Origin of the sequence: Paractinoplanes rhizophilus, from assembly GCF_042664765.1 — a bacterium.
In the GTDB taxonomy this organism is placed as follows: Bacteria; Actinomycetota; Actinomycetes; order Mycobacteriales; family Micromonosporaceae; genus Actinoplanes; species Actinoplanes rhizophilus.
Genome location: NZ_JBHTBJ010000006.1, coordinates 1 through 109,739, shown reverse-complemented (window position 1 = coordinate 109,739; position 109,739 = coordinate 1). Strand labels below are relative to the sequence as shown.

General features: G+C 71.5%; 115 protein-coding genes (1 of these 115 running past the window's edge). 63 read left to right on the top strand and 52 right to left on the bottom strand.

What is annotated here, in order from left to right; all coding sequences use genetic code 11:
- Positions 1 to 1,544, bottom strand: partial view of an EAL domain-containing protein gene (locus ACFQS1_RS11210; protein WP_378966640.1) — the 5' portion only. It extends 1,435 nt beyond the left edge of the window; the window shows 1,544 of its 2,979 coding nt (coding positions 1-1,544); its start codon is at positions 1,542 to 1,544; the stop codon falls past the left edge of the window.
- A 76-nt stretch (positions 1,545 to 1,620) separates the two neighbouring features.
- Here ACFQS1_RS11210 and ACFQS1_RS11205 point away from each other — a divergent pair, with 76 nt between their 5' ends.
- Both ACFQS1_RS11205 and ACFQS1_RS11200 read left to right on the top strand, forming a co-directional pair.
- Positions 1,621 to 3,192, top strand: a complete 1,572-nt coding sequence (locus ACFQS1_RS11205) for a chitinase (protein WP_378966639.1) — start codon at positions 1,621 to 1,623, stop codon at positions 3,190 to 3,192.
- A 7-nt stretch (positions 3,193 to 3,199) separates the two neighbouring features.
- The gene (locus ACFQS1_RS11200; RefSeq protein WP_378966636.1) at positions 3,200 to 3,631 is read left to right on the top strand and encodes a GNAT family N-acetyltransferase; all 432 of its coding nucleotides are present in this window, start codon (positions 3,200 to 3,202) and stop codon (positions 3,629 to 3,631) included.
- Positions 3,632 to 4,678: 1,047 nt separating this feature from the next.
- Here ACFQS1_RS11200 and ACFQS1_RS11195 read toward each other — a convergent pair.
- From ACFQS1_RS11195 to ACFQS1_RS11175, 5 genes are all read right to left on the bottom strand, one after another.
- On the bottom strand, positions 4,679 to 4,813 hold the full coding sequence (locus ACFQS1_RS11195) for a hypothetical protein (RefSeq protein WP_378966634.1): 135 nt from the start codon (positions 4,811 to 4,813) through the stop codon (positions 4,679 to 4,681).
- Between the two features lie 153 nt (positions 4,814 to 4,966).
- Positions 4,967 to 5,596: a transglutaminase-like domain-containing protein gene (locus tag ACFQS1_RS11190; protein WP_378967038.1), complete on the bottom strand. Its 630-nt coding sequence runs from the start codon at positions 5,594 to 5,596 to the stop codon at positions 4,967 to 4,969.
- A gap of 15 nt (positions 5,597 to 5,611) precedes the next feature.
- Entirely contained in the window at positions 5,612 to 5,773 is a 162-nt protein-coding gene (locus ACFQS1_RS11185) for a hypothetical protein (protein ID WP_378966632.1), read from the bottom strand.
- Between the two features lie 44 nt (positions 5,774 to 5,817).
- Positions 5,818 to 6,927 carry an endonuclease/exonuclease/phosphatase family protein gene (locus ACFQS1_RS11180; protein WP_378966630.1) on the bottom strand — a complete coding sequence of 370 codons (1,110 nt, stop codon included), beginning with the start codon at positions 6,925 to 6,927 and terminating at the stop codon, positions 5,818 to 5,820.
- 9 nt (positions 6,928 to 6,936) lie between these two features.
- The gene (locus ACFQS1_RS11175; RefSeq protein WP_378966628.1) at positions 6,937 to 7,380 is read right to left on the bottom strand and encodes a MarR family winged helix-turn-helix transcriptional regulator; all 444 of its coding nucleotides are present in this window, start codon (positions 7,378 to 7,380) and stop codon (positions 6,937 to 6,939) included.
- 84 nt (positions 7,381 to 7,464) lie between these two features.
- On the opposite strand from ACFQS1_RS11175, the gene ACFQS1_RS11170 reads away from it, so the two are divergent.
- From ACFQS1_RS11170 to ACFQS1_RS11135, 8 genes are all read left to right on the top strand, one after another.
- Positions 7,465 to 7,659 (top strand): hypothetical protein, encoded by a 195-nt coding sequence (locus tag ACFQS1_RS11170; RefSeq protein WP_378966626.1) that lies wholly within the window; start codon positions 7,465 to 7,467, stop codon positions 7,657 to 7,659.
- Positions 7,660 to 7,762: 103 nt separating this feature from the next.
- Positions 7,763 to 9,001 (top strand): acyltransferase family protein, encoded by a 1,239-nt coding sequence (locus ACFQS1_RS11165; protein WP_378966624.1) that lies wholly within the window; start codon positions 7,763 to 7,765, stop codon positions 8,999 to 9,001.
- 220 nt (positions 9,002 to 9,221) lie between these two features.
- The gene (locus ACFQS1_RS11160) at positions 9,222 to 10,109 is read left to right on the top strand and encodes a hypothetical protein (protein ID WP_378966622.1); all 888 of its coding nucleotides are present in this window, start codon (positions 9,222 to 9,224) and stop codon (positions 10,107 to 10,109) included.
- Between the two features lie 2 nt (positions 10,110 to 10,111).
- Positions 10,112 to 11,305 carry a serine hydrolase domain-containing protein gene (locus ACFQS1_RS11155; protein WP_378966620.1) on the top strand — a complete coding sequence of 398 codons (1,194 nt, stop codon included), beginning with the start codon at positions 10,112 to 10,114 and terminating at the stop codon, positions 11,303 to 11,305.
- Between the two features lie 320 nt (positions 11,306 to 11,625).
- Positions 11,626 to 12,402 (top strand): hypothetical protein, encoded by a 777-nt coding sequence (locus ACFQS1_RS11150; protein WP_378966618.1) that lies wholly within the window; start codon positions 11,626 to 11,628, stop codon positions 12,400 to 12,402.
- A 127-nt stretch (positions 12,403 to 12,529) separates the two neighbouring features.
- Positions 12,530 to 13,219 (top strand): maleylpyruvate isomerase family mycothiol-dependent enzyme, encoded by a 690-nt coding sequence (locus ACFQS1_RS11145; RefSeq protein WP_378966615.1) that lies wholly within the window; start codon positions 12,530 to 12,532, stop codon positions 13,217 to 13,219.
- Between the two features lie 50 nt (positions 13,220 to 13,269).
- The gene (locus ACFQS1_RS11140) at positions 13,270 to 13,710 is read left to right on the top strand and encodes a hypothetical protein (protein WP_378966613.1); all 441 of its coding nucleotides are present in this window, start codon (positions 13,270 to 13,272) and stop codon (positions 13,708 to 13,710) included.
- A gap of 133 nt (positions 13,711 to 13,843) precedes the next feature.
- Positions 13,844 to 14,974, top strand: a complete 1,131-nt coding sequence (locus ACFQS1_RS11135; RefSeq protein ID WP_378966610.1) for a glycosyltransferase — start codon at positions 13,844 to 13,846, stop codon at positions 14,972 to 14,974.
- Between the two features lie 173 nt (positions 14,975 to 15,147).
- Here the strand turns inward: ACFQS1_RS11135 and ACFQS1_RS11130 are convergent, their stop codons facing one another.
- Positions 15,148 to 15,285: a hypothetical protein gene (locus ACFQS1_RS11130; RefSeq protein WP_378966608.1), complete on the bottom strand. Its 138-nt coding sequence runs from the start codon at positions 15,283 to 15,285 to the stop codon at positions 15,148 to 15,150.
- 112 nt (positions 15,286 to 15,397) lie between these two features.
- Between ACFQS1_RS11130 and ACFQS1_RS11125 the strand changes: the two genes are divergently transcribed.
- Entirely contained in the window at positions 15,398 to 16,273 is an 876-nt protein-coding gene (locus tag ACFQS1_RS11125; protein ID WP_378966606.1) for a hypothetical protein, read from the top strand.
- Between the two features lie 5 nt (positions 16,274 to 16,278).
- Here ACFQS1_RS11125 and ACFQS1_RS11120 read toward each other — a convergent pair whose 3' ends face one another.
- Positions 16,279 to 17,136 (bottom strand): PIG-L deacetylase family protein, encoded by an 858-nt coding sequence (locus ACFQS1_RS11120; protein WP_378966603.1) that lies wholly within the window; start codon positions 17,134 to 17,136, stop codon positions 16,279 to 16,281.
- Between the two features lie 175 nt (positions 17,137 to 17,311).
- Here ACFQS1_RS11120 and ACFQS1_RS11115 point away from each other — a divergent pair, with 175 nt between their 5' ends.
- From ACFQS1_RS11115 to ACFQS1_RS11095, 5 genes are all read left to right on the top strand, one after another.
- Positions 17,312 to 18,532, top strand: a complete 1,221-nt coding sequence (locus ACFQS1_RS11115) for a glycosyltransferase family protein (protein WP_378966601.1) — start codon at positions 17,312 to 17,314, stop codon at positions 18,530 to 18,532.
- Positions 18,533 to 18,576: 44 nt separating this feature from the next.
- Positions 18,577 to 20,022, top strand: a complete 1,446-nt coding sequence (locus ACFQS1_RS11110; protein WP_378966599.1) for an O-antigen ligase family protein — start codon at positions 18,577 to 18,579, stop codon at positions 20,020 to 20,022.
- Positions 19,949 to 20,989, top strand: a complete 1,041-nt coding sequence (locus ACFQS1_RS11105) for a glycosyltransferase (protein WP_378966597.1) — start codon at positions 19,949 to 19,951, stop codon at positions 20,987 to 20,989. The genes ACFQS1_RS11110 and ACFQS1_RS11105 overlap by 74 nt, the downstream gene beginning before the upstream one ends.
- A 47-nt stretch (positions 20,990 to 21,036) precedes the next feature.
- Entirely contained in the window at positions 21,037 to 22,701 is a 1,665-nt protein-coding gene (gene murJ, locus ACFQS1_RS11100) for a murein biosynthesis integral membrane protein MurJ (protein WP_378966595.1), read from the top strand.
- Positions 22,702 to 22,769: 68 nt separating this feature from the next.
- Complete coding sequence (locus tag ACFQS1_RS11095; RefSeq protein ID WP_378966593.1) at positions 22,770 to 23,582, top strand: class I SAM-dependent methyltransferase; 813 nt, start codon at positions 22,770 to 22,772, stop codon at positions 23,580 to 23,582.
- A 49-nt stretch (positions 23,583 to 23,631) separates the two neighbouring features.
- Here the strand turns inward: ACFQS1_RS11095 and ACFQS1_RS11090 are convergent, their stop codons facing one another.
- Entirely contained in the window at positions 23,632 to 24,729 is a 1,098-nt protein-coding gene (locus tag ACFQS1_RS11090; RefSeq protein WP_465263204.1) for an LCP family protein, read from the bottom strand.
- A 346-nt stretch (positions 24,730 to 25,075) separates the two neighbouring features.
- On the opposite strand from ACFQS1_RS11090, the gene ACFQS1_RS11085 reads away from it, so the two are divergent.
- Together ACFQS1_RS11085 and ACFQS1_RS11080 are read left to right on the top strand one after the other, a co-directional pair.
- Positions 25,076 to 26,542, top strand: coding sequence for a sugar transferase (locus ACFQS1_RS11085; protein ID WP_378966591.1), 1,467 nt, complete (start codon positions 25,076 to 25,078; stop codon positions 26,540 to 26,542).
- 149 nt (positions 26,543 to 26,691) lie between these two features.
- Positions 26,692 to 28,353: a glycoside hydrolase family 43 protein gene (locus ACFQS1_RS11080; RefSeq protein WP_378966589.1), complete on the top strand. Its 1,662-nt coding sequence runs from the start codon at positions 26,692 to 26,694 to the stop codon at positions 28,351 to 28,353.
- Positions 28,354 to 28,399: 46 nt separating this feature from the next.
- Here ACFQS1_RS11080 and ACFQS1_RS11075 read toward each other — a convergent pair whose 3' ends face one another.
- Positions 28,400 to 29,068, bottom strand: coding sequence for a DUF4232 domain-containing protein (locus tag ACFQS1_RS11075; RefSeq protein WP_378966587.1), 669 nt, complete (start codon positions 29,066 to 29,068; stop codon positions 28,400 to 28,402).
- Between the two features lie 192 nt (positions 29,069 to 29,260).
- Between ACFQS1_RS11075 and ACFQS1_RS11070 the strand changes: the two genes are divergently transcribed.
- The gene (locus ACFQS1_RS11070; RefSeq protein ID WP_378966585.1) at positions 29,261 to 29,842 is read left to right on the top strand and encodes a dihydrofolate reductase family protein; all 582 of its coding nucleotides are present in this window, start codon (positions 29,261 to 29,263) and stop codon (positions 29,840 to 29,842) included.
- Here the strand turns inward: ACFQS1_RS11070 and ACFQS1_RS11065 are convergent.
- The 6 genes from ACFQS1_RS11065 to ACFQS1_RS11040 form a co-directional block, all read right to left on the bottom strand.
- A complete protein-coding gene (locus ACFQS1_RS11065) occupies positions 29,827 to 30,861 on the bottom strand; it encodes a maleylacetate reductase (RefSeq protein WP_378966583.1) in 1,035 nt (344 codons plus the stop codon). The two genes, ACFQS1_RS11070 and ACFQS1_RS11065, sit on opposite strands and share 16 nt — an antisense overlap.
- A complete protein-coding gene (locus ACFQS1_RS11060) occupies positions 30,858 to 31,712 on the bottom strand; it encodes an intradiol ring-cleavage dioxygenase (RefSeq protein WP_378967033.1) in 855 nt (284 codons plus the stop codon). Before ACFQS1_RS11060 ends, ACFQS1_RS11065 begins: the two co-directional genes overlap by 4 nt.
- Positions 31,713 to 31,745: 33 nt before the next feature.
- Positions 31,746 to 31,898 (bottom strand): hypothetical protein, encoded by a 153-nt coding sequence (locus ACFQS1_RS11055; RefSeq protein WP_378966580.1) that lies wholly within the window; start codon positions 31,896 to 31,898, stop codon positions 31,746 to 31,748.
- A 120-nt stretch (positions 31,899 to 32,018) separates the two neighbouring features.
- Positions 32,019 to 32,840 carry an IclR family transcriptional regulator gene (locus tag ACFQS1_RS11050; RefSeq protein ID WP_378966578.1) on the bottom strand — a complete coding sequence of 274 codons (822 nt, stop codon included), beginning with the start codon at positions 32,838 to 32,840 and terminating at the stop codon, positions 32,019 to 32,021.
- Positions 32,837 to 33,634, bottom strand: coding sequence for an SAM-dependent methyltransferase (locus tag ACFQS1_RS11045; protein ID WP_378966576.1), 798 nt, complete (start codon positions 33,632 to 33,634; stop codon positions 32,837 to 32,839). Before ACFQS1_RS11045 ends, ACFQS1_RS11050 begins: the two co-directional genes overlap by 4 nt.
- Before the next feature lie 160 nt (positions 33,635 to 33,794).
- Positions 33,795 to 34,313 (bottom strand): GNAT family N-acetyltransferase, encoded by a 519-nt coding sequence (locus tag ACFQS1_RS11040; RefSeq protein ID WP_378966574.1) that lies wholly within the window; start codon positions 34,311 to 34,313, stop codon positions 33,795 to 33,797.
- 91 nt (positions 34,314 to 34,404) lie between these two features.
- Between ACFQS1_RS11040 and ACFQS1_RS11035 the strand changes: the two genes are divergently transcribed.
- The 3 genes from ACFQS1_RS11035 to ACFQS1_RS11025 are packed head-to-tail and all read left to right on the top strand — an operon-like array spanning position 34,405 to position 38,322.
- On the top strand, positions 34,405 to 35,211 hold the full coding sequence (locus ACFQS1_RS11035; protein ID WP_378966572.1) for an ABC transporter ATP-binding protein: 807 nt from the start codon (positions 34,405 to 34,407) through the stop codon (positions 35,209 to 35,211).
- Positions 35,208 to 36,191 (top strand): ABC transporter substrate-binding protein, encoded by a 984-nt coding sequence (locus tag ACFQS1_RS11030; RefSeq protein WP_378966570.1) that lies wholly within the window; start codon positions 35,208 to 35,210, stop codon positions 36,189 to 36,191. Before ACFQS1_RS11035 ends, ACFQS1_RS11030 begins: the two co-directional genes overlap by 4 nt.
- Position 36,192: 1 nt before the next feature.
- A complete protein-coding gene (locus ACFQS1_RS11025; protein WP_378966568.1) occupies positions 36,193 to 38,322 on the top strand; it encodes an iron ABC transporter permease in 2,130 nt (709 codons plus the stop codon).
- A gap of 27 nt (positions 38,323 to 38,349) precedes the next feature.
- On the opposite strand, the gene ACFQS1_RS11020 is transcribed toward ACFQS1_RS11025, so the two are convergent.
- The gene (locus tag ACFQS1_RS11020) at positions 38,350 to 39,228 is read right to left on the bottom strand and encodes an aminoglycoside phosphotransferase family protein (protein ID WP_378966566.1); all 879 of its coding nucleotides are present in this window, start codon (positions 39,226 to 39,228) and stop codon (positions 38,350 to 38,352) included.
- Between the two features lie 226 nt (positions 39,229 to 39,454).
- Positions 39,455 to 40,291, bottom strand: a complete 837-nt coding sequence (locus ACFQS1_RS11015; protein ID WP_378966564.1) for an NAD(P)H-binding protein — start codon at positions 40,289 to 40,291, stop codon at positions 39,455 to 39,457.
- Positions 40,292 to 40,398: 107 nt separating this feature from the next.
- Between ACFQS1_RS11015 and ACFQS1_RS11010 the strand changes: the two genes are divergently transcribed.
- The 4 genes from ACFQS1_RS11010 (at position 40,399) to ACFQS1_RS10995 (ending at position 43,085) form a co-directional block, all read left to right on the top strand.
- Positions 40,399 to 40,758, top strand: coding sequence for a winged helix-turn-helix transcriptional regulator (locus ACFQS1_RS11010; RefSeq protein WP_378966561.1), 360 nt, complete (start codon positions 40,399 to 40,401; stop codon positions 40,756 to 40,758).
- A 567-nt stretch (positions 40,759 to 41,325) separates the two neighbouring features.
- Positions 41,326 to 41,706 carry a hypothetical protein gene (locus tag ACFQS1_RS11005; protein ID WP_378966559.1) on the top strand — a complete coding sequence of 127 codons (381 nt, stop codon included), beginning with the start codon at positions 41,326 to 41,328 and terminating at the stop codon, positions 41,704 to 41,706.
- A gap of 450 nt (positions 41,707 to 42,156) precedes the next feature.
- Positions 42,157 to 42,615 (top strand): hypothetical protein, encoded by a 459-nt coding sequence (locus ACFQS1_RS11000; protein ID WP_378966557.1) that lies wholly within the window; start codon positions 42,157 to 42,159, stop codon positions 42,613 to 42,615.
- Positions 42,616 to 42,695: 80 nt separating this feature from the next.
- Positions 42,696 to 43,085, top strand: coding sequence for a hypothetical protein (locus ACFQS1_RS10995; RefSeq protein WP_378966555.1), 390 nt, complete (start codon positions 42,696 to 42,698; stop codon positions 43,083 to 43,085).
- Here the strand turns inward: ACFQS1_RS10995 and ACFQS1_RS10990 are convergent.
- Both ACFQS1_RS10990 and ACFQS1_RS10985 read right to left on the bottom strand, forming a co-directional pair.
- Entirely contained in the window at positions 43,082 to 43,645 is a 564-nt protein-coding gene (locus ACFQS1_RS10990) for a TIGR03086 family metal-binding protein (protein ID WP_378966553.1), read from the bottom strand. The two genes, ACFQS1_RS10995 and ACFQS1_RS10990, sit on opposite strands and share 4 nt — an antisense overlap.
- On the bottom strand, positions 43,642 to 44,592 hold the full coding sequence (locus ACFQS1_RS10985; RefSeq protein WP_378966550.1) for a sigma-70 family RNA polymerase sigma factor: 951 nt from the start codon (positions 44,590 to 44,592) through the stop codon (positions 43,642 to 43,644). Before ACFQS1_RS10985 ends, ACFQS1_RS10990 begins: the two co-directional genes overlap by 4 nt.
- A gap of 126 nt (positions 44,593 to 44,718) precedes the next feature.
- On the opposite strand from ACFQS1_RS10985, the gene ACFQS1_RS10980 reads away from it, so the two are divergent.
- The 6 genes from ACFQS1_RS10980 (at position 44,719) to ACFQS1_RS10955 (ending at position 51,156) form a co-directional block, all read left to right on the top strand.
- Positions 44,719 to 46,071 carry an MFS transporter gene (locus ACFQS1_RS10980; RefSeq protein ID WP_378966548.1) on the top strand — a complete coding sequence of 451 codons (1,353 nt, stop codon included), beginning with the start codon at positions 44,719 to 44,721 and terminating at the stop codon, positions 46,069 to 46,071.
- A 12-nt stretch (positions 46,072 to 46,083) separates the two neighbouring features.
- Positions 46,084 to 47,145, top strand: coding sequence for a serine hydrolase domain-containing protein (locus ACFQS1_RS10975; protein ID WP_378966545.1), 1,062 nt, complete (start codon positions 46,084 to 46,086; stop codon positions 47,143 to 47,145).
- Positions 47,146 to 47,282: 137 nt separating this feature from the next.
- A complete protein-coding gene (locus ACFQS1_RS10970; RefSeq protein ID WP_378966543.1) occupies positions 47,283 to 47,519 on the top strand; it encodes a hypothetical protein in 237 nt (78 codons plus the stop codon).
- A gap of 118 nt (positions 47,520 to 47,637) precedes the next feature.
- Positions 47,638 to 48,015: a glyoxalase superfamily protein gene (locus ACFQS1_RS10965; protein WP_378966541.1), complete on the top strand. Its 378-nt coding sequence runs from the start codon at positions 47,638 to 47,640 to the stop codon at positions 48,013 to 48,015.
- Positions 48,016 to 48,637: 622 nt separating this feature from the next.
- Complete coding sequence (locus tag ACFQS1_RS10960) at positions 48,638 to 50,311, top strand: aminotransferase class V-fold PLP-dependent enzyme (RefSeq protein WP_378966539.1); 1,674 nt, start codon at positions 48,638 to 48,640, stop codon at positions 50,309 to 50,311.
- A complete protein-coding gene (locus ACFQS1_RS10955) occupies positions 50,308 to 51,156 on the top strand; it encodes a GNAT family N-acetyltransferase (protein ID WP_378966537.1) in 849 nt (282 codons plus the stop codon). Before ACFQS1_RS10960 ends, ACFQS1_RS10955 begins: the two co-directional genes overlap by 4 nt.
- A gap of 13 nt (positions 51,157 to 51,169) precedes the next feature.
- On the opposite strand, the gene ACFQS1_RS10950 is transcribed toward ACFQS1_RS10955, so the two are convergent.
- Positions 51,170 to 51,727, bottom strand: a complete 558-nt coding sequence (locus ACFQS1_RS10950; RefSeq protein ID WP_378966535.1) for a helix-turn-helix domain-containing protein — start codon at positions 51,725 to 51,727, stop codon at positions 51,170 to 51,172.
- A gap of 48 nt (positions 51,728 to 51,775) precedes the next feature.
- Here ACFQS1_RS10950 and ACFQS1_RS10945 point away from each other — a divergent pair, with 48 nt between their 5' ends.
- From ACFQS1_RS10945 to ACFQS1_RS10935, 3 genes are all read left to right on the top strand, one after another.
- On the top strand, positions 51,776 to 52,534 hold the full coding sequence (locus tag ACFQS1_RS10945; protein ID WP_378966533.1) for a class I SAM-dependent methyltransferase: 759 nt from the start codon (positions 51,776 to 51,778) through the stop codon (positions 52,532 to 52,534).
- 24 nt (positions 52,535 to 52,558) lie between these two features.
- Positions 52,559 to 53,170: a hypothetical protein gene (locus ACFQS1_RS10940; RefSeq protein ID WP_378966530.1), complete on the top strand. Its 612-nt coding sequence runs from the start codon at positions 52,559 to 52,561 to the stop codon at positions 53,168 to 53,170.
- A 79-nt stretch (positions 53,171 to 53,249) separates the two neighbouring features.
- On the top strand, positions 53,250 to 53,804 hold the full coding sequence (locus ACFQS1_RS10935; RefSeq protein ID WP_378966528.1) for a TetR/AcrR family transcriptional regulator: 555 nt from the start codon (positions 53,250 to 53,252) through the stop codon (positions 53,802 to 53,804).
- Here the strand turns inward: ACFQS1_RS10935 and ACFQS1_RS10930 are convergent.
- The 3 genes from ACFQS1_RS10930 to ACFQS1_RS10920 form a co-directional block, all read right to left on the bottom strand.
- On the bottom strand, positions 53,779 to 55,686 hold the full coding sequence (locus ACFQS1_RS10930) for a potassium transporter Kup (protein ID WP_378966526.1): 1,908 nt from the start codon (positions 55,684 to 55,686) through the stop codon (positions 53,779 to 53,781). The genes ACFQS1_RS10935 and ACFQS1_RS10930 overlap by 26 nt on opposite strands.
- A gap of 113 nt (positions 55,687 to 55,799) precedes the next feature.
- Complete coding sequence (locus ACFQS1_RS10925; protein ID WP_378966524.1) at positions 55,800 to 57,350, bottom strand: M1 family metallopeptidase; 1,551 nt, start codon at positions 57,348 to 57,350, stop codon at positions 55,800 to 55,802.
- Positions 57,351 to 57,612: 262 nt separating this feature from the next.
- Complete coding sequence (locus ACFQS1_RS10920) at positions 57,613 to 58,305, bottom strand: NAD(P)-dependent oxidoreductase (RefSeq protein WP_378966522.1); 693 nt, start codon at positions 58,303 to 58,305, stop codon at positions 57,613 to 57,615.
- 158 nt (positions 58,306 to 58,463) lie between these two features.
- Here ACFQS1_RS10920 and ACFQS1_RS10915 point away from each other — a divergent pair, with 158 nt between their 5' ends.
- Positions 58,464 to 59,180 carry a cellulose binding domain-containing protein gene (locus ACFQS1_RS10915; RefSeq protein ID WP_378966520.1) on the top strand — a complete coding sequence of 239 codons (717 nt, stop codon included), beginning with the start codon at positions 58,464 to 58,466 and terminating at the stop codon, positions 59,178 to 59,180.
- Between the two features lie 3 nt (positions 59,181 to 59,183).
- Here the strand turns inward: ACFQS1_RS10915 and ACFQS1_RS10910 are convergent, their stop codons facing one another.
- Positions 59,184 to 59,948 (bottom strand): TioE family transcriptional regulator, encoded by a 765-nt coding sequence (locus ACFQS1_RS10910; protein WP_378966518.1) that lies wholly within the window; start codon positions 59,946 to 59,948, stop codon positions 59,184 to 59,186.
- Between the two features lie 59 nt (positions 59,949 to 60,007).
- On the opposite strand from ACFQS1_RS10910, the gene ACFQS1_RS10905 reads away from it, so the two are divergent.
- The gene (locus ACFQS1_RS10905; protein WP_378966516.1) at positions 60,008 to 61,138 is read left to right on the top strand and encodes an erythromycin esterase family protein; all 1,131 of its coding nucleotides are present in this window, start codon (positions 60,008 to 60,010) and stop codon (positions 61,136 to 61,138) included.
- Here the strand turns inward: ACFQS1_RS10905 and ACFQS1_RS10900 are convergent.
- From ACFQS1_RS10900 to ACFQS1_RS10875, 6 genes are all read right to left on the bottom strand, one after another.
- Positions 61,116 to 62,330 carry an adenylosuccinate synthetase gene (locus ACFQS1_RS10900; RefSeq protein WP_378966513.1) on the bottom strand — a complete coding sequence of 405 codons (1,215 nt, stop codon included), beginning with the start codon at positions 62,328 to 62,330 and terminating at the stop codon, positions 61,116 to 61,118. The two genes, ACFQS1_RS10905 and ACFQS1_RS10900, sit on opposite strands and share 23 nt — an antisense overlap.
- Entirely contained in the window at positions 62,327 to 63,313 is a 987-nt protein-coding gene (locus ACFQS1_RS10895) for a hypothetical protein (protein WP_378966511.1), read from the bottom strand. The genes ACFQS1_RS10900 and ACFQS1_RS10895 overlap by 4 nt, the downstream gene beginning before the upstream one ends.
- A 24-nt stretch (positions 63,314 to 63,337) precedes the next feature.
- A complete protein-coding gene (locus tag ACFQS1_RS10890) occupies positions 63,338 to 63,553 on the bottom strand; it encodes a hypothetical protein (protein WP_378966508.1) in 216 nt (71 codons plus the stop codon).
- Positions 63,544 to 64,221, bottom strand: a complete 678-nt coding sequence (locus tag ACFQS1_RS10885; RefSeq protein ID WP_378966506.1) for a hypothetical protein — start codon at positions 64,219 to 64,221, stop codon at positions 63,544 to 63,546. The genes ACFQS1_RS10890 and ACFQS1_RS10885 overlap by 10 nt, the downstream gene beginning before the upstream one ends.
- Positions 64,222 to 64,342: 121 nt before the next feature.
- Complete coding sequence (locus ACFQS1_RS10880) at positions 64,343 to 65,098, bottom strand: NUDIX hydrolase (RefSeq protein ID WP_378966504.1); 756 nt, start codon at positions 65,096 to 65,098, stop codon at positions 64,343 to 64,345.
- Between the two features lie 93 nt (positions 65,099 to 65,191).
- Positions 65,192 to 66,322, bottom strand: a complete 1,131-nt coding sequence (locus ACFQS1_RS10875) for an aminotransferase class V-fold PLP-dependent enzyme (RefSeq protein ID WP_378966502.1) — start codon at positions 66,320 to 66,322, stop codon at positions 65,192 to 65,194.
- Between the two features lie 345 nt (positions 66,323 to 66,667).
- Here ACFQS1_RS10875 and ACFQS1_RS10870 point away from each other — a divergent pair, with 345 nt between their 5' ends.
- On the top strand, positions 66,668 to 67,363 hold the full coding sequence (locus tag ACFQS1_RS10870) for a DUF6082 family protein (protein ID WP_378966499.1): 696 nt from the start codon (positions 66,668 to 66,670) through the stop codon (positions 67,361 to 67,363).
- A gap of 450 nt (positions 67,364 to 67,813) precedes the next feature.
- Positions 67,814 to 68,422 (top strand): hypothetical protein, encoded by a 609-nt coding sequence (locus ACFQS1_RS10865; RefSeq protein WP_378966497.1) that lies wholly within the window; start codon positions 67,814 to 67,816, stop codon positions 68,420 to 68,422.
- On the opposite strand, the gene ACFQS1_RS10860 is transcribed toward ACFQS1_RS10865, so the two are convergent.
- Positions 68,419 to 68,997 (bottom strand): DinB family protein, encoded by a 579-nt coding sequence (locus tag ACFQS1_RS10860; RefSeq protein ID WP_378966495.1) that lies wholly within the window; start codon positions 68,995 to 68,997, stop codon positions 68,419 to 68,421. The two genes, ACFQS1_RS10865 and ACFQS1_RS10860, sit on opposite strands and share 4 nt — an antisense overlap.
- A 112-nt stretch (positions 68,998 to 69,109) precedes the next feature.
- Between ACFQS1_RS10860 and ACFQS1_RS10855 the strand changes: the two genes are divergently transcribed.
- Entirely contained in the window at positions 69,110 to 69,676 is a 567-nt protein-coding gene (locus ACFQS1_RS10855) for a Uma2 family endonuclease (protein ID WP_378966492.1), read from the top strand.
- 28 nt (positions 69,677 to 69,704) lie between these two features.
- Here the strand turns inward: ACFQS1_RS10855 and ACFQS1_RS10850 are convergent, their stop codons facing one another.
- The gene (locus ACFQS1_RS10850) at positions 69,705 to 70,805 is read right to left on the bottom strand and encodes an MFS transporter (protein ID WP_378966490.1); all 1,101 of its coding nucleotides are present in this window, start codon (positions 70,803 to 70,805) and stop codon (positions 69,705 to 69,707) included.
- 47 nt (positions 70,806 to 70,852) lie between these two features.
- On the opposite strand from ACFQS1_RS10850, the gene pdxR reads away from it, so the two are divergent.
- Positions 70,853 to 72,250 (top strand): MocR-like pyridoxine biosynthesis transcription factor PdxR, encoded by a 1,398-nt coding sequence (gene pdxR / locus ACFQS1_RS10845; RefSeq protein ID WP_378966487.1) that lies wholly within the window; start codon positions 70,853 to 70,855, stop codon positions 72,248 to 72,250.
- Between the two features lie 2 nt (positions 72,251 to 72,252).
- Entirely contained in the window at positions 72,253 to 72,537 is a 285-nt protein-coding gene (locus ACFQS1_RS10840) for a hypothetical protein (RefSeq protein WP_378966485.1), read from the top strand.
- A 21-nt stretch (positions 72,538 to 72,558) separates the two neighbouring features.
- Here the strand turns inward: ACFQS1_RS10840 and ACFQS1_RS10835 are convergent, their stop codons facing one another.
- Entirely contained in the window at positions 72,559 to 73,092 is a 534-nt protein-coding gene (locus ACFQS1_RS10835) for a CGNR zinc finger domain-containing protein (RefSeq protein WP_378966483.1), read from the bottom strand.
- A 38-nt stretch (positions 73,093 to 73,130) separates the two neighbouring features.
- Between ACFQS1_RS10835 and ACFQS1_RS10830 the strand changes: the two genes are divergently transcribed.
- Entirely contained in the window at positions 73,131 to 74,093 is a 963-nt protein-coding gene (locus ACFQS1_RS10830; protein ID WP_378966481.1) for an EamA family transporter, read from the top strand.
- A gap of 15 nt (positions 74,094 to 74,108) precedes the next feature.
- On the opposite strand, the gene ACFQS1_RS10825 is transcribed toward ACFQS1_RS10830, so the two are convergent.
- Both ACFQS1_RS10825 and ACFQS1_RS10820 read right to left on the bottom strand, forming a co-directional pair.
- On the bottom strand, positions 74,109 to 75,032 hold the full coding sequence (locus tag ACFQS1_RS10825) for a PrsW family intramembrane metalloprotease (RefSeq protein WP_378966478.1): 924 nt from the start codon (positions 75,030 to 75,032) through the stop codon (positions 74,109 to 74,111).
- A 115-nt stretch (positions 75,033 to 75,147) separates the two neighbouring features.
- On the bottom strand, positions 75,148 to 76,167 hold the full coding sequence (locus tag ACFQS1_RS10820; RefSeq protein WP_378966476.1) for a synaptic vesicle VAT-1 family membrane protein: 1,020 nt from the start codon (positions 76,165 to 76,167) through the stop codon (positions 75,148 to 75,150).
- 69 nt (positions 76,168 to 76,236) lie between these two features.
- Between ACFQS1_RS10820 and ACFQS1_RS10815 the strand changes: the two genes are divergently transcribed.
- Positions 76,237 to 76,578 (top strand): VOC family protein, encoded by a 342-nt coding sequence (locus ACFQS1_RS10815; protein WP_378966474.1) that lies wholly within the window; start codon positions 76,237 to 76,239, stop codon positions 76,576 to 76,578.
- Between the two features lie 13 nt (positions 76,579 to 76,591).
- Here ACFQS1_RS10815 and ACFQS1_RS10810 read toward each other — a convergent pair whose 3' ends face one another.
- Positions 76,592 to 78,007 (bottom strand): RICIN domain-containing protein, encoded by a 1,416-nt coding sequence (locus ACFQS1_RS10810; RefSeq protein WP_378966472.1) that lies wholly within the window; start codon positions 78,005 to 78,007, stop codon positions 76,592 to 76,594.
- Positions 78,008 to 78,179: 172 nt separating this feature from the next.
- Between ACFQS1_RS10810 and ACFQS1_RS10805 the strand changes: the two genes are divergently transcribed.
- Positions 78,180 to 79,202: a LacI family DNA-binding transcriptional regulator gene (locus ACFQS1_RS10805; protein WP_378966470.1), complete on the top strand. Its 1,023-nt coding sequence runs from the start codon at positions 78,180 to 78,182 to the stop codon at positions 79,200 to 79,202.
- Positions 79,203 to 79,266: 64 nt separating this feature from the next.
- Entirely contained in the window at positions 79,267 to 80,688 is a 1,422-nt protein-coding gene (locus ACFQS1_RS10800) for an RICIN domain-containing protein (RefSeq protein WP_378966467.1), read from the top strand.
- Positions 80,689 to 80,716: 28 nt separating this feature from the next.
- Here the strand turns inward: ACFQS1_RS10800 and ACFQS1_RS10795 are convergent, their stop codons facing one another.
- The 4 genes from ACFQS1_RS10795 to ACFQS1_RS10780 all read right to left on the bottom strand — a co-directional run bounded on the left by ACFQS1_RS10795 (position 80,717) and on the right by ACFQS1_RS10780 (position 85,966).
- Positions 80,717 to 81,490: a hypothetical protein gene (locus tag ACFQS1_RS10795; protein ID WP_378966465.1), complete on the bottom strand. Its 774-nt coding sequence runs from the start codon at positions 81,488 to 81,490 to the stop codon at positions 80,717 to 80,719.
- A 93-nt stretch (positions 81,491 to 81,583) separates the two neighbouring features.
- Complete coding sequence (locus ACFQS1_RS10790; protein ID WP_378966462.1) at positions 81,584 to 83,527, bottom strand: serine/threonine-protein kinase; 1,944 nt, start codon at positions 83,525 to 83,527, stop codon at positions 81,584 to 81,586.
- A gap of 52 nt (positions 83,528 to 83,579) precedes the next feature.
- Entirely contained in the window at positions 83,580 to 84,257 is a 678-nt protein-coding gene (locus tag ACFQS1_RS10785; protein ID WP_378966460.1) for an SDR family NAD(P)-dependent oxidoreductase, read from the bottom strand.
- The gene (locus ACFQS1_RS10780) at positions 84,257 to 85,966 is read right to left on the bottom strand and encodes a dihydroxy-acid dehydratase (protein WP_378966458.1); all 1,710 of its coding nucleotides are present in this window, start codon (positions 85,964 to 85,966) and stop codon (positions 84,257 to 84,259) included. Before ACFQS1_RS10780 ends, ACFQS1_RS10785 begins: the two co-directional genes overlap by 1 nt.
- A 133-nt stretch (positions 85,967 to 86,099) precedes the next feature.
- On the opposite strand from ACFQS1_RS10780, the gene ACFQS1_RS10775 reads away from it, so the two are divergent.
- The 6 genes from ACFQS1_RS10775 to ACFQS1_RS10750 all read left to right on the top strand — a co-directional run bounded on the left by ACFQS1_RS10775 (position 86,100) and on the right by ACFQS1_RS10750 (position 91,023).
- Complete coding sequence (locus ACFQS1_RS10775) at positions 86,100 to 86,876, top strand: IclR family transcriptional regulator (RefSeq protein ID WP_378966456.1); 777 nt, start codon at positions 86,100 to 86,102, stop codon at positions 86,874 to 86,876.
- Positions 86,873 to 87,721, top strand: coding sequence for an SMP-30/gluconolactonase/LRE family protein (locus tag ACFQS1_RS10770; protein WP_378966453.1), 849 nt, complete (start codon positions 86,873 to 86,875; stop codon positions 87,719 to 87,721). The genes ACFQS1_RS10775 and ACFQS1_RS10770 overlap by 4 nt, the downstream gene beginning before the upstream one ends.
- A gap of 50 nt (positions 87,722 to 87,771) precedes the next feature.
- On the top strand, positions 87,772 to 88,623 hold the full coding sequence (locus ACFQS1_RS10765) for a fumarylacetoacetate hydrolase family protein (protein WP_378967031.1): 852 nt from the start codon (positions 87,772 to 87,774) through the stop codon (positions 88,621 to 88,623).
- Positions 88,623 to 89,633, top strand: coding sequence for a zinc-dependent alcohol dehydrogenase (locus tag ACFQS1_RS10760; protein ID WP_378966451.1), 1,011 nt, complete (start codon positions 88,623 to 88,625; stop codon positions 89,631 to 89,633). The genes ACFQS1_RS10765 and ACFQS1_RS10760 overlap by 1 nt, the downstream gene beginning before the upstream one ends.
- A gap of 27 nt (positions 89,634 to 89,660) precedes the next feature.
- Complete coding sequence (locus ACFQS1_RS10755) at positions 89,661 to 90,410, top strand: SDR family NAD(P)-dependent oxidoreductase (protein WP_378966449.1); 750 nt, start codon at positions 89,661 to 89,663, stop codon at positions 90,408 to 90,410.
- A gap of 121 nt (positions 90,411 to 90,531) precedes the next feature.
- Positions 90,532 to 91,023: a nucleoside deaminase gene (locus ACFQS1_RS10750; protein ID WP_378966447.1), complete on the top strand. Its 492-nt coding sequence runs from the start codon at positions 90,532 to 90,534 to the stop codon at positions 91,021 to 91,023.
- On the opposite strand, the gene ACFQS1_RS10745 is transcribed toward ACFQS1_RS10750, so the two are convergent.
- Positions 91,020 to 91,202, bottom strand: coding sequence for a hypothetical protein (locus ACFQS1_RS10745; protein ID WP_378966445.1), 183 nt, complete (start codon positions 91,200 to 91,202; stop codon positions 91,020 to 91,022). The two genes, ACFQS1_RS10750 and ACFQS1_RS10745, sit on opposite strands and share 4 nt — an antisense overlap.
- A gap of 82 nt (positions 91,203 to 91,284) precedes the next feature.
- Positions 91,285 to 91,653, bottom strand: coding sequence for a DUF2203 domain-containing protein (locus ACFQS1_RS10740; protein WP_378966443.1), 369 nt, complete (start codon positions 91,651 to 91,653; stop codon positions 91,285 to 91,287).
- A 283-nt stretch (positions 91,654 to 91,936) separates the two neighbouring features.
- Here ACFQS1_RS10740 and ACFQS1_RS10735 point away from each other — a divergent pair, with 283 nt between their 5' ends.
- Positions 91,937 to 92,203 (top strand): hypothetical protein, encoded by a 267-nt coding sequence (locus ACFQS1_RS10735; RefSeq protein ID WP_378966441.1) that lies wholly within the window; start codon positions 91,937 to 91,939, stop codon positions 92,201 to 92,203.
- A gap of 52 nt (positions 92,204 to 92,255) precedes the next feature.
- Here the strand turns inward: ACFQS1_RS10735 and ACFQS1_RS10730 are convergent, their stop codons facing one another.
- Genes ACFQS1_RS10730 through ACFQS1_RS10715 form a run of 4 tightly spaced genes read right to left on the bottom strand, consistent with a single transcriptional unit; the run spans position 92,256 to position 97,380 of the window.
- Positions 92,256 to 92,879, bottom strand: coding sequence for a hydantoinase B/oxoprolinase family protein (locus tag ACFQS1_RS10730; RefSeq protein WP_378966439.1), 624 nt, complete (start codon positions 92,877 to 92,879; stop codon positions 92,256 to 92,258).
- Positions 92,855 to 94,135 (bottom strand): hydantoinase B/oxoprolinase family protein, encoded by a 1,281-nt coding sequence (locus tag ACFQS1_RS10725; protein WP_378966437.1) that lies wholly within the window; start codon positions 94,133 to 94,135, stop codon positions 92,855 to 92,857. Before ACFQS1_RS10725 ends, ACFQS1_RS10730 begins: the two co-directional genes overlap by 25 nt.
- 3 nt (positions 94,136 to 94,138) lie before the next feature.
- A complete protein-coding gene (locus ACFQS1_RS10720) occupies positions 94,139 to 96,178 on the bottom strand; it encodes a hydantoinase/oxoprolinase family protein (protein ID WP_378966434.1) in 2,040 nt (679 codons plus the stop codon).
- An 8-nt stretch (positions 96,179 to 96,186) separates the two neighbouring features.
- Positions 96,187 to 97,380 carry a CaiB/BaiF CoA transferase family protein gene (locus ACFQS1_RS10715; protein WP_378966432.1) on the bottom strand — a complete coding sequence of 398 codons (1,194 nt, stop codon included), beginning with the start codon at positions 97,378 to 97,380 and terminating at the stop codon, positions 96,187 to 96,189.
- 326 nt (positions 97,381 to 97,706) lie between these two features.
- On the opposite strand from ACFQS1_RS10715, the gene ACFQS1_RS10710 reads away from it, so the two are divergent.
- The 5 genes from ACFQS1_RS10710 to ACFQS1_RS10690 all read left to right on the top strand — a co-directional run bounded on the left by ACFQS1_RS10710 (position 97,707) and on the right by ACFQS1_RS10690 (position 100,826).
- Entirely contained in the window at positions 97,707 to 98,270 is a 564-nt protein-coding gene (locus ACFQS1_RS10710; RefSeq protein ID WP_378966429.1) for a dihydrofolate reductase family protein, read from the top strand.
- 63 nt (positions 98,271 to 98,333) lie between these two features.
- Positions 98,334 to 99,248: an FAD-dependent oxidoreductase gene (locus ACFQS1_RS10705; protein WP_378966426.1), complete on the top strand. Its 915-nt coding sequence runs from the start codon at positions 98,334 to 98,336 to the stop codon at positions 99,246 to 99,248.
- Between the two features lie 84 nt (positions 99,249 to 99,332).
- The gene (locus ACFQS1_RS10700) at positions 99,333 to 99,812 is read left to right on the top strand and encodes a MarR family winged helix-turn-helix transcriptional regulator (RefSeq protein ID WP_378966424.1); all 480 of its coding nucleotides are present in this window, start codon (positions 99,333 to 99,335) and stop codon (positions 99,810 to 99,812) included.
- Positions 99,809 to 100,447, top strand: a complete 639-nt coding sequence (locus ACFQS1_RS10695; protein ID WP_378966422.1) for an NADPH-dependent F420 reductase — start codon at positions 99,809 to 99,811, stop codon at positions 100,445 to 100,447. Before ACFQS1_RS10700 ends, ACFQS1_RS10695 begins: the two co-directional genes overlap by 4 nt.
- A 184-nt stretch (positions 100,448 to 100,631) precedes the next feature.
- Complete coding sequence (locus ACFQS1_RS10690; RefSeq protein WP_378966420.1) at positions 100,632 to 100,826, top strand: hypothetical protein; 195 nt, start codon at positions 100,632 to 100,634, stop codon at positions 100,824 to 100,826.
- A 45-nt stretch (positions 100,827 to 100,871) separates the two neighbouring features.
- On the opposite strand, the gene ACFQS1_RS10685 is transcribed toward ACFQS1_RS10690, so the two are convergent.
- Both ACFQS1_RS10685 and ACFQS1_RS10680 read right to left on the bottom strand, forming a co-directional pair.
- Entirely contained in the window at positions 100,872 to 101,102 is a 231-nt protein-coding gene (locus tag ACFQS1_RS10685) for a DUF6186 family protein (RefSeq protein WP_378966417.1), read from the bottom strand.
- Complete coding sequence (locus ACFQS1_RS10680; RefSeq protein WP_378966415.1) at positions 101,099 to 101,488, bottom strand: hypothetical protein; 390 nt, start codon at positions 101,486 to 101,488, stop codon at positions 101,099 to 101,101. The genes ACFQS1_RS10685 and ACFQS1_RS10680 overlap by 4 nt, the downstream gene beginning before the upstream one ends.
- Before the next feature lie 207 nt (positions 101,489 to 101,695).
- Here ACFQS1_RS10680 and ACFQS1_RS10675 point away from each other — a divergent pair, with 207 nt between their 5' ends.
- A complete protein-coding gene (locus ACFQS1_RS10675; RefSeq protein ID WP_378966413.1) occupies positions 101,696 to 102,943 on the top strand; it encodes an MFS transporter in 1,248 nt (415 codons plus the stop codon).
- An 89-nt stretch (positions 102,944 to 103,032) separates the two neighbouring features.
- Here the strand turns inward: ACFQS1_RS10675 and ACFQS1_RS10670 are convergent, their stop codons facing one another.
- Positions 103,033 to 103,875 carry an NAD(P)-dependent oxidoreductase gene (locus ACFQS1_RS10670; protein WP_378966411.1) on the bottom strand — a complete coding sequence of 281 codons (843 nt, stop codon included), beginning with the start codon at positions 103,873 to 103,875 and terminating at the stop codon, positions 103,033 to 103,035.
- 35 nt (positions 103,876 to 103,910) lie between these two features.
- Here ACFQS1_RS10670 and ACFQS1_RS10665 point away from each other — a divergent pair, with 35 nt between their 5' ends.
- Genes ACFQS1_RS10665 through ACFQS1_RS10655 form a run of 3 tightly spaced genes read left to right on the top strand, consistent with a single transcriptional unit; the run spans position 103,911 to position 105,789 of the window.
- Positions 103,911 to 104,648: an NUDIX hydrolase gene (locus tag ACFQS1_RS10665; RefSeq protein ID WP_378966408.1), complete on the top strand. Its 738-nt coding sequence runs from the start codon at positions 103,911 to 103,913 to the stop codon at positions 104,646 to 104,648.
- Positions 104,649 to 104,703: 55 nt separating this feature from the next.
- Positions 104,704 to 105,249 (top strand): peptide deformylase, encoded by a 546-nt coding sequence (def, locus tag ACFQS1_RS10660; protein ID WP_378966406.1) that lies wholly within the window; start codon positions 104,704 to 104,706, stop codon positions 105,247 to 105,249.
- 45 nt (positions 105,250 to 105,294) lie between these two features.
- Positions 105,295 to 105,789 carry a GNAT family N-acetyltransferase gene (locus ACFQS1_RS10655; protein WP_378966404.1) on the top strand — a complete coding sequence of 165 codons (495 nt, stop codon included), beginning with the start codon at positions 105,295 to 105,297 and terminating at the stop codon, positions 105,787 to 105,789.
- A gap of 32 nt (positions 105,790 to 105,821) precedes the next feature.
- On the opposite strand, the gene ACFQS1_RS10650 is transcribed toward ACFQS1_RS10655, so the two are convergent.
- Both ACFQS1_RS10650 and ACFQS1_RS10645 read right to left on the bottom strand, forming a co-directional pair.
- A complete protein-coding gene (locus ACFQS1_RS10650; RefSeq protein ID WP_378966402.1) occupies positions 105,822 to 106,178 on the bottom strand; it encodes a response regulator in 357 nt (118 codons plus the stop codon).
- 46 nt (positions 106,179 to 106,224) lie between these two features.
- Positions 106,225 to 108,351, bottom strand: a complete 2,127-nt coding sequence (locus ACFQS1_RS10645; protein WP_378966400.1) for a sensor histidine kinase — start codon at positions 108,349 to 108,351, stop codon at positions 106,225 to 106,227.
- A 585-nt stretch (positions 108,352 to 108,936) separates the two neighbouring features.
- On the opposite strand from ACFQS1_RS10645, the gene ACFQS1_RS10640 reads away from it, so the two are divergent.
- Positions 108,937 to 109,739 (top strand): DUF222 domain-containing protein (locus ACFQS1_RS10640; RefSeq protein ID WP_378966397.1); only part of this gene is annotated, 803 nt, incomplete at its 3' end.

The following is a 109,739-nucleotide window of genomic DNA, read 5'->3' as shown; positions in this document are numbered from 1 at the left end:
AGGCCGCCGTTGGCCCAGCGCTGACGCTGGATGCACAGGCTGCCGAAGTCGGGCGGGGTGGCGCTGTAGGCGAGCCGCTCGGGGTAGTTGAACAGCGTCCAGCCGTGCACGCCGAGGTCGATGGTCGACTCGGTGTCCTCGATGACGGTGCGGTCCTGAATGTAGCGGCGAATTTCCCAGTCGCCCTCGTAGGAAACTTCGCAGATGTCGTCGAGGGCTTTCTTGCGCAGCACCGCGTTCGCGCCGACCCAGAAGGTCGCGTCGTAGTGGGTCATGCCCTGGTGCACGATGTGCTGGATGTCGGTGGTCGCGCCGGAGATGCGCTCGATCCGGGTGGCCGAGCCGGGGAAGGCGCTGTACGGCGTCTGCGCGACCGCGTCCTGGGCGTGCGCGCCCTGCTCGAGCAGGTGCACGAGGCGCAGCGCGTACTCGGGGAGCAGCACACTGTCGGCGTCCAGGGTGAGCACGTAGTCGGGGTCGGGGATGCTGAGGTCGCCGCGGCCGGGGCCGGCCGGCACGAGGGCGACGCCGAGCGGGGTGCCGACCTCGTGGTAGGTGCCGCCCATCAGGCCGATGTAGCTGTTGAGGTTCATCGCCTTGTTCGGCTCGCCGGACAGCGACACGTACCGCTTGCGCTCGAAACTTGTCACCGAGACGCCGAAAATTGCCAGGAGGCGGCGGTAGAGCTGGACCAGCCGCTGCTGGGGCAGCGCGGCCGACTCGCCGGCGCCGCCCTCCAGGGCCTCGGCGATCGTGGCGAGGTCCTCGGCGAGCCGGTTGAGGATGTGCTCGACGAAGAAGACGTCGGTGTGGTCGACCATCTCCTGCCGGCGGCCGAGCCCGTACAGCCAGCCGGCCGCGAACCGGTACTCGGCGGCGAGCTCACGCATGTCGTCCGTCGACGCGGGACGGCCATCAATTTCGGCGGCAAATTTCTCGTACGATGTCTGGATGCGCGAGAAAGGCGCCTGCAGTTCCGCCTCGATCTTTCCGGGGAGCGCTCGCGCGGCGAGCAGCTGATCGCGGGCCGCGCGGGTCTTGGGCTGCTGCGGGTCGTCGATGAGCAGCACGACGCGAAGGTCCGGATACTCCTGCAGCGCCGCCGAGAGCAGCGTGGTCCGGATGACCCGCTCGTCCTCCTGGTACGACGGCACGAGCACGGTCATCGAGGGCGTGTCGGTTGCCAGAAAGTTGTCCAGTGCGATCCGCGGCGCCCGGTGGTGCCCGCGGCTGCGGTAGAAGAAGCCGATCCGGGTGATCAGGTACGCCGTGGCCGACGCCGCGAGCGCAGTCACCACGACCAGGTACACGATCGCCTCGACCGCCAGCCGCGCCGAGTTCGCGTGACCGGCGACGAACTGCTCGATCACGGTGTAGACGACGTAGCAGGCCCAGACCGCGATGGTCAGCACGATCGCCAGCCGGCCGCGGGCGATGCGCCCCTCGGAGACCGGCGGCGCGACGAGCGGGTGCGGCGCGGATCGCCGGTCGGCGCCCCATTGGCGCTGGGCGTCCGGTTTGCGCGGTTCTGGTGTGCGCTGCATACCGATCCATCGGCGGCCCGGCGACGCCGCATGAAGGTTTCTTCAGCTCGGGGCGCGCACTGCCGATCCGGAGGCCATGCCGATGGACAGCGCCACGCTTCAGGCCGACCCGCTCGCCGACCCGGACTGGCCGGAGCCGGAGGCGCCGGCCGAGCGTTTGTCGTGGCTGCGGCTGGGCTTGCTGATCCTGGTGCTGGCCGGGCTCGGCGCCGGCGGCACCGCGGCGGTGCTGCACGTGCGGAACACCGCCGGCCCGACCGCGAAGTCGTGGGCGGTCCCGTACGTCGATGTCACCCTGACCCCGGCGTTCGACTTCCAGGACCCGGCCGCCAACCCGGCCAACGACGTGGCGCTCGGCTTCGTCGTGGCCGACCCCGGCGACGGTTGCGCGCCCAGCTGGGGCGGCTACTACACCCCCGACGAGGCGGCCGGCTCGCTCGAGCTGGACCGGCGGATCAGCCAGCTGCGCTCGGCCGGCGGCGACGTGATGCTCAGCGTCGGCGGGCTCAGCAACACCGAGCTCGCGGTCGCCTGCGCCGACCAGGCCAGGCTGACCGCCGCCTACGCCGGCCTGATCAAGCGGTACGACGTCGGCACGATCGACCTGGACATCGAGGGCACCGCCGTCGCCGACGCCGCGTCGCTGGAGCGCCGGGCGACCGCGCTCAAGACGATCCAGGCTTCGCGCCCGCTGGACGTGTGGCTGACCCTGCCTGTGTCCGCGGACGGGCTGACCGCGGACGGGCTCAACGCGGTGCAGGCCACGCTGCGCGGCGGCGTCGCGCTGCGCGGCGTGAACGTGATGACCATGGACTTCAACACCGGCGATCCGTCGCCCGATCTGCTCGACCTGTCGATCCGCGCGCTGAACGCCACCCACAAGCAGCTGTCCGACCTCTACCTGCGGCTGGGCGTGAAGCTGACCTCGCCGCAGGTGTGGTCGCGGATCGGCGCGACTCCGATGATCGGCCAGAACGACGTGGACGCCGAGCGGTTCACCGTCGCCGACGCGCAGGGCCTCGCCCGGTTCGCGGTCGACCACGGCCTCGGCCGGGTCTCGATGTGGTCGCTGAACCGGGACGCGCCCTGCAAGGGCACCTTCACCAACGTGGTCGTGCACTCGAACACGTGCAGCGGCGTCGCGCAGGACTCGCTGACCTTCTCGAAGGTCTTCGCCGACCTGCCCGGCAGCGTGGTGGGGGCGTCCGGCCGCGACTCGGTGGCGATCCCAGACGCCTCGCCGAGCGTCGACGACCCGGCGCGGAGCCCGTACCCGATCTGGCGGCTGACCGCCCAGTACGTGGCCGGCTACAAGGTGGTCTGGCATGGCGTGGTCTACGAGGCCAAGTGGACCAACTCGGGCGTCGACCCGACCGCCACCGGCAACGCCACGGCGCCGACCCCGTGGGCGGTGATCGGCCCGGTCACCCCGACCGACGCCCCGCCCAGGCCGACGCCCACGGTCACCGGCGTGACTGCCACCTGGAACGCCACGACGATGTACGTGAAGGGCGACAAGGTGCTGTCCGGCGGCCTCCCCTACCAAGCGCGCTGGTCGACGAAGGGCGACGCCCCTTCGACCGAGTACCCGATCGACCCGGACGACCCGTGGCAGCCCCTGTTCACCGTTCCCGGAGAGCCGGTGTGATGACGTCATGACATCTGTGGCACTTGGCGGCGGCTACTGGATGGCCGAGGGCCCGCCCGCGGCCGACGACTACCTGACCCTGCGCGAGCAATCCGGCCTGACCCCTCGCCGCCGCGACCAGGCCGAGGCCGCCGTGCACGGCTCGTGGTGCGGCGTCCACGTGATCCACGAGGAGACCGACACGGTCGTGGCGATGGGCCGCGTCATCGGCGACGGCGGCTGCTACTTCCACATCGTCGACGTGGCGGTGCTGCCGGAACACCAGAGGCGGGGCCTGGGCAACGCGGTGCTGACCGCCCTCATGGAGAGCATCCGGGCCGGCGCCCCGCCCGGCGCGTACGTCAACCTGCTCGCCGACGAGCCGGGGCGCCCGCTCTACCGCCGGCACGGCTTCGAGGAGACCGCCCCGTTCTCGGTCGGCATGGCCCGGATGCTTTGAGCGAGGGACGCGGCCCGATGCGGTGGCGTCCACGGGTGTGGGGCCGGGGTGTGATCTCGTGCCTGCGCTTGTCACCCGGTTCGAATCTCCCTGAACGGCGATATCGGCCGCCTGGGGGCAGCCTCGAGCGCAGGGTCGGCCGCGGGCGAAGCGGCTCGTTCAGTTCGCCGGACAATCGCCGGCCGGCGGGGCGGGAATCGCGGGCGTTCCAAACGGCCGAGCGGCTGCCGCCAGGACTCAAAGCGTCTTCTTCGCCATATGCCAATAAATGGCCGACCCCTTCCCGGAACCAGTTGCGGCACATTCTCGTCCGGGCATGCCGAATAGGCGCCGCGCCGACAATCGTCTTTTCCAGTGCCGGCTCGGACTCGGCGGCCTGGCCACCGGACCCGCGACCGTGCTCGGGTCGGTCTCGTGCCGCGCCCACCGTCGCGATCTGTTCAGCGACGGCGGTCTGCGGCTCGACCTGGTCCGGCACGCTCGGGTCCGGCACGCTCGGGTCCGGCACGCTCGGGTCCGGCACGCTCGGGTCCGGCACGCTGTGATTCGGCTCGATCTGGTTCGGCGCGGTGTGCTCCGGCATGCTCGGCGTCGGCTCCGGTAGGACTGCCGGCCGGCTGGGTGCCTGCCCGGACGTTCCGGACGCGGACGCCGGCGTGCCGCGGTCGTGCCACGCGGCGGTCAATTCCTCGTCGCTCGGCATGTGGCCGTAAATCGAGCGCAGTTTCCGCGCGTGGCGTTGTGTCATACCCCAGACGCGATGCCGCTGATGCTCCCGGCGGAATTCCTCGGCCTCGGCGGAATAGTTGCGGCGCCTCGTCGTGTCGCGCATCGTCGCCAATTGCGCCGTGGTGAACAACTGCAGCTGCCGCATAAACCATTTTCCGCAGACCGACCCGGCCCGGCCACTGTTCGATCATCCCGGCGGACAATTAATTTCGCGGGATCCGAAGGCATCGGGACATCCAGCTCCTTGGTGAACGAACGGGCAGAACACTCTGTCATGCAGCGAGGCGACCTACCGAACGTGATGCCTACGCCGGAATGTCAGAAGATGTAGCGCCACAGGCGGAGGCGCTTGCGCATACGTCGTAAACATTCTTCGCGTTCGACCTCCTCGTCGAACCGGTACCCCGGGCTGCCCTCGATCTCCACATCCTTGCTGGCGGCGGCCCGCAGCACCGTTGATGAGATACCCCGCAAGCGCAAGACTCGCGCGACCCGCAGTCCGTCACCCGGCCTGTCCCCTCCCCCGCCGCGCGGGCGTCCGGCATGCGTCGACCGTCACGAACGGAACGGGCGGACGCTTGCGGGCATGGCCGATGAGCGGGTGTGCTATCGCGCGACGGCGTCGGCCGGCGGCTTCAGGTCCGGGAAACGGTCGAAGCAGGCCCGGAGCTCGTCGACCGACTCGGCGGCGGCCGCGAGCCCGGCGAGGACGTCGAGGGACTTGTCGAGATCGCTGTGCGGCTGGTCGAGGGGCTCCACCTGGAGGCGGTCGCACCAGTACCAGCCGGCGACCTCGACCTTGTTGAGGGCGGCGACGTCATTGATCAGGCTGCCGCGCAGCTCGTCCCAGCCCCACAGCTCGCCATTGCCGTACGCGGCCGGCCGCGAGGCACCACCGCGACACAGCGTCCAGGCCGTGACGCCGTCCTGGAAGTCGTCATGCGTCAGATCGCCGCGCCCGGTCTGGGGATCGGTGCGAATCCAGCCGGAACCGTCCCAGTGCTCGACCACCCAATGGTCGATCCAGCGTCGCGCCGCGAAGTAGCCGGCGAAGCCGCATCGGATCCGGGCCGGGGTGCCCGTCGCGCGGAGCAAGGCGCAGTGCAACAACGCGAAGTGGTAGCAGAAACCGAACATTCTCCGCTCGGCCGGCCGCGCACGATCCAGGGGCGCCGCATCGATGCCGACCACGTTGTCCAGGATCGCTCCGGCGCCGACGGTCTCCTTCTGCGCCATGCGCACGGCCGAGAATCACAGGCCCCGAACTTTCGCGGTGTGGTTGTGCATCAGCAGACCCCGCACGACCGCGGCCAGTGCCTCCGGGTCGGCCGGAAGGCCGTACACCTGCTCGCGGTGCCGCCCGAGGTCGGAGGTCGCGCTTGGCCGCCGGTAGAACTCTACGATCTCATCCATACGGACAGACGGTACAAAATTCGCCGGCCAGGCCGCGTGCATGCTCAGAGGTCGATGTCGGCGTAGATGGCGGCGTGGTCGGATCCGGCGTGGACCGCGGCGGTCATCGTCGGATAGATGGGCCACAGCCGGCCCCGCCGGCCGCCCCAGACGCCGCGGCGGAAGATGCCGCCGCCGGTGGCGGCGGCGAACAGCGACGGTGACAGCAACACGTAGTCGAGCTTGTTGCGGGCCGTGCAATAGCCGTACGTGCCGGGGCGCCCGCCGTCGTCGAAGGCCGGGTGGGCCGAGATGTCGCGCAGGTCGGTGCCGGTCAGCAGCGGGGCCAGGGGCTCGCTCTCCGGAGTGTCGTTGAGGTCGCCCACGACGGCCACGTGGGAGATGCCGTCCGCCACCAGGCCGCGGTAGATCTCGGCCACGCGGGCCGCCTGCCGGCGCCGGATCGCGTCGGAGGCAAGCTTTCCGCCGTACCCCTTGCTCTTGAAATGATTGACCAGGACCGCCACCCGTGCGCCGCCCGGAGTCCGGAGGTGGTATTCGGCGCAGTCGCGGCTGAAGACTCTGCCCACGTGGTCGGCGTCGTCGACGTGACTCCGCTGGCCGACCAGCGGAAATCCGGGCCCGGCCAGCACACCCACGTCGATGCCGCGCTCGTCGTTGCCGTCGACCACCATGACGTGCGGGTAGCGCGGGCGGCCGTCCGCGACGACGCCGGCGTCGGCGAAGCGCCTCAGCGCGAACCGGCTCTCGGCCTCGATCACGCCGACGATGTCCGCGCCGACGTCGCGCAGCACCCGCGCGGTGTGCTCGAGGGCCAGCTCGTCGCAGCGGTCGGTGGTCAGCTCCACCCAGCCGATCCACGAGGCGCGGCCGTCCGCGACCACCGTGACCGTGCCGTCCCGCGAGCGGCGCAGCAGCCGGCCACGGTTCTGCCTGAGCCGGGCGAACTTGGCGGTGTCGCTGTAGCGCAGGCCGAGCCGTCCCAGCTCGCGCAGGATCTCGCGCTTCAGCACGTCGTCATAGACCGGCTCCTCGAGAAGAACACAGATTTTCTCGTACGCCTCGAGCACCGGCCGCCCGGCCGACCAGGTCCGCTGGCCGAGCGCCCGGGCGCGGTTGAACAGGTTCTCGACGTTGAAGGCGGCGATCCGCATCGGATCACCCTAGTGGGCGGCGGCGATCACCCGGGTCAGGGCGGCGTGCAGGGCGCGCAGCTCCTCGATCGGCATGCCCAGCCGCCGGACCACGGCGGGCGGGATCTTGAGGGCCTCCTCGCGCAGGGCGCGGCCCGGCTCGGTGAGCGTGATGGCCAGGCTGCGCTCGTCGCCCGGCTTGCGCTCGCGGCGCACGTACCCGATCGCCTCCAGGCGCTTCAGCAGCGGCGAGAGCGTGCCGGGGTCGAGCTGGAGCAGCTCGGACAGGTGGCGCACCGAGACCGGGGAGTGCTGCCAGAGGGCGAGCATCACGAGGTACTGCGGGTGGGTGAGGCCCATCGGCTCGAGCAGCGGGCGGTAGACGCCGACCACGCCGCGGGCGGCCACCGACAGCGCGAAGCACACCTGCTCTTCCAGTGCGAGCGGATCCGTGGTGTCGAGCGCGTCACTCATCGGCCATCCCCCTTCGGCTCGGTGCCATCCTACCGATATTTTGTACACCAACGGTTGGTGCACAAACTGTCTCGGGAGGCCGCGGTGGGCAGGTTCAGGAAGTGGTGGCACGAGACGTTCGACGACTGGGCGTTCCGGTCGCTGATCGGGCCCGCGCAGACCAAGGGCGCGGTGCAGGGCTGCGACCAGAGCGCGCGCGAGCAGTGGAAACGTGATATCGCCAATCGCAAGCGCCACACCCGGGAGCAGCGCGAGCGCCGCCGGGCCGAGCGGGCCTGAGGCAGGCTTCACAAATACCGTTCACCTTTGCCCTGGGCGGGCCGAGATCTTGCCGGTAGGGTTCCCTGGCTGCGGACCGCACGAGGAAAGGCGCCCCCTCTCCATGGCCGGCACCACGCAACTGGGCCCTCACGCCCGCAAACCCGAGCTCAGGGCCCTGACCGGGCTGCGCGCCGTCGCCGCGATCGCGGTGGTCGTGTCGCACGTCGGCGTCCCCAGGAGCGTCCCGGAGCACATCGCCAAGATCGCGCACTGGGGCTACATCGGGGTGCCGCTGTTCTTCATGCTCTCCGGCGTGGTGCTCGCGTACAACTACCCCGAGCTGCGCCCGCGCCACGGGCGGCGGACGATCAAGTTCTACGTCGCCCGCGTCGCCCGGGTCATGCCGCTGTACTGGGTGATGATCGCGTACTGCGTCTGCCTCTACTGGTCGGTCAACCACGAGCAGTATCCGTGGGCCCTGGTGCAGAACGTGCTGGCGATCCAGACCTGGAGCCCGGACACGCTGGTCGCGCAGTCGTACTACAACGGGCCCGGCTGGTCGATCGGCGCCGAGCTGTTCTTCTACGCGCTGTTCCCGTTCCTGGTGCCGGTCATGGCCCGGATCGCGAAGCGGTGGGGGCCGCGTGGCCTGGTCGTGGTGATCGCCGCGGTCGCCGTGCTCTCCGCCGCGCTGGTCGCCTGGTTCACCGTCAAGGGCTGGTCCACGCTCCCGGCCACGAACCCGGCCTCCGGCCACCGCTGGCTGTACCGCAATCCGCTGTGCCAGCTGCCGATCTTCATTTGCGGCATGGCGGTCGCCTTTTTGCTGCCGCACGCTCGCGGGTGGAGCCGGGGCACGCACCATGTCATCCAGACGGTGGTCCCGCTCTACGTGCTGATCCTGGCGGCTTTCCGGGACCAGGGCTCGTTCTGGGGCGCAGCCTCCTACGGCGCGTTCTTCGTGATCCCGTTCGCGGTGGTCCTGCTGTCGCTCGGGTCGGGGCAGGGCTGGCTGGCGCGGCTGCTCGCCACCAGGCCGATGGTCGCCCTCGGCGTGGCGAGCTTCGCGCTCTACCTCACGCACCGGTGGCTGGTCTGGCAGCTGAACACTTTCGATCCGGTCGCCAAGGGGCACGGCCTCGCCCCGTACGTGGGCTTCGTGGCGACCATCGCGGTCCTGCTGCTGATCGGCGAGGGCGCGCACCGCTACGTCGAGGAGCCGGCCCGCCGCTGGGTCATCAAGATCTCCCAGCGGCTGGCCCGGCGCTTCCCGTCGCGCCGGCAGCCCCCGGCGCCGCACACGCCGGCCGATCTCGAGCTTCCGGCGCCGCGGAAGCCGGCGGCGGCCGTCGGCCGTTGAGTCGACTTTCCGCGTCCCGAGCCGTCCCCGGCGCCAAAACGAGGCCCGGAGCGCCGTTTCCGCGCAACGCATAATGCCTGGTAGATGGACCCGCTATGGCTCACTGTAATGTTGTGACTCCAATTAGTGACTAAAGCGCAACGACATCGACGAGTCATAGCCTCCGAGTACTACGCACGTGCGCACTTGAAGAAGCCGGGATTCAGACCAGAATCAGGTCATGACGTACGGCAAGAAAGACCTGCCTTACCCCTACAGCCAGGACTTTTCCGGCATCGTCACCCGCGTGAAGGGTGTCCGGGAAACCACCCGGGCCGCCCTGGTGAACTCGTTGAAGGTCGCCTCGTACCTGAAGGCCGGGGCCAATCTCGTCGAGCGCCACCTCGGCGCGCCCAAGGTCGTCACCCCGAGCGGCGACGGCTGCAAGGAGTACTGGTCGGGTCTGAACTTCTTGTCGGAGCGGGCGCTCTCCCGCGAGGTGGCCAACCTCGAGGAACCGTTCCTGCGCCAGCGCGGCACCGGGCCGTACCGCTCGACCTGGGCCAGCCACGACGACTACCTGAACGATCTGCTGGCGTTCCTGTTCCACGAGATGAACTACGACCCCCAGTACGGTGCCGAACTGGAGACCCGTGGCGACTGGCTGGCCACCGACGACAGCTTCGTCGACGCTGTCGACCGCTCGATCCTGCACGAGGTCATGGCGATCTGCCGGATGCCGCTGTTCCGGCTCCAGCTGATCGTCTGCGCCACCGCCGATCGCAACGACGGCATCCACGACACGATCGCCAGCAACTACGCCGGGGCGCTCGCGCCCTGGGCCAAGGTGTATGAGCAGACGATCGCCACCCGCGGCTACCGCCTGCGCGAGGGCATCACGCTCGAGCAGTTCACCAACATCCTGGCCGCCATCGTGGAGGGCTTCGCCATCCGCCAGCTGGGCGATCCCGGTTCCGACCTGCTCGGCGAGGAGTCCGGTCACAACCTCGCGGGCATGGCGATCCTCGGCATGATGAACAGCTACCTCGTACTCGCCGATGAACCAAGAGGGCCAACTCTTCGTGAAGAGTTCGAAGGCGTACAGCAACCGATCGAGTACGGGGAGTGACCATGACGAGTACCACGGAGAGGCCCGCGACCCCCAGCGCGGCCAAACCGCCCTCCTGGTGGGACCGCCAGGGCGACCTCATCATGCGGCGGCCGTTCAACGAGTGGACCTTCACCCACATGAACTGGCTCCTGCCGACCGAGCGGGTGGCCCGCGGCGAGGTGCACCGGCCTCTTCCCTACGATCCCCACCACCTCGACCTGACGTACCGGTTCGAAGGGCACGACCGCTCCCTCGCCGAGCTGCACCGCCGCACCAACACGACCACCTTCGTGGTGGTGCACGGCGGCCGCGTCGTCCACGAGTACTACCCGGGCGTGTTCGCCGGCCCCCGCACCCGGATGCAGCTCTTCTCCGTGTCCAAGTCGATCACCTCGCTGCTCGTCGGGATAGCGCTGCACGAGGGCGCCATCGACGGCCTGCACGACCGCGTCGCCGACTACCGCCCCGACTTCCAGGGCACGGCGTACGAGGACGTCACGATCCACAACCTGCTCAACATGTCGAGCGGCGTCGGCGACCTCGAGGTGTGGGACGTGCCGGACGCCGGCATCAAGCGCTTCGAGCAGGCCATCATGGGCGGCGGCGACGTGGCCGCCGTGGTCCGGGCCGCCCCGCGCACCCGGCCCGCCGGCGAGGCGTTCAACTACTCCACCTTCGACACGCAGGTGCTCGGCTGGGTGCTCGAGGCGGCCGCGGGCATGCCGCTGGCGCGGTACTGCTCCGAGAAGCTGTGGCGGCACCTGGGCGCCGACCGGGATGCGTACTACTGGCTCACCCGGGCCAAGCCGCGCTCGGCGATCGGCGGCGGGTCGCTCAACGCGACCGCCCGCGACCTGGCGCGGGTCGGCATGCTGATGGTCAACGACGGCGTGGTGGCCGGCCGGCAGGTCGTGCCGCGCGATTGGGTACGCCGCAGCCGCAGCAGCGACCTCCCCCAGCTCGCCGTGGGCAACCTCGGCCCGAGCGGGTACACGCACTACGGCTACAGCAACCAGTGGTGGACGCTGGGCAGCGTGTGCCACGACGCCTTCACCGGCCTCGGCGTGCACGGGCAGTACCTGTTCGTCGACCACTCGGCCGACGTGGTCATCGTCAAGACCAGCGCCTGGCCGACGCAGGACGACGAGGCCCGCGACCGCGAGACCATCACGGCGCTGCGCCGGATCGCCGATCACTTCGCGACCGCCCGCTGAACACCCCACAGATGCCCGCCGAGGGCTCCACCGTGCCTGACACATCCGCCCGAGGAAGGGAGAACAACGGCGGCGCACGTCCTCGGCGGGGCAGCCCACCCCACTCTCACCTGGCCGACGGCATCCCACACGCCGACCCCCCGTGTGGGGTGCCGTCGCCAACTTCTCCGTGACGAGAGGGGAGGCAGCAAGAGGCCCGGACCGGGCGACAGGTCCGGGCCTCTTTCTTGCCGGTTTTTCTGGTCCGGCGCCGGTCACCCGGGCGTGCGTCGCCGGGGCGGCCTCCCTCGGCCCGGCCGGAAGCCGGGTTAGCGTAAGCAATGCCTACATTTCAGTACAAGACGGTTAAAGTCGCTGCCGCCCTGATCTCGGGTCTGGCGCTCGTGGCGCCCGCGGCCCCGGCCGGCGCCGCCCTCCCCCACCGGCTCACCGCCGACGCGTCCGCCGGGCGGTTCCTGGAGGCCACGCCCGGCACCGGCGCCACCGGCCTGCGGCCCGGCGCCACCGGCCTGCGGCCCGGCGCCACCGGCCTGCGGCCCGGGCTGCCACGGTTGCGGGAGGCGCTGCTCACGCCGGGCGACCTGCCGCGCGGGTACGCGCCCACGATGAGCGGCTACACCGGCACGATCGCCGGGCTGAGCACCGACACGAACATCTGCGACCACAAGATCAGCTCCCATGGCGCCGGAGCCACCGCGCAGGCGGCCTTCATCCGGGGCATCCCCGGCCCGATGCTCTTCGAGACCCTCACCCTGACCGGCCCCCGGACGGCCCGGGCCATCGTCGCCGGCATCGCCGCCGCGCCCCGGCTGTGCAAGTCGTTCCAGCACGCCGCCGGCTCGTCGCCGGTTTCCGGTCTGCAACTGGCGCCGGTCCGGGTGCCCCGCCTCGGCGACGCCTCGTCGGCCATCCGCTTCCGCGTGCGCCCGGCCGGCCCGATGGGCCCGATGGCCATGGACATCCGGGGCATCCTGATCTCGGTCGCCCGCCGCGGCGTGTCGGTGACCCTGGTGCAGGTCAACGGTTCGCGCGCCGACGAGCGCGAGCTCTATCGCGTCGCCGTCACCGCGATCCGCAAGCTCGACCGCGCGATGTAGCCGCCGGCCGGCGCCGGGGCAGACCGCGCGACGAGCCGATCGGGTCTCGAAGCGCGGTCGACCCCCTTTTCGCGTCCGCGCCGATGTGCTGGGCTGGAGCCCGGGACGAGCTACCCGTGGAGGAATCGTGGGCAGGAGCCGGGCCGAGAGCCTGCGGTGGATGGCGGAGGGCACGACCCTGCTGCTCGGGGCGCTGGACGCGCTGCCCGACAGCAGGCTGGCCGAGGACTGCGCGCTGCCGGGGTGGAGCGGCAAGCATCTGGCCGCGCACGTGGCGCTCAACGCCGAGGCTTTGATGAACCTGGCCACCTGGGCCCGCACGGGTGTCGAGACGCCGATGTACTCCTCCCCCGAGCAGCGCGACGCCGACATCGAGAGCCAGTCGGCGCTGCCGGTGCCCGAGCTGCGGGACCGGGTGGTCGAGACCGCGGTGGCGCTCGACGCGTCGCTCGCCGGCCTCACCGAGCAGCAGTGGCAGCAGCCGATCCGCACCCGGCAGGGACGCGCGGTCACCGGCGAGGAGATCCCCTGGATGCGGGCCCGCGAGGTGATGGTGCACGCGGTCGACCTGAACGCGGCGGTCACCTTCGACGACCTGCCGGGCGACTTCCTCGAGTCGCTCATCGAGGAGATCGTGGCCAAGCGGGCGGGCGAGGGGCTCGAGCTCGTCGCCACCGACCGGGACCTGCGGTGGACGGTCGCCGGGGGCACGAAATCCGAGGTGAGCGGGACGGTGGCGGGGATCGCCGGGTACCTCGCGGGCCGCGGGGCCGGCGGCCTGAGCACGCCGGCGCCACCGCTGGCGCCGTGGCTGTAAGCAAGATTTCCGACATCGACCCCGGCGAAGCCCCCGCGTTAGCGTGTGCCATGCACAACGTCGCGCGGACGGCGCGCCGGGAGGAAGCCGTGACGAACTGGGACGACGAGTGGGCCGAGCTGCTCGAGGCGCTGTGCGCCGACGACGCGAGCCGGATCGGCACGGTGGGCACATTGGAGGGCGAGCTGGCCCCGGTGCGGCCGACCAGGTTTCGGTGGCTGGACAGCCTCGATTGGTGGCCGGCCGGGCACGGCACCGGCATAGCGGTGCTGGAGCTCACCGATCCGGGGACGGTCCCGGCCGAGGCGTGGGAGCCGTTGTGCGGCCCGCTGCGCGAGGCCCGGGTCACCCGGCAGGGTCACCTGCTGGTGGGGCGGCACACGCCGGTGGGCTCCGCCCGCCGGGCGACGCTCACCCTCGTCACCGACGAATCGGACGACGGCGTACGGGCGCGGGTGCTCACCGTGCGGATCCGGGTCGAGCCGGTCTGAGGCGGTTGACACCCCCGCGACGGGGCCGACTAAGTTGGTCGCGCTGATCGAGGACGGTCAACCCGCCTCGCATGTCACCGCACGGGGGAAAAGTGACAATCCACGGGGGATGCCCGCACACGGGTGATTTGCCGTGACGCTGTTCGAGTCCACGGCCCGCGTACCCGGTCTGCCGCTGCTGTCCGGCCGCACGGTGGCGATGGTCCACGAGTGGTTCGGCGCGACCGGCGGCTCCGAGACAGTGTTCCTGGCCATCGCCGACCTGCTGCCGCACGCCGAGCGCCTCGTGCTCTGGGCCGACGAGGGGGTCGACACCGGCCGCCTGCGGCTGAGCCAGTCGTGGCTGTCCCGCACCCCGCTCACCCGGAGCAAGGCGCTCGCGCTGCCCGCGATGCCGCTGGTCTGGCGCACGCTGACCAGCGAGACGTACGACGTGGTGATCTCGTCGAGCCACGCGTTCGCGCACACCGTCAAGCTGGGCGACCCGGCCGAGACCCGGCACCTGAGCTACATCCACTCCCCCGCCCGCTACGTGTGGAGCCCCGACTTCGACGGCCGCGGGTCGCACCCGGCGCTGCGGGTGCCCCGGCGGATGCTGCAGAAGGCGGACATCCGGCTGAGCCGGCACGTGCACGCGTACGCGGCGAACTCCCGCGAGGTCCAGGGTCGCATCAAGCGGTTCTGGAACCGCGACGCCGAGGTCGTCAACCCGCCGGTCGACGTGGACTACTTCGCGGCCGCGCCGGACCCGCACCGGCACCAGTCGCGCGACTACCTGCTCGGCGTGGGGCGCTGGATCCCGTACAAGAAATTTGATCTGATCATCGAGATCGCCGACGCCGCCGGCCTGCCGCTGGTCATAGCCGGCTCCGGGCCGGAGGAGGAGCGCCTGCGGCAGCTCGCTGCCGCGGCGCAAGTGCCGGTCCATTTCGAGGTACGCCCGCCGCGCGAGCGCCTGCGCCAGCTGTATTGGGGGGCTCGCGCGCTGCTGTTCCCGGCCCACGAGGACTTCGGCATCATCCCGGTCGAGGCCCAGGCGTGCGGCACCCCGGTGCTCGGCCTGCGCCGGGGCGGCCTGCTCGAGACGGTGATCGACGGCGAGACCGGCTTGCTGGTCGACTCGCGGGAGCCCGCGCCGTACGCGGCCGCGCTGCGCCGGCTCGGCGAGCTGTCGCCGCAGCGCATCCAGCAGCACGCCCGCAACTTCTCGTCCGACCACTTCGCCGACCGGATGACCCGCTGGATCGAATGGGCGATCGCCTGAGCCAAGTCGGCGCCGCCCCTGCCGTGGTCGGTATTTTCATACCACGTCGATCTGCGGGACAACTGCGGTGTCGGGGGTGAGCTAACCTGCGTGCTCGTGAGCAACGAATCGAACAGTCCCGCGCAGGAACCACATTCCGATCCGTGGGGGCACGGGGGTGCCGAGATTCCGCGTCAAGGCGGCGCGCAGGACCAGCCGCCGCACCAGCCGGCCCCGAACGCGACGGTGGCCTGGGCGGCCGAGCCGGGATCGCCCGCGCCCACCACGTGGCCGGCGCAGGCACCGGTGAGCAGCCAGCCGGCCCAGCCCATGAGCGGACAGCCCGTGAGCGGACAGCCCGTGAGCGGACAGCCGGCCCAGCCCATGAGCGGACAGCCGGCTTACTACGGTCCGCCACAGGCGGAGCAATACAGTCAGCCACAGGTGGCGCACTATGCGACGCCGCAGCAGGATTGGACGTCGTACCAGCCGGTGAGCGCCCAGCCCGGTCCGAGCCCGCAGTCCGGAGCCGGACCGGCGTCGTGGACCGCCCCGGCCTCCCCCGCGGCCGAGCCCGCCGGCCAGTGGCCGCGGCAGCAGGCCACCGGCGACGACATGGGCATGGCGCCGTCCTGGCGCCCGCGGATCGAGCCGACGGCGCCCAGCCCCAGCCGGTTCCTGCCCGGCCTGCTCGTCGGTCTGCTCGCGGGCCTGATGATCCTGGCGCCCGCCGGATACTTCGTCGGCGACCTCATGTTCGGCGACGACGGGAAGCCCAGCGCCGACGCGACCGGGTCGCCGAGCCCGGTCAGCACCGCCCTGCCGCCGTACGAGGCGGCGCAGGCCGAGTTGAACCGGGTGAAGTTCAACGGTGACCTGGCGGCGCTGGCCGAGCCGTGGCTGCCGTACATGTCGAGGTGTGTCAACAGCAGCGACCCCTACGCGCCCAGGCCGCCGAGGAATGAGGTGACCCGGGTCACCTGCGAGCTCGGCGATATGACGATCTTCTTCGTCGAGTTCCAGACGCCGGGAGACCGCGACCAGGAGTTCGTGACCCGCAAGGAGCAGAACACCAACGCGCTGCAACTGGCGCCCGGCGCGGCGACGCCGACCCGCCAGGCCGGGTTGCCCGGCATCAACGGCAACTACGTCGAGTACGCGTTCAAACCCGCCAAGGCGAACTCGAAGACGTTCGCCGGCATCTGGTGGGACCGGGACGGCGCCCCGCTGGTGGCCGCCCGGATCGAGGCAGCCTGGGGCGCCGAGGGACTCCACGAGAGCTGGGAGCCGCTGCGCAACATCTGGCAGCGGCACGGGTGAGCGGCCTACCTGTGCAGCTTTGCCCGCGGATTGGTGTCGACCAGGGAGAACATGTCGTCGACCGAGTGGTAGCCGATCGCGTACGAGGCCGGCGGATGCCATGCGGCGTAGGCGCGGCACGCGTTGCGGACGCGGTTCTTGACCTGGCCGTTCATCGGCGCGACCGGGTAGTGGTCGACCTGCTCGAGACGGGGGTCGGACCAGTATCGCGGCAGGATGTACCAGCCGACCTCGCCGAACAACGCCGGCTGCTCGGCGGCCAGCTCACGCACCGCCTGCCCGGCCGCGCGGTGGTCCGGATTGTCGTCGACCACGTAGCTCGGCGCGAACACACCCACGCCCGGCCCGATCGACGCGACAAGGGCGGTGAGAGCGTCCTTCACCTGGCCGATCTCGACCCCTCCATCGGCCAGCCCGGCCTCGTGCACCCGGCCACCGTCGAGCGCGCGGACGGCGGTGGTCAGCTCGTCGCGGCGGGCCTGGCCGAACGCCTCCGGGGTGAGCGGCGTATAGCCCTCGACGGCCGGGTTGTGCGCCACACCCCACCAGCGCGACGAGCGGGTGCCGTTGAGCTCCAGCCGAGCGACGCTGCCCATGCCCCGGGTCAGCAGCAGGATGTGCACCTCCCGGCCGACGCCGACCCGGTTGGCGATCAGCACGCCCGCCCCGAGGGTCTCGTCGTCGGGGTGCGGCACTATCACGACCCATGGGCGGTCGGGCCCGGTGTGCGTGGCGGGCGTGCTGGGAGTGCTGGACGCGAGCCAGGTCGGCCCCGCCGGGCTGCTTTGCTGCGTCGTACATCCACTTATCGCGGACTCGACGACAACAGCAGCGGCGGCGAGCACCGTCCGACGACTCGGCATCGATTCCTCCATGGATCCGTGATTCGGCGCCAATCATGGCGCACGCACATTGCACGAGCCTCACAAAGGCGGTCAACCCCACACGGCCCCAGGGGTGTTGGTTCGTGAAGGGCGTTCGCGTAGCATGATGCCGCTCGTCGGCTCGGGGGCCGGCAATTCACTGGGGATGGAGCTAATGCTGGACGAGGCAGGCAACGAGCCTGACTCCGCGACCGATGTGCTGATTCTCGGCACGGCGGAGTGGGATTCGGCGATTGCCACCAACCAGCACTACGTGACCCGCGAGCTTGCCGCGGTGGCCGAGGTGACGTTCGTCGAATCCCTCGGCCTCCGGCGACCGACCCTGCGACGCGCCGACGTGGCCCGGATGGCGGCGCGGGGCCGCCGGGCATTCGCGTCCGGGGCGCCCGCCGACGGATCGGGCGCTCCCGGACGGGCCCGGCCCGACCACACGCGCATCGTCTCCCCGATCGTCGTGCCCGTGCACCGCGCGCCCACCCGCCTGCTGAACCGCACGCTCCTGCGCCGCTCCACCGCGTCCTGGCTGGAGAGCGGCCGTCCGCGGGTCCTCTGGACGTTCACGCCGGTGACCTATGGCCTGGAAGACGCCGCCGACGTCGTGATCTACCACTGCGTCGACCTGCTGGCGAAGTTCCCGGGCATCGACGGCGTCGCCGTCGGCCAGGGCGAGCGGAACCTCGCGGCCCGCCCCGGCGTCGTCGCCATCGCCACCAGCCAGGCCGTGCGCGAGCACCTCGCCGGAACCGGCTTCCCCCGGGTCGAGCTGCTGCAGAACGTGGCCGACGTGTCTGTGTTCGCCGAGGCAAGCCGCCCGGCCGCGGAGCGCCGCCCGTCGGTGATCTTCTCGGGCAATCTCACGATGGCGAAACTCGACATGCCGCTGCTCGTGTCCGTGGCCAAGGCCCTGCGCGGACGCGGCGAACTACTCCTCGCCGGCCCGCTGGCCGCCGGGGGCGGAAGCTTCACCGCCGAGCTCCAGCAACTCGAGGCGCTGGGCGCCCGCTATCTGGGCCTGCTCACCCCCCAAGAGCTCGCCGCGGCCGCCGGCACCTGCGCGATCGGCCTCATCCCGTACGCGATCAACGAGTACACGACGGGCGTCAGCCCGCTCAAATGCTTCGAGTACCTCTCGTCCGGGCTCGCGGTGCTGAGCACTCCGCTGCCCTCGGTCCGGGCTCTCGCGCAGACCAACCCGCACGTGGTCGCGGCCGAGGGCGCCGACCTGCTCCACCACCTCTCCCGGATGCTGGCGCCCGTCACCGGCGACGTGATCGCCGATCGGATCGACAGCGCCGGCCGGCACGGCTGGGGTGAGCGCGGTCAGGTGCTGCGCGAGCTTCTGGCGACCGAGCTCGCGCAGCTGCCGGTTCGATGACGACCGGGTCGGCCGGGCGGCCGGCGGCGGAAAGCCGCTCGATCATGAACCGTCTCCTCGCCGTCGTCGGCGGACTTCCGCTTCGGGTCGGCGTGCTGGTGGTCTTCGCGCTCGCGGTGCCCCAGATCTATCCGCTGCCCAGCGGCACCATCGACATCCCGCTGTCGACCATCGCCGCCGTTCTGCTGGCACCCACGGTGGCGATCCGGACGTGGGGTAACCCGGGCGTCCGGCGGCTGCTGCGCACCGCGCTGATGTACAGCGTGTTCGGGCTCCTCGCGATCCGCTTCCTCGCGATCTTCTGGTCGCCCGACGTGGGGTCCGGCCGGCTGCCGATGGTCCTGCTCGCCCAGTTCATCATCACGCTGGTGCTGGTGTACGGCGCCGCGGGCGAGGAGCCGGGCCTGCTGTGGCAGGTCCAGTTCGCCTATTGGCCGCTGGTCATGCTCGAGGCGCTGCTGGTGGTGCTGTTCCGCGTCTTCCCGGGGGTGGAGGACGGGTATCTCCACTCGATCGCCGGGGTCTTCGCGGGCCAGAACACCGTCGAGGGACTCTTCGACGTCAACCGTAACAACGTGCTGGACCCAACCAAATCGGGCGGCGTGTTCGTCAACGCGAACGTCGCCGGGCTGTTCCTGGGCGTCAGCGCGATGGCCGCCTTCGCCGTCTGGTCGATAACGCGGCGGCGGTTCCTGCTGGTGGCGGGCTTTGTCGCACTGACCGGCATCTGGTTCACCGGCTCCAAGTCGGGACGGATGTTCTCGATCGTGCTGCCGCTCGCCGCGCTGGCCGCGTACTTCTGGCCGAAGCTGAGACCGGCCTTGCGCCGGTACCTGCTGATCGGTGCCGGCGCCGCCTCGGTCGCGGCGGTCGTGCTGCTCGCGGTCTCCGGTGGCGCCTTCGCCGCCGCCGTCCGGGTGGCCGTCGGAGAGCGGACCGAGATCTGGGGCTTCGCCGCCGAGGCGTTCGCCGACCATCCGGTGCTCGGCCTCGGCTGGGGCGGGTGGCAGGAGGGGTTCGCCTCGTACGCCGCCGAGAACGGCATCTACAACCCGAACTTCCCGCCGCACAACATCCTGCTCGCCGCGTGGGCCTCGACCGGCCTGATCGGGCTGGCGCTGACCGTGCTGATCTTCTGGCTACTGCTGAGGCTCGTCGTCAAGTCGTTCGGGCGGGATCCGCTCTTCGTGGCGTGGGCGGGCGCGGCGTTTGTCTGGGTGATGGTCCAGGCGATGGGCGAGAACACCGATGTGTTCGGGGAGATCCACCTCATCCCCGCCCTCGCGCTGCTCCTCTGTTTTCTGTTCCACCCGCTGCGACAGGAGCCGGGACGTGTCGAAGACGCCGATATCTGGAGTCGTGAGACATCAATTGTTCCAGCCGTCCGAGACGTTCATCCCGAACCAGGCGCTGGCGATGAGCACGTTCCGCCCGCTGTTCATCGCACGGGACGCGGTCACCAAGGCCCCGGCCAACCTCGACACCCTTAGCCTGTCCGAGTTCGGCAAGCGCGCCACCACCACGTACCTACTGACCCGCCGGTCGGATCACCTGGTGCGGGCGCTGGCCGAGCGGGAGGTGACCGTTCTGCAGGCCCACTTCGGCGTCGAGGGCGTCTACATCGCGCCGACCGCGAAGGCGCTAGGCGTGCCGTTGGTGACCACGCTGCACGGCTTCGACGTGACCATCACCAAGAAGCAGCTGATCGCGTCGAAGAAACCGTCCTGGATCAACTACGTCACCTGGCGGGCCTCGCTCTTCGAGACCGGCGCGGCGTTCGTGTGCGTCTCCGAGTACATCCGGCGTCGCGCGGTCGAGTGGGGTTATCCGGCCGAGCGCACCGTGGTGCTGCCGATCGGCGTCGACACCGACGTCATCAAACGGCTGCCGTTCGCCGAGCGCCCCCGGATCGTGCACGTCGCCCGCCTGGTCGAGGTCAAGGGCACCGCCGATCTGTTACGGGCGTTCGCCACCGTACGCCGGGCGCTGCCCGCGGCTGAGCTGATCATTGTGGGCGACGGTCCGCTGCGGGCACAGCTCGGCGCGCTCGCGACCGAGCTGGGTATCGCCAGTGCCGTGCGGTTCCTCGGCGCGCTGCCGCACGCCGAGGTACTGGCCGAGATCGGCGCCGCGCAAGTGCTGTGCCTGCCGAGCGCGACGGCGTCCAGCGGCGCCCAGGAGGGCCTGGGCCTGGTCCTGCTGGAGGCGGCGGCCTCGGGCCGGCCGGTGATCGGCACCGATCACGGCGGCATCCCCGAGGCGGTCGTGGACGGCGTCAATGGATATCTGGTGCCGGAGCGTGATCCCGCCGCGCTGGCTGAGCGGCTGCTCGCGGTGCTCGGCGACCCCGCTCTGGGCGAGCGCCTCGGCGTCGCCGGACGGGCGATGGTGGAGCACCGGTACGACCTGCGGACCCAGACGGCGAAGCTCGAGTCGCTGTATCAGGACCTGATCTGACGTGAAAAGGTTGACCTCGGGGACGGTCCTCCGCGCGGCGGAGCGTCATGGCTAGCACCTTCTTCCGGCTGTTGCTCGGCGGCATCGCCGGCAAGGTCCTCGGCGTCGTCCGCGAGGTCCTGCTGGCCGCCCTGTTCGGTGCGGGACGCGCGGTGGGCGCCAACCGGGTGGCGCTCACCGGCACCATGGTGCCGCTCAACTTCTTCACCGCCGACGCGCTCTCGGCCGGCTTCCTTCCGCTGTACGTCCAGTACCGGCAGGACAACCCGGCGATGGCATTGGCGCTCTACCGGTCGGTCCGCACGTTGTTCGTCGGGTTGTCCGTGGCCCTCCTGATCGCTCTGCAGCTGGCCCGGGGCTTCTGGATCGACCTGCTCGCTCCGGGCCTCGACCACTCCACCGCGGCGCTGGCCTCGTCGATGCTGGCGGTCGCGGCCCTGGGCATGCCGTTCCTGCTGTTGTACAGCCTCGACAATCTGGTCGCGCTGGAACGGGACGACGTACGCCTGATCAACCTGCGGGCGTCGTTCCAGAGCGTCGGGCTGATCTCGGCGACGGTCGTCGCCTACCTGACCGGCGACGCGGTGCTGCTCGCCTGGGGCTTCACCACGCCGTACTTCCTGCTGTGGTGCTTCGGCGTGTACTGGCTCCGCAAGAAGCAGTACCTCGACGGACCGGAGCCGGCGCGACGGCTCTCCCGGATCGAGCGCTCGCACTACAAGATTGTGCTGGGGATGTTCTGGCGCCGGCTGCGTCCGCTGCTACTCATCCCGGTGCTGCTGCAGGGGTCCATCAGCGTCGAGCGGGCCGTCGGCTCGCTGCTCGGCGTCGAGGTGGTCGCCGCGACCGAGTACTCCCGGTTCGTCGTCGACTCGTTGATGGCGCTGATCGCGGCGCCTCTGGGCCTCGCCGGCCTTGCCGCGTTCGCCCGGATGCGGACGCACGAGGTCCACGACGGCCTGCGGCGCATGCTCGGGCCGATCCTGCTGGTCACCGTGCCGCTGTCGATCGCGCTCGGCGTCAACAGCCGGGGCATCATCACGGTCTTGTACGCCCGCGGCGAGTTCGACCAGCGCGCCGTCGACGTGACGTCGATCATGCTGCTCGGCTTCTCGCTGGGCATCTGGGCGAACGTGCTCGGCCACACCCTGGTGAAGGTGCTCAACGCGCGCGGCCACAACCGGAGGGCCGCGGTCGCCAACGGTCTGTCGTTCGGTATCGCCGCCACCGTCAACCTGGTGATGTGGCGATACACGGGACCGTTCACGCTTGGCCTCGCCTCGGCCGTCGGGGGCGTCGTGATGTTCGTCGGCGCGGCCGTGTCGCTGAAGATCGTGCGGCACAGCCTGGGCCTGCTGGTGCTGCTGGCGCCCGGAATCGCCGGTGCGACCGCGGCCGGATGGCTGCTGGCCGGCGACGGGCTGGTGCGGCTGGCCGGGTCGTGTGCCCTCATCGGCCTCGTCTGGCTGGGCTACGTGATGCTCGTGCCGAGCCTTCGTGCCGCCTTCGTGACCGGTCTCTGGTCCCGGATCGCCAAGCGCGACCAGAAGGCGTCGCCGGCCGGGGAGACCGGGACGGTGGCGATGCCGGCCGGCGAGACGCCACCCGCGGAGCCGCTCGACGAGGCACCGACGTTCGTGGACGTGCTGCCGGACGACGAAGGACTGCCCGCCCGGCCCGGGTCCGGCCGGCATCGCCGCGGCGCAAGCTGAACGAGCCGTCGAGCATCAGCGAGACGGATGCGCGGCCATTCGCGCGAGGATGAGGACGGGGAGCGGCGATGAACTGCCTTGTTTGCGGGAAGACGACCTTCGACCGGGCCGTCGGCCAAGCCACCTTCGCCCAATGCACGTGCGGCTTCGCCCGCCTGCGGGCCTCGGGCAAACTCGATGGCTACTGGGAGGGGCGTGACGACGACGCCGTCAACCACGTCTGGGCCGACACGCAGGACGCCCTCTTCAACGCCGTGCTCAAGGAGATCGCCAGCCGGGTGCCGGACGGCACGACCATCTACGACGTCGGCGGCGGCATCGGCTACTTCAGCGAACTGGCCATCCGGGCGGGATTCGACTCGCACAACGTCGAGCTCTCCGAGGTGGCCTGCGCCAAGGCACGCGACCGGATCGGGGCGGACCGGGTGCATACCTCGCTGGCGGGAATGGCGCCGGCCGACGTGGTCACCATGTGGTGCGTGATCGGCCACACCCCCGACCCGCGTGCCTTTCTCGACGAGGTGCGAGCGGCGTTACGGCCGGGCGGCTGGCTCTTCCTCACCACGCCCAACTGGCGCTTCCAGTCGATGCTGGCGCGGACGCTCTCCCTGCGAGGGCGCACCATCAACTTCGAGCGCCAGGACCACATCTCCATGTTCACCCGCGACTCGCTGACTGCTCTGCTGGCCAGTCGCGGTTTCCGCTCACCCACCTTCGGGGCGTGGGGCGTCAAGGAGCGCTGCGTGGCGTTGGGCGACTCCCGGTCGACGGCAGCGGTGCGAGCCAAGGCCCGGTGGAACCGCGGGTGGAGCCGGGCCGGCGGCCCGCTGCCCATCGACCTGACGAGCGAGTTCCAGGTGCTCGTCCAGTACCAGCCGTAGCCGGCCCGCCCGAGGGCCCGCGGGACGGAGGCGACTCAACCGCGGGAGATCACTTCGACTTCGACTCGGTGCCGAGCTTCTCGATGGTGGCGGTGTCGTCCCGGCGGACCGCGTCGAACAGGGCCTTGGTCTTGGTCTTGTCCGGCAGGACCACGCTCTGGTTGCCGATCATGCCGGTGCCCTTGCTGGGGCTGGTATAGAAGTTCAGGTTGCCGCTGCGCAGGTGGCGCAGCTGGGTGGCCATCGACAGCAGGTTGAGGCTCTTGTCGACGCTGACCGTGTCGGTCGTGGCCTGGAGGAACCCGTTGATCTTGGCCGGGCTGGACAGCGTGCCGCCGGAGGAGGCCTTGTCGAGGATGGCCTTGATCACCTGCTGCTGGTGGCGGATGCGGGCGAAGTCGCCGTCCTTGAACGAGTACCGCTCGCGGGCGTAGTCGAGGGCGGCGGCGCCGTCCATCGTCTGCGGACCGGCGTCGAAATGGCGCTTGCCGCCCGCGCCGCTCAGCGAGTGCGTCGACGTGAACGAGGTCTCGACGTCGATGTCGACGCCGCCGAGCGCATCGACGATCTCCTTGAAGCCGGCGAAGTCGACCAGCGCCACGTGGTCGATGCGCACTCCGGTGTAGGTCTCGACCGTCTGCACCACCAGTGGGATGCCGCCCCAGGCGTACGATGCATTGATCTTGGAGTTGGTGTCGCCGTGCTGCCCGTTGGCCGACTTGGGGATGTAGGTCCAGGTGTCGCGCGGGATCGAGATGAGCTGCGCAGCGGACTGGTCCTTGTTCAGGTGCATGATGATGATCGTGTCGCTGCGGGAGCCACCCAGGTTGTCGGGATCGCGGGTGTCGCTGCCCAGCAACAGGAAGTTGATCGCCTTGCCGGCCGCCGCGTCCTTCTGCGGGCGGTTGGCCTCGGGGATCTGGGTGAACGCGTCCACCCGGTCCACCTTGCCCTCGACGTGGCGCAGGTAGAGACCGCCGGCGATGACACCGGCACCGACCAGGATCAGCGGCACGAGCACGCAGATCAGGATGATCTTCTTCTTGTTGCGCTTGCGCTTCGGCTTCTCACCGGGGAGGTTGTCCTGGTTGTCGAAGCCGATCACTGCGGTGGCGTCGCGGTCGTAGGTCGGCTGAGGGGTCGGCATGCGAGAGATCGTACTGATGGTTGCAAACCCGCACCGCCCCACCTTCGGCCTGAGCTGGCTGTACCTGAGGTTGTGATGATCGCGTGTGACCGATGCGCTGCAAACTTCTCAATGCCCGCGCAGCAGACATTGTTGTGAAATGCAGCGAAGGGTACCGGAAGCCCCGGGCCGGGTGGTGCGGACCGAGAGCAACCTTTAACATTCCGCCTCGATTGTGGCTACATGAGCCGTTATCGCAACACGGGGGAAGCTGATGGTGCAGGCCGGTTCAAAGGTACCGGGTCCGCCAACTCGCGGTGAGACACCGGACGGCGAGACGTTCGATTGGTGGGCACCCAGCGGCGAGTTGCCGCTGGACCCGGTGATGGTGCCCGCGCAACGACGCAGCCCGGAGAAGTCACCGACCGAGCGGCTGATCTTCGAAGACAATTCGCGTTCCACCGTCGTCCTTCCCTATGTGCCGTCGGCACGGGCCAGCCGCACGCGCCCGCTGCGCGCCTGGATGCTGGCGCTCCCGGCCGATCTGGCCGCGCTGCTCGCCCCGATCACCTGGAGCCAGCAGTACTGGAAGGGCACGATCACGGTCGCTCTGCTGACCGTCTTCGCGTTCTCGATCGGCGGCCTGTATCGCGCGCGCCGCCACCTGAGCGTGCTGGACGAGCTTCCCCAGCTCTACTTCCGCTTCCTGGCCGCCACGGCCGCGGTCGCGATCGTGGCGGCCGCCCGGCACGGCTCGATCAATTACGTCGACGGCTTCTTGCGGCTGGCCGCGATCTCGGCGGCGCTGATCCTGCCGGCCCGCGCGCTGAGCCGGTTCGCCGTGCTGCTGGCCCGGCGCAAGCGCTGGGTGGAGCACAGCGCCATCATCGTGGGCGGCGGCCCGATCGCCGTCGAGCTCGCCCGGCTGCTGCGCCGCTACCCGCAGTACGGCCTGCGCTTCGCCGGCTTCGTCGACGTGCCGCAGACCGCGCACGACACGCGCGAGACGAAGCCGCTGATCGGCGAGCCCGAGCAGCTCGAGGAGCTGGTCCGCTGCACCGAGTGCGACGTGGTCATCATCGCCGACATCGACTGCCCGGAGAGCCGGCTGCTGCGCGCCGTGCGGGCGCCCGGCCTGGCCCGCACCGACCTGTGGATGGTGCCGCGGCTGCGCGAGTTCCCCGGCTCGACCGGCTCGCCCGACCACATCGGCGCGATCCCGGTGGTGCCGCTGCGCCGGCCCACGCTCTCCGGCCCCAAGTGGGCGGTCAAGCGCACCACCGACATCGTCTTCGCGTCGATCGCGCTGATCCTGCTCAGCCCGATCATGCTGATCGCGGCGATCGGCGCCCGCATCGAGTGCGGGCCGGGCGTCATCTTCCGCCAGCAGCGGATCGGCCGCTACGGCAAGCCGTTCGACGTGCTGAAGTTCCGGTCGATGCGCCCGGCCGACGAGGCCGAGTCGCAGACCACCTGGACCATCGGGCACGACCCGCGGGTCGGCCCGTTCGGCCGGCTCATCCGGCGCACGTCGGTGGACGAGCTGCCCCAGCTGTGGAACATCCTGCGCGGGGACATGACGGTGGTGGGGCCGCGGCCCGAGCGGCCGTACTTCGTCGACCGCTTCTCGGTGGACTTCCCGGAGTACGCGATGCGGCACCGGGTGCCGGTGGGCCTCACCGGCCTGGCCCAGGTGAGCGGACTGCGCGGCGACACCCCGATCTCCGATCGGGCGCGGTTCGACAACTACTACATCGAGAACTGGTCGCTCTGGCTGGACGTCAAGGTCATTTTGCGTACGGCCGGGGAAGTGTTCCGGGGCCGCGGCCGATAAGGCCGGGGCGTCCCTCGCTGAGCGGAATCTCACCATTTGGCCGTCGGAGACGGCGGAAGTACGCCACCTTCGAAAATCCCTACTCCGAACGTCCGCAACTTGCGGTAGAGTCACGGAACTTACGGTCCGTGACTTGATGGGGTATGCCGATGACGAGCACCGAGGCCACGACCGCGACCCTGACCGGCCGCGCGATCCAGAACCCGGTGTTGACCGGCTTCCATCCTGACCCCTCGATCGTGCGAGTGGGCTCGGATTACTACATCGCCACCTCGACCTTCGAGTGGTATCCGGGCGTGCGCCTGCACCACTCCACCAACCTGGTCGACTGGGAGCCGCTCGGCGGCGCGCTCGGCGAGAAGCGCCTGCTCGACCTGACCGGCGCCGGTGACTCGGGCGGCGTCTGGGCGCCCAGCCTCACCTACGCCCACGGCGAGTTCCACCTGCTCTACACCGACGTCGCCACGTTCGCGGGCGGGTACTGGGATCCGCAGAACTACCTGGTGACCGCCCCCCGCATCGACGGGCCGTGGTCCGACCCCGTGGTGCTGCACGGCCGCGGCTTCGACGCCTCGCTCTTCCACGACGAGGACGGCTCGACCTGGATGCTGTCGATGGTCGCCGACGCCCGTCCGGGCCACAACCGGTTCGCCGGCATCTCCATCCAGCGGTACGACCGCGCGGCCCGGAAGCTGACCGGCGACGAGCACATGATCTTCAAGGGCACCGCGGCCGAGCTGACCGAGGCGCCCAACCTCTACCGCAAGGACGGCTGGTACTACCTGGTCACCGCCGAGGGCGGCACCAGCTGGGAACATCAGGTCACGGTGGCCCGCTCGCGCGACATCCTGGGGCCGTACGAGGCGGATCCGGCGGGCCCGCTGCTCACCTCGGCCGGCCGGCCCGATCTCACCCTGCAGAAGGCCGGGCACGGCAGCCTCGTGGAGACGCCGGCCGGGCAGTGGTATCTCGCGCACCTCGTCGGCCGGCCGTACTCGCCGCTGGGCCGCTGCGTGCTCGGCCGCGAGTCGGCGATCCAGGAGGTGACCTGGACCGAACAGGGCTGGCCGCGCATCGCCGGCGGCATCCCGGCCGACACCGTGGCGGCCCCGCTCGGCGTCACCGTGCCGCCCGAGCGCCCGATCTCCTCCGAGCAGCAGGAATGCGACGACTTCGACGCCCCGGCGCTAGGGGTCAACTGGTCGACCCTGCGCCGCCCGGCCACCCCCGACTGGGTCGACCTGACCAGCCGGCCCTCGTTCCTGCGCATCACCGGCGGCCAGTCGCCGATGACCCGGCACCGGCCCAGCCTGGTGGCACGCCGGGTCGTGGCCCGCGCGTGCGAGTTCGACGCGGTGCTCGAATTCGCGCCGCGCAACTATCGGCAACTTGCCGGAATCACCGCGTACTACAACACCAAGAACTGGTACTTCCTGAACGTGACCGCCGAGGACGACGGCACCCCGGCGCTCGGGCTGCTGGCCTGCGACAGCGGCAAGGTGCGGGTGGTGCCCGACGCGCGGGTGGACGTCAGCGGCATCCGGCGGCTGGGCCTGCGGACGAGGCTCGCCGGCGAGGCGCTGACCTTCGCGTACGCGACCGACCCGGACGCCGCCCAGCCGCAGTGGCAGGATCTCGGTCCGACATTCGACGCGACCACGCTCTCCGACGAGTACGCGGCCGAGGTCGTCGCGGGCGAGCCGGAAGTCTGGGGCTTCACCGGCGCGTTCGTGGGACTCTGGGTGCAGGATCTGGGCGCCGAGGGCGGTTACGCCGACTTCGACCGCGCCACCTACAAGACCTCTGGGTGAAGAGGGGTGTCCGGGCTGGGCGGGGCGCGCCCGGCCCGGGCATTAACTACCTCGAACCCGTCGCGATCGCCAGGATCCGGCCGGTGTTGACGCCGGTCGACGAGCAGGCCGTCGTCGCGCCCTTCACGAAGATCGACGACGTCTCGTGCGGCGGGGTCACGGTGTAGCCCTTCACCGCCACCGACTTGCAGGTGGCCGGGTCGACCTCGCCCGGGTGGTGGTAGGCGAGCGTCGCGTGCGCCGACTTCTTGGGCGCGATGGTCACTGTGGGCGGCGGCGCCTCGGAGGGGCTCGGCGCGAACGACTGGTCGATCGCCTCGCCGGTCTTGGCGGCCACCCACGCGACCGCGGGGTATCCGGCGAGCGAGCACGGCTTGGCCGACTTGTTCGTGAAGACCAGGTTCACGTACAGCAGGCCGGCGTTGGACTCGACGGCGCCGGTCGACGCCTTGAGGTCGGCCGTACGGCAGCGGCTCGCGGTCTTCGTCGCCCTCGGCTTCGTGCCCGTCGCGCCGGGATCCGTCACCCCGGCGCCGCCCGGCTGGCCGGCCGGTGGTGCGCTGGTGCGGCCGGACGGGGCCGCCGGCTCGCTCGCGGCGCCGGACGGAGCCACCCACTTGCCCTGGCTGCCGGCGGACGCCGACGGGTCGTCGTGGGAACAGGCGGCGGCCAGCAGCACAGTGGCGGCGGCCAGCAGATGCACGAGACGTTTCATGAGAACCTTGCTGTCGACCGGAGTAACCCATCAAACCCCATGCGCACCAACCCCGGACACCGGCCTCAGGGACAGGGCCGGGTCGGCCGCACGGGCGAGGAAATACGATCGCTCCCGTGCGGAAGCGGCCGATCAGCCGCCGTGACTTCCCGGCCAAGCCGCCGCTGCAGCAGAGGAGGAGGAGGAGAGCCTGTGGGCAAGGTGGTCATGTACAGCTCGGTGTCCGTGGACGGCTTCGTGGCGGACGAGAACGACCAGCCCGGACCGCTGTTCGACTGGTTGTCCGGCGGTGACGTGCCGTTGGACGAGAGCGGCGCGGTACGGGTGTCGCAGACGTCCTACGACTACATCCGGCCGTACTGGGACCAGATCGGGGCGACGATCGTCGGCCGCCACGTCTTCGACATGACCGACGGCTGGGACGGCAAGCCTCCCGGCGGGATCGACCATGTGGTCGTCGTGACGCACCGGCCGGCGCCCGACGGCTGGGACCCCAAGGCGCCGTTCCACTTCGTCGACGGTGTCGAGGCGGCCGTGGCCAAGGCGCAGGAGCTCGCGGGTGACCGCCTGGTCGAGGTCGCGGCCGGCGACGTCGGGGGCCAGGTGCTCGCCGCCGGCCTGGTCGACGAGGTGCGCATGGACGTCGTGCCCGTCGTGTTCGGCTCCGGCAAGCGCTTCTTCGGCTCGGTCCGCGCGCAGCACCTGCTCGAGGATCCGGACGTGGTGATTCGGGGCAACCGGGTGCTGCACCTGCGCTATCAGGTGCGCCGCTGACCGTGCGGAGACGGTTCTCGCCCGCTCCAGGCGGCGTGCAGCAGCTCACGTAGGCCCTCCGCGGTGACCGGGCGCGGATTGGGGAACGTGGCCGACGCCACCTGATCGGCAATCCGGTCGATGTCGCCCTCCGCCATGCCCAGCTCGCGCAGCGACCGGGGCGTCCCGAGGCGCCCCTCCAGCTCCCAGAGCTCCGCCGGGGACGGCTCGGCGGCGCCGTTGTAGGCGAGCGCGTGCGGCAGCACGACCGTGTGGGTCTCGGCGTGCGGCAGGTTGAGCGTTCCGCCGAGCGCGTGGCACAGCTTGTGGTGCAGCCCCATGGTGGTGGCCCCGAGGACCGCGCCGCACAGCCACGCCCCGTAGAGGGCGTCGGCCCGGGCGCCGGCGTCGTCCGGCCGCCCGGCGATCGCGGGCAGCGCCGCCAGCAGCGCGCGGACGCCCTCGCGGGCCATCAGCGAGACGATCGGCGACGCGTCCGGGGCGTACCGGCCCTCGGCGGCGTGCGCGACGGCGTTGATGCCGCTGGTCACGGCCAGGCCCACCGGCATGCTCCGGGTCAGCGACGGGTCGTAGACCACGCTGACCGGCAGCACCCGGGGATCGCGGCCGGTGCGCTTGACCCCGTTCTCGGTCAGGCCCCAGACCGGCGTCATCTCCGAGCCCGCGTACGTCGTCGGCACCGCCACCACCGGCAGGCCGTGCGTCAGCGCGACCGCCTTGCCCAGCCCGATGGCCGACCCGCCGCCCACCGCGACGCAGCCGTCCGCGCCGAGCTCCGCCGCCACCTCGCGGGCCCGGTTCGCGACCTCGACCGGGACGTGCATCGCGGCCTCGGGCAGCAGTCCGGCGCAGCGGTCGCCGAGCGCCTCGGCGACCTGCTTGCCGACCGCTTCCTGGCGGGGCCCGCTGAGCACGAGGACGTTCTCGAGCCTCAGGAAAGAGATCTCGCCGGGCACCCGGGAGAGGGCGCCATCGCCGAACACGACCCGCATCGGCAGGGCTTCGTAGACGAAGTTCATCGCCGCAGCCGGATGTCGAAGGTGAGCGCGCGGAACGGATTGTCGAGGCCGGCGGCCGCGGCTCGCTGCGGATCGTCGACCTCGGGGACCTCGCGGATCAGGCTCTCCTTGACGCCGAAGACCGCGTCGGAGTCGAGGTAGGGGCTGTCGGCGACGAAGACGTGCGTGGTCACCGACCGGTGGCCGGGCGCGGTCACGATGAAGTGCAGGTGCGCCGGCCGGTACGGGTGGCGGCCGGTCGCCCGCAGCAGCTGCCCGACCGGCCCGTCGTCCGGGATCGGGTAGTACCGCGGCACCACCGACCGGAACCAGTACCGCCCGTCGGCATCGGTGCGGAACAGCCCGCGCAGGTTGCCCGGCGGCTGGATCCCGGGCTGCTGCACGTCGTAGAAGCCGTCCTCGTTGGCCTGCCAGACGTCGACGACCGCGCCCGCGAGCGGCTCGCCGTCCGCGCCGGTGACCTGGCCCGACACCAGGCAGGGCGTGCCCTTCTCGTCGAGCGCGATCGGGTCGCCGAGCTCGCGGGGCGGCGACTCGACCATGTGGAACGGCCCGAGGACCGTCGACTCGGTCGACCCACCCCCGGCGCGGTGGTTGATGGTCTCGACCAGCATGGAGACGCCCAGCACGTCGGAGAGCAGGATGAACTCCTGCCGGTTGGCGTCGCTCTTCTGCCCGGTGCGGGTCAGGAAGTCGATCGCGGTGGCCCACTCGGCCTCGGTCAGCTCGACGTCCTTGACGAAGCTGTGCAGGTGCTCGACCAGCGAGGTCAGGACCGTGCGCAGCCGGTCATCGGGGGTGCCGGCGAAACTGGCGGCGACGACCTCGGCCGACCGCTGCTCGGAGAACATGCTCACGGTCTCAGCTTAGGTTCCCCGGCGGGCTCAGTCGCTGAAGGTCAGGTACAGCAGGGCGACCAGCGCCACGATCATCAGCACGATCAGGCCGCCCACGATGAGGGTGGCCGTGGTGCCGCCGCCGTCCTTCTCGTACTCGATGCCGTCCTGCCCGATCTCCGGTTTGTTGCGCTGCCGCACGGCGAATCCTCCCGCTCACGTTGGAACTCGCGGAGGTTAGCCAGCGGGATCGGGGCGGAACGAGGCTCGATTCCGCAGGGCGAAACGGGTGACCAGCCGCGATGGCGCGGCTCCGCTGTGTCAGACCGGCCGGTGCGGGGCAAGCTGGTGCTGGGCGAGCTGGTGCTGGGCGAGCCGGTGCTGGGCCAGCACGCTGCGCACGAGGCGGCCGGTGCGGTGCAGCGCCGGGCTCGGATAACGCTGCGCCGTGCCGAGCACGGCGAGGGCGCCGACGACCCGGCCGGAGACGTGTACGGGCACCGCGGCGCCCGCCATGCCCACGAGGAACTCGCCGGACTGGATCGCGTACCCCCGGTCACGGCTGGCCGCCACGTCGGCCGCGAGCCGCGCCGGGTCCACGATGGTCGCCGCCGTGCGGGGCGTCAGCCGCAGCTTGGGCACGACGGTGGCGGCGCCCTCGGGCGTCAGCCCGGACAGCACCGCCTTGCCGATGCAGCCGCTGGTCAGCGGGTACCGGCGGCCGACCGGCGAGGTCTCGGCGGGCGGCGGCTGCACCGGCCGGCGCTTGCCGATGATCAGCAGCGACAGCGAGTCCCAGTCGACCTCGGCGATCAGCACCGTCTCGCCGGTCACCCGGGACAGCTCGTCGGCCGCGGCGCCGGCCCGGTGGGTGATCGCCGAGCTCTCCGAGACCTGGCTGCCCAGCTCCAGCAGGCGGACCCCCAACAGGTACGCCCCGTCGGGGTCCTGCCGCAGGAAGCCGCGCTCGATCAGCGTCACCGCGAGCCGGCGCACGCTCGGGCGCGGCAGGCCCACGGCCTCGGCGAGCTCGGACAGCGTCAGCCGCGGATGGGCCGAGCTGAACGCGCTCAGGATGTCGAGCGCCCGGGCCACCGACCGGACTTCGCCCCGGCGGTCCGGGCCGTCGCCCGATGCGATCATGGTTTGCGGCCGACCGCCCCGTACGCGTCGATGTACTCCTTCTTGCCGGGCTCGGCGCGCCACTGGGTGATCTGCACGAGGCCCGGATCGACCAGCTCGGTGCCCTCGAACACGGTGGCCAGCTCGTCGGGGCTGCGCAGGATGTACGGCACGCCGCCCATCTCGGCCAGCCGCTCGGCCCCCGCGACGACCTCGGGACTGGTGTTGGTGCCGTCCCAGAAGACCAGGTGGCTGCCCGGCACGGTGGCGTCCATGACCGTGTTCACGATGGAGCGGATCACGGCGAGGTCGGGCTCGTAGCCCATGACGCCCATGAACATGACCCCGATCGGCTGGTCGAAGTCGAGCGTCTCGCGCGCCCGGGTCAGGATCGTCTCGGGGTCGTGGTAGTCGGACAGCACGTACTGCGTCGCGCCCTCGCCGGTGGTGCCTCGCAGCAGCGCCCGGGCGTGCACCAGCACCATCGGGTCGTTGTCCACATAGGCGATCTTGGCGTCCGGGTGGACGCCCTGGGCGACCTCGTGCGTGTTCTGCATCGTGGGCAGGCCGGTGCCGATGTCGAGGAACTGTTTGAGGCCGGCCTCGGCGGCGAGGTATCGCACCACGCGGATGAGGAACTGCCGGGAGTGCCGCGCCATCAGCGCGATCTCGGGATAGATCTGGGCCACCGCGTCCCCGGTGGCCCGGTCGGCGGCGAAGTTGTCCTTGCCGCCCATCCAGTAGTTCCACATGCGCGCGGCATGCGGGATGTCGGGCTGAAGCTGCGAGGACAGATCCTCATCCGGGGTCGTCATGGCGCCCTTTCTATGTCACCGGCGGCTCGACTTCAAGAGTTTGTCCACCAAGGACCCGTCACATGTCGGCGACTGGCGACGACCTACGCATTGTAGGGCGTTCGCGCTGCTCAGAACACCAACCGGAGGTGAGCGTCCGGACCCGTACGGTGACGCGGGCTCAGAGTGGCTTGTGGAAGATCAGGAAGTCGCACGGGGTGGCCAGGCGCGACACCAGGGCGGGGTAGTCGTCGGCCAGATCGCCCGTGCCGATCACCCGGTAGCCGAGCCGGGTGTACCAGTCGTACAGGAACTTCTTCACCGGGTGCGTCCACGTGCTGGGGTAGAGCAGCTCCAGCTGCATCGTGGTGAGTCCCTGCTCGCGGGCCCAGCTTTCGCCGTACGCGACAAGGTCCCGGCCCAAGCCGGCGCCGCGCCGCCCGGGGTGAGTCACCAGCATGCCCAGTTCGCCCTCGCCGGTGGGCAGGCGCTGCAGGTGCATGGCGCCCACCAGCGTGCCGCCGGGGTCGCGCGCCACCACGAGCCGGCCGGCGTCGATCATGGCGGCGATCTCGCCGGCGCTGGTGCGGTCGGTGCCGTCGAGCCACATGCCCTTCTCGGCTTCCGCGTAGACCTCGTTGACCAGCGCCGCCACCTCGGCGGCCAGCCCGATATCGGTGGGCAAGGCGTGATTGATCATGTTTCGGCTCGCAGAGTGAGATGGAGCGATCATCGTATCGGGGCGAGGCCCCCGGGTAGGAGAAGAGATCAGGTTAGGTTAGCCTCACCTCATGACGACCGAGGCCACCCTCACCGGCGCCGGGCTGACGCTCGGCTACGACAGCCGGACCGTCGTGCACGACGCCGGCATCGAGCTGCGCGCCGGCGCCGTCGTGGCGCTGATCGGCCCGAACGGCTCCGGCAAGTCGACGCTGCTGCGCTCGCTGGCCCGTCTGCACCACGCCCGGGCCGGCACGGTCACGCTCGACGGCGACGACGCGCTCGCGCTGCGGCCCAAGGACTTCGCCCGCCGGGTCACCCTGCTGACCCAGTCGCGGCCGACGCCGGGCGGCGTCCGGGTGCGGGACGTCGTCGCGTACGGAAGGCACCCCTACCGCGGCCGCTTCGGCGCCGGCGACCCGGACGGCCCGGCGGTCGTCGGCCGGGCGATGCGCCGGACCGGCGTCGACGGCATGGCCGACCGGGCCGTCGACGAGCTGTCCGGCGGCGAGCTGCAGCGGGTCTGGCTCGCCACCTGCCTCGCCCAGGACACCGGCGTCGTCCTGCTCGACGAGCCCACCACCTTCCTCGACCTGCGCTACCAGATCGAGACCCTCGACCTCGTCCGCGACCTCGCCGACCAGCACGGCGTCGCGGTCGGCGTGGTGCTGCACGACCTCGACCAGGCCGCCGCGGTCGCCGACGAGCTCGTGCTGCTGCACCAGGGCGTCGTCCGGGCGACCGGCACGCCGGCCGAGGTGCTCACCGCCGCCCTGCTCACCGAGATCTACGGCCTGCGCATCGACGTCGACGTCGATGACGACGGGCATGTCCGCACCAAGCCGCTCGGCCGGCACAACAGAAAGGTCACCCTGTGAAGATCCGCGCCCTCGCCACGACGGCGGCCGCGCTCACCGCCTTGCTCGTCGCCGCCTGCGGCACCACCGAGGACCCGGCCGACGCCGCGGCCCCCGCGTCGCCGGCGCCCGCGGGCCCGGTCGACCTCACCGACGAGCGCGGCGCCGTGCACCTGGACGCCCCCGCCCGGAACGTGGTCTCGCTCGAGTGGGGCCTCACCGAGAACCTGGTGGCGCTCGGCGTGAAGCCGGCCGGCCAGGCCGACGTCAAGGGCTACAACGTCTGGGACACCTCCGCGCCGATCGACGCGAGCACCCCCGACGTCGGCCTGCGTGGCGAGCCCAGCCTCGACTCGATCGTCGCGCTCGACCCCGACCTGGTGGTCACCACCACCGACGTGCCGGAGACGGTGCTCGCCCAGCTCGCCAAGAAGGTGCCCGTGCTCGCGCTGCGCGGCTCCGACGGCAGCGACCCGATCGGCTACATGCGCCGGACCGTCACCACCCTGGCGAAGGCCACCGGCACCGAGGCACAGGGCGCCAAACTGCTCGCCGACTTCGACGCCAAGCTCGCCTCGGCCAAGGACACCCTGGCCAAGGCGGGTAAGACCGGCACTCCTTTCGTGATGGCCGACGGCTGGGTCGACTCCGGCACCGTCTCGCTGCGCATGTACACGCCGGGCTCGTTCTTCGGCGCGATCGGGGCCGAGCTGGGCCTGCGGAGCCAGTGGACGACGGGCGGCGACAAGGACTACGGCCTCGCGCAGACCGACGTCGAGGGCCTCACCAAGATCAAGGACCCGAACACCACCTTCGTGTACGTCGCCAACAAGGCCGACGGCGGCGACTTCACCGACTCCCTGACGAACAACGCGGTCTGGAAGCAGCTGCCGTTCGTCCAGGGCCAGAAGGTCAAGCGCCTCCCCGACGGCATCTGGATGTTCGGCGGCCCGCTCTCGGCGTCCAAGTACCTCGACGCCCTCGTCACCGCGGTCTCCTGAGATGACGAGCACGACCGTCGCCTCGCCTCCGGCATCGGCGCAGCCTGACGTGATGGTCGCGCCGCCGGCACGAGGGCGTCCGCACACGTACGGGATCATCGCGCTCTTCGCGGGCGCGGTCGTGCTCCTCCTCGTGCTGTCCGTGGTGCACCTCACCCAGGGCACGGCGCACCTGCAGCCGGGCGAGTTGCTGCGCGCCCTCTGGCCCTGGGCCCACGACGACGGCGAACGCGCCCAGGCGGTCGCCGTCCTGGTCGCCAGCCGGCTGCCCCGGCTGGCGGCCGCCCTGCTCGTCGGACTCGCCGTCGGGGTCTCCGGCGGCGTGCTGCAATCCGTGGCGCGCAACTCGCTGGCCTCCCCCGACACGCTCGCGGTCAACGCCGGGGCGTACGTGTCGGTGGTGGCCGTCGCCGCCTTCGGCGTCTCGCTGCCGTTCTTCCTCGACGGCCTGACCGCCTTCCTCGGCGGCCTCCTGGCCGCCGGCCTAGTGCTGCTCGTCGCCCGCGGCGGCGCCGCCGGCCCCACCCGCCTGATCCTGGCCGGCTCGGCCGTGGCGCTGGCCCTCAACGCGCTCACCACCGTCCTGCTCATGCTGTACGCGCAGAACACGGTGGGCCTGTTCGCGTGGGGCTCCGGCACCACCGTCCAATCCGGATCCGAGCAGGTCGTCCGGGCCGCTCCCCTGGCCGGCCTCGGCGTGGCCGCCGTGCTTTTGCTCGCGCACCGCCTGGACGTGCTAGCCCTCGGCGACGACCCGGCCCGCGTCCTCGGCGTCGACGTGCGGCGCACCCGCGTGCTCGCGATCGTCGTGGCGGTCCTGCTCGCCGCCACCGCGGTGACCGTCGCCGGCCCGATCGGCTTCGTCGGCCTCTGCGCCCCGGTCATCGCCCGGCTCATCGCCCGCCGCGTACCCGGCCTCGGCGCGCACCTGCTGCTCCTGCCCTTCGCCGGCCTGGCCGGCGCCCTCGTCGTCGTCCTGGCCGACGTGCTCCTGCGGGCGGTCCTGCCGGCCGACGTGGCCATCTCGGTGCCGACCGGCGTCGTGACGTCCTTGGCCGGCGCCACCGTCCTGGTCTGGCTGGCCCGCCGCCTCCGCGACGGCGGCCCCGCCGTGCCGGCCCGCGGCGCCCACGGCTCGGTCCGCTCCCGCGCCTGGGTGGTCGCGGTCGGCGTCGTCCTCGCCGTCGCGCTGGTGGCCGCGTTCGTCGCCGCGCTGCTGCTGGGCGACCGGCTGGTCCTGCTGGGCGACGTGGCCAACTGGCTGCGCGGCGCCGCCGGCCGCAACGTCGGCTTCGTCCTCGACCAACGCTGGCCCCGCGTGGCCGCCGCCCTGCTCGGCGGCGCCGCCCTGGCCCTGGCGGGGGCGATCGTCCAGGCGGTCTGCCGCAATCCCCTGGCCGAGCCGAGCCTGCTGGGCGTCACCCCCGGCGCGTCCGCCGGCGCCGTCGCGGTCGTGCTGCTCCTGCCCGGCCTCGGCGTCTGGCCCGTCATGGCCGCCGCCACCGGGGCCGCGCTCGGCACCTTCGCCCTGGTCTACTGGCTGGCCGCCGGCCGCGGTCCCGCCTCCGACCGGATCGTGCTGGTCGGCGTGGGGGTCAGCGCCGCCGCCTCGGCCATCACCGCGCTGATCGTCGTGGTCGTCTCCCCCTGGAACACCGGCACCGCGCTGACCTGGCTGGCCGGATCCACCTACGGCCGCACGATCGGTCAGGTCGTGCCGGTCGCCCTGGCCCTGCTGGTCGTGCTGCCGCTGGTCCTGGCCGGCAGCCGCACCCTGGACCTGATCTCACTGGACGAGGACGTGCCGCGGGTGCTGGGGGTGCCGCTTGGCCGGGCCCGCCTGGGCTTCCTGGCCGTCGCGGCGGTACTCACCGCCGCGGCCGCCTGCGCCGTCGGGGCGCTGGCCTTCGTCGGGCTGGTCGCCCCGCACGCCGCCCGGGCCCTGGTCGGCGCCAGGCACGCCCGATCGGTGCCGGTGGCGGTGGCGCTGGGCGCGGTGCTGGTGAGCGTGGCGGACACGGTCGGGCGCACGGTGCTGGCCCCGACCCAGCTGGCGGCCGGGCTGGTCACGGCGCTGATCGGGGCGCCGTATTTCGTGTGGTTGCTGTGGCGCAGCCGCAGCGCCGGCTGAGCTTCTTCCCGCGGGCCGCGCTCGTCGTCAGCGAAGCTGGATCCCTACCTCGGCTGCGACCGCCTCCACCATGGAGATGAGTCGATCGGTCCGGGAGGGCATGAGGTGTCGATAGCTGGCGATGGTGAGCAGGCCAGGGCCGACAAAGGCCCAGGCGCGGGCTCGGGTCCAGGTTTCATCGTCGGCTCCCGACGCGGCCCGCAGCAGGTCGCGAGCGGGGGCGTCGAAGATGCTCCACGCGTAGAGCAGGTCCACGGATCGGTCGCCGATTCCGATGCCGCCGAAGTCGATGACTCCGGCCAGCCGCCCGTCGTGGTGGGTGAGGAGGTTCTCCTCCGACAGGTCGGTGTGCACCCAGCAAGCGGCTTCGGTGGCCGCAGGGACGTCGCGCAGGCGTCGCCACGCCTCACGAACGCCGGCTGGGTCGAACAGGTCCGCCAGCGCGGCAGCCGCGCGATCGGCCCATTGGTCGATGGTGTCGGTGACCGGCTCACCGCAACGGTAGCCCCAGTGCTCGGGCCCGGCCGGAACTTCAGCGGTGCCGACCCCGTGGAGGCTCTGCAGGAAGTGGCCTAAGGACTCGGCAAGATTGGCCTGCTGCGAGCCGTTCAGCGCCGGCGGAGAGCTGCCCGGAACCCAGGACACGACCGCCCACGGCCGGGGAAAGGTCTCGCTGGGCCGGCCGGCGACGACGATGTCCGGGACGGCGACCGGCAGATGGGGTGCGAGCAGGGGCAGCCAGCGCACTTCATTCAGTAGGTCCGCCACGTAGTCGTCCGACCGGGGCAAGCGGATGGCCAGTGTGCTCCCGACGCGGAACACCCAGTTGCTACTCCCCGAGGCGGGGCTCACCCGGACGGGCATGTCGGCCAGATGCGGTGCTTGAGCGCGAAGCAGGCGGGTCACGACCTGGGGGTCCGGGACCACGTCGGCCGTCGAGGAGGGACGGGAACTCACCCAGACATGATCGTCGAATCACCCCGCGACACAACTCGATTTGGACGCCCCCACCCGATCTGCCGCCGACCGTGCGCGGCGGCCGCGTTCGCGCTGGTCTGGTGCGTGGATCTGACCGATGACCGGACGGGCGATCAGGCCGGCCGGTCATCGGTGCGTGGGGTGGTTCGGCGGGTCAGCGGAAGGCGTCGATGTTGCGGGCGGCCCACTCGGTGAACGGTCGTGGGGGTCGGCCCAGTACCTGCGTCACGTCGGGGCTGATTCGCTGTTCGTGTGCGGTCGGCGCGCCGAGGATCGCCAGTGTGCCTTCGACGACCGGTGGTGGCATGAACGTCAGCATCTGCCGGCGGGCCTCGTCGGGTGGTTGCTCGACGAAGCGGATCGGCTCGCCCAGTGCCGCGGCGAGATCCGCGACTCGTTGGCGGGGCGTGCTCAGGACCGGGCCGGTCAGCTCATAGGTGTGACCGTCGTGGCCACCCCGAAGGGCCATGGCGGCCACCTCGGCGATGTCGTCGGGATCCACCACCGGCAGGCCGACGTCGCCGAAGGGTGCGGCCACCGTCCGGCCGGAACGAATCGCGTCGGCCCAGGCGAAGGCGTTGGAGGCGAAGCCGCCGGGACGCAGGATCGTCCAGCCGAGGCCCGACCGGCGTACGTGATCCTCGATGGCGTGCAACGGGGCGTGCGACGCCGCGCCCGGCCGGGTACCGACGGCTTGTGAGGATTGCAGCACGATCCGCTTCACGCCGGCCTCGGTGGCCACCTTGATGATCTCGGGCCCGTCGAGGTTCGCCCCTGCTCCTTCCACCAGCAGGAACATGGCGTCGGCGCCGGCGAGTGCGCCACGCAGGCTCTGCGGGTCCTCGAGGTCTGCCCGGTGGTGGCGAATTGCCTCTGGTACCGCGACCGGGCGTCGTCCACGCGACACCGCGGTGACCGCGGCACCCGTGTTTGCCAGGACCGACACCAGCGTCCGGCCGACATTGCCGGTGGCTCCGGTTACGACCAACATGTCTCGTCTCCCGTCCAACCGCGTCGTCCGCGCGGTTGAAAGGGACGCTAGTAGCTTCCGTATAGTAGGTACCTACAGGATAGTAATGGCTTTGTGGCGGAGGGCACATGCAACGATCAGCGAACCCCGAGACCGCGTGCCCGGTCGCGCCGGTCGTCGAGATCGTGTTCAGCCGGTGGACGACGCCGATCCTGTGGGCTCTGCACCAACACGGCCGGCAGCGCTTCGTGGAACTGCAGCACCGGCTGAGCAGCATCACCCCGAAAGTCCTCACGCAGCGGCTACGCCAGCTGGAACGCGACGGGCTCGTCGCGCGCACCTACCACGCCGAAGTGCCACCCCGGGTCGAGTACGAGATCACCGAGCTGGGCGCCAGCCTCGGTCCGCTCTTCGCTCATCTGAACACATGGGCCGACGCCCACCTCCCGGCAGTGGAGCGGGCACGCAGCGCCTACGACGCCGGCTGACGAGCCCCGGCCACACGACCACGCGGATGCGGCGCCATCCTTCACCACCACCGTACGCAGCGCCTCGATCGAACATCCGGATCCCCCGCGCCCCTGTCTGCCAGGGTGAGTTGAGGCGGTGGCTCAGATCCTGGCCTTGACGGACCGTGCGGTATGACTATCTCTTCGCATTCTGATCCGGCCATTGCCACGGACGACGAGCGGGTGCTGCGGGCAGCTGCGGCGGCGTACCTGGGCCGGTACCGGGGCGAGTCCCGGGTCCATACCGGCTCCGGTCTCGAAGTGTTCCTGACCGGGTGTTCGGGCCAGAATCTTGACGCACTGGAGCTGGGCCGGCCCGAGGTCGAACGGTATGTGCCCGCAGGGCCCAGCCCCGACATCAGCAGAGCATCGCACGGACACGGACCCTCCCGCTGTGCGCGGATCTGCCGATGAGCGGATGTACCCACCCGCGCTGTTCCGGCAGGATTCAGCCTCGTGACAGACCAACTCGAGCCGGACGCTAGCGGCGGGACCCGTCCCGGGCGCGGGCGGTTGCGGGACTGGATCGTCGCTCATCCGGCCGACGTGATCGACGTGTTCGTCTACGTTGTCGTCCTGAACCTCGCCGTTCAGTACCTCCCGGCCGTCATAAGCGAGACCTTCACCCTCTCGCTGCTGACGGCCGCCCTGCTCAAAGTCACGCTCGAGGTGGTGCTGCTGCTCAAGGGCGCCGTCCTGGCCCGGCTGCGCGGGGCAACCACCCGACGGGTGAAGGCGACATCCGCCCTTCTGCTCTGGGTGGTGGCGGCCGGGAGCAAGCTCGTCGTGCTCTGGCTGATCGACATCGTGTTCGGCGGTGCAGTCAGTCTGGGCGGCTTCTTACCCGTGACGCTGCTCATCATCGTCCTGCTGGTGTCGCGGGCTGCCGTCAGACGTCTTCTCTACGGCACGACTGTCCCGAACTGAAGAGCGTTCTGGCCCACCCGGCCTCGTGCGAGGCTGGATCCGGCCGACGCCCGGATCTGCCGCCGATCGTGCGCGGCAACGGCTCGGCCGCCGCACTCGGTGCAGCACAATGTCCGTATCGATGGCGGCTGTGCTCCGAGATCAGCCACGAAGGCCACGTACGCGGATTGCCCTGCCGCGATGCGCCCGGTCGGGCCGGCTCCGCGGCGCCTTGTCGGCTTCCCGGCCCGGTGTCGTATCTGGTTTCACCGGCACAGGGACGTGCAAGCGTTCGTGGTTGGCCGTCGTGACCGACGTGATGGCGGTTCGGCGCGTCTGTTACGAGGCCGCGTGACGAACCGTGGCACCAGTCAAGCCGACCTTGACCTGAGCACAGAGAATAGGGGTCGGCGCCCTTGGTGATCCGGCGGTCGACCGCGGCCACGGTGGCACCGGGGAGGAAGTGGACGCATGATCGCGAGGCGGATTGCCACCCTGGTGACAACCCTGCTGACCTTCGCCGGCCTGGGTGCCTGCGGCAGCGCCACCACCCTCGAGCCGCGGCGCAACGAACCGGCCGCGATCGCGCTGAGTCCGGTCGGCGGCGCGCGGACCACCGTTCGGGAGAGCCACGCCGGGCAAGCCGCCACGGGCGTCAACCATCTGCCGTCCGCCTTCCGGCTTCCGCCGGGCAGCCAGGTGACCACGCTCCGCGATCACGAGTCCGGCGCCTCGTTCACTCTGACCGCGCCTGACCCGGAGGCGGTGCTCGCGTTCTATCGGCGCGAGCTGCCACGGCGCGCCTTCACGATCGTCTCCGACCGGGCCGGACCGGACACCACCAGCCTGGCATTCCGGAACGCGGACGGCTGGGCCGGCGAGATCTATGCCACGCCGCGCTGGGTGACGGTCGCGGTGCGGCACGCCTGATGAGCCCGAACCCCCAGCCGGGCTTGAGCCTGGCGAGCATTGGATGGCGTACGTCGACCCATGACCGGTAGCTTGACCGTGTGACTGCGGACGGCGTGGAGGGATACCCGAGCAGAGAGGACCGGATCGTCGCCGAGTTCGGTGACGGGTTTGACGTAGAGGGAATCGCCTTCCGCTACGGCCTCAGCGTCGCGCAGGTCTACGCAGTGGTCGAGCGCGAGGTCGAGCCCGCGGCGCAGCCACCGACCGGTGTTCTCACGCCGGCGGGCTACCCACACGCCGCGCCGAGCTTGCAGCCGGCACCGGGATTGCCGGCGGAGGACGCCATCGTTGCCGCGTACGGCCAGGGGCACGACGTCGCCTGGATCGCCCGCCTGCACGGCCTCACCGTCGAGCAGGTCTACGAGGTGGTGCGGCGAGCCGTCGCGGACGACTCTCCGCCGCCTGCCGGCCTATTGCCGCCGACTTAGGCGGGTGCGCGGCCCAGGAAAGCGAGCAGCCGGTCGCTCGGGGAGGCGTCGTCCGGGAACGGAAGTGGGCGGCCGAAACGGCCGGGGCGGTCGGGGGCGCGGATCAGGACGACCGCCAGGTCAAGAAGCTCGTCGGCCAGGTCGGGTGGGATGGGGCGCGGGTCGCCGCAGGACTGGGCGACGTCCCAGCCGTGGACGGCGAGCTCGATCGCGCCGGCGCCGGCCACCACGGGTGCGCTCAGGTGCGCTTGCTCCACCCGTACGGTGAAAGCGCCGCAGGCCCTGGACCATGCACCCAGCAGGAGGGTCGCGCGTTGCCGGACCAGCGGAATCACGTCGCCGGCGTCCTGCGGTGGCGTCAGGGGGACCTCGGCCGCCGTGGCGGCCTCCTCGAGGGCGGCCATCGAGTCAATCACGTGCTCCAGCAGGTCGCGAAGGTCCCAGCGGGGGCACGGGGTGTGGCGGATCAGCAGCGGCTCCGAGACCAGGGTGGCGCATCCCAGGAAATAGGCGACCGACCGTTCGAGGACGGCCACCCCGGCTCGCAGCGCTGTGTTCATGGGACCGGGATCGACTCGGGCAGGCCGAAGGTCCGGAACAGGCGCCGGTCGAAGAAGGCGGACACGTGGCTGACGCCGTCGCGGGTCAGGGTGAGGACCGGCAGGTTGAACGGGCGGTAGGTGTCGCCGTCGCGCATGTAGAGACCGAACGCGTGCTGGCCGTTCGCCATCGTCGGCACGAGCTTCATGTCGCCGGGGCCGTCGGCCGGGCAGCGGGTGTCGATCAGCCGGGCGATGGTCTCGGGGCCCTCGTACCAGCCGGTGAACGGCGGCATCTCCCAGACGGCGTCCTTGGTGAAGATGTCGACCATCGCGCGGATGTCCTTGGCCTCGAACGCGGCCACGAACCGGTCGAGCAGCTCGCGCTGGTCGGCCTCGCTGGGCTCGGTGACCTCGTCGGCGTCGACGGTGACCTGCTGAAGCTGGGCGCGGGCGCGCTGCAGGGCGCTGTTGACCGACGCGGTGGTCAGGTCGAGCATCTCGCCGACCTCGGCGGCCGGCCACTGCAGGACGTCGCGCAGGATCAGGACCGCGCGCTGCTTCGCCGGCAGGTACTGCATCGCGGCGATCACCGCGAGGCGGATGCTCTCTCGCTGGGCGACGACGCCGGCCGGATCCATCATGGCGTCGGGCAGGGGCTCCAGCCAGGGCACCTCTTTCTGCTCCACCAGCGCCTCCGACGGGTCGGAGCTGGGTGCGCCCAGGCCGATCGGCAGCGGGCGGCGGCTGCGCGACTCGAGCGCGTTCAGGCACGCGTTCGTCGCGATCCGGTGCAGCCACGTACGCATCGAGGAACGGCCCTCGAAGCGGTCGTACGAGCGCCACGCCCGCACATAGGTCTCCTGCACCAGATCCTCGGCGTCGTAGACCGAGCCGAGCATCCGGTAGCAGTGGGCCAGCAGCTCCCGCCGGTAGGGATCCGCCTGCTCAACGAACTCGGTGTCCACTGCCGCACCTCCTCGTGAAGTACCGACCGGGGTCCGCCGCGAAATTCATCGCTCGGCCGGCGATGAGTTTTCCCGCCGGGATCGGTCTGTCCTGGCGATCGTAATTAATGAGGGAGGTCGGCGGCCGTGCCGAAGACGACGGATCGCAGGTGGATCGCACTGATGGTGCTGTGCGCCGGGATGTTGATGATCATCCTGGATGTCACGATCGTGAACGTGGCCCTGCCGGCCATCCAGGGCGATCTCGGGTTCTCGCAGTCGGGGCTCGCCTGGGTGGTCAACGCCTATCTGATCCCGTTCGGCAGCCTGCTGCTGCTGTTCGGGCGAATCGGCGACCTGGTTTCCCGGCGGGGCGTGTTCGCCGGCGGCCTGATCCTCTTCACCGTGGCGTCGGGGCTCTGCGGGCTGGCCTCGAGCCGGGAAATGCTGATCGCGGCACGGTTCCTGCAGGGCGTCGGCGGGGCGGCGACCTCGGCGGTCATCCTCGGGATGATCGTGACGATGTTTCCGGGCGCCCGCGAACAGGCGAAGGCGATCGGGGTCTACAGCTTCGTGGCGTCGGCCGGCGGCGCGGTCGGGCTGCTGCTCGGCGGCGTGCTGACGTCGGCCGTGAACTGGCACTGGATCTTCTTTGTGAACGTGCCGGTGGGGGTCTGCACCGTCGCCGCAGCCCGGAGGTTGATCGCGGCCGATCGGGGGCCGGGGCTGCGGCGAGGTGCGGACGTTCTCGGGGCCATGCTGATCACCGGGGCGCTGATGGTGACCGTCTACACGGTCGTCTCGCCCGGCGGGTCGGTGTGGATGGCGCTGCTGGCCCTCGGGCTGGGCGTGGGGTTCGTGGTGCGCGAGGCCACGGCGGAGCGGCCGCTGGTCCCGCTGCGGATCTTCAAGTCGGCGCCGCTGGCCCAGGCCAATCTGGCGCAGCTGCTGAGCGCGGCCGGGATGTTCGGGATGTTCTTCGTGGGCGTCCTGTACTGCCAGCACGTCCTCGGCTACGACGCGATGACGATCGGGCTGGCGTTCCTGCCGGTCACGGTCGTGATGGGCGGGCTGTCGCTGCGATACACCGAGAAATTGATCGTACGGTTCGGGGCACGCCGGCTCGTGCTCACCGGACTGGCGCTGGTGGTGGCCGGGCTTCTGTACTTCGCCCGGGTGCCGGCCGACGGCTCGTACGTGATGGATGTCCTGCCCTCGATGTTGCTGCTGGGCGTCGGCGGCGGGCTGGCGTTCCCGGCGCTCGCGGCGCTGGCCATGTCGTCCGCCACCCCGGACGACGCGGGGCTGGCGTCGGGGGTCTTCAGCACCACGGCCGAGGTCGGGTCGGCGCTGGGGCTCGCGGTTCTCGCCACGCTGTCGACGGGCGGGTACCGGCTGCCGTTCATCGTGGCCGCCGTGATGGTGGCGGCGGGGCTCGCGGTCTTCCTCCGTCCGGCGCGGACCCGGGTCGAGCCCGCGCGCGAGCTCGTCACTGTTTAGAGGGGAACTTTCGTGGAGCTGCAGAAGGTTGTTCAGGACGCCATCGACGAGCAGGTGCGGTCGGGGCGGGAGGTGGCGGTGCAGGTGGCCGTCTATCGCGACGGCGAGCTGATCGTGGATGCGGTGGCCGGACCGGCCACCTCGTCGACGCTCTTCTACACCTGGTCGATGGGGAAGGCGATGACGGCGACGCTGGTGCATCGCCTGGTGGAACGCGGGGTGCTCGACTACTCCATGCCGGTCGCCGACGTGTGGCCCGCTTTCGCCGCGAAGGGCAAATCGCGCGTGACGCTGCGGCACGTGTTGCAGCACACGGCCGGCGTTCCCGGCATCGGCGCCACCACCACTGTCTCGGAAATTTGCGATTGGGACCTGATATGTGAGCGAATCGCCGACAGCGAGCTCTGGTGGGAGCCGGGCACGCAGGTCGGATACCACGCGTACACCTTCGGCTACATCCTCGACGAAGTCTGCCGCCGGGCCGGCGGCAAGCCGCTCGGTGAGTTGCTGCGCCAAGAGATCGGCGTCCCGCTGGGTGTCGCCGACGAGCTGTGGTTCGGCCTACCGGCTTCCGAGCAGCACCGCCTCGCTCCGCTGGTCGACCCGCCCGCGCCGCCCGGCATGTCCTTCGAGCTGCCGCCGGACTCGCCGATGGCGCGGGCCTCCGCGCTCGAGCTGTGGCCCACCGCGGCCCTGGGCAACCGGCCCGACGTGCTCGCCGCCGACATCCCGGCCGGCGGCAAGATGACCGCGCGGGCCATCGCGAGGTTGTACGCCTCGCTGATCGGCGAGGTCGACGGCGTACGCCTGCTGAGTCCCGGCACGATCGCCGCGATCCAGGCCGACACGTACGCGGGCACCGACCAGGTCTTCGGCCACCCGGCCCGCTTCGGCCTCGGGTTCGCGCTGAGCCGCCTCGGCGAGGAGGGCGGCGATGCCCTGGCCTGGGGTGGCATGGGCGGCACCTTCGGCTACGGCGACCCCTCGACCGGCATCGCGTTCGCGTACTGCAAGAACCTGCAGACCGCGGACTTCGACAACGCCACCGAGATCGTCAACCTGGTCAATGCCTGACTGAACCGCGGCTGGTTACTTGTCCGTAAACAAGGACATGCGCCACGACGCGCTGCGCATCATCTACAGTAGTCAGCCGATCGCATGCTGTGACAGCATCGGCCTTGTTGGCATGTTCGGCTGATGGGGAGGACGCAGTGGCCGTTTCCGTGAACCTCGACGCGGTGCTCGACCCGGAGTTCCAGACGGTGGACATTCTCGACCTCGTGGGGGCGCCGGTGTCGGCCTTCGCGGGGGTGTCGGAGGCCGAGGCCGAGGGGCTGAAGGCGGCATTCGGCATCGAGACGATCGGCGACCTTGCGGACAATCCGCTGGTGCGGGCGGCGCTGGCCATCAGGGAGATGGCTAGGGTCGCCGAGCAGCCGCCGGCCTGACGACCGCTCCCTTCGGCGCCGACACGCCCCGGGCGACCGACTGCTCGCGTTCCCGGGCAGACGCGGATGTTGGGACAGCGGTCAGAAAATGACCGCAATGGTTGGCACCATGGGTGGCATGACAGCAACGTGGAAGATCGAGCTCATCCCCGTCCCGGTCACCGACGTGGACCGGGCCAAGGCGTTCTACGAGCGGATCGGCTTCAACGCCGACCACGACCACCAGGTGCACGAGGGCCTGCGGTTCGTGCAGCTGACGCCGCCCGGGTCGGCCTGCTCCATCGTGCTCGGCACCGGCATCACCGACAAGACGCCGGGCACCCAGGAGATCCAGGTCGTGGTGGCCGACGCGCACGCCGCCCGCAAGCAACTGGTCGAGGCCGAGGTCGAGGCCAGCGAGGTGGACGCGCAGCCGTGGGGCAACTTCGTGTACTTCCGGGACCCGGACGGCAACAAGTGGTCGCTGCAGGCCCTGGAGTACCGGCCGAACGGCTGATGCGCTGGGCCTCGCAATCGTGCCCGCCGGCGTAGGCGACCTTGACCCGGGTCGCGTGGACGATCGGCGCCTGCGGATCCTGGGCGGCGGCGAGGGCGACCAGCTTCTCCGCCTTCGCCGGCTGGCCCTCGCCGGCGCATAGATCGGCGTACGCGCAGAGCAGGTCCACGTCGCGCGGGGCCAGGGCCAGGCCGTCCAGGAGGATCCGCTCGGCCGGGGCGGACCGGCCGGCGTCCTGTTCGGCCCGGGCCAGCCAGTACATCAGGTCGGGGTCGGGCCCGTTGCCGGCCAGGGCCGCCCGGGCCGCCTCGCCGGCCAGCAAGCCGGGGCCGACGAGGCTCGCCGGCTCGCCGCCGCGGAGGACGTGGGCGCGGAACGGGCGGCGTTCGAGGGCGGCCACGACCAGCGCCACCAGCACGCCGGTCAGCGAGCCGAGCAGGCGCAGGGCGGAGTTGCCGGTCCGACCCGGAAACTTTCCGGCACGTCACCGAAAGCAAACGCCGGTCGGCACGGCTCAAACCCGGGCAGACCACGCACCGGGCATGTTGCGCGCGACCCTCATGATCCAAGGACCGGGTTGCCCCGACCGGCTTAACTATCGTTCAATTCCGAGGTGGGAGACATGCTGGGACGCATCCGGGACGGGCTGATCGGGGCCGGGCAGGTGCTGGACGGGCCGTTCGGCCCGCGGCGCATCACGTACGCGGACTACACCGCGTCCGGGCAGGCTCTCGACTTCATCGAGGACTTCATCCGCGATCACGTGCTCGCCCGGTATGCGAACACGCACACCGAGGCGTCCGCGACCGGCGCGCAGACGATGGCGCTGCGCGAGGAGGCCCGGTCGATCATCCACCGCAGCGTGGGCGCCGGTCCGGAGCACGTGGTCATCTTCTGCGGGTCGGGGGCGACGTCCGCGGTGGCCAAGCTGGTCGGCATTCTCGGCCTCCGCGTCCCGGAGGCCCTGGATGACGCGTACGACCTGAGCACGCGCATCCCGGCCGCGGAGCGTCCGGTGATCTTCGTGGGGCCCTACGAGCACCACTCCAACGAGCTCCCGTGGCGGGAGTCGATCGCCGACGTGGTGGAGATCGAATCCGATCACACCGGACACGTCGATCTGGATGCCTTGGCGCGCGCTCTTTCGGCGTACGCGGAAAGGCCGTTGCGAATTGGAAGTTTCTCCGCGGCGTCGAACGTGACCGGGATCCTGACCGACACCGCCGCCGTTTCGCGGGTGTTGCGGGCACACGGCGCCCTGTCGGTCTGGGATTACGCGGCCGCCGGGCCCTACGTGCCGATCTCGATGGCGGACAAGGACGCGATTTTCGTGTCGCCGCACAAGTTCGCCGGCGGGCCGCAGACGCCGGGTGTGCTGGTGGTCGACCGGCGGTTGCTCACCAATCGCGTGCCGGTGGTGCCGGGCGGCGGCACCGTGGCATATGTCGATCCGACCGGGCACCGCTATCTCACCGATCCGGTGGCACGCGAGGAGGGCGGGACGCCCGCGATCGTCGAGTCGATCCGGGCCGGGCTGGTCTTCTCGGTCAAGGACGCGGTCGGCACCCCACTTATCGCGGCCCGCGAGAAACAATTGTGGGAGCGGGCGCGGGACCGGTGGGGTGCGGTGCCGGAGATCGAGATTCTCGGCGACCTGGTCGCGGAGCGGCTGTCGATCGTGTCGTTCCAGGTACGGGCGGGCGAGAAATATCTGCACCACAACTTCGTGGCAGCCGTTCTCAACGACATGTTCGGGATCCAGGCCCGCAGCGGCTGTTCCTGTGCCGGGCCCTACGGCCATCGCCTGCTGGGCATCGACGAGGCGCATTCCCGCGAGTTCCGCGGCGAGATCGTCGACGGGTGGGAAGGCATCAAGCCCGGATGGTCGCGGCTCAACTTCAACTACTTCATCTCCGACATGGTCGCGGATTATGTGATGTCCGCCGTCGCGCTGATCGCCCGGCACGGCGCTCGCCTGCTCCCCGAATACCGCTTCAACCCCCGCACCGGAATCTGGGCGCACGTGCGGCACGTCGCGCCTTCCGTCCGCCTCGCGGATCTGCGGCTCGGCGCCGACGGCACGGTGTCCGCGCCAACCGTCTCGCCGGTGTCCGTCGGTGAGGACGTGTTGGCGGGTTACCTGACCGAGGCCGAGGCAATCATGAGCTCGCGCCCGGCCCCGCTGGACGGGGTGCGGCTGGACCTGCCGCCCGCGTTCGAAAAGCTGCGCTGGTTCCTGCTTCCGGAGGCCTGCCTCTCGCCCGCCGGCCCCGCCCCGTCAGAATGGCGGCCGTGACCGTGGAGATCAAGGCCCTCGTCGATCCCTCCGGCAGCCCGTCGTGGCGGCGCCTCGCCTGGGTCGCCAGCGGCGGGGACGGGCGCCCGCAGGGCACCGCGTTCCTGCGGATCCCGTCCGACGACGGGGCCGCCGACCTGCAGGTCCACGTCCACCCGGCGGAACGGCGCGCCGGCGTGGGCACCCGGCTGCTGGACGCCGCCCTCGCGGCCACCGCCGGTCCGGTGCTCACCGAGCCGGTCGAGGAGGGCTCCCCCGGCGACCATTTCTGCGCCGCGCGCGGCCTGCGCCTCGTGCTCCGCCTGACCTACACCCGCCTGGCGCTGGACGCCGCCCCCACTCGGCCCGGCGAGCCCGTTCCCGGCTACCGGCTGATCCACTGGGTCGGCGACACACCGCCCGAGCTCGTGGAAACTTTCGTGCGCGCGCACCACGCCATGGACGACATGCCGATGGACGACGCCGCCTACGTCCCGCAGCCCTGGGACGCCGACCACCTCCGGTTCGTCACCAAGGCGGTCGCCGACCGCGGCGAGTTCCTCTGCGTCACCGCCGCCCTCACCACCGAGGGCGAGATCGCGGCCTTCACCGAGCTCGTGGTCGCCGCCGACGGCGGCGGCGACGCGCAGCACTACGGCACCGGCGTGCTGCCCGAGCATCGGGGCCGCGGCCTGGCGCGCTGGATGAAGGCGGAGCAGATCGGCTGGGTGCGCAGTCGCTTCCCGGCCGTGACGGGCCTGCTGGCCGACACCGCCGACAGCAACACCGCCATGCGCCGGGTGAACGAGTCGCTGGGCTATCGGCCCACCCACCGGAGCCTGCTCTACCAGCACACCCCCGCCTGACCACCCGGACTGTCTAGGCCGGCCCCAGATGCGTCCGCTCCCCCTCGTGGTCGAGGATGCACAGGATCTCGGCCGCCCCCGAGGTCACCCCGAAGGCGTGCGGCACCATCGTCGAGAACTCCGCCGCCTCCCCTTCCCGCACCAGGATCGTCCGCTCCGCCAGCCGCAGCACGACGGTGCCGGACAGCACGGTGAACCAGTCCCGCCCCGGATGCACCCGCAACTCGGCCGGCACCGGGCGGGTCACCCGCAACTTCGCGACCGTGGCCGGCGCGCCTTCGCGGGACAGCAACCAGGTCGTGATGCCGCGGGCGTCGTCGCAATGCGGGCGGATCACCACGTCCTCGTCGCGGCCCGACTCCACCAGCTGGTCGAGCGTCGTGCCCAGCGCCCGGGCGATCGGCGCCAGCTGGTCGAGGGCGATCCGCCGGTGCCCGGTCTCGATGCGGCTCAGCGTGGACGGGCTCAGATAGCTGCGGGCGGCCAGCTCGTCCAGCGACCAGCCGCGCGCGACCCGCAGGCCGCGGATGCGTTGCCGGACCAGCGCGTCCAGATCACCGTCTTGCGTCATACGCAAGACTATATGCTCAGTACGCAAGGACGCGGTAGCGTCGACGCCATGGCACACCAGCACATGACCGAGATGCTCGACCTCGACGCCGAGGTCCTCCACGACTTCCACCGCGAAGTGATCTCCTGGGCGGGCGAGCTCGTGCCGGCCACCGGCACGGCCCGCATCGTCGACCTCGGCGCGGGCACCGGCACCGGCACGCTGGCCCTCGCCCGGCAGCTGCCCGCGGCCGAGATCGTCGCGGTCGACGTCGACGAGGAGATGCTCGAGCACCTGCGCCGTCGCGCGGGCGGCGCCGGCAACATCCGTACGATGCAAGCCGACCTCGACGGCGAGTGGCCCGCCCTCGGCCCGGCCGATCTCGTCTGGGCGTCCGCCTCGATGCACCACCTCACCGACCCCGGCCGAGCCCTCCGCCAGATCCACGACCTGCTGCGACCGGGCGGCGCGGTCCTGATCACCGAGCTCGAGTCGTTCCCCCGCTTCCTGCACAACGCGGCTGAGGATCGCGGCCACGCCGAGATGGACCGCATGCGCCACGAGGCCGGCATGCACATGCACGAGGACTGGGGCGCGCTCCTGCGCAAGGCCGGCTTCGAGACCCGCGAGCGCCGTTTCGACATCGAGCTCCGGCCGCCGCTGCCGGCGAGCGCCGCCCGCTACGCCGAGGTGACCCTGCATCGCATGCGCGACCGGCTCGCCGACCGCCTGAGCCCGGCCGACCTGGCCGCGCTCGCGGCTCCGGCCGCCGACGACCTGACCATCCGCACGACGCGTCTGGTGTGGTCGGGCGTCAAGCCTTCGTGACCCCGGTCGCCTAGTCTCGGCGCCATGGCTCTTGATCCAGGTCAGTTCTACGACCACGCGCTCGCCGCCGCCGACCGCGAGCGCCGGCTCCCGCTCGCCCGGATGACCGGCTGGGACATCAGCCCGTTCGAGCCGGACGGGCTGCGGGTCTCCCCGCTGCGCCCGCCGGTCGTGCCCGAGCCCGCGCGGCACGGCGAGGACCCGGCCGACTGCAAGATCTGCCGCGAGCGGGACGAGGGCATCTGGTTCAACGACAGCTGGCGGCTGGCCCGGATCCCCGGGGTGGGCGTGCCGCTGGTGCTCATGTTGTATCCGCGGGACCACCACGACATGGCCGACCTGCCCGACGATCTCGCCGCCGAGATGGGCCTGCTGAGCACCCGCATCGTCCGCCACATGCAGGCCGTGCCGCACATCTCGCGGGCGCACGTCTACCGCATCGGCGACGGCGCCGCGCATCTGCACCTGTGGTTCTTCGCCCGCCCGCAGGGCCAGTCCCAGCTGTACGGCTCGTGGCTGGTCGTCTGGGACGACCTGCTCCCGGAGTACCCGGCGGACATTGCCGACGCGGACGCCGCGGCCGTGGCCGATGCGCTGGTGGCGTCGCACGGCGGCAGCCGCTCACCCGAGGCCTGACCGCCGCGGGCCGGCCATGCCGAGCGCTCGGGCCGGACGGCGCGTCTGGGATGCTGGAGGAGAGCAGGCGGAGGGGTACATGGCGGAATCCAGGAAGCGGGCCGACGCCCGCCGCAACGAGCAGTCGCTGCTCGACGCGGCCGCGGCGGCGTTCGTGTCGGATGGCGTGCAAGTGCCGGTGCGCGACATCGCGGCCAAGGCGGGAGTCGGCGTCGGCACCATCTACCGCCACTTCCCCACCCGCGCCGATCTGATCGTCGCCGTCTACCGGCATCAGGTGGAGGCCTGCGCCGAGGCGGGGCCGAGGCTGCTGCGGGAGAGTCCCGGCCCGTACGCCGCCCTGACGAGCTGGATCGACCTCTTCGCCGATTTCCTGATCACCAAGCACGGGCTCGCCGAGGCCCTGCAGTCCGAGGACGCCGCCTTCCAGAGCCTGCACACCTGGTTCCTCGACCGCCTCGTCCCGGTCTGCGATCAGCTGGTCCGGGCGGCGGACAGCCGACTCGGCGCGTTCGAGCTGATGTACGCGGTCGGCAACCTCTGCATCGGGGCCGGCCGCGACGATCGCTACGACGCGCGGCGGGTGGTCGGCGTGCTCCTCGACGGGCTCAGACCTCGATGTGCGACCCCATGAGGACCGTACGGTCGCGGGGCAGGCCGAAGTGCTCGGCGGCGTCCGCGGTGATGTAGGACGTGGCGATGAACAGCCGCTTGCGCCAGGCGGCCATCGTGCGGCCGTGGCCGCGGCGCAGCTCGATCTTGGAGAGGAAGTAGGAGGCGTTCTCCAGGTCGAGGCGGCCCTCGGTGGTCGCGGGGTCCAGCAGCTTCAGGGCGGCCTGCAGGTCCGGGGTCTCGGCGTAGCCGAAGCGCAGGCGCACGAAGAAGATGCCGTCGTCCTCGTAGCCGAGCGGGTCGACGTCGATCCGGTCCTCGTCGCGCAGCCGGGGCACCGGCACGGTCTCGATCGAGATGATCAGGACGTGCTCGTGCCGCACGTGGTTGTGCTCGACGTTGGCGCGCATCGCCAGCGGCGCGGTCTGGTTGCCGCGGTTGAGGAAGGCCGCGGTGCCGGGGACCGTGACGATCGAGGCCGCGTCGTCGCGCAGCCGGGCGATGAACTCGCTGAGCGAGCCCTCGGCCCGGCGGCGCTGCTCGGTGACGACCGCGCGGCCCGTCTGCCAGGTGGTCATGACGGTGAACGCGGTCAGCGCGATCAGCAGCGGCAGCCAGGCGCCGTGCAGCAGCTTGGTCAGGTTGGCCGCGACGAACAGCAGGTCGATCGCGAGCAGCACGACGGCGCCGGCGATCAGCAGCCACAGCGACGTCTTCCACCGCCGGTGGGCGATGTAGAAGAACAACAGGGTGGTGATGGTGATCGTGCCGGTCACGGTCATCCCATATGCGTACGCGAGCGCGGCCGAGCTGCGGAAGGCGAAGACCAGCGTGAGCACCGAGACCAGCAGCAGCCAGTTGATCCACGGGACGTAGATCTGGCCGATCTCCTGCTCGCTGGTGTAGACGACGCGCAGCCGCGGCAGGTAACCGAGCTGGGCGGCCTGGGAGGTGACCGAGAACGCGCCGGTGATCACCGCCTGGGCGGCGATGACCGTGGCGGCGGTGGCCAGCACCACCAGCGGCAGCCGCAGCCACCCCGGGGCGAGCAGGAAGAACGGGCCCTCGACGTTGGCCCGATCGTCGATGATCAGCGCGCCCTGGCCGAAGTAGCTCAGCACGAGCGCGGGGAAGACCAGCAGCAGCCAGCCGCGCGAGATGGCCCGCCGGCCGAAGTGGCCCATGTCGGCGTAGAGGGCCTCGGCGCCGGTCACCGAGAGCACGACGGCGGCGAGCGCGAAGAACGCGATGGGGAAATGGCCGAGCAGGAAGGTCAGCGCGTACGCCGGGGAGAGGGCCTCGAGGATCGCCGGGTGCTTCGCGACGCCGGCGATGCCGAGCGCCCCGATCGTCACGAACCAGGCGATCATGATCGGCCCGAACACCCGGCCGACCGCCGAGGTGCCGCGCCGCTGCACCAGGAAGAGCGCCACGATGATCACCGCGGTGATCGGGACGACGGCGCCGCCGAACGACGGCTCGACGTGCCTGAGCCCCTCGACCGCGGAGAGCACCGAGATGGCCGGCGTGATCATGCTGTCGCCGAAGAACAGCGCGGCGCCGAAGATGCCGAGCCCGGCCAGCCACAGCGCCACCCTGCGGCCGCGCTTGGCGGCTGCGCGGCGCAGCAGCGTGATCAGGGCCATCACGCCGCCCTCGCCGTCGTTGTCGGCGCGCATGGCGAGCAGGACGTAAGTGACGGTCACGATGAAGGTGACCGACCAGAAGATCAGCGAGAGCACCCCGTAGACGTTCGCGGCGCTGACCGGCACCGGGTGCGGGTCGTCCGGGTTGAAGACGGTCTGCAGGGTGTAGATCGGGCTGGTGCCGATGTCGCCGAAGACGACACCGAGCGCGCCGACCACCGCGGCGAGGCGCACCGTCTCCCTGGCGCCTGTGCGCACGGCGCACCTCCCTCACGTGGGTGACACCCGGACACTACGGCCCGGATGTCCCCACGTTCGGAAGAACCCGCCGGGCGGGTTCGGCGCGGGTCAGCGCGGCATCGCCGCAGGGGTCAGCGCAGCGCCGCCCCCGCGGACAACGGTGCCGGGGCGGCGGATGTGGTGGCGGCCGGGGTGACCGGGGTCACCGTCCAGTCGGGGTGGCCGGGCATCGGCGGCGTCCTGGTGCCGTAGAGCCAGGCGGTCATGAAGGCCTGCAGGTGCTGGCCGGAGACCTTGGAGGCGAGGTTGATGAAGTCCTGCGAGGAGGCGGACTTGCCGCGGTACTTCGTGACCCAGGCCCGCTCGAGCTTCTCGAAGTTCCGCACGCCGATCTTCTGGCGCAGGGCGAACAGGACGAGCGCTCCCCCGTCGTACACGTTGGGGTTGAAGACGTCCCAGATCACGTCCGCCTTGAGCGGGTGCGCCACCGGGCCGTAGCGGGCGCGGTAGATGTCGCCGCGAGCGTAGACCCGCTTGTAGTACTCCTCGAGGGTGGCGGCGCCGCCGTAGTCGGGCAGGGTGCCCTTGTCGTACGAGTAAAGGACCTCGTACCAGGTGGCGTGCCCCTCGTTCTGCCACACATCGCTCCACTCGTACGGCGCGACGCTGTCGCCGAACCAGTGGTGGGCGAGCTCGTGGTTGAGGATCGGGTCGAGAATGACCTGCGGCAGGCTGAAGAACGAGGTGTCGTAGAGCGACAGCCCCTGCGTCTCGAGGGCGAAGCCGAGGTCGCCGTCGATGACCAGCGAGCCGTACTTGTCGAACGGGTATTTGCCGACGTGGCGCTCCATGTAGGCGATTTCGTTGCGCTCATCGGCGGCCTTGGGCAGGATTTCGGCGGCCAGCCGCGGGGGTACGACGTCGCGCACCGGCACGCCGTTGACCGGTCGCCGCCAGTAGACGCCGAAGTCGCCGACGGCCACCTGGATGAGCTCGCTGGCCAGCTGATGCGACTCGCGATACGTCGTGGTCACGTAGCCGCCGTGCCGCGACTTGCGGACCAGGACGCCGTTGGCGATGCCGTTCCAGCCCACCGGCGCGGTCATGCTGATCGTGTACGTGGCCATGTCGCGCGGGTGGTCGTTGCTCGGGAACAGCTGGTGCGACTGGTCGGGCTGCCCGGCCATCACCGTGCCGTCCGGGGTGACCACGAAGCCGGCCGGCGACGAGGCGTTGGGCGCGATCGGGGTGGCCGTGAAGCCGGAGACGGTCACCGTGAACCGCCGGTGCTTGCCGAGCGGCGATCGGGGCGTGATGACCAGCTCGTCGCCGTCGCGGGTGAACCTGGCCGTGCGGCCGTTCACCGCGACCTTGCCGACGCCGTCGCCGCCGAAGTCCAAATTGAAGCGGGACAGCGACTGGGTGGCGACCGCGGTTATCGTCACGTCGCCGCGGATCTGCTGCGCCGGGTCCTTCTTGGGGTAGGCGAGCCGCAGGTCGTAGTTGAGCACGTCGTATCCGCCGTTGCCGAGCAGCGGATACAGCCGGTCGCCGATGCCCGCGGCGCCGGGCGTGGGGTGGTGCCCGCCGGCGTACGCCGGTCCGACCGCGACGGCGGAGCCCGCCAGCCCGAGCAGCACGGCCGATCCGGCCGCCGCCAGGCGGGGTCTGAGATTACTCAAGTAAGCTCTCATGGCCGCCGAGCGTAACAATTGATCCAGATCGCTGAGTACGTCTTTTCGGAGCCACCACCGTGGTCGATCGGCGACCGCCCGGTGGCTAGGGTCTGTGTCGAAGTCGGGGCCGGAGCGAGGCGAGGTCCAGATGTCGTCTGGCCTCGCGCCGCGGGCGCCCGAATACCGGTGTTGTATTCGGGTGTTCGCGGCGTGCGGTCAGGCGGCGGCTGGGCCACGCCGCAGCCCGTCTCCGACTTCGACACAGGCCCTAACGGCTCAGCGCCTCGCCGCGCATCCACCGGAGCAGGGTGGGGTTGCCGGCGGTGGTGATGACGCTGACGGTGCTGCGGCGGTACCGATCGTCGTCCAGCAGGGCCAGCATGCTCGCGGCCAGATCCACCCGCGCGGTGAACAGGCCGTCGGCGTGGCCCTCGACCACGGTGTAACCGGCGGGCGACGGCAGGTGGTGCAGCGCGCTCGGCCGCACGATCGTCCACTCCCGGTCGCTGGCCCGGACCAGAGCTTCCATCCGCCGCATGTCGTCGTACAGCGTCCGGCCGAGCACCCGGGTCAACAACGGCAGCAGCACCCGGTTGAACAGGAAGCCGCCGTCGGAGTAGGTGTGCGGGTCGACTCCGCTGGAGCTGACCACGACGAGACGACGTACCCGATGGTGTCGCATCGCGGCGAGGATGTTGGCCACGCCGCGCGAGTAGGTGTTGATCGGTTTCCGCCCGGCCGGGACCCCGAGCGTCGACAGCACCGCGTCGCTCCCGGCCACGGCGGCGTCGACGGCCGCCGGGGCGAGGACGTCGGCGCCGAGCACCTCGAGGTGGTCGTGGTGCAGGGGAAACGAGTCCGGATGCCGGGTGACCGCGGCGACCCGATGCCCGGCGGCGAGCGCCTGCCCGGTGAGCACGCGGCCGGTGGGACCGTTGGCGCCGAAGATCGTGATGCGCATGGCTTGTCACCTTCCGAGGTGGGGCCGGTCTCGGACTTGGGACGGCACCGCGCGGCCGCCTGTGACATGCCGCGGTGATTTGTCGCGCACCTGACCACGCGGATCGGCCTTCCTCGATATATGGTGTCCCCGGAAGCAGGCCGTCGATGGAGGTAGCGATGCTGCGCAGGCTCGGCGTTGTGCTCGGCGGAACGGTCCTCGCCGTGGCGGGGCTGGTCGCCGCCGGGGTCGGCGGGGCGACCGCGGCCCCCGCGCCCGCACCCACCCTGACCTGCCCGCCGGCGCTGCCGGTGAGCGGCGTGGTGACGGCGTCGACCACGACGAGCCTGACGATCTCGTACACGATGCTGCTGACTCCGCCGTGCGGCTACGATCCGCCCGTCACCGTCAGCCTCTTCACCGCCCTCGCGGACGCCCAGCAGTGGCTGAATCCGGTGGCCGAGGTGGTGTCCGGGCCGGAGCGCAACGGGACGGTCACCATCGGCGGACTGACCCCGGATACCGCGTACTGGTTCCGCTTCAGCGCCGACGGCCAGCACGATCCGTACATGATCGGGTCGGGGCGGACGGCGCCGCTCGCGGCCTGCGCCGCGACCATGGTGGTCGACAGCGCGTGGGGCGACGGCTTCGTCGCCACGGTGACCGTTCGCAACGTGGGAAGCGAGACGCTCGGCGGGTGGCGGGTCTCCTGGCGCTGGGCCGGCGTCGAGCGGATCCTCTCGCTGTGGAACGCGGTGACGCTGGACAGCACGGACGGCGTCGCGGTCGGCAATGCCTCGTACAACGGGACGCTGCCGGTCGGCGCGTCGACGACCTTCGGCATGATGGTCGCCGGAGCGCCGTCGGGGCAGCTCACCCTGACCTGCGGCCGCTGAATTTCAGGATAGGTAGGCGTCGAGCGCGGCCGCGCCGGCGAGCATGGCGCGGCCGCGGGCCGAGAGCCGGGCGTGCCAGTCCCGCAGCGCGGACTCGAGGGGCGCGATGCCGCCGGCCGAACGGACCTGGTCGATCAGCGGCGCGATCTGCTCCAGCAAGTAGCCGCCGCGCCGAAGCTGGCGCACCAGCAACGCGTCGCGCACGTCGGCCGCGCTGTAGACCCGGTATCCGGTCCGCGGATCGCGGCGCGGGGACACCAGGCCGGCCCGTTCCCACTTGCGCAGGGTGGCCGGCCGGACGCCGAGCCTGCGCGCCAGCGGCCCGACAAAGACGTCACCCCGCTGCCCGGCGTCGCTCCGCTGCCCGACGTCGCCCTGCTGTCCGGGCGCGACCCGCCGCCGGGCCGGGGCGTCGCCCCGCTGCGGTGGGCCGGTTACGAGCTCGCGCAGCGAGGCCTCGACGGCGCGGAGGGTTCGCCGGTCGTCGAGGACCTGGGCGTGGCTCTCGTCGATGAGCCGGAGCGCCTCCTCGGTCGCGCCCCGGTTGACCGCCTGCATGATCAGCGTGGCCGTCCGGTGGCCGTGCCCGGGAACGAGGGCGAGGAACGCGCTCAGCGCTCGCGCGTGCCGCGGCGTGTAGGTGCGGTATCCGTACCGCGTCCGGGTGGCCTCCGGGAGGATCCCGGCCGCCTCGTAGTTCCGGACCGCCTGCGTGGAGAGGCCGTGCGCCCGCGCCAGGTCGACCGGCCTTTGAAAGTTTTCCGGCATGGTCCTCCCCGGAGCCGCGGAAAGTTTCAACCCTCAGTTCAACGATACTGTTCAGGGGTATGACCTTTGCCATCGAAGACGTCATGACGGCCCGGCCGCGGGTGCTCGCGCTCGGCGAGCCCACCCACGGCGAGGACGTCCTGCTCGAGGTGCGCAACGAGCTGTTCCGGCGGCTCGTGGAGCGCGACGGTTTCCGGACCATCGCGATCGAGAGCGACTGCCTGATGGGGCTGGTCGCGGACGACTACGTCACTGCCGGGAAAGTTTCGCTCGACGAGGCGATGGAGCGCGGCTTCAGCCACGAGTTCGGCCGGTCGGCGGCCAACCGGGAGCTGCTGCGCTGGCTGCGCGCGTACAACGACGGCCGGCCCGCGGCCGAGCAGGTGCATTTCGCCGGGTTCGACGGCCCGCTGGAGATCAGCCACGCCGCCAGCCCCCGGCAGGCCCTCACCGAACTGCACGCCTACCTCGCCGCCCGGGTCGACGCCACGCTTCTCCCCTGCACCGCCGAGACCCTCGACCGCCTGCTCGGCGCCGACGACCGCTGGGCCAACCCGGCCACGATGATGGATCCGTCCCAGTCGATCGGGCGGACGCCGGAGGCCCGGGACCTACGTCTGCTCGCCGACGACCTCGCGGCCCTGCTCGATTCGCAGGCGCCCGATCTGCGGGACGACGACCGGGCACGCCTGCACGCCCGCACCGCCACCGGTCTGCTGCGCTACCACTACTGGCTGGCCGACACCTCGCCCGGCCGACTGCCGTGGCTGCTCAGTGTGCGGGCCTCGGTGATGGCCGCCAACCTTCTCGCGCTCGCCGGGACCGGACCGGTGATGGCCTTCGCCCACAACAGCCATCTCCAGCGGGTCCGGAGCTCGATGCGGCTCGGCGACATCCCGCTGCAGTGGTGGAGCGCCGGCGCCATCGTCGAGGCGCAGCTCGGCGCGGGCTATGCCTACCTGGCCATGGCGCTCGGCACGATCCACCACCGCGGCGTCGGCACCCCGCCCCCGGACACCATCGAGGGCCTGCTGTACGCCCGCCCGGACGACCGGTTCCTCGTCGATCCCGGCACGCTGGGCCGGCCGGTGCCGCGGGTGTCGCCCTGGTTCGGCTATGCCCCGCTTGATCCGGCCCACCTGCCGAGCATCGACGGAATCGTCTTCGTCAAGGACTCCGGCGGCGCGTAGCGCTCCTTCGTGCCGCCGGAGGACAGTGGACCTTCTTGTCGGCGGCGGTGGGCCCGTACGACTCGAGCAGCACCGGGGCGCCGAGCAGCTCTCCGATCGCGGCCGGCCAGTCGTCCGGCCGGGTGAGCGCGCCCGGCCGGGCCCGGAAGAGCCACCGGGTCAGCGCGGCCTGATGGTCGAGATCGCGAAAGTTACCCGGGACGATCCGGGTCCAGCCGTTGTCGTAGGAGGTGCAGACGCGCAACTGCGGGCAGCGCGGCGGGGCGTCGAGGTGGGTGACGGCCAGCCCGTCGACGCCGCCGGCCACCTCGACGGCGTAACGGTGTGCCACCGCGTCGAAATGCCCGGCCCGGAAAACGCCCTGCCACTCCCCCGTTCGGTTGTGCGGCTCGGGCAGGCGCAGCGCCGGATCCTCCGTCACGAAGGGGCCCGCGCCGTGCCGGGTGGTGTAGGTGCGCACGACCCCGAGCCGCCGGAGCGACGGGCACAGCGAGAGCGCGTTGTCGAAGGTGGTGGTCGACCATGTCGTGTGCGGATGCCAGCCGCGCCATTCGTCGAGCAGCACCCCCTGGGCGCCCTCGAAGACGCACGGGCCCTCGCGCAGCAACCGGCCGGTGTACGACTCGTCGACGATGCGCACCGTCCGTCCGAAGGCGACGAAAGTTTCCAGGACATCGTCGACAACGAAACCCGGGCCGTAGTGGTCGGCCAGCGCCGAGAGGCGGCGGCGCAGGCGCGCCGGTGACTTGACGTCCGCCACGCGCGGCGCGTCGGCGTGCGTGAGCGCGTACGCCATCGTCTCGCCCACGCCCATGCCGCACGAACCGTGACGTTCCGCGGTCTCCCGGCGCCGGTTGGCCGCGCGATGCCACGGAGTGGCGAGCAGGGCGTCACCCTCCACCGTGAGCAACTCGTAGGGGTCACCGAGCGCGACCGCCTCGGCCGCCAGCGCCAGCGGGTCGACCACCACGAACCGGGTGAGGTGGGTGGGCACGCCCCGCAGCGTGCCCGACCCGAACTGGGCGAACGTGTGGTGCCGGCCCGAGGGCAGGACCACGTTGTGTGCCGCCTGCGCGCCGCCGTTGAAGCGCAGCACCGCCCGCACCGGCGAGGTCGCGCAGAGCGCGTCGACCACCGTCCCCTTGCCGGCGTCGCCGTAGCCGAGGTCGACGACCGCGACGTGCTCGTTCAAAGCCGCTCGTTGCCCGACGCCGCGTCGCTGACCGCGAGCGGCCCGCGCGTCACCGCGCCCCGGCCCGCTTCGTCCCGGGCCGCCACCTCGCGGTGCAGCGGGGCCAGGGCCTTGCCGACCGTGCCGTGGTGCGACGAGCCGGCCTCCACCAGATCCGCCAGCCCTGCGTCCAGGTCGATGGCGTCCTCGCCGATACCCACCGTGAGCGCGATCGTCTCGCACACCGCGTCCAGGTCGTCGAGCTCCAGCACGTTCTGTCCCAGCAGGTCACGCCAGCGCGTGAGGATCTCGTGGTCGCCACCCCAGCCGGCCGCGGCCGGCATCAGGTAGTAGACGTCGAAGACGCGCCGCAGTTCGGCGAGAATCTGCTCGGTCGCGATCGCCTCGGACAGCGAATCGCCGATGAACCGACCGACGGCGGAGGGCGAAACCCTGGGGTACGGCATTTCGTCCCCGATCAGAAACAGATAGCCCCGCCGGCCGCGCTTGAGTACCGAGTCGAGCGACGTGTGCCGCGTCATGAAGTACATGGCCAGCTCGTACGACTCCCTCTTCTGCCCGCCGCCGCCACCCTCCAGCACGATCCGGGCGAGGTCCTCGTCCATCCGGTTGTCCGACTCGAACTGCCCGATCTGCAGCGGCACCCGATCGCAGGTCGCGTCCCCGACGGCGCCGAAGAGAAGGTGCGGATCGGTGGCGTATCCCTTGCGGGTGAGCAACCCGAGCAGCTGCGGCAATTTCGTCTGCAGCACCCGCGGCACCCCGCCCATCGAGCCGGTGACGTCGAAGAGCACCGCGATCGGCGTGCTGAACGGGTGCTCGTCGCTGTCGCGGCTCTCCCGCACGGTCACGCCGCGGGGGTCGAGCGCCGGGTGCACGGTGCGCGCCCCGCTGTCGCTGTAGTCGAAGGCGCTCTTTCCATGCGCCGCGCGATAATTCGCGGCGGCGGTGTAGACGTCGGTCGACCAGAGTCCGCTTCCCATGGTGTCCTCCCCGAGGGCCGAAACTTAAACGGTGAAGGGCCGAAACTTTCTCGGCCCGAGAAGCTCGTCGAGCTCGCCCAGCAGGCGCCAGGCGTCCTGCGGCCGCATCCGCGGCGCGTCGTAGCGACAGCCGTCGGCGAACTTTCGCAGCCGCGACGGCATGCCGTCGCCGATGAGCCGGGCCATCAGCCCGGTGGCCATGTAGATGTCCGTGGCCGGCGAGGCCGTCTTCAGATGCAAGACCTCTTCCGGGTACGCATCGCGGCGCGCCCGCACGATCGCGTGACCTTGCGGCCGGAGTAACACCAGTCCACCAGCGCCACCCCGTGCGCGGCCGGATGGATCAGCACGTGCTCCTCGAGCACCGCGCCGTGCACGACGCCGGCCCGATGCGCCCACCCGAGCCCGACCAGCAGCCGCCGCCACATCCACGCCGCGTCCCGCCAGTCGAGCGGCTTTCGCAGCCGGCTCAGCGGAACGAAGCCGTCAAGTTTCTCGATGACGTTGACTCGGCGGCGTTTCCGGTCGGCGCTCTCGTGGACATAGCTGCGGACCAGCCGCGGCGCGTACGGCCGAAATTTCGGATCGCCCCGGTCCCACAACCTTTCCAGGGCCGCCGCCTCGTTTTCCATCAGGTCGTTGTCGGCCGGGCTGCGCGGCACCTTGAGCAAGCCTTCCGCGGTGACGCTCAGGTCGGCGATGTCCCCCGACGCGAACCCGCGCGCCGCATAGAGCCGGGAAAGCTTCGCGAAAGCTCTCGTCGCGGTCGCGCTTTCCGCCGCGCCGACGGCATCCGGGTGGACCAGCTTCGCCCATTTCCGGTACGCCTCCGCGAGCGCCCGCCCGTCCGCCAGCTCCGCGAAGCTCGACGCCCGGTCGATGCGCGCCGCGGCCTCCGCGAACCTCATCGCATGCCCTCCTTCCGCCTCCTGTGCGACAGCCGGGTCTCCCGCGCGAGCCTCATCGCGGGCCTTTCCCGCGTCGGCCGCAACAACGCCGGCTGCAGCGCCCGGGTGTGGCGCGGCAACCTCATCGCACGCCCTCCTCCCGCGTCGGCCGCAACAGGGCCGGGTGCAGCAGGCGGGCGTCTCCCGCGCGGTAGAGCTTGGCCCGCGGGCCACCCCTCTCCCCGCCGCGCGCCGTCGTCTCGCCGGTGCTCTCCACGAAGCCGGGCACCGACAGCACTTTGCGGTGAAAGTTTCCGGCGTGCAGCTCCTCGCCCCAGACCGCCGCGTAGATCTGGCGCAGCTCGGAGATGGTGAACTCGGTGCCCGCGAACGCCGTCGCCAGCGGCGTGTACTCCAATTTGGCCCGGGCCCGCTCCAGCCCGTCGGCCAGGATCGCGTCGTGGTCGAAGGCCAGGTCGCGCGCCTCGTCGACCGGCACCCAGGAGGCCGCCGCGGCGTCGGAACCGGCCCGCGGATCGGGCAGGCTGGGCGCGAACGCCAGGTAGGCCACCGTGAACACCCGCATGCGCGGGTCACGGTGCGGGTCGCCGTACGATCGCAATTGCTCCAAATGCACCCGCGTGAGCTCGCCCTCGCCGGGCCGGAGGCCCGTCTCCTCACCCAGCTCGCGCATCGCCGCCTGATCGAGCGTCTCCTCCTTGCGCACGAAGCCACCCGGCAGCGCCCGGCGACCGGCGAGAGGCTGCTCGCCGCGCTCGACCAGCAGCACGCAGAGGCGCCCGTCGCGGATGGTCAGGGCCACCACGTCGACCGTGACCGCGACGGCCGGATAGGCCCGCGGGTCATATGCCGCCAGGAACTCGGACTCGCTCTGCATCGCTCGTTGTCCTCAGATTGAGATTGTCTCGATATGAGAACAACGTAGCGCCTTCGATTGCTCGAGGTCAAGCCTTTTCGCGGTTCGCCCGCCTCAGACGTTCGCGACCAGGGTTGTCACCAGGCGATCGACGTCGGCCTGGGTGACGTGCAGGTGCGGCGCTATCCGGATCGCGTCGCCGCGGCGGGCCACGAAACAGTTCGCCTGCTTGAGCGCGGCGGCGACCCGATCGGTCGCGCCGGCCGGGACGCGCACCCCGAGCAGATGCGGGCCACGCGGCTCGGTCGCCGTGACGCCCTCGAGCCGGCCGACAATTTCCGCCGTGACTCGGGCCAGGGTCGCGGCGATGCGCGGCGGCCCCCACTCGAGGATCTGCTCGAGTGCCGCGATCGCCATCGGGGTCAGCTCGAACAGCGTCCGGGCGCCCTGGTCGAACCGGCGCGCGCCCGGCAGATACTCGTCGCGGTAGTCCACCAGCCCCGCGAAATTTTCCGACCCGGCCCGCAAAATCCAGTTCTCCTCCAGCGGCCGGCCCTCGCGGTGCTCCTCGGCCACCCACAGGTAGCCGCGCCCGAACGGCCCGAGCAGCCACTTGTATCCCACCGAAATCACGAAATCGGGCCGCAGCACGCCAACATCCAGCGGCATCGCCCCGAGCGACTGGCTGGCGTCGATCACCAGCCGGGCGCCGGCCGCCCGGGCACGTTCGGCGACCCGGTCGAGCTCGACCAGCCCGCCGTCGGTCCAGTGCACGTTGGGCACCGACACGATCCGGACCCGCTCGTCGATCGCCGCCAGCACCGCCTCGGTCCAGGTCTGCCCCGGCGCCCGCGTCACCGTCCGCACACTCGCGCCCGCCCGCTCGGCCGCGCCGCGCCAGGTGTAGACGCCCGACGGGTACTCCTCGGCCAGCACGAGAACCTGCTCCCCCGCCCGCAGCGGAAGGTTGGCCGCCGCGACCGCGAACCCATAGCTGGTCGCGGGCACCAGCGCCATCCCCTCGGCATCCCCGCCGACCAGGCGCCCGGCCAGCCCGCGCAGCCGCTCCACATCGGCGAACCAGTCGGCCTCGCCGATCTCCCACGGCCGAGCCCGCCGGCGCAGCGCGGACTCACCGGCCGCGCGCACCGACCGCAACACCGGCGAAAGACTGGCCGCGTTGAAGTAGGCGACGTCATCCGGCACGTCGAACAGATCCCGCTGCGAACTCAGCTCATCGACCACACCAGATCTTAACTCCGCGGCGGGCCACCGATCGTGCATATGTGTCGTGCATGCGCACGGACTACCATGGGTATCGCCATTCGCCGAGTTCCAAGATAATGTGCAAATTGCAGCGCGGCGCGTTGATCTTCCAAGGCCTCGCATTGCGCGGGGTGGCAACCTGCTACGTGGCTCTGCGCCAGAACGCTTATTCGCAATTTTTCATTCATCTTTGGTGGTACGCCAGGGGATGCATTCGTGTCGCACACTCTTGTTGAAAACAAGAGAGAGTCGGTACCCGCCCAGCCGACTTGATGACGCGCCTCGTCGGCAACGACCGGGGCGCCGAGCAGAAGGGGCCAGACCATGAGGGTCGACGAGTGCGCATCCGGCCGGTCGTTCACGCCTCATCGGGGCCTGGCTTGGGCGGCAAGCTCGGCCGTCGTTCTCACCGTCGCCGTGGTGGCCGCCGGCGTGGGCATGGTCGCCCTCGTCGGACTGCGGGGCGATGCCGGCACGTGGACGCGATGGAGCGACGTGGGGCAGGCGTTCGGGGTCGTCAACTCCGTCGTCGCCGCGCTCACCGTGGCGGCGCTCGTCATCACCTCGGCGGCGCATTCCCGCAGCCAGCGCGACCAGCAAACGGAGATCTCGGTGCGGCAGCTCCACGTCACCCTGACCCGGATGGCGATCGACAATCCGCATCTGGCCGAGGTCTGGCCCCGGACCACGCCGGAAGATTCCGTGACCCAGTCCCAGCACATGTACGCCAACCTGCTGCTTCAGCACGCCTGGTTGCAGTACACAACTGGCGTCGCGACTAGCGAGGAGCTGGTCAGCAACCTGCGTTTCCTGTTCGCCAGCCCGAAAGTCCGCGCTTTCTGGGGCAAGACCGCGGGCAGCCGCCAAAGCATCTATGTGCCGGGCACCGATGAAGCGGGCCTGGCCGCAATCGCGGACGAGATCTGGCGGGAATACGAAGCGGTGCTCGCCTGCGCCGGCGAGAACGAATCGATTACCTTGGCAGATCCGTCGCGGCCGCGAGGAAAGTCTCTCGGGTGATCACGACGATCTTTTCGTACGGAGCCACGCCCGCGTCCGGCGGAAGATTTCCGGTCAGCTCGGCGGTCCGGTCGGTCCCGACGATCGCGAAATTTCCGTCCTGCAACTCGAAGACATCCGGGCAGGTGCAGTTGGTCGCGCTTCCGCGAGCCGCGGGAGGGAGCCCGACCCTTCTGGCGATCGACGACGCGGGCAGGGCACCACTCGGGTCAGGCCTAGACACGGACGCAAGTTGTACTCCGCTCACGGTTGCCGTTGGGGGATAACACGCCGAGGTCATTCGGACGGGTGTCCCCCGACAGTGCCGACTCGCCGCGTCCCGGTCGGGTCGCACCCCGCGCTCCTGGCTGTTTCTCGACCTGCCCGTGCGTCGCTCGACCGACTGACGGTGCCGGGTTTACGGCCCCTCGCCTCGATGCCCGGCGGCAGGATCCGGGGTCGGGACTCGGAATGGCCGAGGCTCGCCCGGAGGGAGATCTCGTCATCGCCATCGCGCCCCTGCGCCGTAGCCTCGCCGCGGTGCTCGTGTCCGCCTGCGCCTTCGCCGCCGTCGGCGGCACCGCCGCCGAGGCCCTCGCCGCGACACCGGACATGCCGAGCTCGCCGAGCGGTACGGCCCGCCTGACGGCCGCGCAGCGGACCGTGCTGCTGGACGCGACGCGTCGCTTCCGGGATGTCCGCCGGGCGATCAGGGCCGGCTACCTGCCCACCAAGGATTGCGTGCCCGGGATGGGCTTTCACTACGTGAAGCCGGCGCTGGCCGCGGACAACAACATCGACCCGGTCCTGCCCGAGATCCTGGTCTACAACCTCGATGCCCATGGGAAGCTGCGGCTTTCCGCGCTCGAGTACTTCCGCGCCGACGCCGACCAGCGGCTCCGGACCGACCAGGACCGGCCGACGCTGTTCGGCCGGCCCTTCAACGGGCCGATGAACGGGCACCCGGTGCCGCCCGGCCAGCCGCCCATGCCCGTCCATTACGACCTGCACGTGTGGCTCTACCAGCACAACCCGAGCGGCGAGCTCGCCACCACGAACCCCCAGGTCGCCTGCCGCTAGGCAAACGCGCGCGCGGTGGCCTCCAGCTTCTCCCGGTAGGCCGCCCACCACGCCTCGTCGCCCTCGGCCATGTTGTCACCGGGCCGCCGCCAGCCGACCCGGCCGTCGAGCAGCTCGCGGACGATGTCGGCGTGGCCCACGTGCCGGTTCAGCTCGGCCAGCACGTGCACCATGATCAGGTGCAGCGTCACCGGCGTGTCGCCCCACCAGCGCACCGAGCCCGGCGCGTCGATCGCCAGCGCCTCGATCGTCGCGTCCGCGTGCGCCCACGCCCGGTGCCACGTCCCGACGATGTCTTCGCGCGACTCCTCGGCCGTGGCCCACATGTCCGCGTTCGGCTCGTCATCCTCCCGCAGGCCGGCGAGGAACTCGGGAAAGGGCCGATCGAACACCTCGCCGAAATACCCGGCGGCCATCGCGGACATGTGCTTGACCAGCCCGAGCAGATTCGTCCCGGTCGGCACCAGCGGCCGTCGCACGTCGTGCTCCGGGAGCTCGTCAAGCTTGCCGAGCAGCGCCTCGCGCGCCTCCCGCAGGTACTCATGGAGATTGGCCTTGGCGTCCAGCTCACTCATGGCGCCCAGGATCTCACGGCGGCGGCGTACGTCCAGGCAGCACGCAGCCGACGGGCGGCACCGGCGCCACGGTATCTTGAGGGTGGTATCCGATGGCGATTCAGGAGGTGTCATGACCGTCGAGATGGTCACGCCGGCCTGGATGCATGAGCAGGTCACGGCCGACCAGTACGCGACGTGGACCGAAGAGCAGTGTGTCGGCATCGAGATCGTCGATGGGATGGTCGTCGTGAGTCCGAGTGCCTCCAAGCGGCACAATCGCCTGGCGAGGCTTCTGGCGAATGCGTTGGATGCGGCCGCGGGGCCGGAATGGAATGCCGACACCGATTTCGACGTCCGGCTCACTGATGTGCCGCTGAACAACCGTCGGCCCGACGTGACGGTCTACCGGGCGGAGACCATCGACGTCAGCCCGACACGACCCGAGCATGTGCTTCTTGTGGCCGAGGTGGTCTCGCCGGGGTCGGAGACGACCGACCGGATCGTCAAGGCCGACCAGTACGCGAAGGCCGGCATCCCGTTCTATTGGCGTGTCGAGCAGGCCCCGACCGGTGCGCCTCTGGTCTACACGTACCTTCTCGATCCGGCGACGGGACGCTACCGCAATGGCGAGATCTTCACCGGCGTCGTGACGACGACCGCGCCGTTCGTCGTCGAGGTTGACCTCGGCCAGGTCTGATCGGAGCCGGGACCGGCCGGCCTCACCCTCATCCCATGTCCGGCACGGCCCTCATCGGGACGGATGCCTTTCGCGATCCGGCGAGAAGGATCGTAGACAGCATTGCGGCGGCCGTGAGCAGGAACGCGGCCGGGTAGCCGACGGCCGGGATCAGCGCGCCGACGCCGAGCGCCCCGGCCGCCATGCCCAAGTCGTAGGCTGCGTTCCAGACGGCGCTGACGGCGCTGTACGAGGAGCGCGGCACCCGGGCGTACATCATGGTGAGCGTGACGTTCTGCAGGATGCCGAAACCGGCGCCGAAAGTTGCCGCGCCGAGCAGGACCAGCGCGGCGGAGCCGGTGCCGGCGAACGCCGCCATGCCGCCGGCCGACAGCAGGATGCCGGGCAGCAGCAGGGCGGACTGACCGATGCGGTCGCCCACTCGGCCGGCGATCCAGCGGGCCGCGGTGGTGACAGCCGGCTGGACGAACAGGGCGATCGGGGCGATGGTCGCGCCGATGGCCAGCGGAGCGAAGGTGACCAGGACGCCGGCGGCGGCGGTGCCGGCCGCGAAGATCAGCGGGAGCCGCCAGCCGACGGACCCCGCCCGGCCGGTGTCCGAGACGTCGGCGGACGGCAGGTGCCGCAAGCCGGCGAGCGCGAACAGCGGCGCGACGGCGGTGACGACGAAGACCGGGGCGTATCCGTAGCGGTGCGCGGCCCACAGGCCCAGCGGCAGGGCGACCAGGCCGCCGGCGCCGCTGACCACACCGACGAGGGCCACGCCCTCGCCCCGGCGCCGCGCGGGGACGGCCAAGGCGGTCAGCGCGCTTCCGGCGACCGTCGCGATGGCAAAACCGGTTCCGCGTACGGCGTTCGCCGCGACCAGCACCGGCGTGGCGTCGCTGGCCAGGAACAGCAGCGCGGGCAGGCCGAGCAGCAGCAGTCCGGCGGCCAGGCTGCGCCGGTAGCCGAGGCGGGCCACGATGCGCGGGGTGGCCAGCTCGAACAGCACGCCGGCGACCAGGAACGACCCGGTGCTCAGCCCGGCGGCCCGGGCCGAGCCCGCCACCAGCGGAACGACGGCGAGCGGCAGGTAGAAAGCGATCGAGGCGCCGGCAATGGGGGCGAGGGCGGCAGTGGTCTTCATGCCTCGAACGCTAGAAGTCAACCGGCACCCTGATAAGGTCCGATTCCATGGCCATCGAGTGGTCCGGTTGGGGCCCGCAGCTGCTGCTCGAGCTCGATCGGGCGTCGGGTATGCCGCTGAAATCGCAGGTGGAGCAGCATCTGCGGGCCGCGATCCGGGACGGCCGGCTGGCGGCCGGGGAACGGCTCCCCTCGTCCCGCGCCCTCGCCACCCATCTCGGGCTGTCCCGGGGGCTCATCCAGGAGTGCTACGCCCAGTTGCAGGCGGAGGGCTACCTGACCGCGCACACCGGGTCGGCGACGCGGGTCGCTCCGACGGCCGCGGGCGCCACGCCAGAAATTTCCGGCGAACGGGCGGCAAAGCCGGCCGCGCCGCTGATCGCGGACTTTCCGTCGGGGGTGCCCGATCTGCGGCTGGCGCCCCGGCAGGACTGGGCCTGGGCGGTCGCGCAGGTGTGCCGGACGGCGCCGAACAGCGCCTTCGACTACGGCCCGGCCAACGGCAACCCCCGGCTGCGCGAGGTGCTCGCCGCCTACTTGCGACGCGTGCGCGCGGTCGACGCGTACCCGAAACAGGTTTTGATCTGCACGGGGGTCGCGCAAGGGCTGGGCTTGATCTTGCGGGTGCTGGCGCGGCGCGGACATGCGCGGGTGGCGTTCGAGAATCCGGGCGCGGTGCGGACGGCCCGGGACGCCGCGGGCAGTGCCGGGATCGAGGCGGTGCCGGTGGAGGTCGACGAGCACGGCATCGACGTGGCGGAGCTCGCTCGCAGCGGGGCACGGGTCGTGGTGGTGACGCCGGCCCATCAGTGGCCGACCGGGGTGGTGATGGCGCCGGAGCGGCGGCGCGCGCTGCTGTCCTGGGCCCGGGCGAACGATGGCGTGGTCATCGAGGACGACTACGACGCCGAGTTCCGCTATGACCGCGATCCGGTCGGCGCGCTGCAGGGGCTCGCGCCCGACCGCGTGGTGTCGCTCGGGACGGTCAGCAAGTCCCTCGCCCCGGCGCTGCGGCTGGGCTGGGCGGTCGTTCCGCTTTCGCTGGTGGACGACGTGATGGCCGAGAAAATGGTGGCCGACCGCGGGACGTCCGGAATCGATCAGCTCGCCCTGGCCACGCTGATCGAGTCGGGCCGCTACGACCGCCAGCTGCGGCGGATGCGCGCCGTCTACGCCCGCCGCCGGGCCGTGCTGATGAACGCCGCGCCCGGGCCGATCACCGGGCTGGCGGCGGGCTTCCACGCGGTGCTGCACCTGCCGGCTTTCGCGGGCGAGCGCGAAATTGTCGCGGCCGCGCGCGCCCGCGGGGTCGGCGTCTACGGCATGAGCGACTATCGCGCCGACTCGTCGGCCGAGCCGGGCCGCCTGGTCATCGGTTTCGGCAACACCGGCGAGGAGGCGATCGTGACCGGGATGGCCGTGTTGCGCGGCCTGCTGAAGGAGTGACCGTGGACATCCTGCGCTCGTGGCGCCTGGCCGACGGCAGCGTTCTCGTCGAAGTCGCCGACAGTTGGGAGCCAAGTTTCCACCACCTGCGCGACGGCCAGGTGATCCGGTCCTATGTGCGCACGCTCGCCGACGACTGCGAGCTGATGTACGTCTACGGCCACCGGGTCGTCGGCGACCGCCTCGAGCGGGTCACCCACGTCGAGATCGGCGCGACCGGCCGGCGCGAGCTGATCTCCGTCGGCGAGACGCTCCTCGAGGGGCTGATCGCGTCCGGCGAGGCCTGACGCGGTCCGGCTCGTCCCGGGTCAGCGCTTCTTGCGGGCGCGGTAGGCGGCGACCGCCACCCGGTTGGCGCAGGCGGTGCTGCAGAAGCGGCGGGAGCGGTTGCGGGTCAGGTCGAGCACGACCCCCGCGCACGTCTCGTCGGCGCAGGTGGACAGCCGGGACATCTCGTCGCCGCGGACCAGATCCGCCATCGCCATCGCGGTCTCGACCACCACTCGGCGCACCAGCGGCTCGTCGGCCGCGACGGCGTGGATGTGCCAGTCGATGCCGTCGTGGCGCAGCAGCCGCGGCACGGCGTGCGCCCGGGCCAGCATGTCGTTGACCATCTCGGCGGCGGTGTCGCGGTCGGCGGTGAGCAGGCGGCGCAGCACCGGGCGGATCGCCCGCAGCTCGGCGAGCTCGGCGTCGTCGCGGTCGTGGCGGCCGGTGTAGCGGTGCTTCGCGTACCAGGCGTCGACCTGCTCGACGGTGCGCAGCGTGTCGGGGTCCTCGGCGCTGTTGACCAGCTCGACGGCGGCGGCGAGCGCGGCCTCGGTGTCATGGGCTAAAAGCACCTTGACATATTACGCCGACGTCCATAGCGTCATGGGCTATGACGCAGATAGCCAATGACAAGCCCGCACGGGCGGCCGGCTCGGCGCCCGCCGGCTCGGTTGTCGGCGGCGGCCTGCTGCTCGCCGTGATCTCGGCGACCACGTTCGGTCTCTCCGGCCCGCTCGCGTCCGGCCTGCTCACCGCGGGCTGGAGTCCGGGCGCAATCGTGCTGTGCCGCATGACGGTCGCGGCCCTGGCGCTGGCGCCCTTCACGATCGCCACGCTGCGCGGCCGGTGGCATCTGGTGGCCCGGCAGAAGGGCCAGATCCTGGTGTACGGGGTGCTGGCCGTGGCCGGCGCCCAGTTCTGCTACTTCTCGGCCGTCGCCACCATGGACGTCGCCCCCGCCCTGCTCATCGAGTACACCGCGCCCGCCGCCGTGGTCGCCTGGATGTGGCTGCGGCACGGCCAGCGCCCCGCCCGGCTCACCGTCCTCGGCGCCGTCGTGGCCGCCGCCGGCCTGGTGCTCGTGCTCGACCTGACCTCCGGCGCCCACGTGGCCTGGTCCGGCGTCGCCTGGGCCCTGGCCGCGATGATCGGCGCCACCGCCTACTTCCTGATCTCGGCCGACACCGGCACCGGCCTGCCCCCGCTCGCCCTGGCCGGCCTCGGCCTGACGGTCGGCTCGCTCACGCTGGGCGCCCTGGCCGCGACCGGCCTGCTGCCGATGCACGGCGTCACCACGCCGGTGACCTTCGCGGTCGGCAGCCCGCCGTGGTGGGTTCCGCTGCTGCTGCTCGGCCTGGTCACCGCCGCGCTGGCCTACGCGACCGGCATCGCCGCCTCCCGCCGGCTGGGCTCCCGGGTGGCGTCGTTCGTGGCGCTGCTCGAGGTGGTCGCGGCGGTCGTGTTCGCGTGGCTGCTGGTCGATCAGCTGCCGGGCCTGATGCAGCTGGCCGGCGGCCTGCTCATCGTCGGCGGCGTGGTGGCCGTCAAGCTGGGCGACCGCCGGATCGCTTGATCGGGGCACGGCGGGTCATCGAGCGATCGCCGCGGCGCGCTCCTGCCGGCGAACCCGTGCGATCACGGCGGCGATCACGGCCAGGCCGATCACCGCGTCGAGGGCCGGCAGCACGAGGTTGAGGACCGCGTCGATGTGGACCTGGCCGGGGGTCGGGGTGACGCCGATGCCGTTGCGGGCGTCGTAGCGCTGCATGGCCGACCCGGTCAGGTACAGGGTGAGCCAGGCGGCCGCGAGGCCGGCCGCGTCCCACAGCGCGTGCAGCAAGGAGACCAGCAGGTAGGCGCCGGCCACCAGAGCGGACCGCAGCCGGATCCGGCCGCGGCGGGCGGCGACGGCGAAGAGAGCGGCGCCGGTGACCGCGGTCCACAGGCCGTGGCCGAACGGGGTGAGCACGCCGCGCAGCAGCTCGGTCTCCACCACGTTCAGCAGCGACAGGCCGCCCTGCTGGGTGAACAGCGCCTGGAAGGCGTAGCCGGCGCTCTCGAACGCGGCGAACCCGAACCCGACCGTGGCGCCCAGGACGAGGCCGTCGCGCACGGTGTAGCGGCCGAGCCGACGGGCCATCAGCCACAGCACGAGCAGCTTGACGCCCTCCTCGATCAGGCCGACGGCGAGAAAGCCGTGAATCGAGGTGTTGTGCACGAACGCCGCCTCCAGGACCGAGGCGCCGAGGACGCCCATGACGCCGCCGTAGAGAAACGCGGAGAAGATCTTCTGCGGGGTCAGGATGCCGTCGGCGCGCTGGAACGCGTACGAGACGAAGGTGACCGGGACCAGGAAGGCGCCGACCAGGATGATGGTCGGGACCAGGTTGACGTTACCGGTGACGAAGGTGGTGACGACGGCGGCGGCCCACAGCGCGCCCCCGCCCAGGAAGATCCGCGCCCAGGACGGGAGGCGCCGGCGGTGCCGGACATCGGGGGCCGGGACAGTCATGGCAGGCATCAGAGTGGTCATGGCTGCAAGCCTTGTCGTCGACGCTTGTCCGCGCAGCCACGCCACCACCCAAAGTGCGGTACCGGCTAGCCGGAAGACCGCGGCGGCCGGACCCTCAGGGAACGAGGATCACCTTGCCGATGTTGCGGCGCTCGCCGAGGCGGCGGTGCGCGGCCGCGGCCTCCGCGAACGGGTACACCCCGTCGATCGTGGGCCGGACGGCGCCCGTCCCCCACAGGTCGAGCAGGGCCACCAGCTCCTCGCGCAGCAGGTCGGCGCGGCCCCAGAGGTGCCCGAGGTTGACGCCGCTGACCGTACGGTTGACGTTCATCATCCCGAACGGCGTCAGCAGCGGCACCCCGGCGAACTGGCCGGCCAGCCGGGGCAGGCTGCGCCGCTCGCCGCCGCTGAGGTTGGCGAAGCCGTACGCGATCAGGTGCCCCACCGGGCGCAGCAGGCCGAGGCCGCGTTTCCAGTCGCGGCCGCCCAGCGGGTCGAGGACGAGATCGACGCCCTCCCCACCGGTGAGCTCCCGCACCCGGGACACGTAGTCCTCGGCGCGGTAGTCGATCGGATGGGTGCAGCCCTGCTCGCGCAGCACCTCGTGCTTGGCCGCGGACGCCGTGCCGAACGTGACGACCTCCGGCACCGTGCGGCAAAGTTGCAGCACCGCGAGGCCCACGCCACCGGCGGCCATGTGCACCAGCACCCGGGCGCCGGGCCGGAGGTTCGCGACGCGGAACAGCATGTGGTACGCGGTCAGGTAGTTGACCGGCAGCGCGGCCGCCTCCGGGAAGTCCAGCTCGTCGGGGATCGGCAGGACCCGCTCGGCCGGCGCGCACACCTTCTCGGCGTGCCCGCCGAAGCGGACCAGGGCGAGCACCCGCTGCCCCACCGCGAGACCGCCGGCCCCCGCGCCGAGGGCGTCGACCACCCCGGCCACCTCGTAGCCCACCACGCACGGCGGCCTCGGCGCGTCCGGGTACAACCCCTGCCGGGCCATGACCTCGGCGAAGTTCAGCCCGGCGGCGCGGACCGCGATGCGCACCTCGCCGGGACCGGGCCGCGGTTCGGGGCTCTCCCGGACCGCGAGCACGTCGGGCCCGCCCGCTTTGGTGATCCAGACAGCGCGCACCGGCGCTCCCCTCTTCGACACGACGGCGAAAACGATCGATGGCCCATTCTGCGGCTTACCATGAGCGGCATGACCGTCGACCTGTTCGCGGGGATCGCGGTGAGCGATTTCGCGGCCGCGCTCACCTGGTACGAGCAACTGCTCGGCGCGCCGCCGGCGTTCTTCCCGAACGACATCGAGGCGGTCTGGGAGATCGCCGAGCACCGGTATCTGTACGTCGAGCTCCGACCCGAGCGGGCCGGGCACGCCCTGCACACGGTGTTCGTCGACGACTTCGACGAGCGCACCGCGGCGATCGCCGGGCGCGGGCTGACGCCGGCCAAGGAGGAGACGTACGACAACGGGGTCCGCAAGGCGACCTACGCCGACCCGGACGGCAACGAGATCGGGCTCGGCGGCGGCCCCGCCTGAGAATCTCCGTGGTCTACGACTGCGTCCGGCTCCACTGCTGGTTGTTCCCGCCGTGGCAGGAGTACTGCTGGATGTCGGCGCCATCGGCGGTGCCGGCGTTGACCACGTCGAGGCACTTGCCGCTGTGCCGGGCCTTCAGGGTGAAGTAGCTGCCGGTCGCGGCCCACTGCCACTGCTGGTTCGCGCCGCTGCCGCAGGTGTACTGGATGATGTTGGCGCCGTCCGCGGTGGACGCCGCCGCGACGTCCAGGCACTTTCCGCTGTTCTGGTTGACGATGCGGAAATAGCCGCCGCCCGCGTCCTGGAACTCCCACTTCTGGTTGCCGCCGCCGTTCCACCCGTACTGCTTGATCTCGACGTTGTTGGCCGTGGACGCGCCGACCGCGTCCATCACCTTGCCGCTGTTGCGGTTGGTGATGCGGTAGTAGGTGGCGCCGGTTCCGGTCACGGTCCCGGTCGCGGTGTCGATGGTGATGCTGGGATACCACGACAGGCTCATCGTGGTGGCGGTGGGAAAATTCAACGGCAGCCACACGTACGAGGAGTCGTTGACCGGCCCGCCCCACGCGCCGGCCCAGCGGTCGCCCATGTAGAGATAGCTGGTCGTGGAGGTGCCCTGGATCGGCAGCACGTAGGTGGGCTGCGAGCTGTAGGTGGTCGAGTTGCCGACGTTGGCCCAGCCGGTCCACGGCCCCGAGATGCTCGGCGCGGTGGCGTACTGCGCCTGGTTCGGGTTCCAGCCGGTCGCCGCCGAGGTGAGCATGAAATAGGTGCCGCCCCGCTTGAACAGCGCCGGGGCCTCGCGGTGCGCGTCGTTCCAGAAGTTGCCGACCACGCTCGCGATGCCGCGATAGTCCGCGGTGAGGCGGTAGATCATCAGGTCGTAGTTCTCGTCGGCCGCCGAGATCATGTAGGCGGTCCCGTTGTCGTTGAACAGCGTGATGTCGCGCGACATGTAGGTGCCCTGCGGGCGGAAACTTCCCTGATACGTGTACGCCCCGTCCACGGTGGACGAGTAGGCGACGGCCGCCCGCGCCTCGCCGTAGTCCGAGCCGTTCTCCTTGTGCATCCACATCACGTACTGGCCGGTCGACGCGTTGTAGATGACCTTGGGGCGCTCGATGTTGGCGCCGTTCAGCTCGGCGGCCGACGACGACGTGAGCACGTTGTTGCGGAACTCCCACGTCCGCAGATCGGTCGACCGGTAGACCGAGACCGCCTTGAACGTGTTGTTGGCGTTGCGGTTCTCGCCGAACCAGTAGTAGTAGGAGCCCACCTGCAGCACTCCCCCGCCGTGCGCGTGCACCACCGCGCCGGAGGTGTCGGTGAACTGGGTGCCGTTGACCACGGTGACAGCCGCGGCGGCGGCCGGGGTGGCGGCCAGCGCGATGACGGCCAGGACGAGCGCGACGACTCCTACCTTTCGCATAGCCCCGTTGTTAACCGAGTGCCGCTGGCGAAGCCACGATCCGACCCCACTCGTCCACAAACGAAACCATCCGAACATCGTTGACGATCGATATCGTGACGCACTACGTTAACCATCACGAAACATTCACGGCGCTCCCCCCGCCGCTCATTCCGGCGGACGGGAGTGCGTGGTGACCCTCTTCCAGGTGCAGCGGCACGAACGGCTGCTCACCGAGCTGCACGCGCGCGGCGCGGTCCGGGTGCGGGAGCTGGCCCGCGACCTCGGCGTCAGCGAGCTGACCATCCGCCGCGACATCGCCGCCCTGGCCGCCCGCAATCTGGTCAACCGGGTGCACGGCGGCGCCACCCTGCCCAGCCGCTCGCGCCCGGCCGGGCGGCCCCGCGCGGCCGCCACCCTGGGGTTCACGATCGGGATGGTGGTGCCGTCGCTGGACTTCTACTGGCCGCCGGTGATCGCCGGCGCGCGGGCCGCCGCGGCCGCGCTCGGGGTGACGCTGCAGCTGCGTGGCTCGAGCTACGAGCCCGACGAGGACCGGCGCCAGATCAGCCGGCTGGTCGAGGCCGGCGAGGTGCGCGGCCTGCTGCTGGCGCCCAGCCTCGACGACGACGCGATGGTCGAGTGGATCGGCGGGCTGCCGGTGCCGTCGGTGCTGGTCGAGCGGCAGCCCCGGCGCCGACACCGGACCGACTGGGTGCGCAGCGACCACGGGCTGGGCCTCGAGCTCGCCGTGCAGCACCTGCGCGAGCACGGTCACCGGAGGATCGCCCTGCTGGCGTCGCGGGGCAGCCCCACCTCGTCCTACCTGCGCCATCCCGACCTGCCGTCGCCGGTGCTGCTCGACGACCCGCCGCATCGGATGGTCCACGAGGTCCTGGCCGGCTGCCGCGGCGCGGGCGTGACCGCGCTGATCGTGCACAGCGACCCGCACGCGATCGCCGTCGCCCAGGCGTGCGCCGAGCGCGGCTGGCGCGTCCCCGAGGACATGGCCCTCATCTCGTACGACGACGAGGTCGCCCACCTCGGCGAGCCGCCGCTGACCGCGGTGCGGCCGCCGAAGAACCACGTCGGCCGGCTCGCCGTGGAGCTGATCGTCTCGCGGCTGCTGGACGGGTCGCAGCGGCCGGCCCAGGGCGTGCTGGTCGCGCCGTCGCTGGTCGTCCGCCAGTCCTCGCCGTTCCGCGTTCGGGTGTGAATGTTTCTGAGCTTGTGGTTTCGGTTCGTGGCGCGCGCGTTGCCGGGTCCGTTACGCCATCCCCATGAAGAAAGCTCTGCCTCTCCTGGCGCTGATGGGCGCAATGCTGGTCGTCCCGTCGGCTCCGGCGGCCGCCGCCACCAACGACTTCCGCGGCGTGAACTGGGCCGATCAGCGCGACAATTTCGTCGACGACACGCTGGTGCTCGGCGGGCTCAGCACCGGCGACAGCTACGCCACCACGCAGGCCAAGGCGAACGGCATCCTCAGCGGCTTCCAGGCCAACCTGGGCGCGAACACGGTGCGCATGCCGGTCAACTACCCGACGGTTTCCGGGTCGTACTGGAGCTCGTACAGCGGGGCGATCGACGCGGCCACCGCCAAGGGGATGAAGGTGATCCTGAGCTACTGGGAGGCGGCGAGCTCGCGGAACGGGTCGGTGGACAACCTGTCCCAGTTCTGGTCGATGTGGCAGACCATCGTGAACAAGTACGCCGGCACCGCGAACGTCTACTTCGAGCCGATGAACGAGCCGTACGCGTACAGCGACGCCGACTGGAAGAACCTGGCCGCGCAGTGGCTGGCCAACTACTCGTCGGTGCCGCGCGGGCGGGTGATCGTTTCGGGCGCCGGGTACAACCAGCGGCTCACCACGATCGGGTCGGACAGCCGCTTCGACGGCACGCTCATCTCGCGGCACACCTACCAGTTCTTCGACTCCGGCCGGACCACGGAGGACGCCTGGCGCGAATCCTTGCGAACGAGCGTCGGCCCGTACGCGTCACGGGTTTTGATCACGGAGTTCGGCGCGCCCATGACCGATGGGCGCAACTACAACGTCACTTCCACCAGCGACAGTTTCGTGGCCTTCATCCGCGGGACGGCCGCCGAGGCCCGCTCGCTCGGGCTCGGCACCGTGTACTGGCCGGGCGTGCGCATCGCCGACCCCTACCGGCTGCAGGAGATCGGCGGGAGCGGCACCAACCTCACCCTGTCGACCACCAACGCGTCCGGGCGCGACCAGCTGCGCTACTCGTGGGGCCTGGACGGCGGCGGAAACTTTCCGCTCGCCCATTACCGGGTGACCAGCCGCAACAGCGGCAAGGTTTTGGATGCGGTCGGCGCGTCCACGGCCAACAGCGTCGAGATCAAGCAGTACGCGTGGAACGGCGGGCTCAACCAGGGGTGGGCTTTCGAGGACCTCGGCAACGGATACGTGCGAGTCGTCAACCAGAACAGCGGAAAGTGCCTGGACGTCGCGTCGGCCTCCACCGCGGACGGCGCCAACATCATCCAGTACACCTGCGGCAACGGCACGAACCAGCAGTGGCAGTGGGCCGCGACCGGCAGCTACTTCACCCTGAAGGCCCGACACAGCGGCAAATGCCTCGACGTGACCGGCGCGTCCACGGCCGACGGCGGCGACATCGAGCAGTACGGCTGCAACGGCGGCACCAACCAGCAGTGGAGTCGCACCGCATCATGACGTGATCACGCTGCCGCAAGGGTCGCTGTCAGACGGGGATGAGGCGGGCGGCGAAGGCGACCGTGCGGACGTCGCCGCCGCGGAGCTTGGTGGCGGTGGGATGCTCGCCGAGGCTCTCCAGGCGGGAGGCGGTGGTCTCGACAAGCCGTGGCTCGCCCATGATGAGGCGGCGAGCCATGCGGGCCTGGGTAGGGGTCAGCTCGGCGAAGGCACACTCCTTCAGGGCGGCGATCGTGTCGTGGTCGAGGGTGCCGGCCAGGACCCGCTCGGTGACGATCTCCTGCAGCCACGAGGGCCACCAGCTGTAGCGGCCCAGGATCAGGCTCGAGCGGACCGCGGTCGCCGGGGTGTGGCCGGCGTTGAGCAGGCGCCCGGCCAGCTCGGCGCCGAACGGTTCGAGGTGCAGCGCGGCGATGAACGCCCGGACCAGCGGCCTCGAGCCGACCAGCGGCTCCGCGTCGGCGGCGGCCTGCGACCAGTCGCCCTCGAGCAGCCGGCAGAGGGCGTACGCGGCCTCGGTGCCCTGGCTCCCGGAGCGCTCGTCGATCCGCTCGACCGTGCCCCGCAGCCTCTCGGCCGCCGTGGCGGCCATCTCGGCCGGCCCGGGGCTGCTCGGCCGATTCAGGTGACGCAGCACCTTGTCCGTGGCGATCTCGCCCTCGCGGCGTAGGAGCAGCGACGGAATGCCGGGGAGAATGGCCTCGCCGAGCGCCTCGGTCACGGACGCGGCGTCGAACCTCTCACAGTTCTGCTCGAACTCGGCCCACCACGATGCGGAATGGATCTCGGCGGTCGTGCTCACGTGTCTCTCCCTGGCTGCGACGGCTTCTCACCCTTCGCATCGGCCGCCGGGAGAAACGGACTTAGTGCAACTTTTCCGGACCCATGCGGCAACCTACCCGCAATGCTCGAACGGGCTGTTGTAGCCGGAGTCCCCGATCGAGCCGCCCCATTTGACGCAGGTCTTGCCGGCCGCGGCGCGCACCGGGCCGGCGTAGAACTCGAAGCTGCCGCTGTCGGTCACCCGGTCGGCGCCCTTCACCTCGAGGTAGGCGGTTGCGGGCGAGGCCGTGCCCACGTTGGTGGCCTTGAGAGTGACCGTGCAGTTCTTGCCGGTGGACTCGTTGTAGAGCAGGTAGACGCGGCCGAGGGCGGCGCCGTCGCCGGACTTCAGGGCGGCCTGGTCGATCACCGAGAAGGCGCTGCCGCAGACGGCCTTGGGGGTGTACGGGTTGGTGGCGCCCGCGCTCGGCTCGGACGGCGTGGGATCGGCCGGCTCGGTGGGTTCGTCGGCCGCGGGTGCGGTGGTGGCGGCGGGTCGCGAGCGGGGCGGCTTCTTGACGGCGCCGGGCTTGCTGGGTTTCGCCGTGGGGTCGGCCCTCGGGCGGGTGCCGGGGTCGGCCAGGCCGAGGTCGGGGCCCTGGTTGGCCGAGGTGGTGGCCTCGCCGGCGCCGGGGCCCAGGGCGATCGCGGTGCCGATGCCGATCGCGGCCACCAGGACGCCGGCCGCCACCACGGCGAACGTGGCGTTGCGGCGACGCTTGCCGTCGCCGGGGTTCGTGCCACCGGTCCCGCCACTGCCGAAGCCTCCGCCGAAACCGCCATTGCTGCCGCCATACCCGCCGCTACCGTTGCCGCCATAACCGCTGCCGCCGCCGGGGTCCGCCGTGGCTCTAGCGCCGGCGGGATGGGGCACGGCGGCCGCGGGATCGGCCGCCACGGAGCCGGCGGGGCCGACCGAGGCGGAACCCGGCGCGAAGCCGCCCGGCGGAACCGAGGCGGAACCCGGCGCGAAGCCGCCCGGCGAAACCGAAGCGGAACCCGGCGCGAAGCCACCTGGTGGGACTGCGGCGGCGCCTGTGTTGAAGCCGGCTGTCGGTGACGTGCGGCGGGGGGCCGACCCATGATGGGGAGCTGCCGGCCCGCGCTGGGGAGCTGCCGGCCCGCGCTGGGGAGCGGTCGGCCTCGTCGCGCCGAAGCCGGCGGCGGCGCCGGGAGGCGGGGACTGCGTGACGTGCGGGACGGCCCGGGCGGCGGTCGCGAAGGCGGCGGCGGACGGGAAGCGGTGGGCCGGGTCCTTGGCGAGCGCCCGCATCACCACGGCCGCCGCCTGCGGCGGGACCTCCACCGGCAGGGTGGGTGGCTCGGCGGTGACGAGCTGGGCCAGCACCTGCAGCGGATGGTCCCCGACGTACGGCGGCCGGCCCGCCAGGCAGCAGTAGGCGACCGCCCCGAGCGCGTACACGTCGGTGGCGCCGTCGAGGGGCTTGCCCTCGGCCTGCTCGGGCGCCATGTAGTGCGCCGAGCCGAGGACCACGTTGGTGCTGGTGAGTCCCTCCACGCCCGCGGACCGGGCGACGCCGAAGTCGACGAGCACGATGGCCCCGCCCGGGCGTACGAGCAGGTTGCTCGGTTTGACGTCGCGGTGCACGATGCCCGCGTCGTGCGCCACCTGGAGCGCGTCGGCGACCTGGCCCACGATCGTCATCGTCTCGGCGACCGGCAGCCGTCCCGCCGCCTCGATCCGCTTCGACAGCGGCGTGCCGTCGATGTACTCCATGACCAGGTAGTCGAGCCGCCGCCCGTCGACGCTGGCGTTCTCGCCGTAGTCGTAGACCTGCACGATCCCCGGGTGCCGCAGCGCGGCCATGACCCGGGCCTCCCGCCGGAACCGGGCGATGAACTCCCCGTCGGCCATCAGCGTCGGCAGCAGCACCTTGACCGCCACCCCGCGGTGCAGCAACAGGTCGACGCCGCGCCACACCTCCCCCATGCCGCCCGCCGCGATCCGTTGGGTCAGCCTGTAACGGTCGCTGAGCACGACCCCGGGGGTTAGCACCGGATCATGCTACCGGCCCGGGTCGACGCCCCTCCGGGCCAGAAGCCCACGTTCAATAGGTGGCCCTCCCTCCGCTGATGTCGTAGACGGCGCCGGTCGAGAACGTCACCCGGTCGGAGCAGAGCCAGGCGATCAGCTCGGCCACCTCGGCGGCCCGGCCGACGCGGCGCATCGGGATGAGGCTGGTGATGTGGGCCAGGGCCGCGGGGCCGGTGTCGGCGTTCATCGGCGTCTCGATCACGGCCGGGGCGATGGCGTTGGCGAGCACGCCGGTCGTGGCCAGCTCCTTGCCGAGTGACTTGGTCAGCGCGATGACCGCAGCCTTCGACGCCGAGTAGGGCGACATGTTCGGGTTGCCGTCCTTGCCGGCCATGCTGGCGATGTTGACGATCCGGCCCCAGCCGCGGGCGATCATGCCGGGGACGAACGCCTGGCAGGTGTTGAACGTGCCCCGCACGTTGATCGCGAAGGTCCGCTCCCACCCGTCGAGCGGGACCTCCCACAGCGGCGCGTTCGGGCCCACGATGCCGGCCGAGTTGACCAGGATGTCCACCTCACCCGCCGTGGACGCCGCCTCGCGCACGGCGCCGGCATCGGTGACATCCGCGACGAGGTCGGCGCCGGGCGAGATGTCGAGGGTGAGGACCTCGACGCCGTCCTGCCGCAGCCGCGTTGCCGTCGCCGCCCCGATCCCGCTCATGCCGCCGGTGACGACCACCCTCCGCGCCATCAGTGCGACTCGCGGGAGACCTGCCAGCCGCTCCCGCCCACGAGGAAGTCGAGGTCGGCGCCGGTGTTGGCCTGGCCGACGGTGTCGACATACAGCTTTTCCCAGCCTCGGGTGGGCGCCGCGTAAGCGCTCACCGCGGCCGGGGCCGGCTCGCGGGCGGCCAGCTCGTCGTCGGGGATGTCGACGTCGAGCCGGCGCTTGGCGACGTCGAGCACGATGATGTCGCCGGTGCGGACCTTTGCCAGGGGGCCACCCGCGGCGGCCTCGGGGGCGACGTGCAGGACCACCGTGCCGTACGCCGTGCCGCTCATCCGGCCGTCGCAGACCCGCACCATGTCGCGGACGCCCAGGGCCAGGAGCTTGGCGGGCAGCGGCATGTTGGAAACCTCGGGCATGCCGGGATAGCCCCGGGGACCGCAGCCGCGCAGCACGAGCACCGAGTCGGCCGTGACCTCGAGGTCGGGGTCGTCGAGCCGGGCGTGCAGATCCTCGATCGAGTCGAAGACGACCGCCGGGCCGCGGTGTGAAAGCAGCGCGGGCGTGGCGGCAGCCGGTTTGATCACCGCGCCGTCGGGGGCGAGGTTGCCGTAGAGCACCGCAATCCCCGCCTCGGGCTGCAACGGCTCCTCCCGCGCGCGGATCACCTCGCGGTCGTAGACCTGGGCCTCGTCCAGATACGACACCAGGGACTGCCCGGTCACGGTCGTGGCGGACGGGTCGAGCAGGTCGCGCACCTCGCGCAGCACCGCGTGCAGGCCGCCGGCCCGATACAGGTCATCCATCAGGAAGCGGCCCGCGGGTTGCAGGTCGACCAGCAGCGGGACGCCGGAGCCGACCCGGTCGAAGTCGTCCTGCGTCAGCTCGACGCCGAGCCGCCCGGCGATGGCGAGCAGATGCACCACGGCGTTGGTCGATCCGCCGAGGGCCGCGAGCGCGACGATCGCGTTGAGGAAGGACGCCCGGGTCAGGACGGCGCTGGGCCGCCGCTCCTGCTCCACCATGGAGACGGCCAGGACGCCGGTGGCGTGCGCGGCCTCGAGCAGGCGGCTGTCGGGGGCGGGGGTGCCGGCGATGCCGGGCAGCGTCATGCCGAGCACCTCGGCGAGCAGGCCCATGGTCGAGGCGGTGCCCATGGTGTTGCAGTGGCCCCGGCTGCGGATCATCGACGACTCGGAGCGGACGAACTCGGCCGCGCTCATCGTGCCGGCGCGCACCTCCTCGGAGAGCTGCCAGACGCCGGTGCCGCAGCCGAGCGGGACGCCGCGGAACGTGCCGCTGAGCATCGGGCCGCCCGGCACCACGACGGCCGGGATATCGACCGAGGCGGCCGCCATCAGCAGCGCCGGAATCGTCTTGTCGCAGCCGCCGAGCAGCACCACGCCGTCGATCGGGTTGGCCCGCAGCATCTCCTCGATGGCCATCGCCGCCATGTTGCGCCAGAGCATCGCGGTCGGCTTGACCTGCGTCTCGCCCAGCGACACCACGGGCAGGTTGAGCGCGATGCCGCCGGCCTGGTGGATGCCGTCGGCGACGCTGCGGGACACCTCGTTGAGGTGGGCGTTGCACGGGGTCAGATCGGAGGCGGTGTTGGCCATCGCGATGTGCGGACGGCCGTCGAACGCATCGGCGGGCAGGCCCCGGCGCATCCAGGCGCGATGGATGTAGCTGTTGCGGTCGTCGCCGCCGTACCACTCCGCCGTGCGTCGCATATGACCATCTCCTCGATTCCGGTTATCGGAACCGCTGTCGGTTAGTCGAAATGATGCCGACACTTTAGACCTCGCGGTGCCCGGTTGGGAAGCCTCTTTCACTTTGCCGGAACTTGGGTCTAACATCTGGAACATGACCGACCTGTCCGAGGAGGAGACGCGCCTGGTGGGCGCCGACCGGGTGCTCGCCGTGCTGGCCGAGCTCGCCCGGCACCCCGAGGGCATCGGCCTCGAGGACATGGCGCGAGCCATGGCGAGCCCCAAGCCGACCGTGCACCGCGCGCTCGCCTCGCTGCGCCGGGCCGGCTTCGCCGCCCAGGACGGCTGGGGGCGATATGTGCTGGGTGACGAGTTCCTCCGGCTCGCGTTCGCGCATCACGAGGCCCGCCCCGATCATCTCCGGATCGAGCCGGTCCTGCGGCGTCTCTGCGAAAGGTATGGCGAGACCGTGCATTACGCGGTGCTCGACGGCCGCTCGGTGATCTACCGTTCCAAGATCGACCCGCCGGAGGGAGCGTTCCGGCTCAGCTCGGTGGTCGGCGGGCGCAACCCGGCACACACGACGGCGGTCGGCAAGCTGCTGCTGGCCCACCGGCTGTACACGTTGGAAGAGGTCCGCGACTGGATCGGCGACGAGCCCCTCGCGGCCCCGACGAGCAACTCGATCACCACCGCCGAGGAGCTGCACGCCGAGCTCGAGCGCACCCGCGACCGCGGCTACGGCCTCGACGACCAGGAGAACGAGCAGCTGGTCAGCTGCCTCGCGGTGCCTGCCTACCTGGCCGCGCCCAGCATGCCGAGCGGGGCGATCAGCATCAGCGCGTTCTCCTATCGCACGCCGTTGCAGGTCCTGATCGACGACCTGCAGGCGATCCTGGTGATCACCGCGGCCGGGGGGGCGCCCCGATGACCGCGACCTATACCGCCACTCCGGTGAGCCCCGAGGCCTACGCGCTCGGCGAGGGACCGGTCTGGGATCCCGTACGCGAAAGGCTCTTGTTCGTCGACATCGTGGGCGGAAAGGTGCTCGCTGCCCGGCTCGAGCCCTTCGAGGTGATCGAGACCTGGTCGTTCGAGAGCATGGTCGGCGCGGTCGCCGTCTCCGCCGAGGGCGAGCTCATCGTGGCCGAGCGCGAGACCCTCACCCGCGTCGACCGGTCCGGGGCGCGAATTCCGCTCGCGCGCGTGCTGGCGGAGGGCTGCGGGAGCCGGCTCAACGACGGCGCGGTCGATCCCTTCGGCCGCTTCCTGGTCGGCAGCCTCTCGCTGACCGACGAGACCGGGTCGCGCAACGAGTTGCTCGTGCGCTTCGAGAACGGCGTGACCACCGTGCTCGACGGCGACCTGACGCTGTCCAACGGCCTGGCCTGGAGCCCGGACGGGCGCGTGCTGTACAGCATCGACTCGGTGCCGGGCGTCGTGCATGCCCGCGACTATCCGATCGGCAAGCGCCGCGACCTGTTCCGGGTCGAGGACGGGCTGCCCGACGGGATGAGCGTGGACCGTGACGGCAACCTGTGGATCGCCATCCACGGCCGGGGCCGGGTCGAGCAGCGCACCCCGGCCGGCGAGCTGCTCGCGGTGGTCGAGACCGGGGCCACCAACACCACCAGCGTCGCGTTCGCCGGCGACCTGCTCGTCATCACCTCGGCGACCCAGGGCCTCGACACCGTCGAGGCCCATGACGGCCGCGTCCTCACCGCACGCGTCGGCACGACCGGCCCGCCCACGCCGTATTGGAATCCCGCCCTGTGAGCCCCGCCCTGTGAGCCCCGCCGAATGACATCGGAGACCTCGTGCAACTCATGCGTGTCGGCGCCCCCGGCGCCGAAAAGCCCGTAGTCCGGGTCGACGACACCCGCTACGTGGACGTGTCCGACCTCGTCCGCGACTTCGACGAGGCGTTCTTCGGCGGGGACGGCCTGCGGCGACTGGCCGAGCCGGTCGCGCAGCGGATCGCCGCCGGCGAGACCGAGCCGTTCGGCTCGCAGCGGATCGGCTCGCCCATCGCGCGGCCGCACCAGATCCTCTGCATCGGCCTGAACTACCGCGACCACGCCGCCGAGACCGGCCAGGCCGTCCCCGCCGAGCCGATCCTGTTCACGAAGTCGCCGAACACGCTGATCGGGCCGAACGACGAGATCCGCATCCCGCGCGGCGCGGCGAAGACCGACTGGGAGGTCGAGCTCGGCATCGTGATCGGCAGCCGCACGTCGTACCTCGACGATGTCGCCGACGCCGCCGCGGCCATCGCCGGTTACGTGCTGGTCAACGATGTGAGCGAGCGGGCCTTCCAGATGGAGCGCGGCGGCCAGTGGAGCAAGGGCAAGAGCGCCGAGACCTTCAACCCGGCCGGGCCGTGGCTGGCCACGCCGGACGAGATCCCCGACGTGCTCGATCTGAACATGTGGCTCGACGTCAACGGCGTGCGGCGGCAGACCGGCAACACCAAGACGATGATCTTCGATCCGTACTTCATCGTGCACCACCTGAGCCAGTTCATGGTGCTGGAGCCGGGCGACCTGATCAACACCGGCACCCCGCCCGGCGTGGGCATGGGCTTCAAGCCACCGGTGTGGCTGCGGGCCGGCGACGTCGTCGAGCTCGGCATCGATCGGCTCGGCAGCGGCCGGCAGCAGGTCGTCGGGCCGCGCTGATGCGGGCGCTCGTCTTCACCGGACCGGGCAAGGCCGAGGTGCTCGCGGTCGCCGCGCCCGTGGCCGCGCCCGGGCAGGCGGTCGTGGACGTCGAGCGGGTCGGGGTGTGCGGCACCGACATGGAGCTGTTCAGCGGCGAGATGAGCTACTTCGGCACCGGCGAATCGACCTATCCGCTGCGGCCCGGCCACGAGTGGTGCGGGGTCGTCTCCGCGGTCGGCGACGGGGTGGACCAGTGCTGGATCGGCCGGCGGGTCACCGGCGACACCATGATCGGGTGCGGGCGCTGCCGGCGCTGCACGTCGGGGCGGCACTGGGTCTGCACCTCGCGACACGAGCTGGGCATCACCGACGGGCTGCCCGGAGCGCTCGCCGAGCAGGTCGCGGTGCCCGCCACCTACCTGCACCCGCTGCCCGGCGCGGTGGACGCCACGCTCGGCGCGATGGTCGAGCCCGGCGGCAACGCCCTGCGCTGCGTCGAGGCCGCCGGCCTGACCCCCGGCGAGCGGCTGCTGGTGCTCGGCACCGGGACGATCGGCCTGCTGGTCGCCCTGTTCGCCCGGGCCCGCGGCACCGAGGTGCACCTGATCGGCAAGAACCCGCGCGACCTGGAGTTGCCGCGGTCGATGGGCTTCGCCGACGCGTGGACCCGCGACACGCTGCCACGGCTGACGTGGGACGGAATCGTCGACGCCTCGACCGGGCACGAGATGCCGGCGCTCGCGCTCGACCTGATCGAGCCCGGCCGCCGACTCGTCTACATCGGGTTGTCGGTGCCCCCGAGCCTGGTCGACACCCGCGCGCTGGTCCTCAAGGACGTGACCGCGGTGGGCATTCTGGGTGCTTCGGCCGGGCTTGCGGGGGCCATTGACGCGTACGCCGGCGGCTCGGTCGACCCGCGGCCGCTCGTGGCCGGCACCGTGAGCCTCGACGAGATGGCCGGGGTGCTCGCCGGCCATCATCGCCCGCCGGGCGCGGGGCCCAAGATCCATGTCGACCCGCGGCTGTGAAGCCACACTCCTCGAAGGGCTGAGCCCATGTCCGAATTCGCCGGCCTGACCGCGATCGTCACCGGGGGCGCCTCCGGGATCGGCCTCGCCACCGCCACGCTGCTGGCCGGCCGTGGCGCGCGGGTGGCGTGCCTCGACCTCGACCCTTCGGTCGAGGCGCCGCTGCTCGGCTTCAAGGCGGACGTCACCGACGACTCGTCGATCCGGTCGGCGGTCGATGACGCCGCTTCCGCGCTGGGCGGCATCGACATCGTCGTCAACAACGCCGGCATCGGCGCCCAGGGCACGGTCGAGGACAACGACGACGCCGAGTGGGCTCGCGTCTTCGACGTGAACGTGCAGGGCATGGTCCGCACCAGCCGGGCGGCCCTGCCCTACCTGCGCCGCTCCTCGCATGCCGCGATCGTCAACGTCTCCTCCGTGGCCGCCACCGCCGGCCTCCCCCAGCGGGCGCTGTATTCGGCCACCAAGGGCGCCGTGCTCTCGCTGACCCTGGCCATGGCCGCCGACCACCTGCCCGAGGGCATCCGGGTCAACTGCGTCAGCCCGGGCACCGCCGACACCCCGTGGATCGACCGCCTGCTGGCCCGGGCCGCCGACCCGGCGGCCGAGCGGGCCGCCCTGGAGGCGCGCCAGCCCGCCGGCCGCCTGGTGACGGCGGCCGAGGTGGCGGCGGCGATCGCCTACCTGGCCGGCCCGCTCGCGTCGGCCACGACCGGCACGTCGCTGGGCGTCGACGGGGGGATGCAGGGCCTGCGCCTCCGTCCGCGGAAATGACGGCCGCGATCCCCGTCGTCCACTTCGGAGCGCGCGGGTTGTCGCCGGTTCCCTGACCGGCCGGATGACTGCGCGCATGCGCCGCTCCACCGTAGAGTGATCGACGCGGAGGGGGACTGCGATGACTCTGGTGACGTCCGGACGGGTCTCGGAGGTCGACCGGCATTGGCTCGAGCGGGCCGTGTCGCTGGCCTGGGAGGCGCGGGAGCGCGGCGACCACCCGTTCGGCGCGCTGCTGGTGACCGGCGGCGGGAGCGTGCTGGAGGCGCGCAACAGCGTGGTCACCGGGACCGACCCGACCGGGCACGCCGAGACCAACCTGGTCCGGGTGGCCGGCAAGCTCGACCGCTCGATCCTGTCCGGCAGCGCGCTGTACACGAGCACCGAGCCCTGCGCGATGTGCGCCGGCGCGATCTACTGGTCGGGCATCGGCCGGGTGGTGTTCGCCCTCTCCGAGGAGGGCCTGGCCGGCATGGTCGAACAGGAAGAGGGCGTGCCGCCGCTGCGGCTGCCCAGCCGCGAGGTCTTCGCCCACGGCGGTCGCTCGATCGTGGTCGACGGCCCGGTCGGCCTGATCAGTGCGACCACGGTGCACGAGGGCTTCTGGGGTTAGCCACCGGGGTAGAGCGCGTCCTTCTGCGATTCGCTGACCGCCGCGTCGGGGCGGCCCGCCCGGCTGTCGGACTCGACGAGCTCGACATACTCGTCGGGCCGGACCCGGGGCGGCAACTCGCCGAACTCCACGTGTCGCAGGAACGCGGACTCCGCCTCGGTGAGCGGCTGCTCGGCCATGCCGTGATTCTACGAAAGCGGCGGGGCCGAGAGGAGGCTACAAATCAAGCCGGGGCCGAGAGAAGGCAACGGCCGAGGCAGACTACGACTCCGGCAACGGCCGGCGGCCGGCGAACCCGAGGTCGGCGCGGTGGTACCAGGTGAGGCCGGGCTCGCCCTCGAGCCAGCACAACAGCACGGGTACGCCGTCGAGGTCGGCCGGGAAGTCGACGAGCAGCGGCGCGACCCCCTTGAGCTCGGCGCCGGTCTGCTGGACCTCGGTCATCAGCTCGTTCAGCCGCGCCTCGGCGGCCTTGCGCTCGGGCAGACCGCCCAGCGCGGTCGGCTCGCCGCCCGGCGTCAGCGCGGCCGACAGCTCCACCAGGTCGGCGCGGATCGTGATCAGCTCGTCGAGGACCGGCCGCAGCCGGGCCAGCTCCACGCGCGCCTCGCCCACCGTGAACAACCCCATGACCCCGATCTTGCCCCGGCCGGTCGAGGCGATGGGCAGGGGGTGCCGGCCACGGCCTGACCAGCGCCCCGCACGCGGCGTCGACACCACCGGGAGATCAGGGCCGGCGGATCCCCGGGAGGGGCAAGGCGCGAGTTATCCGGAGCTTTCGTATTTAACGAGCGTTCCGGACAGGTTCGGCTTTACGGAGGGCGCAGCTCATCCGTTCAGTGGGATAGAATTCACAACTTCACGACGTAGTCTCCTGTCCTGAACGGTCCTTAACACGATCGGGAGGCGCCGGATGGCCAGCAGGGACACCCGGCAGGAGTTCGAGGACATTGTCGAACGCCTGACCACCGACTATCCGTCCTTGGCGCGCACGGGCATGCCCCCGTTCGCGCGCCCGGTTCTCGTGACATTGCTGATCGTCGGCGGCCTGGCCTGGGCCCTCCTCTCGGTGGCGATGGTCGCCTGGGGATGGCGCGGCGTGGTGCTGACCTGCGCGGCCGTGCTGGGCACCGTCGTCGCGCTGACCGTGCGCACCTACCGGTGGCGCGCCGGCCGCTGACACCGGCCTGCCGTAGGGATGACCCGGCGAGCTCCCGGGCCATCCCGGCCGCTCAGGCCCAGACCGGGCGCGTCGGCGCCGGCAGCCCCGTCTCCTCCTCGCAGCGCTCGAGGATGACCTCCAGGGACGGGCCCATGTCGAAGACGGGCAACTCGCCGGGCCGGCCCGAGCGCAGCTCGGCGCGCAGGGCCTCGGTCGTCGCCTCGTCGAGGCCGCCGTCGTCGTCCACGACCACGCCGTAGCGCCGAGCGCCGGCCGGCGTGACCAGGCCGCGCCGCACCTCCTTGGCCACCAGCGCCGCGTCCCGCGCCAGCGGATCACCCCACCCGCCGCCGCCCCACGTGACGAAGTGCAGCACGTCGCCGGGGTGGACCGGCACGTCGTGGCACTTGCTGGGCAGCATCTCGCGCTCGCCGGAGGCGCGGTCGATCCACTTGCGTCCGCGGGCGCCGGGCTCGCCGCCGTTGACGCCCCACGGGTACGTCAGCCAGCGGTCATCGTGAATCGCGATCGTTCCCGGCTCGAGGAAGTGGTAGGCCACGTCCACGCCGTTGCCGCCGCGATGCAGCCCCGCGCCGCCGGTGTCGGCGACGGTCTCCCATTTCTCGATGCGCAGCGGATAGTACGACTCGAGGAACTCGCACGGGATGTTCACGTGTTCACGAAGCTCGGCCACAGCGAATGCCCGTCCGGCCCGTCGCCCAGCGGCCGGCCCGGAATGCCGCCGAAGCCGATCGAATACAGCTGGAACCATTCGCCCTTGCGGTCGCCGCCGGAATAGTTCCCGGAATACATGAAGTGCGGCGACGACGAGAACCCGGCCGCGTTGAGCAGGGCGGGGTTGGTCTGCCCGAGCAGGCCGCCGAAGAGGTCGAAGACGCGGCCGATGCCGTGGTTGCGGGCGTTCAGCGCGGCCGGATGCTTCGGTTTCCAGTACGAGCCGTCCGGAATGGTGACGTCGACCAGCGGATAGAAGCCGTCGTTCCAGAGGATCTGCGGATCGGCCACGGTGATCATGTAAATGCCGAAGAACATCCGGGCGAGGTTCTCGTTGAGGTAATAGTTCACCGGCCCGATCGCCTGCGGGGAGGAACCGCTGAAGTCCAGGTGCACCTTGTCGCCGGTGCGGGTCAAGGACAACTTCAGCTCGTACGGGCCGTAGCCCACCCCGTCGTCGCAGATGTAGTCGGTGAACGAGAGGGTCCGGCCCTCCTCGAAGACGACGTGCAGCAGCGTCTTCATCGCGTCGTAATTGCGCTGCAGCAGGGCGTCCAGCGCCGACAGGTACGTGTCGACGCCGAACCGGGCGCACATCTCGGTGACCCGGCGGGCGGCGGTGCGGCAGGCGGCCACCAGCCCGTTGAGGTCGGCGCGGTTCCAGTCCGGCACGCGTACCTGGTTGAGGATGATGCGCAGCGCGTCCTCGTTGAGCTCGCCCGCGGCGTACAGCTTGAAGGGCGGGATGACCACGCCCTCCTCGTAGATCGTCTTGGCGTCGGTCGGCATCGACGAGGGGGTCTTGCCGCCGACGTCGGACATGTGGCCGAACATCGACGCCCAGCCGACGACCCGGCCGTCGAAGAAGACCGGCATGACGACCAGCCAGTCGTTGGCGTGGCTGATGGCGGCGCCGCACGCGTACGGGTCGGAGGTGAGCAGCACGTCGCCCTCGCCGATGTCCCCGGCGAAGCCGGCCAGGAAGTCCGGGATGGAGAGCCCGAACTGGCCGACCACCATCTTGCCGCTCGGGTCGGCGATCAGCGGGAACTCGTCGTGCTGCTCGCGGATGCCGGGCGAGAGCGCCGTACGGAAAAGGACCTCGTCCATCTCGTAGCGGGCGTTGCGCAGGCCGTTCTCGACCAGGTCGAGGGTGACCGGGTCGACGTCGACCCGCTCGACCGGGGTGGTGTTGGGCTCCACGATGCGGGCCATGGCTCAGGCCTCCACTTCGGTCGGGCGGATCAGCAGGCTGCCGGAGGGGTCGGTGGTGGCGGTGTGGCCGGGAAGCACGAGCGTCGTGGAGTCCATCTCGGTGACGATGGCCGGCCCGTGGATGACGTCACCGGCCCGGAGTTTGAGGCGGTCGTAGAGCGCGGCGTCCACGAAGCCGCCGTCGACGTAGATCGGCGTCGTGCCGGCGCGGACCGGATCGCCGTCGCCCTTCTCCAGGTGGAGGGGCGTGACGGTCGGCTTGGCGCCGGTCACGGTGGCGCGGGCGTTCACCAGCTCATGATCGACCGGCAGGGTGAACGAGAAGAGCCGCTCGTGCTCGGCGTCGAAGCGCGCGGCCAGGCCGCCCGGGCCCTCGCTCAGGTCGAACGTCACGGGCAGCTCGTTGCCCTGCCCGACGAATCGGATGTCGGCGGAATAGGTGATCTGTTCGGCCGCCACGCCCTGCGCGGCGAGCCGGGCGCGAGCCGACTCGGACAGGTCGCGGAAGATCGCCGCGAACTCGTCGGCCGACAGGTCGCCGAGCTTGCGCAGGACGGTCCGCGCCGACTCGTCGCGCGCCGAGGTGGTGGCGTCGCCCAGGGCGCACAACACACCCGGCGACGGCGGGACGATCACCGGCCAGGCCCCGGTGAGCCGCCCGAGCGCGTTGGCGTGCAGCGGCCCGGCGCCGCCGAACGCCACCAGCGCGAACTCGCGCGGGTCGAACCCCTGCTGCACGCTGACCAGCCGCAGGCCGCCCAGCATGTTCTCGTTGACGATGTCGATGATGCCGGCCGCCGCCTGCTCCACGCCGGCCAGGCCCATCGCGTCGGCGATCGTCTGGACCGCCGCGCGGGCCGCTTCCCGGTCGAGGGTGATCTCGCCGCCGGCCAGGGCCGTCGGCAGATAGCCGAGCACGACGTTGGCGTCGGTCACCGTGGGCTGGTCGCCGCCTTTCCCGTACGCGGCGGGGCCCGGCTCGGCGCCGGCGGACTGTGGCCCGACCCGCAGCGCCCTGGTGAGCGGCGGAACGTGGGCTATCGAACCGCCGCCCGCGCCCACCGTCCGTACGTCCACGGCCGACGCACGGACCGTGAGGTCACCCACCTTGGTCTCGCGCCCGATGCGCGCTTGCGCGCCCTGCACCAGCGCCACGTCGGTGGAGGTGCCGCCCATGTCGAAGGTCAGCAGCTCGGTGTGGCCGGACTGCTCGGCCACCCAGACCGCGCCGGTCACACCGCCGGCCGGCCCGGACAGCAGCATGGTCACCGGCGCCGCGATGGCCGCCTCGGCCGCCGACAGCCCGCCGTCGCTGCGCAGGATGGACAGCTCGGCCCGGACGCCCTCGCTCGCCAGCTTGGTCCGCAGATTGCCGGCGTAGCGCGCGACCTGGGGCTGGACATAGCCGTTGGCGACCGTCGTCAGGGCGCGCTCGTATTCGCGCATCTCGGGAAGGACGACGCTGGACAAACTGATCTCCACGCCGGGCAGCTCCTCGCGGGCCAGCTCGCGGAGGCGCCGCTCGTGCACGTCGTTGGCGAACGCGTTGATCAGCGAGATGGCCAGGGCCTCCACGCCGTTGTCGCGGAGCTTGCGCAGTTGCGCGCGGGCCGCCTCCTCGTCGAGGGCGGCGATCACGGTGCCGTCGCTGCCGATCCGCTCGTGGACCTCGACCGTGTTGTCCAGGGCCGCGAGGGGCTCGGGCTTGGGCCAGATGATCCAGCCGGCCAGCCCGCCCGGGACGAACGAGCGGGCGATCTGCAGCACCTGCCGGAAGCCCTGGGTGGTGACCAGGCCGACGGTGGCGCCCTTGCCCTCGAGGATCGCGTTGGTGGCGACCGTGGTGCCGTGCAGCACGTGGGCGACCGCGGACCGGTCGACGCCGGCCTCCGCGCACACCTTGTCGATGCCGTGCAGCACGCCCACCGATTGATCGCTCGGCGTCGAGGCGGTCTTGGCCCGCCACGTCGAACCGGTTTCCTCGTCGACCAGCAGCACGTCGGTAAACGTGCCGCCCACATCCACGCCGAGTCGATAGGACATGTCTCTCCTTAAATGATCTTGTTTTGGCGCAGGCGCGCGCGCTCCGTTTCGTCGAGGCCGATCAGGCCGCCGTAGATCTCGTCGTTGTGATCGCCCAGGGCCGGGCCCACGCTGCGCACCTTGCCAGGGGTGTGTGACAGTTTCGGCGTCGCGTTCTGCATGGGGATCGCGCCGAAGTCGGGATGCGGCACGGTGACGATCGCCTCGCGGGCGGCGAAGTGCGGGTCGTCGAACATGTCCTTGGCCCGGAAGATCCGCCCGGCCGGCACGCCCCCGTCGTGCAGCCGCGCCAGCAGGTCGTCCGCCCGCCCGGTGACGGTCCACTCGGCGATCAGGACGTCGAGCTCGGCCATCGCCGCGCCGCGGGCCGAGTGGGTGGCATAGCGGGGATCGGTGGCGAGCTCGGGGCGGCCCATCACGGCGGCCAGACGCCCGAACACGCTGTCCTGATTGGCGGCGATCAGGATCAGATCGCCGTCCGCGGTCGGATACACGTTGCTCGGTGACACGTTCGGCAGCACGACGCCGGTCCGCTCCCGCTGATAGCCGGCGACCGCCCACTCCGGCAGCAGCGACTCCATCATCGCCAGCACGGCCTCATAGATCGCCGAGTCGACGACCTGGCCGCGGCCGGTCCGCTCTCGGTGGTGCACGGCGACGAGGGTGCCGAGGCACGCGTACGTCGCGGCGAGCGAATCGCCGAGCGAGATCCCCGCGCGCACCGGCGGCCGGCCGGGATCGCCCATGACGTACCGGATGCCGCCCATCGCCTCCCCGATCGAACCGAAACCGGCCCGGCCGGCGTAAGGCCCGCTCTGCCCGTAGCCCGTGACCCGGGTGACGATCAGGCCGGGGTTGGTCTCCCACAGCGCCTCGGGAGCCATCCCCCAGCGCTCGAGCGTGCCCGGCCGGAAGTTCTCCACCACGATGTCGGCGGTGTCGATCAGCCGGCGGATCAGCGCCTGGCCCTCGGGCTTACGCAGGTCGCACGTCACCGACTTCTTGTTGCGCGCGACGACCGGCCACCACAGCGACTTGCCGTGCGGCTTCTCCCGGCCCCACTCGCGCATCGGGTCGCCGCGGCCCGGATCCTCCACCTTGATCACCTCGGCGCCGAAGTCGCCGAGCAGCTGACCGCAGAACGGCCCGGCCAGGAGCTGGCCGAACTCCACCACGCGCAGGTCGTCGAGGGGCAAGGTCACGACCGTTCCCCGATCATCGTGGCGCGGGCGTCGTAGAGGTGGGCGCGCATGATCGCCTCGGCCAGTCGCTGTCGCCGGCCCGCGCCGCCGCCACCATCTCGACGTGCGCCGCCTGCTCCGCCGCTGGTCGCACCGGACCCCCTCGTCATCGATTGCATGCAATCCTGGCCCGCGGCCCTCCCCGAAGCAAGATGCTTCCGGGGATTGCATGCATCGGCTTTTGTCGTACGCCGGCGCTACGTTGCGGGCCGACGCGGCGATGAGTTTCGCGTCCGGCCGGGGTCTACCGTCACGAAGCCAGGCCCACGACGCGGAGGAGCGGTTCCATGCGCAAGATCATTTACTGGGTGCACACCTCGATCGACGGGTTCGTCGACGGGCCCAACGGCGAGTTCGACTGGCCGGTGATGGGGCCGGAGCTGTCCGCCTATTCCGAGAGCCTCGACGAGCGGGTCGACACGCTGCTGTTCGGCCGCCCGGTGTGGGAGATGATGGTCGGCTTCTGGCCGAACGCCGAGTCGATCAGCCAGGACCCGCACATCCTGGCCTTCGCGCCGTTCTGGCGGGCCACCCCCAAGATCGTGTTCTCGCACGACTACCCCGGCGACGAGTGGACCACCCGGGTCATCGGCACCGACCTCGCGGCCGAGGTGACCGCGCTCAAGGCCGAGCCGGGCAAGGATCTGCTGCTCACCGGGGGCGCGAGCATCGCCGCCGCGCTGACCGCGCACGGGCTCGTCGACGAGTACCACATCGCCGTGCACCCGGTCGTCCTCGGCGGCGGGCGCAAGCTGTTCGGCGAGCCGAAGGAGCGGCTCAACCTCCGGGCCACCGAGTCCCGCCTGCTCGACGGCCAGGTCGTGGTCACCAGCTACCACCGCGCGAGCTAGGCATCGGGCGGCCCGGGGCCGGCCGGTTGGACTCGCGGGCACGGCACCGCGCACGATCGGGACATGACTGACGTGATCGTGCTCGGCGGCGGGGTGATCGGGCTGACCGCGGCCGTCCGGCTTCAGGAGCGCGGGGCCGACGTGACGGTATGGGCGGCCGACGAGCCGGCGGCGACGGTGTCCAGCATGGCGGCGGCGGTCTGGTACCCGACCCGCACCGCCGCGGACCCGCGGGTGCTGCGGTGGGCCGCCGACACGTACGCGGAGTTCCGGCGGCAGATCGACGACGGCGTTCCGGGCATGCTGCTGCGCCGGACACGGATGCTGCTGCGCCGTCCGGCCGCCGAGCTGCCGTGGTGGGCACCGGCCGCCGGGCACGTCGACCTGCGGGGTGCTCCGGACCCGTACGCGAATGCCTTGATCTTTGATGCCCCGCTGGCCGAGATGCCGGTCTATCTGGGGTGGCTGCGCGGGAAAATCAGGACCGTCGAACGGCGGCGGGTGGCGCACCTCGGCGAGGCGACGGCGCGGGCGCCGATCGTGGTCAATGCGACCGGCCTGGCGGCGGCGCGGCTGTGCGGCGACGCGCGGGTCCATCCGGTACGCGGGCACGTGGTGCTCGCGGCGAACCCGGGGCTGGACGAATCGGTGCGCGACGAGGACCACCCGGCCGGCGCCACCTACGTGCATCCGCGCAGCCGGGACGTGGTGCTGGGCGGGTCCTTCGACGACGACCGCACGGACACCGGGCCGGATCCGGCCGAGGCGGCGGGGATCGTCGAGCGGGCGACAGCGCTGGTGCCCCGGCTGCGGGGCGCGGAGATCCTCGGCGACCGGATCGGGCTGCGGCCGGCGCGCGACGGCGGCGCCCGTGTGGAGCGGGAGGGCAACATCGTGCACGCGTACGGCCACGGCGGCGCCGGGATGACGCTCTCGTGGGGCTGCGCCGACGAGGTGGCCCGCCTGGCGCTGAGCTGAGCGGTCTCCGACGTCACACCCGAGATGGTGGACGTGTCAATCGTGGTGACGCACTATTGACGCGTCAATCACTTGGGGTGACGCATGAACGACACTCTCGCGGCCGCCGGGCGCCGCCGGATGACGTCCCGTGAGCTGGTCGTCTGGCGCGCGCTGATCGACACCACCGCCGAGCTGCACCGCCGCCTCGCGGCCCAGCTCGCCGCCGACTCCGGCCTCTCCCCCGGCGACTACTCGGTGCTGCTCGCGCTCTCCGAGGCCCCCGGCCGCCGGCTGCGCTCCTCCGAGCTGGCCGCCACCATCGACTGGGAGCGCAGCCGCCTCTCGCACCACCTGGGCCGGATGGAGAAGCGCGGCCTGATCGAGCGGGCCGAGTGCGTCACCGACAGCCGCGGCGCCGAGGTCGTGCTGAGCGAGGACGGCGCCCGCACCTTCCGGGCCGCCACCGCCCCGCACGCCCGCGCCATCAAGCAGCACTTCGGCGACGCGCTCAGCCCCGCCCAGTTCGAGGCCCTCGACGACATCCTGCAGACCCTCGACCGGCACCTGGAGGCGACCCGATGAGCCGCATCGCCGTGCTGGGCTCGGGACACACCGGCCCGATCGTGGCCCGGATGGCGGTCGAGGCCGGCCACCAGGTCTCCATCTCGGCCTCCGGCGACCCCAAGCGGATCGCGCTGATCGCCACCGTGCTCGCCCCGGGCGCCGAGGCCCGCTGGGCGGCCGACGCCGTCCGGGACGCCGGCATCGTCGTCCTCGCGATCCCGATGCACGCCTTCCCCGGGCTGGATCCGGCCCTCTTCGACGGCAAGCTGGTCATCGACATCATGAACTACTGGCCGCCCAACGACGGCGTGCTCGAGCCGTTCGAGCACAGCGGCCGCGGCAGCAGCGAGGTGGTCGCCGAGCGGCTCGCCGGCGCCACCGTGGTCAAGACGCTCAACCACATCGGCTACCACGACATGGACGAGCGCCGGCTGCCCGCCGGCGCCCCCGGCCGGCTGGCGCTGGGCGTGGCCGGCGACGACCCGGCCGCGGTCGACACCGTTGCGGCGCTGGTGGACTCGTTCGGCTTCGACCCGGTGCCGTTCTCCGCGCTGAGCGCCGGCCGGGGTTTCGAGCCGGGCCACCCGGTCTTCGGCGCGCTGCTGACCCGGGCCGAGTTCCTGGCCGCATTGGACCTGCAACCCGAGGATTAGGGTCCGTCCGGCGAATCACGCGGGGTACCGCTCCGGTGGCGGGCAGGCTGACCGTCACGGTCAGGCCGCCGCCGGGCCGGGCGCCCGCGGTCGCGGTGCCGCCGTGGGCGCCGGCGATCGACGCGACGATCGCCGGCCCGAGACCGAATCCGCCGGAGGCGTTGCGGGCCGCCTCGGTGATCCGGTGCACCGGTCGCAGCACCCGGCCGGCCGCGACCCAGCCCACCGCCGTGGCCAGCACGGCGACCCGGTCACCATCCCGCCTCAGGCGCCGCTGTCCGGGCTGGCGGCCGCCCTGGTGGTCGGCGCCCTGGCCGGCTGGTACCCGGCACTCCGGGCCGCCCGGATGTCCCCCGTGGAGGCGCTGCGCACGCTCTGAGACCCAGGGCCGCCTCCGCCCCACCAAGGAATGGTGATCCGCCGGCTACCTGGCCAGGAGGTGCCAGCCCAGCCACAGCCAGGCGGCGAAGATGATGACGCGCCCGGCGCGCGAGCTCAGCGCCGCGGTCAAGGTGACGGGCAGCGGCCGTACGCGTGCTCCTGACCGCCGGGCTCCCGGTCGCCGGACTCCCGGTCGCCGGGCGAGCAGGTCGGTTGCGACTGCCAGGACCAGGATCGCGGCGAAGCCGGCGATGATGGCGGCGCGTGGTGTCATCGGCTCACCAACCACAGACCCGCGCCGATCCAGATCAGATAGCCGATCACCCGTCCCGGGTAGGTGCTCAGCAGAGGGTCAGCGAGCGTGCTCAGGGTGGGGTGCGCGGTGTCGTCGGGCCCGAGCCAGACGCCGAGTTCGAATGCCCCGGCCAGCGCGCCCACGCCGAGCCACACCGCGGCGGAGCGGCGACCGGCCGGCTGGACGCGGCTCGGCCGGCGCCACACGCCGACGGAGAACAGCGGCGCCCCCACGACGAGGACAGCGATGAGGGCGGGACCGGTCAGGGGCTGGCACAGCGCTGCCACCAGCGCATAGGCGACGACGGCGGCGATGACCGCGGCGCGTCGGCCACCGTGGTGGGCGGTCCGGCCTTCGGGATCCACCCTCGCATTGTCACCGCCGTCGCTCTACGTTCGGCGCTTCGAGGTGTCGGCGGGAAGTGTGGATCCACGACGGCCGGAACTCCGGCAGCACCGGATCCGCAAAAAACCACCCCCCGGCATTGACTTGTCCAATTGCTCTGCCCCGCCGGCATCGGAAACACGTAGACCTTTCAACGGCCCACCCACCGGCGAGGGGAGAACACCGGGATGCTGGCGTCGTGGCGGCCTCTGGCCGGGTTGCTGGTCGCGCAGACCGGCGCGGTCACCGCCAACCGGATCCTGCTGGTTGCTCTGCCCTGGCTGGTGCTGACCGCGACCGGCAGCCCCGCGCAGACCGGGCTGGTCGCGTTCTGCCAGGTCCTGCCGTTCGTCGTGATCCAGGCCCTGACCGGCCCGATCCTCGACCGGGTCAGCCCGCGCCGGGTCAGCACCGCCGGCGACCTGACCTCCGCCGCCGCGATCGTGATCCTCACGCTGCCCGGCGACCGGCCGTTGTGGCTGCTCATGGCGGTGGCCGCGCTGATCGGCGCCGCCGACGGCCCGGCCACCGCGGCCAAGGGCATGCTGCTGCCCAGCGCCACCACCACCGCCGGGCAGCCGCTCGAGCGCGGCGCCGGCCTGGCGACCGCCGCCGAGCGCACCGCCACCGCGGCCGGGCCGGCCCTGGCCGGGCTCCTGATCGCCGGGTACGGCGTGCACGCCGCCCTGTGGTCGGCGATCGCGACCCTGCTCGTGGCGGCCATCGTGCTGCCCGCGATGACCGAGGCCACCACCTATCCGCCGTCGACCGGCGACGCGTACGTGGCCCGCCTGCGGCACGGCGCCGCCTTCCTGCGCGACGACACCTCGCTGCGCGCGATCGTCACGATGATCGTCATCACGAACTTCGCCGACCAGGCGTTCCTCACCGTTCTGCTGCCGGTCTGGGCCCGCAGCACCGGCCACGGCGCGGCCCTGGTCGGCCTGGCGATCAGCGGCTTCGCCACCGCATCGATCGGCACCGCGCTGCTGGCCGCCTGGATCGGCCACCGGCTCCCGCGCCGCCTCACCTACCTGGTCGGCTTCGTCACCAGCGGCGTCACCCGCATCGTCGCCCTGGCGGCGGGCCTGCCCCCGGACGCGGTCCTGATCGTCTTCGCCGTCGCCGGCCTCGGCTCGGGCCTGGTCAACCCGATCATCAGCACGCTCACCTACGAGCGCATCCCGCCCGAGCTGCTCGGCCGCGTGCAGACCCTGATCACCGCATGCGCCTGGTCCGGCATCCCGTTCGGCGGCCTGGCCGGCGCCGCCATCCTCGCCGCCACCGGCCTCACCACCTCGCTGTGGGCGTGCAGCGTCGCGTACCTCGTCGCGGTGATCCGCCCCGGCTGGCGGGTCCAATGGCACACGCCCGCGGCGCCACCCACCGCCTTACCCGCCCCGCACCGCCACGAGCCCTGCACCAAGGCCGCCTGATGGCTGATCGCTTTCGGGCGTGGGCCGCCCCGCTCAGGGCCTGGCTCCCGGCCCTGCTTCCGGCCCTGCTCCGGGCCCCCGCTTCCGGTTCACAGCCCGTCGGTCACCTGGCGGACAGTGATGTCCCGCGCGACGGTTTCCGGCCGGCCGGCGGCGAGAGGCTGCTCCGCGACGTCGGCCCAGACGGCGGCGAACGCCTCGAACAGCAGCGGGGTGAGCCCGGCCGCGGCCTGGGACGCGGCGATCTCCCGCATCTCGGCGACGTAGCGGTGCGCCTTGGTGGCGGCCATGGCCACCTCGTACGGGCTCCCGAAACGGTCGCCGAGGTCGGCCACGACCGGCTCGAGGACGCCGTGCGCCGACGCGGCGCGGAGCGCCTGGGTCAGCAGGCCCATCAGTCCCTTGTAGACGGACGCGGTGGACATCTTCACCGCGCTGGCGGCGCCGATGCGGTCGCCGACCGGAACCGGGGTGGCGTGGGTCCACCGCAGGGCGGCGACCTCGGCGGCCCGGGGGCCGGAAAGAAAGATCCGGGCGCCGGGCCGCACGGTGGGTGGCGGGCCCGAGATCGAGCCGTCCACGAAGTCGAGGCCGGCGGCGGCGAGCACCTGCGCGACCTGCCCCGCCGTGGTCGGCGAGGTGGCGTTCAGGTCGGCGACCAACGGGCGGGCACCGACGCCGGCGGCCAGCGCGGCGATCTCGGTGGCGGCCTCGACGGCGGCGCCCGGCGGCGTCACCACGAGGACCACGTCGGCCTCGGCGAGCACGTCGGCCGGGCGGTCGGCGATCCGCAGGCGCGCCTGGCGCGCCAGTTGCGCCGTCCGAGCCGATCGGCCCGCCAGCGACGTGACGACGTCGTGCCCGCCCTCGCGCAGTGCCCAGCCCAGCCCGGAACCCATGTGCCCGGCGCCAACCAGGCCGATCGTCGTCATGGTGGCAATTTAGCGTGTGGTTTAGAGTCGTGGCGATGAGTGAGGACGTGGCGCCCCCGCGACGGGACCGCATCTTTGTGCAGGTCACCGTGGACCTCGCGATTCTCACCGTCCGCGACGGGAGCCTGCAGATCCTGCTGATCCGGCGCGGCAACGAGCCGTACCAGGATCACCTCGCGCTGCCGGGCGGCTTCATCCGCGAGGGCGAGGGTTTGCGCGACGCCGCCCACCGCGAACTGCACGAGGAGACGGGCCTCGACGGCACCCTGCTGCACCTGACCCAGCTCGGCGCCTACGGCGATCCGGAGCGGGATCCGCGCGGCCGGATCATCAGCGTGGCGTTCCTGGCCATCGCGCCCCACCTGCCGTCGCCGGTGCCCGGGTCGGACGCGGTCGGGGCACGGTGGATGCCCGTCGAGTCGGCGCTGGCGGATCGGACCTTCCTCGCCTTCGACCACTACGAGATCGCCACCGACGCGGTCGAGCGGGCCCGCACCATGCTGGAGCAGACGATGCTCGCGCCGGTCTTCTGCGCCCCGGAGTTCACCATGGGCGAGCTGCGCGAGGTCTACGAGGTGGTGTGGGGCATCCCGCTGGATCCCCGCAACTTCGCCCGCAAGGTGAAGAACACGCCGGACTTCGTGAAGGAGACGGGCCACAAGCGCAGCCCCGCGATCGGCCGCCCGGCGATCCTCTACACGGCCGCCTCACCCAGCGACGCCACGCTGTACCCGGCGATGCTCCGCCACGCCATGCGCGAGGCCGCGGAGTAGGAGCGCGGTTCATCGTCACATGCCGGACGACGGGGCGCCCGTCTACGTTGGTGGCATGACTGTGCTGGACATCCGGAAGGTGGGCGACCCGGTGCTGCGCAAGCCGGCCGCCGAGGTCACCGACTTCGACGCCGAGCTGCATCGCCTGGTCAAGGACCTGACCGAGACCCTGGCGGACTCCGGCGGCGCCGGCCTGGCCGCTCCGCAGATCGGCGTGAGCCTGCGGGTCTTCGCGATCGCTCCCGAGCTGCCGGGCAACGACCTGAAGCTCGACCACCTGGTCAACCCGGTGCTGGACTTCCCGGACGAGGAGACCCAGGACGGCTTCGAGGGCTGCCTGTCGATCCCGGGGATCTACCTGGACACCCGCCGCCGGAGGAACGTGCTGGCCAAGGGTTACACCAAGCACGGCGACCCGGTGCAGGTGGTCGGCGACGGCATCCTGGCGCGCTGCATGCAGCACGAGACCGACCACCTCGACGGCATCCTGTTCGTCGACCGGCAGGACGCGGCCGGCCGGCAGCGGATCCTCGACGCCGTACGGGAGGCGTCGTGGTTCGAGGGGCTGCCCGCCCCGGCCGTGCGGACCAGCCCGCATTAGGCCCAGCCCGCATTAGGCATCGTCCGGCTCGCGTATCGTCGGGCGATGCCCGAGTTGGTGCCGCTCCATGCCAGTCATGCCCCGGCGGTTCTGGCCTTCGAGCTGGCGAACCGCGCCTACTTCGCGGCCACGATCTTCGATCGCGGCGACGAATACTTCGAGCACTTCGCCGAGCGGTACGACGCGCTGCTGGCCGAGCAGGAGGCCGGCGTGTGCGCCTTCTACGTGCTCGTCGCGGACGACGGCGCGGTGCTCGGCCGGTTCAACCTGGTCGACATCGAGGACCACGCCGCGGAACTCGGATACCGGGTCGCGCAGGAGGTCACCGGCCAGGGCGTGGCGACCGCGACCGTCCGGGAGCTGTGCCGGCTGTCGGCGGACCGGCACGGCCTGCGCCGGCTGCGGGCGGCCGTCGCCGACCGGAACCTGGCGTCCCGGCGGGTGCTGATCAAGGCCGGGTTCACGCCGGCCGGCCCGGCCGACCCGGCCCACGTCGGGGGCGAGAAGGGCACCTGGTACGAGCGCGCCCTGACACCCTAGCTGTCATCGATCTAGCTGTCATCGATGCCGCGCTACCGCGGCCGAGCGGTCGCGAGCAGATCCTGGACGGCGCGGGCCGACAACGCGATCTTCGAGACGAAGCCGATCGCCGGGCTGGCCTCGATCAGGTCCGCGTAGTCGTCGCCCGCGTGGGTCGAAATCATGATCACCGGGATCGGGTGGAGGCGCGCGGCCAGGTCGAAGCCGCTCTCCTCGCCCAGGTTGATGTCGACCAGCGCGACGTCCGGCCGCAACTCGGCGGCGAGCGCCAGCGCCTGCTCGATCCGGCCGGCGACGCCGGCGACCGCCAGCCCCTCCCGTTCGAGCAGGTCACGGGCGGCGGCGAGGAAGTGCTCGTTGTCGTCCACGAGCAGGCAGCGCAATGTCACCGCACCAGAGTGGCAGCGGTCCCCGGCGTACGCATTCCTGCTAACGCTACTTGTGACCAACCGGCACGCGGCAGGTGATCGTCGTGCCGCCGCCGGCCGGGCTGCGCACGTCGATCGTGCCGCCCAGCGCCTCGATCCGGTCCTTGAGCCCGACCAGGCCGGAACCGCGCGCCGGGTCCGCCCCGCCGCGGCCGTCGTCGCTGACCACCAGCACCAGCCGGTCCCGCGCCACCGACGCGTGCACCGTGACGACCGTGGCCGCGGCGTGCTTGACCGCGTTGGTGAGCACCTCCGAGACGACGTAGTAGGCGCCGATCTCGACCGGCTGCGGGAGCCGGCCGTCCAGGCGTACGTCGATCTCCACCGGAAGCGGCGAACGGCGCCCCAGCGCCCGCAGCGCCGGCCGCAGGCCGGAATCGGACAGCACGGCCGGGTGGATGCCCCGGGACAGCTCCCGCAGCTCGTCGATGACGACCAGCAGATCGGCCGAGAGATCCGGCAGGTCGTCGGCCGTCGCCGCGCGCAGCCGCAGGGCCAGCGCGACCAGCCGCTGCTGGGCGCCGTCGTGCAGGTCCCGCTCGATCTGCCGGCGCGCCTCGTCGGCGGCGGCCACGATGCGGGCCCGGGAACTGATCAGCTCGGCGCGGCTCTGCGCGTTCGCCACCGCGACCGCCACCAGGTCGGTGAACTCGGCCAGCCGGGCCTCGAGGTCGTCCGGCAGCCGCCCCTCGCCCGAGCCGACCGCGATCATCCCCCAGAGCCGGCCGTTCGCGTGGATCGGCATGCCCACGGCCCAGATCAGCCCCTCGTCGGCGTACTTCCGGCCGCCCGGCAGCTCCCGGAAGTCGTGCACCCGGGCCGTCTGCCCGGTGCGGTGGATCGTGGCGGTGATGCCCTCGGGCGGGTAGCCCTCCCACACGTGGCCGACCCGCACGTGCGGCCCGGACGTCCCCTCGTTGGCCAGCAGCGTCGCCGAGCCGTCCAGCTCGTAGCGGATCAGCCGGGCGGTTCCACTGCCGAACTGCCGCAGCACCTCCTTGGTCACCGCCGAGAAAACCAGCTCCGGCGCGGTGTCCTGGGCGATCAGCACGGCGAGCCGGCGCAGCGACGCCTGCTCCTCGGCCAGCGCGCGCAGCTGTTGCACGGCCTGCGCATTGGCGATGGCCAGCGCCGCCAGATCGATGAAGTCGCCGACCCGCTCCTCGGTGCCCTCGGGGAAGGCCGGGCGGGCCGTGCCGGCCACCACCACGCCCCAAAGCCGGCCGCCGGCCACGATCGGCGCGGCGAACACCACCCGGATGCCGAGCTTGGCGACCAGAACGCCGAACGGCCCGGCCCGCAGCTCCGGCCCGGTCAGCTGGCCGGCCTCGCCGGTGGTCACCACCCGGTGCAGCAGCATGGCGTCGGTCAGCACGATCCGGTGCCCGACCGGCAGGTCCGCGGTCAGCCCGCCGAAGGAGCCCACGACGGTCACCGACTCGGGCGTTTCCGATGGCCCGCCCTCCTCGCCGGACCGCCACACGGTTCCGGCGGGGCTCGGCTCGTTGGGCCGGGCTCCGGCGGGGCTCGGCTCGTTGGGCCGGGCTCCGGCGGGGCTCGGCTCGTTGGGCCGGGCTCCGGCGGAGCTTGGCTCGTTGAGCCGGGCTCCGGCGGAGCTTGGCTCGTTGAGCCGGGTGACGAACGTCGAGTCGGCGCCGATCAGCCCGGCCAGCTCGTCGGCGATCGCGCCGAACACGTCCTCCGGCGCGGCGCCGCCGGCCACCAGGGTGGCGACCCGGCGCAGCGCGACCTGCTCGTCCAGCAGCTCACCATGTGCCCGCTCGGACTGCACCGCGCGGCGGGTGGCCGCCGTCGCCACCGAGCCGACGATCACCGCCATCACGATGAACAGGCCGAGCAGGATGATCGCGGAGTCGTCGAAGTCGCGCAGCGGCGGCAGGAAGAACCAGTCGAACGCCTCGATCGCCGCCACCCCGACCGGCAGCGCGTAGAGGATCCCGAACGCCCGAGCCGTCGCCAGCACGCCGGCCAGCAGCGCGACGCCGAGCACCACCGCCGGCACCTGCGGCACATGGTGGCGCAGGAACGTGGCGACGAGGGCGGTGAGCACGAATGCCGCCAGCCCCGCGACGAGCGCGAGCGCGGACTCGGCGTAGAGGGGCAGGCGGCGCACCCTATGAGGCTGCCACAGGGGCTTCCGGGCTGTCCCGATGGGCAGGATCACACCGCATCGCGCTCGCCGCTCACCGTCACCTCACCGGCCTGACCGGCTCGGTCGACCTTCGATGCGCTGGCGCCCTGCCCCGGCGACCTCTCCTTCGCCGGACGGCTGCTGTCCACCCTCGGCCTGGACCATCGCTCCGGCGACCGCCGGCCCACCTCTCCCAGGGGAGCGCGGCCCTACCCCGATCAGCCGCCTGCTGCCGTCACCCACGACCTACGCGCTTCTGCTCCGTGACGGCGGGTCGTGGCCTCCGGCCCCGGCCCGGGAGACGATGACGACGGCGAGCGTTTCCTCGGCCTTCGATCACCCCATTCGCGTACGCCTGGAGGAGGGCCGATGGTCGGCCCGCCCCGCCCGGCTGCCGCTCAGCACGTGAGCCTTCGCCATCGGGTCCGAGTCCGGTGCGTCCACTCCGCCCTGTGGTCTCTCCATTCCGCCGCCCTGAGGTCGGTATTCAAATGGTGAATGTGGATCTTTGGGGTGGCTCGGCCCGCCCGAGAAGTGTCGTACAGGTGTTCGAGAATGGGTCCCGTGATGACGGACCTGCAGCAACTGGGCGAGGACGCGGCGAAACTCGCCGCCGCCCCGGTGTGGCCGCTGTCCGACGACGAACTCACCGAGGCCCTGCGCCGCGCCCACCGCCTGCACCAAGCCACCCTCACCCTGCAAGCCCGCCTCGTCCAGCAGGCCACCACCCGCGGCGTGCCCACCACCCAGGGCTACCGCTCCACCAGCCACTGGCTACGCGCGCTGCTGCTCCTCGACCCCCAACCCGCCCGCGACCTCGCCGACGCCGCCACCGCCCTGCACCACCCCGCCATCGAACAAGCCCTGATCCACGGCCACCTCGACCTGCGCCAAGCCACCGCGATCGCCGCCACCATCGACACCATCCCCACCGACCTCGCCGACATCACCGACCCCGGCCTCACCCCTCAGACCGTCACCGAGATCATCGACCAGGCCGAGCACACGATGATCGAGATGGCCGGGCGGCTGCCCGCCTACCAACTCCGCCGCGTCGGCGACCGCATCCTCACCCACATCGCCCCCCACCTGGCCGACCAAGCCGACGAAGCCGCCCTCACCCGCCAAGAAACCCGCGCCCATCGCCGACGCAGTCTGACCCTGTCGCTACCCCTCGACGGCCTCGTCCGCATCACCGGCGTACTCAGCGCCGAAGACGCCGCCACCATCCACGCCGCCCTGCACCCCCTCACCCGCCCCACCCCCACCGACGACCGCACCCCCGCCCAACGCCGCGCCGACGCCCTCATCGACATCTGCCGACTCGCCCTACGCACCCGACAACTACCCGACGACGGCGGCGAACCACC

Coding starts and splice junctions, on each gene's coding strand:
- ACFQS1_RS10725 (WP_378966437.1), bottom strand. CDS start 94,135: ATGGCCCGCATCGTGGAGCCCAACACCACCCCGGTCGAGCGGGTCGAC.
- ACFQS1_RS10800 (WP_378966467.1), top strand. CDS start 79,267: ATGAAGAAAGCTCTGCCTCTCCTGGCGCTGATGGGCGCAATGCTGGTC.
- ACFQS1_RS11105 (WP_378966597.1), top strand. CDS start 19,949: ATGAGCACGTTCCGCCCGCTGTTCATCGCACGGGACGCGGTCACCAAG.
- ACFQS1_RS10685 (WP_378966417.1), bottom strand. CDS start 101,102: ATGACACCACGCGCCGCCATCATCGCCGGCTTCGCCGCGATCCTGGTC.
- ACFQS1_RS11185 (WP_378966632.1), bottom strand. CDS start 5,773: ATGGATGAGATCGTAGAGTTCTACCGGCGGCCAAGCGCGACCTCCGAC.
- ACFQS1_RS10665 (WP_378966408.1), top strand. CDS start 103,911: ATGAGTGAGGACGTGGCGCCCCCGCGACGGGACCGCATCTTTGTGCAG.
- ACFQS1_RS11080 (WP_378966589.1), top strand. CDS start 26,692: ATGACGAGCACCGAGGCCACGACCGCGACCCTGACCGGCCGCGCGATC.
- ACFQS1_RS10880 (WP_378966504.1), bottom strand. CDS start 65,098: ATGCAGAGCGAGTCCGAGTTCCTGGCGGCATATGACCCGCGGGCCTAT.
- ACFQS1_RS11205 (WP_378966639.1), top strand. CDS start 1,621: ATGCCGATGGACAGCGCCACGCTTCAGGCCGACCCGCTCGCCGACCCG.
- ACFQS1_RS11015 (WP_378966564.1), bottom strand. CDS start 40,291: ATGTTGGTCGTAACCGGAGCCACCGGCAATGTCGGCCGGACGCTGGTG.
- ACFQS1_RS10735 (WP_378966441.1), top strand. CDS start 91,937: ATGGCCAGCAGGGACACCCGGCAGGAGTTCGAGGACATTGTCGAACGC.
- ACFQS1_RS10670 (WP_378966411.1), bottom strand. CDS start 103,875: ATGACGACGATCGGCCTGGTTGGCGCCGGGCACATGGGTTCCGGGCTG.
- ACFQS1_RS10720 (WP_378966434.1), bottom strand. CDS start 96,178: ATGTCCTATCGACTCGGCGTGGATGTGGGCGGCACGTTTACCGACGTG.
- ACFQS1_RS10810 (WP_378966472.1), bottom strand. CDS start 78,007: ATGCGAAAGGTAGGAGTCGTCGCGCTCGTCCTGGCCGTCATCGCGCTG.
- ACFQS1_RS10905 (WP_378966516.1), top strand. CDS start 60,008: ATGACCTTTGCCATCGAAGACGTCATGACGGCCCGGCCGCGGGTGCTC.
- ACFQS1_RS10910 (WP_378966518.1), bottom strand. CDS start 59,948: ATGCCGGAAAACTTTCAAAGGCCGGTCGACCTGGCGCGGGCGCACGGC.
- ACFQS1_RS10760 (WP_378966451.1), top strand. CDS start 88,623: ATGCGGGCGCTCGTCTTCACCGGACCGGGCAAGGCCGAGGTGCTCGCG.
- ACFQS1_RS10990 (WP_378966553.1), bottom strand. CDS start 43,645: ATGAACACAGCGCTGCGAGCCGGGGTGGCCGTCCTCGAACGGTCGGTC.
- ACFQS1_RS11090 (WP_465263204.1), bottom strand. CDS start 24,729: ATGCCGACCCCTCAGCCGACCTACGACCGCGACGCCACCGCAGTGATC.
- ACFQS1_RS11180 (WP_378966630.1), bottom strand. CDS start 6,927: ATGCGGATCGCCGCCTTCAACGTCGAGAACCTGTTCAACCGCGCCCGG.
- ACFQS1_RS11140 (WP_378966613.1), top strand. CDS start 13,270: ATGCACAACGTCGCGCGGACGGCGCGCCGGGAGGAAGCCGTGACGAAC.
- ACFQS1_RS10775 (WP_378966456.1), top strand. CDS start 86,100: ATGACCGACCTGTCCGAGGAGGAGACGCGCCTGGTGGGCGCCGACCGG.
- ACFQS1_RS11175 (WP_378966628.1), bottom strand. CDS start 7,380: ATGAGTGACGCGCTCGACACCACGGATCCGCTCGCACTGGAAGAGCAG.
- ACFQS1_RS10935 (WP_378966528.1), top strand. CDS start 53,250: ATGGCGGAATCCAGGAAGCGGGCCGACGCCCGCCGCAACGAGCAGTCG.
- ACFQS1_RS10895 (WP_378966511.1), bottom strand. CDS start 63,313: ATGGGAAGCGGACTCTGGTCGACCGACGTCTACACCGCCGCCGCGAAT.
- ACFQS1_RS11120 (WP_378966603.1), bottom strand. CDS start 17,136: ATGCCGAGTCGTCGGACGGTGCTCGCCGCCGCTGCTGTTGTCGTCGAG.
- ACFQS1_RS10920 (WP_378966522.1), bottom strand. CDS start 58,305: ATGCGCATCACGATCTTCGGCGCCAACGGTCCCACCGGCCGCGTGCTC.
- ACFQS1_RS10700 (WP_378966424.1), top strand. CDS start 99,333: ATGAACGACACTCTCGCGGCCGCCGGGCGCCGCCGGATGACGTCCCGT.
- ACFQS1_RS10675 (WP_378966413.1), top strand. CDS start 101,696: ATGCTGGCGTCGTGGCGGCCTCTGGCCGGGTTGCTGGTCGCGCAGACC.
- ACFQS1_RS11060 (WP_378967033.1), bottom strand. CDS start 31,712: ATGTTCTCCGAGCAGCGGTCGGCCGAGGTCGTCGCCGCCAGTTTCGCC.
- ACFQS1_RS11050 (WP_378966578.1), bottom strand. CDS start 32,840: ATGATCGCATCGGGCGACGGCCCGGACCGCCGGGGCGAAGTCCGGTCG.
- ACFQS1_RS10765 (WP_378967031.1), top strand. CDS start 87,772: ATGCGTGTCGGCGCCCCCGGCGCCGAAAAGCCCGTAGTCCGGGTCGAC.
- ACFQS1_RS11025 (WP_378966568.1), top strand. CDS start 36,193: ATGACGAGCACGACCGTCGCCTCGCCTCCGGCATCGGCGCAGCCTGAC.
- ACFQS1_RS11000 (WP_378966557.1), top strand. CDS start 42,157: ATGATCGCGAGGCGGATTGCCACCCTGGTGACAACCCTGCTGACCTTC.
- ACFQS1_RS10860 (WP_378966495.1), bottom strand. CDS start 68,997: ATGAGTGAGCTGGACGCCAAGGCCAATCTCCATGAGTACCTGCGGGAG.
- ACFQS1_RS11200 (WP_378966636.1), top strand. CDS start 3,200: ATGACATCTGTGGCACTTGGCGGCGGCTACTGGATGGCCGAGGGCCCG.
- ACFQS1_RS11010 (WP_378966561.1), top strand. CDS start 40,399: ATGCAACGATCAGCGAACCCCGAGACCGCGTGCCCGGTCGCGCCGGTC.
- ACFQS1_RS11040 (WP_378966574.1), bottom strand. CDS start 34,313: ATGATCAATCACGCCTTGCCCACCGATATCGGGCTGGCCGCCGAGGTG.
- ACFQS1_RS10940 (WP_378966530.1), top strand. CDS start 52,559: ATGGCTCTTGATCCAGGTCAGTTCTACGACCACGCGCTCGCCGCCGCC.
- ACFQS1_RS11160 (WP_378966622.1), top strand. CDS start 9,222: ATGACGTACGGCAAGAAAGACCTGCCTTACCCCTACAGCCAGGACTTT.
- ACFQS1_RS11130 (WP_378966608.1), bottom strand. CDS start 15,285: ATGGGCTGGGCCGGCTGGCTGCTCACCGGTGCCTGCGCCGGCCACGTG.
- ACFQS1_RS10825 (WP_378966478.1), bottom strand. CDS start 75,032: ATGACTGTCCCGGCCCCCGATGTCCGGCACCGCCGGCGCCTCCCGTCC.
- ACFQS1_RS11065 (WP_378966583.1), bottom strand. CDS start 30,861: ATGAACTTCGTCTACGAAGCCCTGCCGATGCGGGTCGTGTTCGGCGAT.
- ACFQS1_RS11190 (WP_378967038.1), bottom strand. CDS start 5,596: ATGGCGCAGAAGGAGACCGTCGGCGCCGGAGCGATCCTGGACAACGTG.
- ACFQS1_RS10950 (WP_378966535.1), bottom strand. CDS start 51,727: ATGACGCAAGACGGTGATCTGGACGCGCTGGTCCGGCAACGCATCCGC.
- ACFQS1_RS10755 (WP_378966449.1), top strand. CDS start 89,661: ATGTCCGAATTCGCCGGCCTGACCGCGATCGTCACCGGGGGCGCCTCC.
- pdxR (WP_378966487.1), top strand. CDS start 70,853: ATGGCCATCGAGTGGTCCGGTTGGGGCCCGCAGCTGCTGCTCGAGCTC.
- ACFQS1_RS10885 (WP_378966506.1), bottom strand. CDS start 64,221: ATGAGGTTCGCGGAGGCCGCGGCGCGCATCGACCGGGCGTCGAGCTTC.
- ACFQS1_RS10830 (WP_378966481.1), top strand. CDS start 73,131: ATGACGCAGATAGCCAATGACAAGCCCGCACGGGCGGCCGGCTCGGCG.
- ACFQS1_RS10850 (WP_378966490.1), bottom strand. CDS start 70,805: ATGAAGACCACTGCCGCCCTCGCCCCCATTGCCGGCGCCTCGATCGCT.
- ACFQS1_RS10705 (WP_378966426.1), top strand. CDS start 98,334: ATGACTGACGTGATCGTGCTCGGCGGCGGGGTGATCGGGCTGACCGCG.
- ACFQS1_RS10965 (WP_378966541.1), top strand. CDS start 47,638: ATGACAGCAACGTGGAAGATCGAGCTCATCCCCGTCCCGGTCACCGAC.
- ACFQS1_RS11075 (WP_378966587.1), bottom strand. CDS start 29,068: ATGAAACGTCTCGTGCATCTGCTGGCCGCCGCCACTGTGCTGCTGGCC.
- ACFQS1_RS10945 (WP_378966533.1), top strand. CDS start 51,776: ATGGCACACCAGCACATGACCGAGATGCTCGACCTCGACGCCGAGGTC.
- ACFQS1_RS10750 (WP_378966447.1), top strand. CDS start 90,532: ATGACTCTGGTGACGTCCGGACGGGTCTCGGAGGTCGACCGGCATTGG.
- ACFQS1_RS10780 (WP_378966458.1), bottom strand. CDS start 85,966: ATGCGACGCACGGCGGAGTGGTACGGCGGCGACGACCGCAACAGCTAC.
- ACFQS1_RS11035 (WP_378966572.1), top strand. CDS start 34,405: ATGACGACCGAGGCCACCCTCACCGGCGCCGGGCTGACGCTCGGCTAC.
- ACFQS1_RS10865 (WP_378966497.1), top strand. CDS start 67,814: ATGGCCGAGGCTCGCCCGGAGGGAGATCTCGTCATCGCCATCGCGCCC.
- ACFQS1_RS11155 (WP_378966620.1), top strand. CDS start 10,112: ATGACGAGTACCACGGAGAGGCCCGCGACCCCCAGCGCGGCCAAACCG.
- ACFQS1_RS10655 (WP_378966404.1), top strand. CDS start 105,295: ATGCCCGAGTTGGTGCCGCTCCATGCCAGTCATGCCCCGGCGGTTCTG.
- ACFQS1_RS10785 (WP_378966460.1), bottom strand. CDS start 84,257: ATGGCGCGGAGGGTGGTCGTCACCGGCGGCATGAGCGGGATCGGGGCG.
- ACFQS1_RS11045 (WP_378966576.1), bottom strand. CDS start 33,634: ATGACGACCCCGGATGAGGATCTGTCCTCGCAGCTTCAGCCCGACATC.
- ACFQS1_RS11110 (WP_378966599.1), top strand. CDS start 18,577: ATGAACCGTCTCCTCGCCGTCGTCGGCGGACTTCCGCTTCGGGTCGGC.
- ACFQS1_RS10695 (WP_378966422.1), top strand. CDS start 99,809: ATGAGCCGCATCGCCGTGCTGGGCTCGGGACACACCGGCCCGATCGTG.
- ACFQS1_RS11165 (WP_378966624.1), top strand. CDS start 7,763: ATGGCCGGCACCACGCAACTGGGCCCTCACGCCCGCAAACCCGAGCTC.
- ACFQS1_RS10745 (WP_378966445.1), bottom strand. CDS start 91,202: ATGGCCGAGCAGCCGCTCACCGAGGCGGAGTCCGCGTTCCTGCGACAC.
- ACFQS1_RS10915 (WP_378966520.1), top strand. CDS start 58,464: ATGCTGCGCAGGCTCGGCGTTGTGCTCGGCGGAACGGTCCTCGCCGTG.
- ACFQS1_RS10815 (WP_378966474.1), top strand. CDS start 76,237: ATGACCGTCGACCTGTTCGCGGGGATCGCGGTGAGCGATTTCGCGGCC.
- ACFQS1_RS10960 (WP_378966539.1), top strand. CDS start 48,638: ATGCTGGGACGCATCCGGGACGGGCTGATCGGGGCCGGGCAGGTGCTG.
- ACFQS1_RS10710 (WP_378966429.1), top strand. CDS start 97,707: ATGCGCAAGATCATTTACTGGGTGCACACCTCGATCGACGGGTTCGTC.
- ACFQS1_RS11095 (WP_378966593.1), top strand. CDS start 22,770: ATGAACTGCCTTGTTTGCGGGAAGACGACCTTCGACCGGGCCGTCGGC.
- ACFQS1_RS10870 (WP_378966499.1), top strand. CDS start 66,668: ATGAGGGTCGACGAGTGCGCATCCGGCCGGTCGTTCACGCCTCATCGG.
- ACFQS1_RS10855 (WP_378966492.1), top strand. CDS start 69,110: ATGACCGTCGAGATGGTCACGCCGGCCTGGATGCATGAGCAGGTCACG.
- ACFQS1_RS11150 (WP_378966618.1), top strand. CDS start 11,626: ATGCCTACATTTCAGTACAAGACGGTTAAAGTCGCTGCCGCCCTGATC.
- murJ (WP_378966595.1), top strand. CDS start 21,037: ATGGCTAGCACCTTCTTCCGGCTGTTGCTCGGCGGCATCGCCGGCAAG.
- ACFQS1_RS11115 (WP_378966601.1), top strand. CDS start 17,312: ATGCTGGACGAGGCAGGCAACGAGCCTGACTCCGCGACCGATGTGCTG.
- ACFQS1_RS10740 (WP_378966443.1), bottom strand. CDS start 91,653: ATGGGGTTGTTCACGGTGGGCGAGGCGCGCGTGGAGCTGGCCCGGCTG.
- ACFQS1_RS10770 (WP_378966453.1), top strand. CDS start 86,873: ATGACCGCGACCTATACCGCCACTCCGGTGAGCCCCGAGGCCTACGCG.
- def (WP_378966406.1), top strand. CDS start 104,704: ATGACTGTGCTGGACATCCGGAAGGTGGGCGACCCGGTGCTGCGCAAG.